127 protein-coding genes, 1 tRNA gene, 2 rRNA genes and 6 pseudogenes (1 of these 136 running past the window's edge) are annotated in these 113,549 nt (G+C 39.7%); 88 read left to right on the top strand and 48 right to left on the bottom strand.

Features of this window, described 5'->3' with window-relative positions:
• From benA to FTU92_RS02870, 4 genes are all read right to left on the bottom strand, one after another.
• On the bottom strand, positions 1-302 hold the beginning of the coding sequence (benA, locus tag FTU92_RS02885) for a benzoate 1,2-dioxygenase large subunit (protein WP_180095588.1). Its footprint begins 1,087 nt before the window's first position; only the first 302 of its 1,389 coding nucleotides appear in the window; the start codon lies at positions 300-302; its stop codon lies off the left edge, out of view.
• A 73-nt stretch (positions 303-375) separates the two neighbouring features.
• Positions 376-1,296 carry a catechol 1,2-dioxygenase gene (gene catA, locus FTU92_RS02880; RefSeq protein WP_180095586.1) on the bottom strand — a complete coding sequence of 307 codons (921 nt, stop codon included), beginning with the start codon at positions 1,294-1,296 and terminating at the stop codon, positions 376-378.
• A gap of 147 nt (positions 1,297-1,443) precedes the next feature.
• A complete protein-coding gene (gene catC, locus FTU92_RS02875) occupies positions 1,444-1,734 on the bottom strand; it encodes a muconolactone Delta-isomerase (protein WP_096901615.1) in 291 nt (96 codons plus the stop codon).
• Positions 1,735-1,747: 13 nt separating this feature from the next.
• Positions 1,748-2,857, bottom strand: a complete 1,110-nt coding sequence (locus FTU92_RS02870; RefSeq protein WP_104851981.1) for a muconate/chloromuconate family cycloisomerase — start codon at positions 2,855-2,857, stop codon at positions 1,748-1,750.
• Between the two features lie 116 nt (positions 2,858-2,973).
• Here FTU92_RS02870 and FTU92_RS02865 point away from each other — a divergent pair, with 116 nt between their 5' ends.
• The 3 genes from FTU92_RS02865 (at position 2,974) to FTU92_RS02855 (ending at position 7,019) form a co-directional block, all read left to right on the top strand.
• Positions 2,974-3,888: a LysR family transcriptional regulator gene (locus tag FTU92_RS02865; RefSeq protein ID WP_104851980.1), complete on the top strand. Its 915-nt coding sequence runs from the start codon at positions 2,974-2,976 to the stop codon at positions 3,886-3,888.
• A gap of 290 nt (positions 3,889-4,178) precedes the next feature.
• A complete protein-coding gene (locus tag FTU92_RS02860) occupies positions 4,179-5,552 on the top strand; it encodes an MFS transporter (RefSeq protein ID WP_180095584.1) in 1,374 nt (457 codons plus the stop codon).
• A gap of 108 nt (positions 5,553-5,660) precedes the next feature.
• On the top strand, positions 5,661-7,019 hold the full coding sequence (locus tag FTU92_RS02855) for a DcaP family trimeric outer membrane transporter (RefSeq protein WP_257218739.1): 1,359 nt from the start codon (positions 5,661-5,663) through the stop codon (positions 7,017-7,019).
• A 76-nt stretch (positions 7,020-7,095) separates the two neighbouring features.
• Here the strand turns inward: FTU92_RS02855 and FTU92_RS02850 are convergent, their stop codons facing one another.
• Positions 7,096-8,520, bottom strand: coding sequence for a PLP-dependent aminotransferase family protein (locus FTU92_RS02850; protein ID WP_180051374.1), 1,425 nt, complete (start codon positions 8,518-8,520; stop codon positions 7,096-7,098).
• Between the two features lie 207 nt (positions 8,521-8,727).
• Between FTU92_RS02850 and FTU92_RS02845 the strand changes: the two genes are divergently transcribed.
• From FTU92_RS02845 to FTU92_RS02825, 5 genes are all read left to right on the top strand, one after another.
• A complete protein-coding gene (locus FTU92_RS02845; RefSeq protein ID WP_004973540.1) occupies positions 8,728-8,877 on the top strand; it encodes a hypothetical protein in 150 nt (49 codons plus the stop codon).
• Between the two features lie 187 nt (positions 8,878-9,064).
• Positions 9,065-9,952, top strand: a complete 888-nt coding sequence (locus tag FTU92_RS02840; protein WP_096901623.1) for a DMT family transporter — start codon at positions 9,065-9,067, stop codon at positions 9,950-9,952.
• Positions 9,953-10,093: 141 nt separating this feature from the next.
• Positions 10,094-10,471 (top strand): hypothetical protein, encoded by a 378-nt coding sequence (locus tag FTU92_RS02835; protein WP_096902818.1) that lies wholly within the window; start codon positions 10,094-10,096, stop codon positions 10,469-10,471.
• Complete coding sequence (locus tag FTU92_RS02830) at positions 10,461-10,919, top strand: hypothetical protein (protein ID WP_225543361.1); 459 nt, start codon at positions 10,461-10,463, stop codon at positions 10,917-10,919. Before FTU92_RS02835 ends, FTU92_RS02830 begins: the two co-directional genes overlap by 11 nt.
• A 198-nt stretch (positions 10,920-11,117) precedes the next feature.
• Positions 11,118-11,606 carry a helix-turn-helix domain-containing protein gene (locus FTU92_RS02825; protein ID WP_004973550.1) on the top strand — a complete coding sequence of 163 codons (489 nt, stop codon included), beginning with the start codon at positions 11,118-11,120 and terminating at the stop codon, positions 11,604-11,606.
• Between the two features lie 31 nt (positions 11,607-11,637).
• Here the strand turns inward: FTU92_RS02825 and FTU92_RS02820 are convergent, their stop codons facing one another.
• From FTU92_RS02820 to tusD, 4 genes are all read right to left on the bottom strand, one after another.
• The gene (locus FTU92_RS02820) at positions 11,638-11,949 is read right to left on the bottom strand and encodes a TusE/DsrC/DsvC family sulfur relay protein (protein WP_026438386.1); all 312 of its coding nucleotides are present in this window, start codon (positions 11,947-11,949) and stop codon (positions 11,638-11,640) included.
• A gap of 58 nt (positions 11,950-12,007) precedes the next feature.
• Positions 12,008-12,292 carry a DsrH/TusB family sulfur metabolism protein gene (locus FTU92_RS02815; protein ID WP_180095581.1) on the bottom strand — a complete coding sequence of 95 codons (285 nt, stop codon included), beginning with the start codon at positions 12,290-12,292 and terminating at the stop codon, positions 12,008-12,010.
• A 65-nt stretch (positions 12,293-12,357) separates the two neighbouring features.
• On the bottom strand, positions 12,358-12,708 hold the full coding sequence (locus FTU92_RS02810) for a hypothetical protein (RefSeq protein ID WP_004973555.1): 351 nt from the start codon (positions 12,706-12,708) through the stop codon (positions 12,358-12,360).
• 43 nt (positions 12,709-12,751) lie between these two features.
• Entirely contained in the window at positions 12,752-13,120 is a 369-nt protein-coding gene (tusD, locus tag FTU92_RS02805; RefSeq protein WP_104851975.1) for a sulfurtransferase complex subunit TusD, read from the bottom strand.
• 61 nt (positions 13,121-13,181) lie between these two features.
• Between tusD and FTU92_RS02800 the strand changes: the two genes are divergently transcribed.
• The 5 genes from FTU92_RS02800 (at position 13,182) to FTU92_RS02780 (ending at position 17,328) form a co-directional block, all read left to right on the top strand.
• Positions 13,182-14,186, top strand: coding sequence for an SDR family NAD(P)-dependent oxidoreductase (locus tag FTU92_RS02800; RefSeq protein WP_096902815.1), 1,005 nt, complete (start codon positions 13,182-13,184; stop codon positions 14,184-14,186).
• Positions 14,187-14,359: 173 nt separating this feature from the next.
• Positions 14,360-15,754 (top strand): class II fumarate hydratase, encoded by a 1,395-nt coding sequence (fumC, locus tag FTU92_RS02795; RefSeq protein WP_180095579.1) that lies wholly within the window; start codon positions 14,360-14,362, stop codon positions 15,752-15,754.
• A 133-nt stretch (positions 15,755-15,887) separates the two neighbouring features.
• Positions 15,888-16,076, top strand: coding sequence for a type II toxin-antitoxin system HicA family toxin (locus FTU92_RS02790; protein ID WP_004973562.1), 189 nt, complete (start codon positions 15,888-15,890; stop codon positions 16,074-16,076).
• Positions 16,077-16,078: 2 nt separating this feature from the next.
• The gene (locus FTU92_RS02785; protein WP_004973564.1) at positions 16,079-16,462 is read left to right on the top strand and encodes a type II toxin-antitoxin system HicB family antitoxin; all 384 of its coding nucleotides are present in this window, start codon (positions 16,079-16,081) and stop codon (positions 16,460-16,462) included.
• A gap of 374 nt (positions 16,463-16,836) precedes the next feature.
• Complete coding sequence (locus FTU92_RS02780; RefSeq protein WP_004973565.1) at positions 16,837-17,328, top strand: hypothetical protein; 492 nt, start codon at positions 16,837-16,839, stop codon at positions 17,326-17,328.
• A gap of 103 nt (positions 17,329-17,431) precedes the next feature.
• Here FTU92_RS02780 and FTU92_RS02775 read toward each other — a convergent pair whose 3' ends face one another.
• Positions 17,432-18,349 (bottom strand): LysR family transcriptional regulator, encoded by a 918-nt coding sequence (locus FTU92_RS02775; RefSeq protein ID WP_104851971.1) that lies wholly within the window; start codon positions 18,347-18,349, stop codon positions 17,432-17,434.
• 93 nt (positions 18,350-18,442) lie between these two features.
• Between FTU92_RS02775 and FTU92_RS02770 the strand changes: the two genes are divergently transcribed.
• The 8 genes and pseudogenes from FTU92_RS02770 to FTU92_RS02735 all read left to right on the top strand — a co-directional run.
• Positions 18,443-19,684, top strand: coding sequence for an acyl-CoA dehydrogenase family protein (locus FTU92_RS02770; RefSeq protein WP_180095577.1), 1,242 nt, complete (start codon positions 18,443-18,445; stop codon positions 19,682-19,684).
• A gap of 130 nt (positions 19,685-19,814) precedes the next feature.
• Complete coding sequence (locus FTU92_RS02765; RefSeq protein WP_179994188.1) at positions 19,815-20,936, top strand: phosphotransferase family protein; 1,122 nt, start codon at positions 19,815-19,817, stop codon at positions 20,934-20,936.
• Positions 20,933-21,631 carry a histidine phosphatase family protein gene (locus FTU92_RS02760; protein WP_004973573.1) on the top strand — a complete coding sequence of 233 codons (699 nt, stop codon included), beginning with the start codon at positions 20,933-20,935 and terminating at the stop codon, positions 21,629-21,631. The genes FTU92_RS02765 and FTU92_RS02760 overlap by 4 nt, the downstream gene beginning before the upstream one ends.
• A 10-nt stretch (positions 21,632-21,641) precedes the next feature.
• Positions 21,642-22,385 (top strand): SDR family oxidoreductase, encoded by a 744-nt coding sequence (locus FTU92_RS02755; RefSeq protein WP_004973576.1) that lies wholly within the window; start codon positions 21,642-21,644, stop codon positions 22,383-22,385.
• Positions 22,386-22,547: 162 nt separating this feature from the next.
• The gene (locus FTU92_RS02750) at positions 22,548-23,258 is read left to right on the top strand and encodes an SGNH/GDSL hydrolase family protein (RefSeq protein ID WP_004973578.1); all 711 of its coding nucleotides are present in this window, start codon (positions 22,548-22,550) and stop codon (positions 23,256-23,258) included.
• Between the two features lie 80 nt (positions 23,259-23,338).
• Positions 23,339-23,482, top strand: a complete 144-nt coding sequence (locus FTU92_RS02745; RefSeq protein WP_004973580.1) for a hypothetical protein — start codon at positions 23,339-23,341, stop codon at positions 23,480-23,482.
• A complete protein-coding gene (locus FTU92_RS02740; RefSeq protein ID WP_154320746.1) occupies positions 23,479-23,931 on the top strand; it encodes an XRE family transcriptional regulator in 453 nt (150 codons plus the stop codon). The genes FTU92_RS02745 and FTU92_RS02740 overlap by 4 nt, the downstream gene beginning before the upstream one ends.
• Before the next feature lie 32 nt (positions 23,932-23,963).
• Positions 23,964-24,098, top strand: a pseudogene (locus FTU92_RS02735) (uracil-DNA glycosylase family protein); the annotation flags it as partial.
• A 136-nt stretch (positions 24,099-24,234) separates the two neighbouring features.
• Here FTU92_RS02735 and FTU92_RS02730 read toward each other — a convergent pair.
• From FTU92_RS02730 to FTU92_RS02695, 8 genes are all read right to left on the bottom strand, one after another.
• Positions 24,235-25,365 (bottom strand): phage integrase Arm DNA-binding domain-containing protein, encoded by a 1,131-nt coding sequence (locus FTU92_RS02730; protein WP_004973588.1) that lies wholly within the window; start codon positions 25,363-25,365, stop codon positions 24,235-24,237.
• 4 nt (positions 25,366-25,369) lie between these two features.
• On the bottom strand, positions 25,370-25,576 hold the full coding sequence (locus FTU92_RS02725) for a hypothetical protein (RefSeq protein ID WP_004973589.1): 207 nt from the start codon (positions 25,574-25,576) through the stop codon (positions 25,370-25,372).
• A gap of 6 nt (positions 25,577-25,582) precedes the next feature.
• Entirely contained in the window at positions 25,583-25,909 is a 327-nt protein-coding gene (locus FTU92_RS02720) for a hypothetical protein (protein WP_180095575.1), read from the bottom strand.
• Positions 25,909-26,136, bottom strand: coding sequence for a hypothetical protein (locus FTU92_RS02715; protein ID WP_180095573.1), 228 nt, complete (start codon positions 26,134-26,136; stop codon positions 25,909-25,911). Before FTU92_RS02715 ends, FTU92_RS02720 begins: the two co-directional genes overlap by 1 nt.
• A gap of 56 nt (positions 26,137-26,192) precedes the next feature.
• On the bottom strand, positions 26,193-27,692 hold the full coding sequence (locus FTU92_RS02710; protein WP_180095571.1) for a recombinase RecT: 1,500 nt from the start codon (positions 27,690-27,692) through the stop codon (positions 26,193-26,195).
• A 26-nt stretch (positions 27,693-27,718) separates the two neighbouring features.
• A complete protein-coding gene (locus FTU92_RS02705; protein ID WP_180095569.1) occupies positions 27,719-28,537 on the bottom strand; it encodes a PD-(D/E)XK nuclease family protein in 819 nt (272 codons plus the stop codon).
• Positions 28,534-28,758 carry a hypothetical protein gene (locus tag FTU92_RS02700; protein ID WP_180095567.1) on the bottom strand — a complete coding sequence of 75 codons (225 nt, stop codon included), beginning with the start codon at positions 28,756-28,758 and terminating at the stop codon, positions 28,534-28,536. The genes FTU92_RS02705 and FTU92_RS02700 overlap by 4 nt, the downstream gene beginning before the upstream one ends.
• Before the next feature lie 192 nt (positions 28,759-28,950).
• Positions 28,951-29,304, bottom strand: a complete 354-nt coding sequence (locus tag FTU92_RS02695; RefSeq protein ID WP_180095565.1) for a hypothetical protein — start codon at positions 29,302-29,304, stop codon at positions 28,951-28,953.
• A 401-nt stretch (positions 29,305-29,705) separates the two neighbouring features.
• Here FTU92_RS02695 and FTU92_RS02690 point away from each other — a divergent pair, with 401 nt between their 5' ends.
• Together FTU92_RS02690 and FTU92_RS02685 are read left to right on the top strand one after the other, a co-directional pair.
• A complete protein-coding gene (locus FTU92_RS02690) occupies positions 29,706-30,023 on the top strand; it encodes a type II toxin-antitoxin system RelE/ParE family toxin (RefSeq protein ID WP_180095563.1) in 318 nt (105 codons plus the stop codon).
• Positions 30,016-30,336, top strand: a complete 321-nt coding sequence (locus FTU92_RS02685) for an addiction module antidote protein (protein ID WP_180095561.1) — start codon at positions 30,016-30,018, stop codon at positions 30,334-30,336. Before FTU92_RS02690 ends, FTU92_RS02685 begins: the two co-directional genes overlap by 8 nt.
• Positions 30,337-30,344: 8 nt before the next feature.
• Here FTU92_RS02685 and FTU92_RS02680 read toward each other — a convergent pair whose 3' ends face one another.
• A complete protein-coding gene (locus tag FTU92_RS02680) occupies positions 30,345-30,689 on the bottom strand; it encodes a hypothetical protein (RefSeq protein ID WP_180095558.1) in 345 nt (114 codons plus the stop codon).
• A 149-nt stretch (positions 30,690-30,838) separates the two neighbouring features.
• On the opposite strand from FTU92_RS02680, the gene FTU92_RS02675 reads away from it, so the two are divergent.
• Positions 30,839-31,801, top strand: coding sequence for an IS30 family transposase (locus tag FTU92_RS02675; protein ID WP_180095556.1), 963 nt, complete (start codon positions 30,839-30,841; stop codon positions 31,799-31,801).
• Positions 31,802-32,049: 248 nt separating this feature from the next.
• On the opposite strand, the gene FTU92_RS02670 is transcribed toward FTU92_RS02675, so the two are convergent.
• From FTU92_RS02670 to FTU92_RS02660, 3 genes are all read right to left on the bottom strand, one after another.
• Positions 32,050-32,910: a DNA adenine methylase gene (locus FTU92_RS02670; RefSeq protein ID WP_180095554.1), complete on the bottom strand. Its 861-nt coding sequence runs from the start codon at positions 32,908-32,910 to the stop codon at positions 32,050-32,052.
• A 28-nt stretch (positions 32,911-32,938) separates the two neighbouring features.
• Positions 32,939-34,672: an AAA family ATPase gene (locus FTU92_RS02665; protein WP_004973620.1), complete on the bottom strand. Its 1,734-nt coding sequence runs from the start codon at positions 34,670-34,672 to the stop codon at positions 32,939-32,941.
• Positions 34,673-34,745: 73 nt separating this feature from the next.
• Complete coding sequence (locus FTU92_RS02660) at positions 34,746-35,525, bottom strand: LexA family transcriptional regulator (protein ID WP_180095552.1); 780 nt, start codon at positions 35,523-35,525, stop codon at positions 34,746-34,748.
• Between the two features lies 1 nt (position 35,526).
• On the opposite strand from FTU92_RS02660, the gene FTU92_RS02655 reads away from it, so the two are divergent.
• The 31 genes and pseudogenes from FTU92_RS02655 (at position 35,527) to FTU92_RS02505 (ending at position 55,235) form a co-directional block, all read left to right on the top strand.
• Positions 35,527-35,772, top strand: a complete 246-nt coding sequence (locus FTU92_RS02655) for a helix-turn-helix domain-containing protein (RefSeq protein ID WP_004973626.1) — start codon at positions 35,527-35,529, stop codon at positions 35,770-35,772.
• Positions 35,773-35,795: 23 nt separating this feature from the next.
• A complete protein-coding gene (locus FTU92_RS02650; RefSeq protein WP_180043695.1) occupies positions 35,796-36,242 on the top strand; it encodes a phage regulatory CII family protein in 447 nt (148 codons plus the stop codon).
• Positions 36,243-36,298: 56 nt separating this feature from the next.
• On the top strand, positions 36,299-36,565 hold the full coding sequence (locus tag FTU92_RS02645; protein ID WP_180095550.1) for a hypothetical protein: 267 nt from the start codon (positions 36,299-36,301) through the stop codon (positions 36,563-36,565).
• Positions 36,562-37,251 (top strand): hypothetical protein, encoded by a 690-nt coding sequence (locus FTU92_RS02640; RefSeq protein WP_180095548.1) that lies wholly within the window; start codon positions 36,562-36,564, stop codon positions 37,249-37,251. Before FTU92_RS02645 ends, FTU92_RS02640 begins: the two co-directional genes overlap by 4 nt.
• Entirely contained in the window at positions 37,248-38,288 is a 1,041-nt protein-coding gene (locus FTU92_RS14075; protein WP_257218736.1) for a YdaU family protein, read from the top strand. Before FTU92_RS02640 ends, FTU92_RS14075 begins: the two co-directional genes overlap by 4 nt.
• Positions 38,285-39,043 (top strand): ATP-binding protein, encoded by a 759-nt coding sequence (locus FTU92_RS02630; protein WP_180095546.1) that lies wholly within the window; start codon positions 38,285-38,287, stop codon positions 39,041-39,043. Before FTU92_RS14075 ends, FTU92_RS02630 begins: the two co-directional genes overlap by 4 nt.
• Positions 39,027-39,302 carry a hypothetical protein gene (locus tag FTU92_RS02625; protein ID WP_225543377.1) on the top strand — a complete coding sequence of 92 codons (276 nt, stop codon included), beginning with the start codon at positions 39,027-39,029 and terminating at the stop codon, positions 39,300-39,302. Before FTU92_RS02630 ends, FTU92_RS02625 begins: the two co-directional genes overlap by 17 nt.
• A complete protein-coding gene (locus FTU92_RS02620; protein WP_180095544.1) occupies positions 39,299-39,700 on the top strand; it encodes a DUF559 domain-containing protein in 402 nt (133 codons plus the stop codon). Before FTU92_RS02625 ends, FTU92_RS02620 begins: the two co-directional genes overlap by 4 nt.
• A complete protein-coding gene (locus FTU92_RS02615; RefSeq protein ID WP_180095542.1) occupies positions 39,700-40,254 on the top strand; it encodes a hypothetical protein in 555 nt (184 codons plus the stop codon). Before FTU92_RS02620 ends, FTU92_RS02615 begins: the two co-directional genes overlap by 1 nt.
• Positions 40,255-40,805: 551 nt before the next feature.
• Positions 40,806-40,882: transfer RNA gene (locus tag FTU92_RS02610), tRNA-Arg, on the top strand.
• Positions 40,883-41,180: 298 nt separating this feature from the next.
• Entirely contained in the window at positions 41,181-41,855 is a 675-nt protein-coding gene (locus FTU92_RS14070) for a hypothetical protein (protein WP_257218734.1), read from the top strand.
• 352 nt (positions 41,856-42,207) lie between these two features.
• A complete protein-coding gene (locus tag FTU92_RS02600; RefSeq protein WP_373686041.1) occupies positions 42,208-42,837 on the top strand; it encodes a putative metallopeptidase in 630 nt (209 codons plus the stop codon).
• Between the two features lie 46 nt (positions 42,838-42,883).
• Positions 42,884-43,426: a DUF2280 domain-containing protein gene (locus FTU92_RS02595; RefSeq protein WP_180095540.1), complete on the top strand. Its 543-nt coding sequence runs from the start codon at positions 42,884-42,886 to the stop codon at positions 43,424-43,426.
• Positions 43,365-44,657, top strand: a pseudogene (locus FTU92_RS02590) (terminase large subunit domain-containing protein). The gene FTU92_RS02595 and the pseudogene FTU92_RS02590 overlap by 62 nt, the downstream one beginning before the upstream one ends.
• Complete coding sequence (locus FTU92_RS02585) at positions 44,654-46,078, top strand: DUF4055 domain-containing protein (protein WP_180095538.1); 1,425 nt, start codon at positions 44,654-44,656, stop codon at positions 46,076-46,078. The pseudogene FTU92_RS02590 and the gene FTU92_RS02585 overlap by 4 nt, the downstream one beginning before the upstream one ends.
• A gap of 2 nt (positions 46,079-46,080) precedes the next feature.
• Positions 46,081-47,202 (top strand): minor capsid protein, encoded by a 1,122-nt coding sequence (locus tag FTU92_RS02580; protein WP_180095536.1) that lies wholly within the window; start codon positions 46,081-46,083, stop codon positions 47,200-47,202.
• A 90-nt stretch (positions 47,203-47,292) separates the two neighbouring features.
• Entirely contained in the window at positions 47,293-47,913 is a 621-nt protein-coding gene (locus FTU92_RS02575) for a super-infection exclusion protein B (protein WP_180095534.1), read from the top strand.
• A gap of 48 nt (positions 47,914-47,961) precedes the next feature.
• Positions 47,962-48,264, top strand: coding sequence for a hypothetical protein (locus FTU92_RS02570; RefSeq protein WP_180095532.1), 303 nt, complete (start codon positions 47,962-47,964; stop codon positions 48,262-48,264).
• Positions 48,265-48,377: 113 nt separating this feature from the next.
• Positions 48,378-49,115, top strand: coding sequence for a DUF6651 domain-containing protein (locus tag FTU92_RS02565; protein ID WP_180095530.1), 738 nt, complete (start codon positions 48,378-48,380; stop codon positions 49,113-49,115).
• A 14-nt stretch (positions 49,116-49,129) separates the two neighbouring features.
• Complete coding sequence (locus tag FTU92_RS02560; RefSeq protein ID WP_180095528.1) at positions 49,130-50,083, top strand: major capsid protein; 954 nt, start codon at positions 49,130-49,132, stop codon at positions 50,081-50,083.
• A gap of 49 nt (positions 50,084-50,132) precedes the next feature.
• A complete protein-coding gene (locus tag FTU92_RS02555) occupies positions 50,133-50,363 on the top strand; it encodes a hypothetical protein (protein WP_180043726.1) in 231 nt (76 codons plus the stop codon).
• Between the two features lie 7 nt (positions 50,364-50,370).
• Positions 50,371-50,745 (top strand): hypothetical protein, encoded by a 375-nt coding sequence (locus tag FTU92_RS02550; protein WP_180095526.1) that lies wholly within the window; start codon positions 50,371-50,373, stop codon positions 50,743-50,745.
• Positions 50,742-51,119, top strand: a complete 378-nt coding sequence (locus tag FTU92_RS02545; protein ID WP_218944520.1) for a glutamate 5-kinase — start codon at positions 50,742-50,744, stop codon at positions 51,117-51,119. The genes FTU92_RS02550 and FTU92_RS02545 overlap by 4 nt, the downstream gene beginning before the upstream one ends.
• 72 nt (positions 51,120-51,191) lie before the next feature.
• Positions 51,192-51,533 (top strand): hypothetical protein, encoded by a 342-nt coding sequence (locus tag FTU92_RS02540; RefSeq protein ID WP_180095524.1) that lies wholly within the window; start codon positions 51,192-51,194, stop codon positions 51,531-51,533.
• A 53-nt stretch (positions 51,534-51,586) separates the two neighbouring features.
• Positions 51,587-51,985, top strand: a complete 399-nt coding sequence (locus tag FTU92_RS02535; protein ID WP_180095522.1) for a hypothetical protein — start codon at positions 51,587-51,589, stop codon at positions 51,983-51,985.
• Positions 51,982-52,392 carry a hypothetical protein gene (locus tag FTU92_RS02530; RefSeq protein ID WP_180095520.1) on the top strand — a complete coding sequence of 137 codons (411 nt, stop codon included), beginning with the start codon at positions 51,982-51,984 and terminating at the stop codon, positions 52,390-52,392. Before FTU92_RS02535 ends, FTU92_RS02530 begins: the two co-directional genes overlap by 4 nt.
• 167 nt (positions 52,393-52,559) lie before the next feature.
• Positions 52,560-52,931 (top strand): annotated as a pseudogene (locus FTU92_RS14065) (phage antirepressor N-terminal domain-containing protein); the annotation flags it as partial.
• A gap of 170 nt (positions 52,932-53,101) precedes the next feature.
• Positions 53,102-53,419 (top strand): hypothetical protein, encoded by a 318-nt coding sequence (locus FTU92_RS02520; RefSeq protein WP_180095518.1) that lies wholly within the window; start codon positions 53,102-53,104, stop codon positions 53,417-53,419.
• An 82-nt stretch (positions 53,420-53,501) separates the two neighbouring features.
• Positions 53,502-54,437, top strand: coding sequence for a phage tail tube protein (locus FTU92_RS02515; RefSeq protein ID WP_180095516.1), 936 nt, complete (start codon positions 53,502-53,504; stop codon positions 54,435-54,437).
• Between the two features lie 43 nt (positions 54,438-54,480).
• A complete protein-coding gene (locus FTU92_RS02510; RefSeq protein WP_180095514.1) occupies positions 54,481-54,990 on the top strand; it encodes a hypothetical protein in 510 nt (169 codons plus the stop codon).
• Positions 54,991-55,088: 98 nt separating this feature from the next.
• Positions 55,089-55,235 (top strand): hypothetical protein, encoded by a 147-nt coding sequence (locus FTU92_RS02505; protein ID WP_218944519.1) that lies wholly within the window; start codon positions 55,089-55,091, stop codon positions 55,233-55,235.
• Here FTU92_RS02505 and FTU92_RS14060 read toward each other — a convergent pair.
• Complete coding sequence (locus FTU92_RS14060) at positions 55,232-55,528, bottom strand: Arc family DNA-binding protein (RefSeq protein ID WP_257218732.1); 297 nt, start codon at positions 55,526-55,528, stop codon at positions 55,232-55,234. The two genes, FTU92_RS02505 and FTU92_RS14060, sit on opposite strands and share 4 nt — an antisense overlap.
• Before the next feature lie 118 nt (positions 55,529-55,646).
• On the opposite strand from FTU92_RS14060, the gene FTU92_RS02495 reads away from it, so the two are divergent.
• The 12 genes and pseudogenes from FTU92_RS02495 to FTU92_RS02440 all read left to right on the top strand — a co-directional run bounded on the left by FTU92_RS02495 (position 55,647) and on the right by FTU92_RS02440 (position 69,120).
• Positions 55,647-55,805, top strand: coding sequence for an Arc family DNA-binding protein (locus FTU92_RS02495; protein WP_005103718.1), 159 nt, complete (start codon positions 55,647-55,649; stop codon positions 55,803-55,805).
• 82 nt (positions 55,806-55,887) lie between these two features.
• Complete coding sequence (locus FTU92_RS02490) at positions 55,888-56,745, top strand: phage antirepressor N-terminal domain-containing protein (protein ID WP_180095512.1); 858 nt, start codon at positions 55,888-55,890, stop codon at positions 56,743-56,745.
• A 72-nt stretch (positions 56,746-56,817) separates the two neighbouring features.
• Positions 56,818-57,333 carry a hypothetical protein gene (locus FTU92_RS02485; protein ID WP_180095510.1) on the top strand — a complete coding sequence of 172 codons (516 nt, stop codon included), beginning with the start codon at positions 56,818-56,820 and terminating at the stop codon, positions 57,331-57,333.
• Between the two features lie 97 nt (positions 57,334-57,430).
• Positions 57,431-58,804, top strand: a pseudogene (locus FTU92_RS14235) (tape measure protein); the annotation flags it as partial.
• 1,971 nt (positions 58,805-60,775) lie between these two features.
• Positions 60,776-61,636 carry a hypothetical protein gene (locus FTU92_RS02475; RefSeq protein ID WP_180095508.1) on the top strand — a complete coding sequence of 287 codons (861 nt, stop codon included), beginning with the start codon at positions 60,776-60,778 and terminating at the stop codon, positions 61,634-61,636.
• Positions 61,626-62,042: a hypothetical protein gene (locus tag FTU92_RS02470; RefSeq protein ID WP_180095506.1), complete on the top strand. Its 417-nt coding sequence runs from the start codon at positions 61,626-61,628 to the stop codon at positions 62,040-62,042. The genes FTU92_RS02475 and FTU92_RS02470 overlap by 11 nt, the downstream gene beginning before the upstream one ends.
• 61 nt (positions 62,043-62,103) lie before the next feature.
• Positions 62,104-63,315 (top strand): hypothetical protein, encoded by a 1,212-nt coding sequence (locus FTU92_RS02465; protein WP_180095504.1) that lies wholly within the window; start codon positions 62,104-62,106, stop codon positions 63,313-63,315.
• Positions 63,315-64,232, top strand: a complete 918-nt coding sequence (locus FTU92_RS02460) for a phage BR0599 family protein (RefSeq protein ID WP_180095502.1) — start codon at positions 63,315-63,317, stop codon at positions 64,230-64,232. Before FTU92_RS02465 ends, FTU92_RS02460 begins: the two co-directional genes overlap by 1 nt.
• Before the next feature lie 16 nt (positions 64,233-64,248).
• On the top strand, positions 64,249-67,410 hold the full coding sequence (locus FTU92_RS02455) for a phage tail protein (protein ID WP_180095500.1): 3,162 nt from the start codon (positions 64,249-64,251) through the stop codon (positions 67,408-67,410).
• Positions 67,411-67,413: 3 nt separating this feature from the next.
• Positions 67,414-68,214, top strand: coding sequence for a leucine-rich repeat domain-containing protein (locus tag FTU92_RS02450; RefSeq protein ID WP_180095498.1), 801 nt, complete (start codon positions 67,414-67,416; stop codon positions 68,212-68,214).
• Between the two features lie 44 nt (positions 68,215-68,258).
• Positions 68,259-68,567 (top strand): phage holin family protein, encoded by a 309-nt coding sequence (locus FTU92_RS02445; RefSeq protein WP_180095496.1) that lies wholly within the window; start codon positions 68,259-68,261, stop codon positions 68,565-68,567.
• The gene (locus FTU92_RS02440) at positions 68,536-69,120 is read left to right on the top strand and encodes an N-acetylmuramidase family protein (protein ID WP_180095494.1); all 585 of its coding nucleotides are present in this window, start codon (positions 68,536-68,538) and stop codon (positions 69,118-69,120) included. Before FTU92_RS02445 ends, FTU92_RS02440 begins: the two co-directional genes overlap by 32 nt.
• 33 nt (positions 69,121-69,153) lie before the next feature.
• On the opposite strand, the gene FTU92_RS02435 is transcribed toward FTU92_RS02440, so the two are convergent.
• Positions 69,154-69,738 carry a hypothetical protein gene (locus FTU92_RS02435; protein ID WP_131261439.1) on the bottom strand — a complete coding sequence of 195 codons (585 nt, stop codon included), beginning with the start codon at positions 69,736-69,738 and terminating at the stop codon, positions 69,154-69,156.
• A 153-nt stretch (positions 69,739-69,891) separates the two neighbouring features.
• On the opposite strand from FTU92_RS02435, the gene FTU92_RS02430 reads away from it, so the two are divergent.
• Positions 69,892-70,257 (top strand): hypothetical protein, encoded by a 366-nt coding sequence (locus tag FTU92_RS02430; protein WP_131261438.1) that lies wholly within the window; start codon positions 69,892-69,894, stop codon positions 70,255-70,257.
• 41 nt (positions 70,258-70,298) lie between these two features.
• Here the strand turns inward: FTU92_RS02430 and FTU92_RS02425 are convergent, their stop codons facing one another.
• Positions 70,299-70,694: a hypothetical protein gene (locus FTU92_RS02425; RefSeq protein ID WP_180061122.1), complete on the bottom strand. Its 396-nt coding sequence runs from the start codon at positions 70,692-70,694 to the stop codon at positions 70,299-70,301.
• A gap of 611 nt (positions 70,695-71,305) precedes the next feature.
• Here FTU92_RS02425 and FTU92_RS02420 point away from each other — a divergent pair.
• The 6 genes from FTU92_RS02420 (at position 71,306) to FTU92_RS02395 (ending at position 74,467) form a co-directional block, all read left to right on the top strand.
• Complete coding sequence (locus FTU92_RS02420) at positions 71,306-71,656, top strand: helix-turn-helix domain-containing protein (RefSeq protein ID WP_180061123.1); 351 nt, start codon at positions 71,306-71,308, stop codon at positions 71,654-71,656.
• Positions 71,657-71,659: 3 nt separating this feature from the next.
• Positions 71,660-72,199, top strand: a complete 540-nt coding sequence (locus tag FTU92_RS02415) for an ImmA/IrrE family metallo-endopeptidase (RefSeq protein WP_180061124.1) — start codon at positions 71,660-71,662, stop codon at positions 72,197-72,199.
• Positions 72,200-72,355: 156 nt separating this feature from the next.
• Complete coding sequence (locus FTU92_RS02410; RefSeq protein ID WP_180061125.1) at positions 72,356-72,508, top strand: hypothetical protein; 153 nt, start codon at positions 72,356-72,358, stop codon at positions 72,506-72,508.
• Positions 72,509-72,568: 60 nt separating this feature from the next.
• Positions 72,569-73,081, top strand: a complete 513-nt coding sequence (locus FTU92_RS02405) for a hypothetical protein (RefSeq protein WP_180095492.1) — start codon at positions 72,569-72,571, stop codon at positions 73,079-73,081.
• Between the two features lie 243 nt (positions 73,082-73,324).
• Positions 73,325-73,576: a hypothetical protein gene (locus FTU92_RS02400; protein WP_180061127.1), complete on the top strand. Its 252-nt coding sequence runs from the start codon at positions 73,325-73,327 to the stop codon at positions 73,574-73,576.
• 306 nt (positions 73,577-73,882) lie between these two features.
• Positions 73,883-74,467, top strand: coding sequence for a uracil-DNA glycosylase family protein (locus FTU92_RS02395; protein ID WP_004973715.1), 585 nt, complete (start codon positions 73,883-73,885; stop codon positions 74,465-74,467).
• Between the two features lie 77 nt (positions 74,468-74,544).
• Here the strand turns inward: FTU92_RS02395 and FTU92_RS02390 are convergent, their stop codons facing one another.
• Positions 74,545-76,068 carry a phospholipase D family protein gene (locus FTU92_RS02390; protein WP_131261443.1) on the bottom strand — a complete coding sequence of 508 codons (1,524 nt, stop codon included), beginning with the start codon at positions 76,066-76,068 and terminating at the stop codon, positions 74,545-74,547.
• Positions 76,069-76,305: 237 nt separating this feature from the next.
• On the opposite strand from FTU92_RS02390, the gene FTU92_RS02385 reads away from it, so the two are divergent.
• Positions 76,306-77,421, top strand: a complete 1,116-nt coding sequence (locus tag FTU92_RS02385; RefSeq protein ID WP_004973720.1) for an S-(hydroxymethyl)glutathione dehydrogenase/class III alcohol dehydrogenase — start codon at positions 76,306-76,308, stop codon at positions 77,419-77,421.
• A 517-nt stretch (positions 77,422-77,938) separates the two neighbouring features.
• Complete coding sequence (locus FTU92_RS02380) at positions 77,939-78,997, top strand: 3-deoxy-7-phosphoheptulonate synthase (protein WP_104851962.1); 1,059 nt, start codon at positions 77,939-77,941, stop codon at positions 78,995-78,997.
• Positions 78,998-79,120: 123 nt separating this feature from the next.
• On the opposite strand, the gene FTU92_RS02375 is transcribed toward FTU92_RS02380, so the two are convergent.
• From FTU92_RS02375 to FTU92_RS02360, 4 genes are all read right to left on the bottom strand, one after another.
• Positions 79,121-80,311, bottom strand: coding sequence for an MFS transporter (locus FTU92_RS02375; protein WP_179994186.1), 1,191 nt, complete (start codon positions 80,309-80,311; stop codon positions 79,121-79,123).
• A gap of 293 nt (positions 80,312-80,604) precedes the next feature.
• Positions 80,605-80,979: a glycine cleavage system protein GcvH gene (gene gcvH, locus FTU92_RS02370; protein WP_104851960.1), complete on the bottom strand. Its 375-nt coding sequence runs from the start codon at positions 80,977-80,979 to the stop codon at positions 80,605-80,607.
• Between the two features lie 71 nt (positions 80,980-81,050).
• Positions 81,051-82,079: an AraC family transcriptional regulator gene (locus FTU92_RS02365; RefSeq protein WP_004973729.1), complete on the bottom strand. Its 1,029-nt coding sequence runs from the start codon at positions 82,077-82,079 to the stop codon at positions 81,051-81,053.
• A 227-nt stretch (positions 82,080-82,306) separates the two neighbouring features.
• The gene (locus tag FTU92_RS02360) at positions 82,307-84,166 is read right to left on the bottom strand and encodes an ABC transporter ATP-binding protein (protein ID WP_154320748.1); all 1,860 of its coding nucleotides are present in this window, start codon (positions 84,164-84,166) and stop codon (positions 82,307-82,309) included.
• A gap of 420 nt (positions 84,167-84,586) precedes the next feature.
• On the opposite strand from FTU92_RS02360, the gene FTU92_RS02355 reads away from it, so the two are divergent.
• Positions 84,587-85,045, top strand: coding sequence for a DUF2147 domain-containing protein (locus FTU92_RS02355; RefSeq protein ID WP_180095490.1), 459 nt, complete (start codon positions 84,587-84,589; stop codon positions 85,043-85,045).
• Between the two features lie 190 nt (positions 85,046-85,235).
• Here the strand turns inward: FTU92_RS02355 and FTU92_RS02350 are convergent, their stop codons facing one another.
• The 5 genes and pseudogenes from FTU92_RS02350 to FTU92_RS02330 all read right to left on the bottom strand — a co-directional run bounded on the left by FTU92_RS02350 (position 85,236) and on the right by FTU92_RS02330 (position 90,533).
• A complete protein-coding gene (locus tag FTU92_RS02350; protein ID WP_180095488.1) occupies positions 85,236-86,483 on the bottom strand; it encodes an ISNCY family transposase in 1,248 nt (415 codons plus the stop codon).
• A 348-nt stretch (positions 86,484-86,831) separates the two neighbouring features.
• Positions 86,832-87,110, bottom strand: a complete 279-nt coding sequence (locus tag FTU92_RS02345; RefSeq protein ID WP_218944518.1) for a hypothetical protein — start codon at positions 87,108-87,110, stop codon at positions 86,832-86,834.
• An 83-nt stretch (positions 87,111-87,193) separates the two neighbouring features.
• Positions 87,194-88,444 (bottom strand): annotated as a pseudogene (locus FTU92_RS02340) (TonB-dependent receptor); the annotation flags it as partial.
• 227 nt (positions 88,445-88,671) lie between these two features.
• Complete coding sequence (locus FTU92_RS02335; RefSeq protein ID WP_004973800.1) at positions 88,672-89,859, bottom strand: phosphotransferase enzyme family protein; 1,188 nt, start codon at positions 89,857-89,859, stop codon at positions 88,672-88,674.
• A 92-nt stretch (positions 89,860-89,951) separates the two neighbouring features.
• A complete protein-coding gene (locus tag FTU92_RS02330; protein ID WP_004973810.1) occupies positions 89,952-90,533 on the bottom strand; it encodes a hypothetical protein in 582 nt (193 codons plus the stop codon).
• 198 nt (positions 90,534-90,731) lie between these two features.
• Here FTU92_RS02330 and FTU92_RS02325 point away from each other — a divergent pair, with 198 nt between their 5' ends.
• The 3 genes from FTU92_RS02325 to FTU92_RS02315 all read left to right on the top strand — a co-directional run bounded on the left by FTU92_RS02325 (position 90,732) and on the right by FTU92_RS02315 (position 93,415).
• A complete protein-coding gene (locus FTU92_RS02325) occupies positions 90,732-91,346 on the top strand; it encodes a LexA family transcriptional regulator (protein WP_096902350.1) in 615 nt (204 codons plus the stop codon).
• A gap of 43 nt (positions 91,347-91,389) precedes the next feature.
• A complete protein-coding gene (locus tag FTU92_RS02320) occupies positions 91,390-92,685 on the top strand; it encodes a Y-family DNA polymerase (RefSeq protein ID WP_180095486.1) in 1,296 nt (431 codons plus the stop codon).
• A gap of 415 nt (positions 92,686-93,100) precedes the next feature.
• On the top strand, positions 93,101-93,415 hold the full coding sequence (locus FTU92_RS02315; RefSeq protein WP_004973819.1) for a DNA-binding transcriptional regulator: 315 nt from the start codon (positions 93,101-93,103) through the stop codon (positions 93,413-93,415).
• A gap of 180 nt (positions 93,416-93,595) precedes the next feature.
• Here the strand turns inward: FTU92_RS02315 and FTU92_RS02310 are convergent, their stop codons facing one another.
• Positions 93,596-95,803, bottom strand: a complete 2,208-nt coding sequence (locus tag FTU92_RS02310; protein WP_154320753.1) for an OsmC domain/YcaO domain-containing protein — start codon at positions 95,801-95,803, stop codon at positions 93,596-93,598.
• Positions 95,804-96,097: 294 nt separating this feature from the next.
• Between FTU92_RS02310 and FTU92_RS02305 the strand changes: the two genes are divergently transcribed.
• Entirely contained in the window at positions 96,098-96,445 is a 348-nt protein-coding gene (locus FTU92_RS02305; protein ID WP_004973824.1) for a carboxymuconolactone decarboxylase family protein, read from the top strand.
• A gap of 30 nt (positions 96,446-96,475) precedes the next feature.
• On the top strand, positions 96,476-97,105 hold the full coding sequence (locus tag FTU92_RS02300) for a class I SAM-dependent methyltransferase (protein WP_178319301.1): 630 nt from the start codon (positions 96,476-96,478) through the stop codon (positions 97,103-97,105).
• A 109-nt stretch (positions 97,106-97,214) separates the two neighbouring features.
• Here the strand turns inward: FTU92_RS02300 and dsbG are convergent, their stop codons facing one another.
• The 3 genes and pseudogenes from dsbG to dsbD all read right to left on the bottom strand — a co-directional run bounded on the left by dsbG (position 97,215) and on the right by dsbD (position 100,924).
• The gene (gene dsbG / locus FTU92_RS02295; RefSeq protein WP_004973828.1) at positions 97,215-97,973 is read right to left on the bottom strand and encodes a thiol:disulfide interchange protein DsbG; all 759 of its coding nucleotides are present in this window, start codon (positions 97,971-97,973) and stop codon (positions 97,215-97,217) included.
• Between the two features lie 60 nt (positions 97,974-98,033).
• A pseudogene (locus FTU92_RS02290) lies at positions 98,034-98,864 on the bottom strand (redoxin domain-containing protein).
• A complete protein-coding gene (gene dsbD, locus FTU92_RS02285; protein ID WP_180095484.1) occupies positions 98,861-100,924 on the bottom strand; it encodes a protein-disulfide reductase DsbD in 2,064 nt (687 codons plus the stop codon). Before dsbD ends, FTU92_RS02290 begins: the two are co-directional and overlap by 4 nt.
• A 170-nt stretch (positions 100,925-101,094) precedes the next feature.
• On the opposite strand from dsbD, the gene FTU92_RS02280 reads away from it, so the two are divergent.
• The 5 genes from FTU92_RS02280 (at position 101,095) to accC (ending at position 106,413) form a co-directional block, all read left to right on the top strand.
• Positions 101,095-101,763: a response regulator transcription factor gene (locus tag FTU92_RS02280; protein WP_096902342.1), complete on the top strand. Its 669-nt coding sequence runs from the start codon at positions 101,095-101,097 to the stop codon at positions 101,761-101,763.
• Positions 101,760-103,166: an ATP-binding protein gene (locus FTU92_RS02275; RefSeq protein WP_180095482.1), complete on the top strand. Its 1,407-nt coding sequence runs from the start codon at positions 101,760-101,762 to the stop codon at positions 103,164-103,166. The genes FTU92_RS02280 and FTU92_RS02275 overlap by 4 nt, the downstream gene beginning before the upstream one ends.
• Before the next feature lie 967 nt (positions 103,167-104,133).
• Positions 104,134-104,589 (top strand): type II 3-dehydroquinate dehydratase, encoded by a 456-nt coding sequence (gene aroQ / locus FTU92_RS02270; protein WP_096902340.1) that lies wholly within the window; start codon positions 104,134-104,136, stop codon positions 104,587-104,589.
• Positions 104,590-104,605: 16 nt separating this feature from the next.
• Entirely contained in the window at positions 104,606-105,028 is a 423-nt protein-coding gene (gene accB / locus FTU92_RS02265; RefSeq protein ID WP_004973838.1) for an acetyl-CoA carboxylase biotin carboxyl carrier protein, read from the top strand.
• A gap of 17 nt (positions 105,029-105,045) precedes the next feature.
• Positions 105,046-106,413 carry an acetyl-CoA carboxylase biotin carboxylase subunit gene (accC, locus tag FTU92_RS02260; protein WP_004973841.1) on the top strand — a complete coding sequence of 456 codons (1,368 nt, stop codon included), beginning with the start codon at positions 105,046-105,048 and terminating at the stop codon, positions 106,411-106,413.
• Between the two features lie 205 nt (positions 106,414-106,618).
• Here accC and FTU92_RS02255 read toward each other — a convergent pair whose 3' ends face one another.
• The 7 genes from FTU92_RS02255 to FTU92_RS02225 form a co-directional block, all read right to left on the bottom strand.
• Entirely contained in the window at positions 106,619-107,380 is a 762-nt protein-coding gene (locus FTU92_RS02255; protein ID WP_180095480.1) for an alpha/beta fold hydrolase, read from the bottom strand.
• A 163-nt stretch (positions 107,381-107,543) separates the two neighbouring features.
• Positions 107,544-108,410, bottom strand: coding sequence for an MBL fold metallo-hydrolase (locus tag FTU92_RS02250; protein WP_004973849.1), 867 nt, complete (start codon positions 108,408-108,410; stop codon positions 107,544-107,546).
• 1 nt (position 108,411) lies between these two features.
• Complete coding sequence (locus FTU92_RS02245) at positions 108,412-108,828, bottom strand: DUF6691 family protein (RefSeq protein WP_180095477.1); 417 nt, start codon at positions 108,826-108,828, stop codon at positions 108,412-108,414.
• Positions 108,829-109,245, bottom strand: coding sequence for a YeeE/YedE family protein (locus tag FTU92_RS02240; RefSeq protein ID WP_167845995.1), 417 nt, complete (start codon positions 109,243-109,245; stop codon positions 108,829-108,831). It lies immediately after the preceding gene.
• Positions 109,246-109,493: 248 nt separating this feature from the next.
• Complete coding sequence (locus FTU92_RS02235; protein ID WP_004973856.1) at positions 109,494-109,667, bottom strand: hypothetical protein; 174 nt, start codon at positions 109,665-109,667, stop codon at positions 109,494-109,496.
• A 239-nt stretch (positions 109,668-109,906) separates the two neighbouring features.
• Positions 109,907-110,374, bottom strand: coding sequence for a Cys-tRNA(Pro) deacylase (gene ybaK / locus FTU92_RS02230; protein WP_004973860.1), 468 nt, complete (start codon positions 110,372-110,374; stop codon positions 109,907-109,909).
• Positions 110,375-110,491: 117 nt separating this feature from the next.
• Complete coding sequence (locus FTU92_RS02225; RefSeq protein WP_167845994.1) at positions 110,492-112,084, bottom strand: Na/Pi cotransporter family protein; 1,593 nt, start codon at positions 112,082-112,084, stop codon at positions 110,492-110,494.
• A gap of 324 nt (positions 112,085-112,408) precedes the next feature.
• On the opposite strand from FTU92_RS02225, the gene FTU92_RS02220 reads away from it, so the two are divergent.
• Positions 112,409-112,960 (top strand): lytic transglycosylase domain-containing protein, encoded by a 552-nt coding sequence (locus FTU92_RS02220; RefSeq protein ID WP_096902336.1) that lies wholly within the window; start codon positions 112,409-112,411, stop codon positions 112,958-112,960.
• Positions 112,961-113,140: 180 nt separating this feature from the next.
• Here the strand turns inward: FTU92_RS02220 and rrf are convergent.
• Positions 113,141-113,255: ribosomal RNA gene (gene rrf / locus FTU92_RS02215) — 5S ribosomal RNA — on the bottom strand.
• 191 nt (positions 113,256-113,446) lie between these two features.
• Positions 113,447-113,549 (bottom strand): 23S ribosomal RNA (locus FTU92_RS02210); the annotation flags it as partial.

Here is a 113,549-nt window from a genome sequence, read left to right as displayed (position 1 = left end):
TGTGCACCACGGTGTGAACACGAGTTGATCATGGCATTCAATTCGCCATTGCGGTTACGCGCAATGATGATTGGCTGACGACCAATGTAAGTGGTGTAGTAGTCATTGTTGTTTGGAATTTGGCTTTCATGTGCCAAATAAACCCAGTTGCCTTCAAAAATGTATTTCATTTCTAGGTCAAACAGGGCTTGGTCTGTGAATACTGAACGGTGTAATTTAAATTCACCAGATTCAAAATCATCAACCAATAATTCGTCAATACGGTCTAAGTGGCTAGTATTGATAACAGGAATACGAGGCATGTCCTTTCTCCGACTTTCCAAGGAGGGCAGTCATCGGGATGGGGCAACGACCACATCCCGATTCCATTTCAAATTATGCGCTTGCGCGGCGACGTTCAACTTCAGTAGAAGGAACGCCAGCTTGATCTTTCTGAAGAACAATGTTGAACTGGATGTGTTTGAAAGGACCTTTCAGACCACGTTTTGCAATTTCAGCTTTATCAGTCACGTCAACCGCAGTTGCCACCAGACCTTCACGAGTCGCGAATGCAAAGTCATCCCACAGGTATTGGTCGCCTTCAATATTGAATTGAGTAGTCAGCTTGCGGTAACCTGGTGCAGATACGAAGTAATGTACGTGCGATGGACGGTTACCGTGACGGCCTAGCTTGTCCAGTACAAACTGAGTTGTACCTTCTGGAGGGCAGCCATAACCCACTGGCATTGTCGTCAATGCAGTATATTGACCATCGGCAGCGGTAATGATGCTGCGACGCAGGTTAAAGTCAGACTGTGACTTGTCAAAGAATGAGTAGTTGCCCAGGCTGTTGGCATGCCAGATTTCAACTTTAGCACCTTCAACACGGTTGCCGTCAGTATCAGTCACTGTACCTTCAATGATCAGCGTCGGGATTTTGCCTTCTTCAGAACCATCGTCCATACGCGCAAAGCTTACTGTTTCAGGTGCGCCAGAGACATAAAGTGGACCTTCAATCGTACGTGGCGTACCGCCAGTAATGCCTGCTTTAGCATCCGCTTCATCAGCACGTAAGTCTAGGTAGTGTTCCAGACCCAAACCTGCAGCCAATAAACCTAATTCGTTCGCTTGACCGGCATCAGTAAAGTATTCCAGACCTTTCCACAGTTCTGACTGAGAAATATCAAGATCTTCGATCGCTTGGAAAAGGTCACCCAATAAACGCACAACAACTTGTTGTACACGTTCATCTACAGGGCCTGTCGCTGTATCAACGTTCATTTGCTTAACTAATGCATCAATTTCTTGGCGATTCATTTTCATTCTCCTTGGAGGTGTGCTTTGGTGGCGAATATCTCTGGACTAAAAACGAGATAATTGGCTGCCACTTTCCTTGTTTACTTGGTTTGCTAAATGTTTACTTTGGTGCTGGAGTAAGGTGCTTACTCCAGTTTCCGAATTAAATCAGGTGTCATCTTCACGAATTGATGAAGGGTGGCGGTTCAATGCCATCACTTCAATATTCATGTAAGGGTAGAGCGGAAGACCTTGCAAAATGTTGTGAAGTTCTTCATTGCTCTCAACATCAAAAATACTGATGTTTGAATACTGGCCAGTAATACGCCAAATATGACGCCATTTACCTTGACGCTGTAATTCCTGTGAATATGCTTTTTCAACGGCTTTAATTTCGTTAGCAGTTTCTGCTGGCATATCCAATGGAATGTTTACATCCATACGTACGTGGAAAAGCATGGGTTTCTCCTAATTACTGACGACGCAAGTTGTCAATTTTGTCTTCATCCAACTCAATGCCTAAACCCGCACCTGTTGGAAGGTGTAATTCAAAGTCTTGGTACTGAAGTGGAGTTTTTAAAATTTCTTCGGTCAGCAATAACGGACCAAATAATTCTGTGCCATACGCTAAATTTTGGAAGGTCGAGAACACATGCGCAGATGCAATCGTGCCGACAGGGCCTTCAAGCATTGTGCCGCCATATAGGTCGATACCTGCCAACTGTGCGATAGTTGCAACTTCACAACCTTCGATTAGGCCAGCAGATTGAGCAACTTTGACTGCAAATACAGATGCAGCATTACGTTTTGCCAATTGATAAGCACTTTGTGGGCCCATCAATGATTCGTCTGCCATGATGGCAATATCAAATTTGCGAGTTAAACGCTCCATGGCATCAATGTTGTCAATTGCACATGGCTGTTCAATCAGGTCTACACCACCATCTTGTAGAAGTTGGATACCTTTAATGGCTTCAAGTTCTGACCAAGCACGGTTTACGTCTACACGAATAGAAACGTCTTTACCCAATGCTTGTTTGATTGCCAATACGTGTTCTACATCTTGTTCTACTGGGCGTGAACCGATTTTGAGCTTGAATGTGTTGTGGCGTTTAGCCGCAATCATTTTTTGTGCTTCAGCGATGTCTTTTTCTGTATCGCCAGATGCAAGTACCCATAACACAGGAACCGAGTTGCGTAGGCGACCACCTAAAATTTCACTTAAAGGTTGGTTTAAGCGCTGCGCTTGAATATCTAATAAAGCAGTTTGAATGGCACATTTCGCAAAACGGTTACCATTGATATTCTTTTTAATGACCTGTAAAGTTTGCGCAACGTTCAAGCCAGCTAAAGTTTTTAGCAATGGTGCGAAATATGTTTCAATATTGGTTTTCACACTTTCTGGGCTTTCTTCACCATAGCCCAAGCCACCAATTGTGGTCGCTTCGCCCCAGCCAACAAAACCATCTTCAGTGGTGATTTTGACTAATACAAGGGTTTGGGTTTGCATGGTTGCAACCGCCATCTTGTGTGGACGGATGGTTGGTATTTCCACCAGCAAAGTTTCTACTGACTTATACATGGTTTGCCCTTCATATCATTGCTTTATTACAGTTATGTGATATACCTTAAAAGAATAAATTGCATTGGTCGAAGATCAAATATGCATTTTTTTATACTTAAAAGGTATTTTGAGCTATGGAACTCAGACATTTACGTTATTTTGTTGCTGTTGTAGAAGAGCAAAGTTTCACCAAGGCAGCAGAAAAACTCTTTATTGCTCAACCACCTTTGAGCAGACAGATCCAAAATTTAGAACAAGAGCTTGGAATTCAACTATTTGAGCGTGGAAGTAGACCGCTTAAGACCACCGAAGCAGGCCAATTCTTTTACCAACATGCCGTTAAACTTTTGTCTAATGCGGAAGAAATCAAGTCGATGACAAAACGTGTCGGTATTGCTGGTCGTACTGTGACTATTGGCTTCGTTGGTTCTTTATTGTTCGGATTATTGTCAAGAATTGTGTATTTGTTTAAGCAGCAGCATCCGCATTTAAAAATAGAAATGGTGGAAATGACCACCAATGACCAAATTCAGGCACTTAAAGAAGGGCGTATAGATGTTGGATTTGGACGCTTAAGAATTTCTGATCCTGCAGTTAAACGTATCTTATTACGTGAAGAACGCTTGATGGTTGCAGTACATTCGAGCCACCCATTTGCGGCACAAAAAGAAGGTGTATATTTGGCGGATGTTGTTGATCAACAACTATTTTTATATCCAAATCACAACAAGCCAAACTTCTCTACCCAAATTCGTGGCGTGTTTTCTGAGTATGGTTTAGAACCTCGCAAAATTCGTGAAGTGCGTGAATTACAATTGGCGTTGGGTTTTGTTGCTGCAGGTGAGGGCTTGTGTATCGTGCCAGAAAGCGCACAAAATATTCATTTGGCACATTTGCACTTTATACCTTTATTAGATGACTCGGCTGTAAGTCCTGTGTTTATGGCAATTCGTAATATGGATGAAAGTGAAGACATTCGATCTTTGTTTGACTGCATTTATCAAGTTTATGATTTGGAAGCAGTTACTTATGATCGCAATGTATTCTAGTAAAGCCATATAAAACAAATATTTATAACTATATTTTTTATATAAAAGCACAGATATTTTTAACAAAATACTGTTATGTGAATTGCCTGAAAAAACTTTTTTAAGCATCACATTACAGTATTTTTTTTCGCCTTGTTATTTTTATCTATTTTAAAATCAATATCTTACAAAACTATAGACTTTTTAGGTATGTATCCATGCCTATTCAGTTTTGGACAAATTTTAACTTATTATTCATTGTGTGCATCTGAGTTGGAGTAACGGACTTCACAATTAGGAGGTGAAGCAAGATGCAAAGCAATAAAATTAATATTAATACCTTGATTGACGAGGCCAAGTTCACGCCATTCCATTGGGGCGTATTGTTTTGGTGTTTGATGATCATTATTTTTGACGGTTACGACTTGGTCATTTATGGGGTTGCATTACCACTACTGATGCAAGAGTGGGCGCTCAGTGCAGTACAAGCAGGTTTACTGGCCAGTACGGCATTGTTTGGCATGATGTTTGGTGCCATGACCTTCGGTACCTTATCGGACAAGTTAGGTCGTAAAAAGACCATCATGATCTGTGTGGCTATTTTCAGTGGCTTTACATTCTTAGGTGCGTTTGCAAGTAATCCAGTTGAATTTGGTATTTTACGTTTCCTTGCTGGGCTTGGTATTGGCGGTGTAATGCCAAACGTTGTGGCCCTTATGACAGAATATGCGCCAAAGCGTATTCGTAGTACTTTGGTTGCGCTGATGTTTAGTGGTTATGCCATTGGCGGTATGACTTCAGCATTGTTGGGTGCATGGTTAGTGCCAGAGTTTGGTTGGAAAATCATGTTTTACATCGCAATTATTCCATTGGTGGCTTTACCATTAATTTGGAAATTCTTGCCTGAGTCACTCATGTATTTGACCAACAAGAAAGAATTAGAGCAAACCCGTAACATCGTACAAAAGATTTCACCTACACAACAATTGAATGGTGACACTGAATTCGTATTGAACGAAGTGATCAAAGGTGACGAAGCTCCTGTAAAAGCATTGTTCCAACAAGGTCGTACTTTCAGTACCTTCATGTTCTGGGTTGCATTCTTCATGTGCCTATTGATGGTATATGCATTGGGCAGCTGGTTACCAAAATTGATGATCCAAGCAGGTTACTCACTTGGTGCAAGTATGATCTTCCTATTCGCACTGAATATTGGTGGCATGATTGGCGCAATTGGTGGTGGTGCATTGGCTGACCGCTTCCATATCAAAAAAGTACTCACCATTATGTTTATCTGTGGTGCAGCAGCATTAATTCTGCTTGGCTTTAACAGTCCACAAATTGTGTTGTACACCTTAATTGCAGTTGCTGGGGCAGCAACCATTGGTTCACAAATCTTACTTTATACTTTCGTCGCACAATATTACCCATCTACTGTACGTTCTACAGGTATGGGCTGGGCATCAGGTATTGGTCGCATCGGTGCAATCGTTGGGCCAGTACTCACAGGTGCACTATTAACCATGAATTTACCGCACCAAATGAACTTCTTTGCTATTGCGATTCCAGGTGTAATTGCTGCCTTAGCAATCTTCATGGTGAATTTAAAAACGTCTGTAGAAGCTAAAGCCGCTGCGGAGCCTACTGTAGAAAGCAATCCAGTCGCACAAAAAGCAACCCAATAATTTCTTTACCTTTCCATTAATCTACAGTCATCAATGATATAGATCGCCATCGTAAGAGATGGTGATCTGTTGCTAGAATTTGATGGCACAATAACAAGTGAGTTTAGGATGAACGCGAAAATATTAACCCAATCTACACATTTTCAATCTACAACGGTTCGACCAACAATGCAGCGTACGCTCATGATGAGCATGATTGCATTGAGCATGGGCGGTATGAGTGTTGCAGCACAAGCGCAAACTCAACAGCAAAAAGAAATTGAACAACTTAGACAAGAAGTTCAGGCTTTACGTGGTTTGATTGAGCAGCAAAAAGTACAAAATGCACAAACTGCAACAGCAATTGCCAATGTGCAACGTACTGCAGCAGCGCCAGTTGCTAATCCTGTGTTAAAAACTGCCAAAGGTGCCGAATTTAATCTATATGGTAATGTGCGTTTAGATGCTTCTTATCAGGTAGAAGGTGGCGCTAAAGATATGCCGTATAACCAAATTAACGGTGTACCACTTGAAGGCAATAAAGAACAAAGTGATCGTTTAAGATCAACACTTTCTGCAACCCGTTTAGGTTTAGATTTTAAAAGCCCTGTGGGTGAACAAGACGTAAAAGGTAAACTTGAAGTTGACTTCTTAGGTGGAGCAAACCTTGATAACTTACGTATTCGCCATGCTTATTTGAACTATGGGAATTGGTTGATTGGTCAAACTTGGTCAAACTTTGCAATTCCAGACTATATGCCAGAAACCATTGATGCTTTGGCGTATGTTGGTGGTGCGGTGAAACGTACACCACAAGTACGCTATACAACAAAGTTTAGCCCACAAACCAATTTGGTGGTTGCAGCTGAAGACCCTAAAGACAGTTCAATCAGCCAGCGTTTACCTGCATTAACTGCGCGTTTAAATCATCAATTTGCAGATAATTTAAATGTCAGCGTACGTGCGATGGGACATGAAAAACGTGTCAATTCTGATGAAGAAATGGCATGGGGTGTCGGTGTAGGTGCTAAATACGATGTTGTACCGGGCACGACTTTAAAAGCCGATTATTACCATGTAAAAGGTGATAGCAGCTTTGTATCATTTACCAACAAAGGTGTTGCTGTTACTAACCTTGATGACAAAGGTGCGATTACTGCAACGAGTGCTATCGCAGCGCAAAGTGAATTCGATTCAATTATGGTCGGTATTACACAAAAGTTTGGTGACAAAGTGCATGGCACTTTGGGTTATGGTTATATGAGTTTTGACAAAGACCCTAACTACATTGCAGCAACGAAAGACACAACCACGATTAACAAAGACTTATGGCAAGCTTGGGCAAACGTATTCTATAGCCCACGTAAACCGTTAAGCTTTGGTTTAGAATATGTTTATGGTGAGCGTGAAGCATTTGGTGAAGCAGCAAATGGCAGCAAAACAGGTGAAGATAATCGTTTAAATCTTGTAGCTATTTATAACTTCTAAAATTGTACTGTAAACCACAAAAGAGCTGAGCCAAAAACTCAGCTCTTTTTTTATTGTCGGGTGATAGGCTTGGCAATTAGGCATGAGTATATTGCGTGATGTGCTGTTGTATCACCTCAGACAAAACATCCAATGCAGCAGCAATATCACTGTTCCAAGCAAAAGAGCAGTTTAAACGAATAAAGTTCTGGCTGACCTGTTCAGAACGGAATAACTGACTTGGCGCAATGCCAATCTTGTTTTGAATCAATAGCTGATAAATCGTATAGCCATCTATATATGCAGGCAGTTCAATCCATAAAAAGTATCCACTAGAATAGTAGTGAATTTTGCAGGTTGGGTTTAAGCGTTGTTTCAACTGCTGATAAAACACTTTTTTGTGTTTTTCTAATTGCTTGCGTAATTTACGCAAATGTTTTTCATAATGATGATGTGACAGAAAATCGACCAAAGTGTTTTGCAGTAAGGGACTTGCAGAAACCGTGCTCATGAGTTGCAAATGCTGAATAGCATTGGAAAATTGACCTGCATAAACCCAACCGACCCGCACAGCAGAACCCAAAGTTTTAGAAAAAGAAGCGCAATGCAGTACGCGTTGTTGTCGGTCAAAATACTTCATGGGCAGTGGTTTTTGCGTACCGTAATACAATTCTTGATAGACATCATCTTCAATTAAATACACTTGATATTCTTCAAGCAAACTCGCAATACGTTGCTTAATTTCATCTCTGACACTAAAGCCAATAGGGTTATGAATATTCAACATCAACCAGCAGACTTTAATTGGGTATTGTTTTAAGGCTTGTTCAAATGAGTCTAAATCGAAACCTGAAACAGGGTGTTCTGGAATGGTAATCACCTGTAAACCAAGACGTTCAGCCGCTTGCCATGCACCATAAAAAATAGTTTCTTGTAATAGAATAAAATCTCCAGGTTTGGTCAAAGCTTGTAATGACAAATTGAGCGCATCTAATGCGCCAGATGTAATGACAATGTCATTTGCATGGGTGGGTATGCCTTGTAAACAGTAGCGATTTGCAATTATGGTTCTTAATTCATAATTGCCCGGTGGCATGTGGTCGTGGCTAAAATAACTGCTTTTTCGCTTGGCGTGCTGCGCTAAAATTTGCATTAACTTTGGGTTAAACAGTAATTCTGCATTGGGAAAGGCAGAGCCTAAAGGACTGACATCTGCAGACTGAATTGATTTTAAATAGCCAAAGACCAAAGAGTTCATTTGAATATGTGCATTTAAACTCAAACTGCTTGGTACAGGTCGTTCAGTTTGATTGAGACGTTCTGCGACATAAAACCCCGACTTTTGTTTAGCGTAAACCAATCCCTGAGCTTCAAGTTCTTGATAAGCGTTTAGCACGGTCATTAAGCTATAACCACTGATTTGTGATTGTTCTCTTAACGAAGGTAACTTGCTATGTGCTTTCCATGCACCATTTTCAATGAGTTGCCGAATGTTCAACGCCAATTGTTCAGATTTATACATGGTATGACTCAAGCATTTTTTGCAGCTGTTACTTATTTTGATCTATTTTTAGGTTTAAAACATTAAATAATTTCTTTTTTTATAACAGATTGGCATGTATCTAAAATCAACTGTTATAGTTTTTAATGAATATTTTGTATCTACAGCAATGCTTTAGAATTTTACATAATCTGTATATCCCCATAATCTGGCTAGATTGGAGTCGATATGCAAGAAGATAACTCACGCAAACCACAGAAATATGCCGATAGCAGTATTTCAGACAAAGCATTTAAGCACATGATTATTTGGTTTACCGTGTATGTAGCTTTATTTTGTATCGGCGTGGCTGTTGTGGTGAATTTAGATAAGTTCTAAACAGTTTTTGAATAACAGCACACCTATAATCGCTTCAAGATATGAAAAACATTCATTTGAATTTTAATGAATGTTTTTTTTGTTTATAAAAGAGATCGTAAGCGCATAACTCAAAAGCAATAAAGATCGCAAAAATAACGGAATAGGCGTAAATTATAACTTTATCAGTAAAGCATTTGTGGTTGCAATGATTTCGAGTTGGGTGCTCTTTACCTTAATGGCTGCATTTATGCAGGCATGGCGCAATGCCTTTCAAAAACAACTCAGCACAAGTGTAGATGTTTATGGCGTGACTTTGGCACGTTTTATTTTTGCCTTGCCTTTTGCACTGGCGTATTTAAGCATTTTACAATGGCAGCAGCCTGTACAAGCAAAACTGCATTTTAGTTCGGTGTTTTGGCTGTATATCATTATTGCAGCAGTGTGTCAGATTTTAGCCACGGCTTTAATGGTAAAACTGTTTCAACAAAAAAATTACGCAGTAGGTGTCGGGCTTGCCAAAAGTGAAGCAGTTTTAGCCGCAATTGTAGGCGTGATTTTCTTACAAGAACATTTAAGTGCATTGGCTTGGTTCGGCGTTGCGATAGGCGGTATTGCGGTATTTCTACTCAGTAAAGGCAATCAACGCAGTGATTTTTCATTCACGACTTTAGCCATTGGAATCGGTAGTGGACTCAGCTTCGCGGTGACTTCTTTATTGGTGCGTGAAGCCAGTCTAGAACTCGATTTCTTACCGTTTATTCATCGTGCTGCATGGGTTTTGGTGTGGGTTATTGGCTTACAATGTTTTATCTTATTGGCTTTTTTAGGCATATTTAAACGACATACCTTATATGCCATGTGGCAGCGGGTTGGATTAACTTTTAAAGTGAGCGTCTGCAGTTTTTTAGCATCATTGGGCTGGTTTAGTGCCATGAGTATGCAAACTGTGGCGATTGTGAAAACACTCGGACAAATTGAAATATTATTCAGCTTACTTATTTCAGCGTATTTCTTTAAAGAAAAACTTGCTCGTACCGATCATTGGGGATTGGGATTGGTCGTGCTTGCGGCAATGTTGGTTATTTGGGCGTAGCATCATATTTCAAAGCTAAGTAATTTCAAATTCATGTCATATCCGTTGCACTTCATTTGAGCATCTCAGAAATATAAAAATAAAGATTCTCTATCCGTACAATCTCGTTAGAATACTCACAGCTTATCTTAGAGAATTGTCATGTCTAAACCACAGCAAAAGCAAAAAAACTCAGCCTTGGCAGAATTGATAGAAGAACAAAAACTGCTCTGTGAAGAATTTGGTTCAGCCTATATTGCAGTGAGTGGCGATGATGTTGTCGCAGTTGCAGTCCAGACCTTAAATAAAGACCCAATTGTGGGCTTGCGTAAAGCGCCAGAAGGTGAAGAAAAAGTCGCGTGGTACATTTATGGCGGTGAATTGGGTGAAGATGAAGTGAACTTTGAAACCATGCCTGTGCGCGAGTTGCAAGATATTTTGCCTGACGTGCTTCCATATCTGGCTTTAGAACAAGGCTACCGCTTTATGATTGATGCTGATGACTATGAAGATGTCTGGAAAGAAGGCGATGAGTCTTAAGCTTATGCGCATGTCGAACATGGCAAAAATATCGGTGAGCATTATGCTTGGACTGCAAAGTCTGAGCGTAATGGCACAAGGTATTCAAGCGCAGCAGTTGGCACCTGAAGCATCATCTACACCTATTACAATTCCACATACAGCCAATGGGTTGACCCAAACACAATATCAAGATTTGTTAAATCAATACACGCAAATTGTGAATGACAGCAAAAAAATATTGGATGATCCTACGAGCCAAGCAACGGCAGAACAACAAAAACAGGCATTTTGTGCACGCTATCACGCCTATAAAAATATTGCTGAAATTTCCGAGTACAATCCAAACTTGTATCCTGCACCTGTGATGTTAATGGTGGCAAAGCGTTATTTAGAACAGCAGCACAACAGTTTCACGGCTTCAGGTATGACTGAACAAGTTTTTTGTGCAGGAGCTACATCTAAATAGTGTGATCTGCCTTATAAGTGAATAGCAAATTTAAAGATTGAAGATGCAGGCGTATAAAACCCCAAAAACTGGGGATTCCTTTTAAGCAGATTGTGAAGTCATACTTCATTTTTTATCAATTTTCATGCAAAACTAACTTTGCAAAGACTGTAGAATCTTTTAACTTGCAGGTAGTGAACTGAGGGATAGGCGACATAGATGAAATGGGATGAAATTGGCGAGCAGCCTTGTTCGATTGCACGAACCTTGTCGGTGATTGGTGACCGTTGGACGATGCTGATTATTCGTAATGCCTTTATGGGCATGCGTCGCTTTGATGATTTTCAACAACATTTGGGCGTAACGCGGCATGTATTGTCAGATCGTTTAAAGCGTTTGGTGGAACATGAAATTTTAGTCAAAGTGCCTTATGTAGAGCGCCAAGAACGTTTTGAATATAAATTGACAGAGAAGGGCTTGGAGCTTTATCCCTTAATGCTGTCTATGGCAAATTGGGCAGATAAATGGATGGATCAAGGTTTAGGTAAGCCTGTGGAATACATCCATAAAAATTGTGCTAAGACGTTTCAACCTGTCGTGGTATGTTCGGAATGTGGTGAAGAACTGCATGCCAAGCAAGTAAAACCACATTTTACCCCAGTGTATTATCAGTACATCCAAGCACAGCAGAATTTAAAACAAGCCTAAATCAGTGCTGTATTAATCAGCAACAGTTTGTCTATAAGCAGTTGGCTGGTTTAGGAATACCCGCTAAACGACTTAAATGCCGTGCCACCAAACCTGTATTAAATTTTTCCTGCAAAACAGCGTTGTTAATCTCTGGGCTTACAGTTTTCATTAAAAATTTGATTAAAGGACGGGTTGCAGGTGAGTGTCCAAATTGCTGATAAAATTGGCGTACAGCGTGCAAAACTTCAAAATGCCAAGCTGTGAGTTCAAGCTCTAAACTTTGCGCCAATTCTTGCGCCACTTGTTCATTCCAGACAGTGTAATCCAGCAAATGTCCATCTTGATCTAATTCTAGTGTCATCTCTTGTTTCATTCACCCTTAAAAATGCTTTGCATTGGTTTCATATCATTACGGCTTGCTATTTTAAGCTGATACAGCGCTGATGTGCTAAACACAGCGTTGCAAAAGCTGCATAATTAATCGGCTGTACATTTTCCGCCAAATGACCATTCAATATTTCTGCATCATTTTCCAGTACATATATTTTGTCTAGCTGGGCACAGAGTGGATGTTGCTGATGCAATACCGCATCACCCATAAGTACAACGCTGTCTTGCGGAACATACAAGGCATTTAGCTCTGCTAAAATTGTTGCGGTGCTATCAAAGCTCGCTTGGATTAAATATAAATTTGCGTCAGACATGCTTTTCTCTTTAGATGTTTAGATATGGTCAAATGATCAATCAGATTGTTAAACCACCGATCAACCTACCAATATAAAACCCGATCAAAGGTTTGAATCAGCTCCCGATTCAGTTCCACCCATTCAATTTCATGTACCGTATTTTTGATAAACGGCGAGTTAGCATGTTTATTTTCAATCAAAATTGGGCTGAGGTCATAAAACTCAAAGCTATCGACCAAATTGGATGCCACTTTAAAAGCATGTTTTAGTGAATCAAATGCCAGTTCCGACTGTAATAGGCTTAATGCCGCATCTTGTAATAACACTTTGACTTCACAACCAAAAGTTGCCAGTACCATTGTTGCAGACAAGCTTTCATGCACTTGTAAGCTGTTTAAATTGGCCTGACGTAAAACCACGAGTACAGTTTTCACACAATTTACCTTTTAAATGCAACAGATTTACAAAATGAATCGCTTAAAATTGAATCAGGCGTTTTGTGCTTTGCACTGCATCGGCCAGTTCGCCCAAGCCAACCAATTCAAAGCCTGCGGCTAAATTGTGTTGGCTCAGTTGATGGCGTTTGGCATTGTCTGCATCGCTAATACCACGTGCCAGTGCGGCACTTACACATACGGGTAAACGAATAGACAATTTTTGCCATTCTGTTTTGAGGTTGCGTTGATCATCGGGTACCCATTGCAACTCATTCGCTACAGCAACGCCATCTTGATAAAAAAACACACGAAAAGCCTCATTTTTCTGTTGTAAGGCTTGAGCAAGACCGAGTGCATGCCATGCATGAATAGAGGTTGGTGCGGAGGTTATTAGTAATAAGGTGCTCATCAAAATTCACTAATGCAATGTGCCAAGGCGCATTCAGACTTTATAAAAAAAGGTAGTATAAATGATTTTAGTGACTGGTGGTTTAGGCTTTATAGGCTCACACATTGCATTAAGCCTAATGGCTCAAGGGCAAGAGGTCATTATTGTAGATAATTTATCCAATGCAAGTATGCAGACTTTAGAGCGACTTGAATATATTGCAGGGCGTTATGTGCCTTTTGCCAAACTGGATGTAAGAAATACGCCTGCGCTGAACAAAGTTTTTGAACAATATTCGATTATTGCGGTGGTGCATTGTGCAGGGTTTAAATCTTTAGAAGAATCGGTGCTTAAACCACTGGAATATTATAACGATAACGTCAGTTGTATTATGAGTTTATTGCGTTCCATGCAACGTACAGGTGTGCGTCGTTTAGTGCATCTTTCAAGTATAGCGGTCTATGGCAAGTCAGGATTGAATCTGGAAGAAAGCCAGAGTTTTAATTACACCTATGCCAATCCGTATGTGAAATCTCAGCAGATGGTTGAAGAAATCATCCGCGATACTTTTAGAACCGATAATGAATGGAATATTGCTATTTTGCGCTTGAGTAATATAGCAGGTGCATTTGAACACGGCATTTTAGGTGAAGTCGTTGCTCCGTTACCTAAAAATATTATTCCTTTGGCGATGCAAGTCGCAGTACAGCAGCGTGAAGCGATTGAATTACGTCAGCAAGCTAATACTGCAGATCAAACTGTAGAACGTAGCTTTGTGCACGTACTCGATGCCTGTGATGCTGTGATTGCAAGCCTGCATTGGTTATTTGAGCAAACGCATAGCTGTGAAGCTTTTAATATTGCGGGAGAAGTGGTTTCAATTCAACAATTACTTGCACGTATTAGTGAAGTCACTGACACTGAAATTGCTACAGTTCCTGCAATTCATTATGAATATCCTGAGTTAGATCAGTTAGGTGCAGTCGTAGATAAGGCACAACAATATTTACACTGGCAGCCAAAACGTAGTCTGGAAAAAATGCTAGAGGATGAATGGCGTTTTTATCAAAATACGCTTAAGCATTAAAAGTAAGCGCTATAAAATTCGTTGAGATGCGATTCACGAAGCCTCATAGCTGAAACAGATACAATGCAACGGAATTATTGATAATAATTATCATTTACTAGGCTGTCTGTTTTTTATAAGATCGAGATAAGAGCACATGACATCATTGAAATCACGAAGGAATGAGGCTGAACATGCAAATACGTATTGAACATGACACCATGGGTGAGGTTGAAGTTCCGAATGACGCGCTTTGGGGCGCACAAACTCAGCGCAGCTTACAAAATTTTAAAATCGGCAATGAGCGTTTACCACGCGCCATGATTCGCGCTATGGGTTTGGTTAAAAAAGCTGCGGCAATAACCAATGCAAACTTAGGGCAAATCCCTCAAGAGTTGGCGCAGTACATTGTCGGTGCAGCAGATGAAGTCATTGCAGGGCAGTGGGACAGTCAATTTCCTTTGGTGGTGTGGCAAACAGGTTCGGGTACGCAAAGTAACATGAACTGTAATGAAGTGATTGCCAATATCGCCAATCAAAAACTGGGGAATCCTTTAGGTGCACAAAAGCCTGTACATCCGAATGATCATGTCAACCGCGCCCAATCGACCAATGATTCTTTTCCAACTGCAATTCATGTGGCAGCGAGTTTGCAAATTAATGAACTGCTCATTCCTGCAGTAAAGAGTTTGCGCGATACGTTGCATGCGAAAAGTGAAGAATTTTCTGAAATTGTCAAAATTGGACGTACACATTTACAAGATGCGACACCATTAACTTTAGGGCAGGAATTTAGTGGCTATGTATCGCAGCTAGATCATGGTTTAAAACGTCTAGAACAGGCTTTAACAGGCTTGTATGAGTTGCCATTGGGCGGTACAGCAGTCGGTACAGGCTTAAATGCACATCCTGATTATGCGGTACAGGCAGCGGAGCAATTGGCACAGCTAACAGGCTTAGCATTTGTGACTGCACCAAATAAGTTTGAGGCTTTGGCGGGGCGTGATGCTGCGGTATTTGCTTCAGGTGCATTAAAAACTTTGGCGGTGAGTTTAAATAAAATTGCGAATGATATTCGCTGGTTAGCCAGTGGCCCGCGTTGTGGTTTTGGTGAGCTGCGTATTCCAGAAAATGAACCTGGTTCAAGTATTATGCCGGGCAAGGTTAATCCAACACAAAGCGAAGCAATGACCATGGTAGTTGCACAGGTATTGGGCAATGACACCACAATTAACGTGGCTGGTGCATCGGGCAATTTTGAGCTGAATGTATTTATGCCAGTAATTGCATATAACTTATTGCAATCTATTCAACTCTTGGGCGATGCATGTAATAGCTTTAATGAGCATTGCGCCGTTGGCATTCAAGCAAACCGTGAAAAAATAGATCACTTTTTGCATGATTCACTCATGTTAGTGACCGCTTTGAATCCTGTAATTGGTTATGAGAATGCAGCGGAGGTGGCAAAAACAGCTTATAAGGAAAATAAAACCTTAAAGCAAGTTGCAGTAGAGCTGAATTTGGTCACAGCAGAGCAGTTTGATGAAGTGGTACGTCCTGAACAGATGATTGCTCCGAATACCAAATAGTCAGTTTTAAGTAAATTGAGAGGTCTGTGTTTGTCTGCTCAAGATGACAGATAAACACAGACTTTGTTTATAAAAATCAGTGAAACTTTGATGTATTCTTTCTTATTAAAATTATGTTGTGTATAATTACACAATGAACAGCAAAGACATTATTAAGCGTCTTGAGCAGGAAGGCTGGTACAAAGTGGGTGGTAAAGGCGACCATGAAAAGTATAAGCATCCTGAAAAGCCTGGACATGTTGTGGTACCACATCCACGTAAAGATATGCCAATAGGAACTCTACGCAATATATATAAACAGGCTGGTTGGGAGTGGAGGTAAAAATGTTATATCCAGTATATGTTCACAAAGATGAAGATAGCGCATACGGTTTAACCTTTCCTGACTTTGATGGATGCTTTAGCGCAGCAGATGAGATGCAAGATATTCAGCGCATGGCACAGGAAGCGGTTGAAGTTCACTTTGATGGTGAAGATATTCCGTTACCAGAACCATCAAGCCCAGAGCAATGGTTAGGTGATGAGCGATTTGAGGGGGGTTTTTGGTTGTTAGTTGATATTGATACAACAAAAGTAAATACAAAGTCTATTCGTATTAATATCAGCATGCCAGAAGCTTTAGTGAAACGTATTGATGCTGTTGCAAAAAAACAACATTTAAGCCGTTCGGCATTCTTAGCTAAAAGCGCGGAAATGGCGTTGCATTAATCAAGTAAAATATACTAAACCCAGCCTAAATGCTGGGTTTTCTATTGCACCTAATTTGAATGTAGAGGGGTAATTCATCCTAATACGATTTTAAATTTATGTGTTGGTGTAAAGACATAATTTGCATAACGGCAGAATAGGCTGCTACAAGGTGCTATCTAAATGTAATAGTTCAAAACCCGTCATTTAGTCGCATTAACCACTTTTAGATGCTTTCTTTTATGTCCGTTCCTTATTCAACTTACATTGATTAAGCTGCCATAATTGCTAGAATACGCAATACTTCAAAATACTGTTTTGCTAAAGTTTTGCATTTATTTTGCAAAATTTAATTTTTTATAAGCAACTCAATATCTTAACTACGGAAATTTTCAATGCTCTCAATTTATTTAACAGATGTTCAGCAACACGTGCAATTTAAAGATTACCCGGGTGAGCAGCCTGTTAAATTTATCTTGAATTTTAAAAAGATTTTTCCAAGTGTAATGGAGCTTTTACTACCTGTATTGCCTGAAAATGAAAATCTGGAAGAAATGACGTGGGAATCGACCACTGCAGATTTAGAATTATTTAAGTTGTTGCTCAGTGGGTGGGGCGTGATTGAATTACGTTTAAATGCGCTCAGTCAGTTCAAAGGCAAGACATTTGCAGATCAATTGGTGAAACAAGCCCAACAAAAACGTAAAGACTTCGCCAAAGCCCAACAACAATTACAAACTGTAGAGCTAGATTATTTATTTATGCATGAAACACATGCCTTAATTGATGCAGAATTGGTAGAAGTAGGTGAAAAGTTCTATTTGCCAATTTTGCGTGATTTATGGAAAGGCAAAGTATCTACAAAAGTTTTGGAAGCGAAGTTTTAAGAACAAACCCATATTAAAAAGCTGCCTCGGCGGCTTTTATTTTTTATAGAATCATACAAGACGATTAGCAACCACTTGCGAATCCAGATCAACCTCAAATAGCCTAAGCAAAAATTTTAGAAATTTCCTCTCTTAAAAAATAATGCCTTGAATTTTCCTGTAAATCTTTATGCCAATACATCCCCATATTAATTACAGGCAAGTCTACAGGCACATCAAAAATATTCAATTTTTGGCTCATATTCAAATGCTTTAAAATCATTTTAGGAATAGTTAGTATGGCTTGAGGATGCTGCTGTAAAATCTGTAACGCCGTAGAATAGTGCTGACAACGTAAAAAAACCTGCCGTGATAATTGCTTTTGATGCAAATAAATATCTTCTAGCAACATACCAGTACGCCGTGATGAAACCCCAATATGTGCAGAAGATAAATAAAGTGCAGTATTCATTTCTTGTTGTGAACTACAGACCACAAATTGGTCTTGAACTAAGGATTGAAACTGAATTTTATCGCCAAAGTTTTGTTCTAAATCAATTACAAAATCAATTTGTTGTGTTGCTAAATCTGCCAAAACCGTTTTGCGGTCTAATTTGTGGCTCAGAAATTGAATATCCAAGTTCAACTTTTGAAAATGCGCCACCAATTTAGGAAAAATAATCGGTTCAATTTCATCATGGATAGCAATTTTGAGCGATTGCAACATATTCGGCTCAAATTGCTGTTTCTGTATTGCAATACTTTGAATCGCCAACAAGGCATTTTTAATAGTCGGATAAATTTGCTCGGCAAAAGGCGTAGGCAGCATTTTATTGCCACTTCGCACCAGTAAATCATCTTGTAAATGTTGTCTTAAACGCTGCAAAGCATGACTGGCGGCAGATTGGCTAATACACAAAATTTGTGCAGCTTTGGAAATACTGCGCTGCTCATAAATTGCAACAAACATCGGGTATAAATTGATGTCTAAACGATGAAAAACGGTAAGATCAACTTTTGCATTGTTATGAACATGATTCATAGTGTTTTATTGAATTAAATCATTTTGTTCATATTACTTTTCAAGTTAAGGTGTTGTAAAGCAATGAATACAATATTTTAAGGGATTTGAACCATGTTTGAGCTATCTGCACGCGCCAAAGACTATATAGAACGTACCAAAGCCTTTATTGCCAAAGAAATTGAGCCGATTGAAGCTGAATTCTGGGCAGAAGTTCACGAATTAAATCAGGGTGGTGACTGGACTAAATGGCAATGGCCAGCACAATTAGAACAATTAAAAGCCAAAGCCAAAGCTGCAGGTTTATGGAATATGTTTTTACCTTGTCCAGAATTAGGACAAGGTTTGTCGGTACAAGAATATGCACATATTGCAGAGTTGAGTGGACGCAGTTTGATTGCGCCAACCGTATTTAACTGTAATGCACCCGACAGCGGCAACATGGAAGTTTTATGGCGCTATGGTTCTGAAGCACAAAAGGCAGAATGGCTGACACCGCTGCTTGAAGGTAAAATTCGTTCTGTGTTTTGTATGACTGAACCTGCAGTGGCTTCAAGTGATGCGACCAATATGCAGGCAACAGCAGTCGTAGACGGCGATGAAATTGTCTTGAATGGTCGTAAATGGTGGTCTTCAGGTTTGGGTGATCCAAATGCCAAAATTATTATTTTTATGGCGCATACACCCGATGAAACCAAAGACCGTCATCATCAACACTCTATGGTTTTAGTCCCTGTGGATACTGCGGGCGTTAAAATTCAACGCATGTTACCTGTATTTGGTGATTACGACGCGCCACACGGTCATGGCGAAGTCAGTTTTGATAACGTGCGTGTGGCTGTTGCCAACTTTATTGGCGGTGCAGGACAAGGTTTTGAAATTGCACAAGGTCGTTTAGGTCCGGGGCGTATTCACCATTGTATGCGTTGTATTGGTGCAGCCGAAAAATCTTTGGAGTTGATGATTGACCGTGGCATGAGTCGTACCGCATTTGGCAAGGAAATTCTGAAACTCGGTGGCAATTTGGAGCGTGTAGCGGAAGCACGTGTGGCGATTGACCAAGCACGTTTATTAACTCTCTATGCAGCCTATAAAATGGATACTTTAGGCAATATGGCAGCACTTACCGAAATTTCTGCCATTAAAGTGGTTGCACCAAGTGTCTTGGAAAAAGTAGTTGATATGGCGATGCAGATTCATGGTGGTGCAGGCGTATCTAGAGATACACCGTTGACAGGTTTCTTTGCCCAAGCGCGTAGTTTACGTCTTGCCGATGGACCAGACGAAGTACACAAAGGCATGATTGCCAAACTTGAGTTGGCTAAACGTGGTTATCGTAGCAGCCGCAAAAAATAAGTCAGTTGCGAATTTTTTATTGTGTCGCTTGGTAGTGTATTCGGCAATATTTCTGATATTGCCGATACATCTCAAGAGAACACGGAAAATCTATGTTAGATTAAAAAAATTGGAAAATTAGGGAAAAATAATGTCAGTTATTGATGTAGGCGGCACAGTACGCGAAGGCGAAGAACTCGATATTCAGGCAGTGACAGCATGGTTAAAACAACAAAATGTCGATGTTGTAGAACCTGTAGAAGTCACACAATATTCAGGCGGTGCATCGAACTGGACATATCGCCTTAAGTACAGCAATGCTGATTTAATTTTGCGTCGTCCGCCCAAAGGTACTAAAGCTAAATCTGCACATGACATGGCGCGTGAATATCATGTGCAAAAGAATTTAGCCCCGTTTTATCCTGTGTTACCTGAAATGGTGGCGTTGTGTCAGGATGAAGCTGTAATTGGCTGCGATTTTTACGTGATGCAACGTATTGAAGGCATTATCCCACGTGCAAAATTGCCACCAGAGCTTGATTTTAGCGAAACTCAAGTACATGAACTTTGTGTAAATGTCATTGATAAACTGATTGAGCTGCATCAAGTACCTTATGCAGGAACTGAGCTAGAAAAATTAGGGAAAGGTGATGGTTATTGCCGACGTCAGGTAGAAGGTTGGGATGCACGCTATGCCAAAGCACATACCATCAACGTGCCATCTTTTAAATATGTGCGTAAATGGTTGTTAGACCATATTCCTGTAGATTCAAAAACCTGCATTATTCATAACGACTGGCGTTTTGATAATGTGATTTTAGACCCGAAACATCCGACTCAAGTGATTGGCGTTTTGGACTGGGAAATGGCAACACTGGGCGATCCACTCATGGATTTAGGCTCGGCTTTGGCATATTGGGTTGAAGATACCGATAATCAAATTTTTAAAGCCACCCGTCGTCAACCAACGCACTTAAAAGGCATGTTCACACGTCAGCAAGTGGTGGACTATTATTTGCAAAAAACAGGCTTGAGCACCGATAACTGGACATTCTATGAAGTGTTTGGAATTTTCCGTTTAGCGGTGATCGCCCAGCAAATTTATTATCGTTATTTCCACAAGCAAACCAATAATCCTGCATTTAAGGATTTCTGGATTGTCATTCATGCTTTGCATATTCGTGCCTTAAAGTTAATTGGTTTACAAAAACTGGAAGCAAATGAACTAGCACAAAAATATATCGCCAAATTTAAGGAATTGATGCCGAAATGACCACCATTTATTTAATTCGTCATGGGCAAGCATCTTTTGGGGCAGAAAGTTATGATCAACTTTCGCCTAATGGTGAGTTACAAGCCAAATTGCTCGGACGTTATTTTGATCGCATTTTAAAAGAAGCACCCTATGTGGTGGCTGGTTCAATGCAGCGCCATCAGCAAACTGCACAACTGGCTTTGGCAGAATGTTTTCCTGAGGTCGAAATTCATACCGACAGTGCATGGAACGAGTTTAATCATCAACAGGTTTTCGCGCAGTATGAACCGCGTTTTAATCAACCTGAATTGATGAAAGAAGATGTCGCCAAAGAGGTCAATCCTCGTGCATATTTGGCAAAAATTTTTGAAGGTGCGATAGAACGCTGGACGGGCGGTGAATATCACCATGAATATGAAGAATCTTGGCCGCATTTTAAACAGCGTGTCGAAGATGCATTGCAGCATTTATGTGATGACTTAGCCCAAAAACAACCACGATATGCTGTGGTATTTACTTCTGGTGGTGTGATTTCTGTGGCTGCAGGTAAAATTTTAGGCTTAACGCCCAATAAAACCTTTGCATTGAACTGGGCAATTACTAACTCAAGTATCACCACTTTACGTTTGGTCGGCAGTGAACCACAACTGTTAAGCTTGAATGAACATCATTTTATTAAAGCTGAAAACTCAAATTTATTGACTTGGATTTAAGGATCAAACCATGACAAAAACAATTCTAATTACAGGTGCAAGTTCAGGTATTGGTGCGGGTATGGCACGTGAATTTGCTCAAATGGGTTATAACCTTGCAATTTGCGCCCGACGTTTAGAGCGTTTGGAAACGCTGAAACAAGAACTGGAAAGCCAGTTTGGTATTCGTGTTATTGCAAAAACGCTGGATGTCACCAATTATGATCAGGTGTTTCAGGTGTTTCGTGAATTTAAACAAGATTTTGGACAAATTGACCGCATTATTGTCAATGCAGGCGTGGGCGAAGGACGTCGCATTGGTAAAGGTAATTTTGCCATCAACAAAGCCACAGTAGAAACCAACTTTATTTCAGCTTTGGCGCAGTGTGAAGCCGCGGTTGAAATTTTCCGTGAGCAAAACTCAGGGCATTTGGTGATGATTTCATCTATGAGTGCCATTCGTGGTATGCCAAAACATCTTACTGCTTACGGTGCAAGTAAAGCTGCAGTAGCACATTTAGCAGAAGGAATTCGTGCAGAATTAATTGATACACCTATTCAAGTTACGACTATTTTCCCTGGTTATATTCGTACCGAAATCAACGAAGGTGCAAAAAAACTGCCTTTTGAAGTTGATGAAAAAACAGGTTCACGCTTACTTGCTGCAGAAATTGAAAAAGCGCCAATTAAAGCCTATGTACCTAAATGGCCATGGTTGCCATTGGGCTTAGCTATGAAAGTTTTACCATTAAAATTGGTCAATAAACTCGGCTAAATAGCAGCGATATCATAGTATTTGAATAGCATCCTGAAATTTAAAGCTGATGATGAATGCAATCACTTTAAATGACACGATGCTATTTTTATATTTGAGTCTCTACTTTTGTTTGGGTTTAAAATTTGTATTTTCGGTTTTCGTATTTAAGAGTGAAATGTGATGTGGCTTAGAACAGCAACCCTTGCCTTAATTCCCGCTTTGGTGATTCAGGGAAGTCGTGTTAAAAAGAACACGATCCGATTGCCTGAAGCCGAAGGCGCACGAGAAGGTATTACAGGGCAAGGGCAAACGCTGTCATTATTGATTTTAGGCGATTCTGCCGCTGCAGGCGTTGGGGTAGCACATCAAAATGATGCGCTTTTAGGTGCGGTGATTTCTGCTTTGCAGCATCAGTACCAAGTACATTGGCGTTTAGAGGCGCAGTCTGGAGATACTACCTCACAAGTCATTCAAAAAACGAAAAAACTGGTAAATCAAAAATATGATGTTGTGGTTACTTCTGTTGGTGTCAACGATGTAACACGCTTAATGTCGGCACAGACTTGGATTAAACAACAGCAACATTTTTATCAACTTATTCAAGCGAAATTCCAACCTGAATTAATCATTGCTACGGGGGTTCCACCAATGCATTTATTTCCCGCATTGCCCAATCCATTATCTTGGCTATTTGGACAATACGCAAAACAAATGAACTTACAATTAGAAAAAATGATTGCACAACAAGAAGATATGCAGTGGATTGAATATGATATTCGAAAATATCAATCCATGAATTTAGAAATGGCAAAAGATGGTTTTCATCCAAGTAAAGAAATTTACCAGATTTGGGGGAAAGAAGTCTCGGATAGGATTTTGGAGTGGTTTTAGGTAAATTAACTTAAATAATGGTATAGTGTTAACAATCGTCAACACTAAATTATAATTAAATCATCAAGCAGAATGAAAATATGAAGAAACATCCCAATAAACATATTCGCGAAGCAATTGAATATGCGATTGAAAACGGCTGGGATGTTGTCGATTCAGGTAAATCAGCACATGCAAAACAAATCTTGCGTAAAGTAAAGCAATGTCATGGAGATGAACTATGAATAACTATCACTTTACTGTTGTGGTACGTGACGCACGTTCTGATCTGTCTGTGCTAGAAGATAAGTTCTTTGAAGCGGGTTGTGATGATGCATTAGTTTGTAGTTATAACGATACAATTTATCTTGAGTTTGACCGTGAAGCTGAAAATGCAGAACAAGCGATTCACTCAGCATTAGACAATATTCGCTCATTAGGATTTCATGATCTGATAGTAGAAGAGCAAGGTTATTCAACTTTGGCAGTAATGGCTGAACGTGCTGGAATGACTCGTCAAGCATTATCTTTATATGCGCAAAATAAACGTGGTGACGGAAACTTTCCACGTCCGATGTATGGACTTGCATCTAGATCTGCAATGTATTTTTGGCCAGAAGTTGCGACATGGTTATTCAATCAAGGGAAGTTACATAAAAATCATTATGAAGTTGCTCGTACTGCAATGTCTTAGCTTAATTTAAAGACCAAAGGTTCAATCTATAAATGTCTGATTCTAAAATAGAAACCCATCCACTCGAACCCTTTTTACCAGCCAATGCCAAGCTGTTAATGCTTGGGAGTTTTCCACCACCTAAAAGCCGTTGGAAAATGGATTTTTATTATCCGAATTATCAAAATGTTAGCTACTAATAAAATGCTAAGTTACTGTATATAAATAGTTTTATAGTATATTTTTGCCCTAAAAAATGGGCAAAACACACTAAATGGAACATAATGAAAACAATAACTTAGCAATACGTTTTGCAAAAAACTTTTATGTCACTTCTGCAAATGGCAGCTTAATCCCAACATCCACATCGTTCCAAATAATTTCATGACCAGACTCGTAGTGTTCGGTCATTTTAACTGAGCTATGACCTGCCAATGCCTGGGCGCTTCGACCTGCTTTTTTATGCAAGAAAATAGCCAATGCACGTATTTCGTGGAAGGTCGGAATTTGTCTACCCTCTAATTTTGGATAGGCATTTGAAAGTTTGACGATCCGTAAAAATTCCTCTGACAAATACAAAGGCAAGATTTGAGTCCAGTGTTCTTTCTTTGAGTTTTTTACCTTGCGTTTTGGCACATAATGAATCACAAAAGGGCTAGGGACATTGTCCGATTTGCAACGATCCAGTACCTGTTGTAATTCATCATCAATCTTTATTCGGATATAACCTGAGCCATCTAGAACTTCAAAATCATCCACTGGATCATCAGTCGTTTTTTGCTGGGCAATATGAATATATCCATCATGAATATCAGTCCAACGAATGTTGACAATGTCCGATCGGCGTTGGGTTGTTAACAGCGATAGATCAATTGCATTTTGCAGCCATAAAGGGGAATGATTACGAATAATCTGTAGTCCCTCAACGGTATGTCTTTTTCTTTGCTTGGGCACATAGCGGCTAAGTGTAATTCGTGCTGGGTTATCTGGACATAACCCTTTACTCACCGCCACATCAAAAATGTTGCACAGCAAACTGCGTACAGATTTACTATTTGACGGCGTGAGGCTATCAAGGTATTCATTGACCATTTTCAGAGTAATCGATTCAAGTTCTTTGTTTCCCCAGACTTTACACAGTCTGTTTAACTGAACCTGATACGTCTGCCGAGTATTTTCCGATATTGGTCGGCCATCTTTCCGACGCTTATTAAGTAAATACTCATCAGCAAAGCTTCCAAATAAGACGCCACCACCAAGAACCCTAGACACTAAGTCTGTCTCAATCATTAACATCTCATTTAATTTTCGAGCTGCTTGAAAGGCTTTATTTTTGTCAGTTCCCATTGAGTGAAACTTTCCCGTAATGGGGTGGCGGTAACGCCAAGCGTTACCATCACCCCGATATAAATTAGCAGGAATATCCTTATTTCCTTTATTGCGTGGTCGAGCCATATTTTTAGCCTCGCAACACCTTATCCACTAAATCATCACCAGTTTGTTGCTGGTAAATATGCCACTGTATATACCAATGTTTGCCTTTTTGCTCAGCAGGAATTAGGCCCAATCTACAGTGACGTGCAATAGTTTGGCGCGTTGGTGGAGTTGCACCTTCGGTACCATAAACGCGCTTAATAAATTCAGAAACTTTAATTAAACAGGTCATAGCTCGTTACTCCTTAGCCTCAAGCACAGTTTTAACAGCGATCGTAATCAGCTCTTGAAGGCGTTCGTGGGTAATAGTTATTTGCCCAGGCACATCTGCTTTCAGTTTTTCAATCTGTTCAATAAGTTTATTGTTGATTTCAAATTGTTCGAGTAGGGCTTTTTCGGATTGGGCTTTGGCTGCCAACCAAGCCTCCCATTCGTCATCATAAGTATATGACGGGTATCGATAGCCATGCTCGCGCTCATGCTCATCATAGTAAGCCTTGAGTTCGTCATACTGATCTTTAAATTTGTGGCACTCAAACGCTTCTCTTTCTTTCTGCAAATCCATCACGCCTCCAAATGCTCTCTAAACTCTGTGTATAGCTGTGTCGCTGCCTTGTTGAGTCTGCCATTTGCCAAAATAGCCACGCCACGCGGAAAGTTTTTATTAACTGTTCTGCAGTAGAACTGTGTTTCTCCCGTTGGATGACAAACGCCTCGATAGCCAATCTTTACTAGCCATTTCATAAACGCTTCAGACATGATTGGATCAATTTTGGTGATTTTGGTTTTCATCACTCACTCCCGATATGACCACATCCATTAATTTATGAATGTGGCCAACCTAAAAATTAGCCAAATAACTCTGCTTCACGTTGCTGGGCTGCTAGATCCAAACGTTGCTTGCCTTGATCAGACAATTCTTCATAAGCGGGGTCAGTGTAGACCTCGTTAATATCATCCTGAGTTTTGGCTGCTTGAATACGCTGAATAGCACCCTCAATCCAAGGTTTGTTTTGTGCAAACATATCCTGCTGATTTTCGATGAGCTCTTTACGCATTCTGTAGACCTCAAGTAACTCACCTTGATGGTCTAGCGTGAGTTTTGGTTTATTCTGCGTAATGAGTGTGGCTACATTTTTTAGTTCATCTGTGGTTTTGGCATTTTCAATTGATGTCTTTAAACCACCCATAATGGATTTGCTTTTAATCGGGTCAATTTGCACCTTGCCCAATTCCTCAATCTTCTGGTGAATCGCATTCACTAGATATGTTTTATGCGCATCGGTAAGGTCGGGATGTCCTTCAATAATTGGAATAATGGTTTGCAGGTCTTTGGCATGTGTAAATCCATTAATTTGTTCTAGATACTCTTTACGCAGTTCCAATGAGGATGGCTTTTTTGCAACATCATTTGATGTTTGATTTTGGCTATCTTCAATTGTTTCTACCGTCTCAGCCTCGACAGCTCTTGGTTGACGTGTACGCTTTGGTTTTTCTGCAGGTACTTCTTGATCGTCAGCAGGCGATTCTTTAACTACGTTTTGCTTGATGCTATCCAGTGTTACTGGTTGTGCTGTAACTTCAGGCTCAGGCGTAATGTCGATAATTGAATCAAGTTCTTCTTCATGTGTGCGTAGACCCATTAATAAGTCAGGCGCATAGATACGGCCAAAGAATGATGCAGCACGGTACCGCAACATTTGCTCAGGCATGGTTTGCCATTTTGAACCATTCTTTTGGAACCAACCTTCTTTTACAGCCAGTTCCATGGTGATCGGGCTAGACTCAAGGCGCTCACCAGTTGCTTTTTCAATAACCCATGCCACACATCTAAGATTTTTCACGCGGGCAACTTTGTTTGAATCCACAGGCTCACGCTTACGAGTCTCTTTGTTATATTCCCACTCTGTAACTGCATAAGGAATTTCCATTTCCTCATCACCACCAGTGATGTCAAAACGTAATGGGCTATAACGTCCACAACTGTTAATTGCAGCAATAATAAATTGGCTTGACCAACTTGGACGACCATCCACTAAATACAGGTTTTGCATAATCATCATTGGATCTGCACCTAAACGCTGTGCCATATTCAAGGCGATGATGCAGTTTGAAACGCCATTTGGGTTTTCTTCAGGTCGGTACAACCATTTTTTAGCATTCTGGTCAAAACGATCCTTAACCATAATGGTGTTGCGGAATGCTTCAGGAATGATCGTACTATTAGCCAAGCTTTCAGCCATGTGGTGCATTGCTTGGAAGCCACGATAGGTATTGAAGTTCGCCTCAACATTTTCAGGTTTACGTTGTGTGCGAAGTTGCTCAGTTGTCATTACTTGTGAAGTCATGGGTATATTCCTTATATTGAAATTAATTACTTACGAAATTTGCATGTAGCGAAAGCAGGGCAAAACTTTTCATTGCAAAGCATGGATTTTGAATTGCCATAAAAAGTGCCGTGTTTCAGAATTTTGGCGGCATGGTGAAGTAGTCCTGGTTCTTCTTCAGTACCAAGTAAAACTTCTGCAGGTGATTCAATCTCGCCAATACCTACGTGTTGGCCTTTGTCTGTTTTGGCCGTAGTTAAGCCATATATACGTGCTGGAGCAGTGACGGATTCTTGCAAGGCATGTGCTGCCAGCACGGTATAGATACCCATCTGTGGCGTATGTCCCGATGTTTTAACAACACCATCACTGCCCACCGAAGTTTTACCGGTCTTGATGTCACCAATACCAAGTTCGCCTTCGTCGTTTTCATAGATACGGTCAATGGTTCCTGTTAGCTCAATGCCTAGATCGGCAAGGATTAAGGATTCACAACGGACTTCTACGCCAATAAATTTTTGTGTTGGCGCAATCTGAGTGATGTATTTGTTCACCAGTGCATGACCAATAGATTCAGCACTGTTTTGGTCTAAGTCAGCCCAATCTACTTCCTCATTGGGTTGCCAAATTTGCTGATGCAAAATTTCAGAACATTCTTCTGTAGAAACAGATTCACCAATTAAGTGCATGTGGTCCCACTGGGTCACAGCTTCGTGGATTGCTGTACCCAGGCGTGTACGGGCACCTGCAGGCATACGCTTGTTTAAAAGGTTCTTTGCTTCCCAACGTGCAGGACAGTCGAATAAATCAGACAAAGAACTGGCACGAATCGGAATGATTTTTGTTGGGTTTTCGGCAATATTCATCGTGTTGCCTCCAAATGTGCTTTAGTGGCATTGAGCTGATTTTCATATTCAGCATCACAAGCTTTTAAACTCATGGCCATAAAGCCAAATGCACATGCTGCCAGTACTGCAGATGCCGCAGCATCGGAAAGGATTTTTTTAAAGCGAAGTGATAGTCGCTTTTTGTTTTGGCGCTGTATCAGCATTGCGACTAACTTGCTATGGGATGTGTTTTGTTTCATACTTATCTCGCTATATGCAGAGCACCCAGAAGGTCGAAGGTCGGGGTGCTTTTTTGTGCCTAGTGAAATAAATACTACTTTAAGTAGAATTAAGGTCAATACTTTGTGGAAAATAATTCTACTTTTAGTTGTTTTTTTATAGTAGACAAAAGAAAACCCACCGCTAGGGTGGGTTGATCTTAACTGGACACTTTATTTTTTTACTTCAGTAATACTGATCGGCTTGTCTTTTTCAAACTCGACAACACCTTCACCGCCTTTGAAGTGAATAGAAACACCATCATCATTCGCTAAGCGAACTCCACTACCAGAAACAGCATGTTTAAGATGATAGACCTTACCCGATCCATCAATCATTTGTGCAGTTTCAAATAGGTCAGATGATTTTAGGAAAAGTTTTAAATCATTAGGGCCTACAAAACTGATAACTTGTGTGTTTTCAGGGGCATTGCGTATCACGTTTTCGCGCGTTACTTCTTTATTTGGAGTCGAAGTACAGCCAGTGATCGCTAGAGCTACAAGAGTTGCACCTAACACGTATTTCATTTTATTTTCCTTTTTATCTTCTAAATCATAAGAGTAAATATAATAAATGGTATAAAAATTCGTTTAAATACACTGTTACAGAGTTATTACACAAAAAGAACCCACCGCTGGGGTGGGCAGAGCTGAAAGATTAAACTTATTAATATGTTATAACATAACATTATGAGTGCTAGTTTACACTTGTTCCACATAAAAGAAAACCCACCGATAGGCATTGGCGGGTCAGTTTTGCGCTACTTCGTTATTACAGGTCAGGAGTGCGTTTGACCTTGATTCGATAATAATCACTAGATATGACAGTAGTTTTACTTCATGGATTGCAGTTAATCTCAAATAAAGTTTAACCTTGCTTTCATGTATCTTAAAAGATACAATTTTATAAAAGCTACAGATATACTGTGATGCAGATTAAAAAACTACCACCTTTTGATAGATGGTTTAAAAAACTTAAGGATTCACAGGCCAAAGCTCGGATACAAGCTCGACTTGATCGTTTAGAGGAAACAGGGCACTTTGGTGATGTAAAGACGGTAGAGCACCCTGTGTGTGAAATGCGGTTTTTCTTTGGCGATGGGTACCGTGTGTACTATTTGCAGGAAAATGAAAGTATTGTTTTGCTGCTTATTGGTGGCGATAAAACCAGTCAGCAGGACGATATTAAAAAAGCCGTACAACTTGCTGCAGCCTATTTGGAATTAAAGGAGAGACACCATGATTGATCCAGCTGATTTAGTTGCAACAAAATGGGACAGTGCCGAGTACCTAGAAACTGAAGAGGATATGCAAGCCTACTTACAGGCCTGTATTGAAGAAGCAGGTGATGACGCAGCTTTTATTGCCAAAGCACTGGGAACGATCGCACGTGCCCGTGGTATGACACAACTCGCTAAAGATACAGGATTAGGGCGTGAGTCATTATATCGCTCGTTATCTGGTGAGGTTGTACCCAATTTTGATACTGTCCTAAAAGTGGTACATGCGTTGGGTTTAAATTTGACTGTAACACCTAAAACCACTCCTGCTGGAGCTTGATTTAACTTTTACAGGTTGCAGTCAATCACATACTTTTCTTTGTAATAGTCCACGGCTCTGTCGAGTGCCTGACTCAACTCTTCATCGGTATATTCTGGTGAAAGTTGCTTTAAAGCAGGGACGTACTGCTTGTAATAGATATCAGGCCAGTCTTTGCAAAGGATCTGTTTGCGTACCTCTTGTGAAGTACTTGGATTTTCCAATAAATCAAAATAGCCGTTAATTTTTTCATCCGATTCTTCAAACTGCTTTGTTATAGCTGTACGTTCATGTTCAGGTAGGGCAGCTGGCTGCTTTTGGCAGCCAGTGATGATAAGGGCAAGGAGTAGGGTGGTTATGGTTGTTTTTTTCATAGTTTTGTCTTGTTGTTATTGCGTCTAAAATTATAAACTAAATGTCGCAGATTCAAATCCCAAGTGCAACACATTTGTAGTTAGTTGAAAAAGTTAGGTGTATTCATAGAATCATTAGACTTTTTCAACTCGCAATTGGAAAGCACACAATGAAGAAATACACCCAACTTTCTCAAGATGAAAGATACGAAATTTATGCTACTTTGAAAAGTAAAAGTTCAATCGCTACCCTTGCTCGGGAATTAGGACGTTCACGATCAACCATCTACCGTGAATTAAAAAGAAATACTGGGCAACGTGGATATAGAGCTCAACAGGCAGCTAAATTTGCAAGTCAAAGACGGTACCATCCTTCATCATCAATGACAGCATTTGCCTTCGCTTATATTGATTATTTGATTGGTTTGGACTGGTCACCCGAACAAATTTCAGGTGCTTTAACACAACGCGGTTGGCTGGATGTACCTTCACATGAGTGGATTTACCAGTACATTTATCAAGATAAATCAAAAGGCGGTAAACTTCATCTACATTTAAGGCATCAGAAGAAATATCGAAAACGCGGTTACAAAAACACGGATCGTAGGGGTCAAATCATTGATAAAACAAGTATTCACTGCCGAGACCAGGTCATTGATCAACGACAACGTTTAGGAGATTTCGAAGGTGACACGGTGATTGGTAAACATCATAAAGGTGCTTTATTGACTCTCGTTGATCGAAAGAGCCTGTATGTACATATTGTTCATTTAGGGCCAACGAGAGCATCCTCTCAAACGATTACTTGTGCATTAGATCGTTTACAAATGAGCCATGCCTATAGTGTGACATTTGATAATGGCAAAGAATTTTCCGAACACAAAAGAATTACTGATGCTGGCATAGAGACGTATTTTGCTGATCCTTACAAGTCTATTCAGCGAGCTAGAAATGAAAATACGAATGGTTTAATCCGTCAATATCTGCCAAAATCATCATCGTTTGATGACGTGTCAAACGAACAAATAGAGCAGATAGAATTTGCACTCAACCATCGTCCTAGAAAAACACTAGGTTGGTATACACCGAGTGAAGTTATGGCTGGTTTTTATACTGTTGCACTTGCCGCTTGAATCCGCCTGTTAAAAAATATGCAGCGATATAAAATTAGAGCATTTTTGGGGGAAATGGTGTCATCTTTTTTGATTATTGTTGGGTTTATGCTCGCTTGTATTGGGATAATTTTTGGCTCTCATATTCTAAATGAAAAAATTCATAATTACGCAGATGCGCGAGCTGCGGGTTTCTTGTGTATGTTGCCTGGGGTGTTAGTGTTTGTCCTTGGGTTTTATTTAAGATAAAACCCTCCATGAGGTAAAGATTAATCAGCAAAACTTAGTTGCTTTGACTGAACTTTTAAAGGCTGTAAGTCATCACAATAAATCATCACTTCAGCACCTTTCATTTTATAATAAGCACTGTAATTCAACTCATAGTCTTCTTGTGTATATCCTGAATAAATTTCTTTAATTTCAGCACAATTATCGTATGACACAATCCACTTTGTCTGCACACTATCTAAAGCTTTTCTAATTTGAACATGATCTTCATGGACATAAAAATTTCGATATAAACCTTGCCCTTTTACATAGTAGGGTGGATCTAAATAAATTAGAGAGTCTTGAGGCAATAGATTGTCAACGTTTTGCAGTAATGACAAAGCATCTTCATTGTAAACTTTTATGCGGTCTTTATAACGACCAATTTTTTCAATTCGTTTTGATAAGTTTTCTTTGTGAAAGCGAGCATCAAGCTTGTAATTGCCATCCTGATTTTTCCCGCCAATTACACCACCTTTTAATATGCCAGAGCGATTGGTACGGTTCAAAAAGAAAGCAGAAAAGCCGTGTTCGAGAGCAGTATGCTCGTTTGGAGTAGCAAGGATAGCTTTTTGTTTTTGCCACTCATCAATTGTGACATTAGTATCTGTTAGAAGTTTTAGAAAATTTTCGGTATCTTCTGTAACTGACTTCCAAAAATTAAAGATTGCCAAATCAAAATCATTGATATGAATATTTTGGCAGTGGTTACCAAACAATAAGTCTAAAGCAACGCCAGCTCCTCCCGCATAAGGCTCGAGATAGTCTCCAGTAAGGTTGTTAAGCTCCATAAGATCTTTTACAAACGGAGCAAATTTACCTTTACCACCTGGATAGCGGAGGGGAGTGTAAAAAATAGGCATTTAAAAGTTCATCAACATTTTACGAAAATTACGTGTTATGACCCAATTCTACTTTAACATATGCCAAATTTAATGCATAACCTTCAGTTAACACGAAAGTCAATTTCTCTTCAAGATCAGTTAGGAATGTGCTTGAGATGTTAGGATTGTGCTTAAGATAATATCTAAAAGGATTTGTTTCAGCTTTTTTGATCATTCTTTGCAAGTTGCTAGAATTATAAAAACCTTTAAAAAGATCTCGAATTTTTTTATTTCCAGCTTGGATATCTGCTGCTAATAATTGTGGCAAATCATAACCTGAACTAGGTTCATCTTTTAACTTTAATCTATCTAAAATATCAGATGCATCACTTAGGAAAATCTCTTTGGTGAATTGAATTGAATTAGTCCAATAACTATCATTCGCTGGTAAGCGAAACAAAAAATCAAAGATTAATTGATCGGGCGGGAGACCACCTGGCAGTTTCAGAACATTTTTATATTTATTTGTATTTCTTACATCTGCATCTAAAACAACAATACTTTTCGTGGTAAATTCTGGAATTTTTTTATCCATCAAGGAAATATAAAAGTTACTACCATTCGTAATATTATCAAATTTATTTAAGAACGAATTGAGATGTCTTGAAGTTACAAGAGCAGCGAAAAAATCGGAAGCCTCTTTATCTTCAAAATATACATTAATTTTTGGTAACTTAGCCTTTTGTTTTTCTGGCAGAGTTTCAATATTTAAATCTGCATTAATGTTATCCCAACTGTAATCATCATAAACCTTGATAGAACCATGTGCATTTGACAGGTAAATAACTTTATATTTTTCATTGGCACCTTTGTATAGTGATCGCTTTTTCACTTCTTCTATAATTATTGGTGAGTGAGATGTCATGATAATTTGTAAATCTAATTCTTTCGCATATGTCATTAATGTTTCAATTAGATTTTTTTGAGCTGCAGGGAAAAAACCAGCATCCACCTCATCAATTAACAGAATACCACCGCTATACTTCTCACCAAGGTCATCTTTAAGTTTCTTAAAGGACATTAAAGACAAAACTAATTGTCCGCAATTATCTTCACCAACTGAAACAGATTCATGATCGTAGTTTTCACCATGTGCAACTGCTGAATCTAATGTTCCTGAAGTTGCGGTTAAAGAGCTACTATTTCTTTTTCCTAGGATCTTATTACTGATAGTAATAAAAAGAGATTTATTTTTATTTAAATATTCAATATCATTTTTATCATACTTGGTTCTTTCAGCAAGTGGGATAAGTCGTTTTAAACTTTGGTAAATCACAGGGTGTGTAACATTTCTACTGGTGTTTGCTGTAAAATCTGTTGTTAGGTTCCCTCGCACAGTTGTTCGGAAATCACGTCCTTCGGTATTCGTCATTGTAAGGTTTAAAGTATCAATATTTTTATCTAGTAAACCATCATAAAGGTGGTAACTACATTGCATACTACCAGCAACATCAAACTTTTTTGAAAATCTAAAATGTTCTTTAAATTGTGAAGTAAACCGTTTTCCAGTTAAAGTTCTATAATCTACTTTGAGTCCTTCAGCATTTATATATTTTAATTCTTCTCCAGTAGCATAATTCATTTCAAAACTAAAAATTTGTGCTATTAGACCTAAAATAGTTGATTTAGCTGTACCATTTTTACCACAAATGACTGTTATATCAGAACCAAGAGTAATATTTACATCTTTTAAAGCTCGAAAGTTTTGTACATTAATATTAGTCAATTTGGTAATATTCACTCTCTGATTCCCCTACGATATCCTCAAACGGTTTTAAATAGCTTAATTAGTGAACTAGAATTATATTTAAATTTCAAACATCCCTATACAACCCAACAACCTTACCCACCAACTTACATCCATCCACTAATGGAATCGTTTTTTCAGGCCAGTCTGGGTTAAGCGGTTGCAAATACATATTGCCGCTTTCAACAATCAGCTTTTTAAAAGTTGCCTCTAAATCACCTTCACAAGAGACGATGACTAAATCACCTGTTTTTAAATCATTTGTTTGAAAGTCAGGATTTACATAAATTTTGTCTGCAGGGCGGAAGTCTGGAAGCATCGACTCACCAACTACGGTCAATCCATATCCGTTCTTGCCACATTTCGGGTTAGGTGGCAGCCATTCTTCAAACTGAGTACCTGCAGGTACAGATTCAACTGTGGTCCATGATCCAGCTTGTACCCAAGAGATAACGGGTACCAATCGACCAGCAATGGGAAAGGGAGCAGTGACGTTGGGTTCGATACCTGAGCCATGATCCAAATAACTAATATCTACATTAAATTTTTTAGCCAGTATTTGCATTTTCTCTTCACGAGGTTTTGCAATTCCAAGCGTATAGCGTCGTGCCATTTCATAAGTGACATGAATAGCATCTTTTAATTGGTTTACGTTTTTTATTGGTGAGCCTTCTTTTTGCATAAGGCCATTAAGCCGTGAAGCAAATTCTTGGTATTTGGCTGTTTGCACCTTACAAACCTTCTCATTTTCTACGCTAGGTAGAATATTAACCCGTATTTTAGGTTGCACCAATTCTATTTTTGGTAGTATATTATCTTCTACTTTAAGTAGTTTTGTTGGTAGCATTATGTCATCTCCAAAAGACGCTTTTGAAAAAGCAATCAAAATCGCAGGCAGTAAATCTGCTTTAGCTCGAAATTTGGATATAACGCCTTGGGCTTTAAGTAAATGGAATTTCGATAAAATCCCAGAAGATCGCTGTCTTCCAATTGAGAAATTTACGAAAGGAAAAGTTCGAGCTGAGCAACTACGTCCTGACATTAATTGGGCGTATGTACGTTCTACTCAAAATAGTAAAGAAGCCGTTATCTAATAACACGTTCAAAAGGACTTTCAATGAACATCATCGATGCGGCTTATCACACTGTGCACGATTACCCAGGTGGCGCGACGGCGTTAGCACCAAGGCTCGGTATTAAAAGCCCAGCCGTGTTGAACAGTAAAGTAAATCCAAATACGGATACACACCATCTATCACTTTTAGAAGCCACAAAAATGATGGCCATCACCAATGATTACCGCATTTTGCAAAGTATGAATGCGCACCTAGGCAAGGTTGCGATTGATCTGCCACAAATCCCTGAGTGTCGAGATACGGCGCTCACTGATCTTGTGCTGAGCTTTGGAATGCAGGGCGGGGATGTATACACGCTATTTAAAACAATGATGGCTGACGGACGCATCACACGTGGTGAAGCAGTCGATTTATCCAAAGTCATCCATAAATTGCACGAAATATTGGCTGAGCTAAATGCTCAGGTACACAAATGTATTGAGGAATAAAAAAGCCTGATTGTTAGGAATCAGGCTTTTGCGTTCAATTCAGAGGGAAATTCTTTATGAACACAAATACTTTACCAAAACACCCATGTCAGGGCAAATGCACGGAATTTAAAGAAGAGCAGTGCAGCAGCTGCTTAATCTTAGTGCCGCAATGTGATTACTGCGGATCGGACAGCATGGTCAGCCGTACAGAAAACAATGATGGTTTTATTTGTGCTGACTGTTATTGGGAAGACAAACCAGAACATACCGTGGCGTTGTTTGTGAGTGATGTGGAAATACATTATGCACGAGCATTGAATGCCCAGGGAGAAGTGTCGTGAAAGAACATCCTATTTTATTCAATGTTCAAATGGTCAATGCAATTTTGGAAGGTAGCAAGACTCAGACTCGTCGTGTTATGCGCCGTCAACCTGATGCTGTTGAGCGCTTCCATCGTGGTGAACCAACAACGGACACTGATGCTCGGCATGCTATTTTGCGCTGCAACAATAATCCAAAAGGCTTTAAGAACTGTAATAGCGGTTGGCTTGCCCATGCGACCTATAAAACACCTTTTTCCGAGTTTAACGTAGGTGATCGGTTATGGGTGCGTGAAACCTTCATGGATTTAAGCGGCACAGGAGTGGAACATCGAGATTCAAACGGAAAGCTTCAAAGATACGCTTATGCATCAGATTGCCCTAAGGGTAGTTATTCAGATGAGGCGCGAAAGAATTTTGGGCTTAAATGGAAACCATCGATCCACATGCCGCGCTCTGCATCACGAATCCTTCTTGAAATTACAAAGATTCGTGTTGAGCGTCTTCAGGATATAACCAAAGAAGATGCAAAAGCTGAAGGCTTTGACTATTCAACTCATCCATCCGCAATTGAAATGGGTTATGCAATTGGTGCTAGAACCAATTTCCATTTTACCTGGGAAGAAATTTACGGTCAAAGTTCATGGAATAAAAACCCGTGGGTTTGGGTAATTGAATTTAAGGTTATCCAAGGCGGTGCAGCATGAGAGAACCGTTAATTCCAAACAATATCGACCTTAGAAGCTTTGAGTTTATGCCTCTCGATGTGGTTCGACTGCGTGATAGTGACTTTGCTGCTTTGGTAAATGCAGAAGCATTTCGAGCGGGAATTTTATTAATGAGTGCCTCTTGGCATCAGGTTCCTGCTGGTAGCTTGCCAGACGATGACAGAATTCTATCTAACCTTGCTGGCTTTGGCCGTGTAGTAAAGGAATGGAAAAAATATAAAGAAGAAGCTCTGCATGGTTGGGTTCTATGTAGTGATGGACGTTATTACCATCCTGTCATTTGCGAAAAGGCAATTGAAAGCTGGGCAAGCAAACAAGATTACAACTATAAAAAGTTTGCTGAGCGCTTACGCAAAGCAAATATGAAGTTATCTGAACAAGATCAGGTTTTAATTCCAAGCTTTGATGCTTGGATTGATGCAGGAATGCCAGAATCATGGGCAAGGAATTCCCAAGTTGCTGAATTGGAAAGTAAAAAGAATTCCAAAGCTGTTCCGCAATCATTCCAAGAGAATTCCGCAGTCGTTCCACAGGAATTCCAAACACGTTCCGCTGGAATTCCGCAGGATTTTGGACATAAGGGAACAGAACATAACGGACAGGGACAGGTAACGGATATAAATATTAATAACACACAAGAGAGTTCCGCAGCCGTTCCGCAGAAAACCGAAGAAAAGTGGAGACCTAATTCAGATCATCTGCTGAATATTATTCGGAAAAGCAAAGGAACGTTGGCGGAATCTGTGCTGGATATGAGTGACTTTGAGTTTCACCTCGAAGCATTCAACGCACATTGGGAAAACAAAACAGACCTCACTGAAAACCAAAAGACCACAAGGTTTGCTGTATGGCTCATTGATAAATTTGATCGAGCGGCAGAAAAGCAGAAAACCGTAAAACCAAAGCAGAGCACTACGCGATCAGCAGGCTTGAACGTCAATGATGCCTGGAAAGATCAACCCATGAACGATCAGCCATTTTACGGCAAGGTCGAATTACCTGAGGGCATGGAATGAACGCACATTTTCAATTCAATGGTCATGTGATGTCACAGGAAGTTTGTGAGAAACATGGACTGCAAAAAATCTCAACGGGTAAAAATTTAATTTGTCCTGAATGCGCTCGTGAATTTGTATTGGCTGAAAAAACTAAGCATCAGGCTGAAACGGATAGAGCTGTATTTGAAAAACATATTGCAAGTGCAATGCTTCCAGATCGTCACCTGCATTCTGCATTTTCAAATTATCAGACGCACACCCAAGGTCAGGCACATGCATTGAGTCAGTGCGCTAGCTATGCACAACGTATCACTGCCAAGCGAATTTCTAATTTCATCATGGTGGGTTCAACAGGTACTGGCAAAACACATCTTGCTTGTGCAACTGCAAAACATCTGCTGAAAAAAGGACTGAAAGCGCGTTACATCACCAGCGAAGAAATTGCGCAGCGAATCATGAATGCATGGGACAAGGACACAAAAGATCAATCTGAAGAAGCTGTGATTTATCAGTTTGCTCAATATGATCTTTTGATTGTGGATGAGTATGGATTACATGATCGTGATAAGCGCTTAGAGCTTGTACACAAGGTTTTGACAAGGCGCTATGACAGCAAAAAACCAACCATGCTCATTTCAAATTTCACCTTAAAAAAACTGCATGATGATTTAGGAGATCGACTCTGGTCACGCTTCCAGCATGATGGTCTGACCGTGGTTGAGTGTAATTGGTCTGATGCGCGTATGGGAGATGGGTGTGAAAGATCAGAATGATGATAAAACTGTCGATTGGGTTGGTGGACGTGCTTGCAGTTCGTTTGAAAAGCGTATGGATATTTTGATTTTTGCAGTACATGCGAAAAGAGAAATCACGGTGACGGACATTGCGCAGTGTGTGTTGAGTTGTTCACGTATGACTATTCGGAATTGCTTGAAGGATTTGGTGTGCAGTGGCTATATGGCCAAGACCTCAATTTACACATATACGGCGACTAACAAAACTAAAGAGCTGTTTGGAGTCGGGGCTGAATGACAAGCATTTCACTTGCTGAATACAAAAAACTCTACTGCGGTGATCGTAAGAGTACGAGCAAGCGCAAGAGCAAAGTCAAAGGTGAAAAGATTGTGAGCAAGGGAGAAGCAGCATTAATCCAGCAGCTCGGAGCGTTAAAAATTGAATTTGTGCAGGAATTTAAATTTCACTCAACACGAAAATGGCGGGCAGATTTTCATATCAAGAATACGAAGCTGCTGATCGAAGTTGAAGGCGGTATATGGTCAGGCGGAAGGCATACACGGGGTAAAGGTTATTTGGGGGATATGGAAAAATATAACGCAGCAACAATGATGGGATTTCAGGTTTTACGGTTCAGTACAGAGCAAGTGACAAGCGGTTTTGCAATTAAACAGATTGAAGGGTTGGTGAAGTGATGAATGCAGCAGTATCAGATAAGTTTGAGCAATTTGAATGGTTGACCAAGGGTATTACAGCGAAGTCACCAAACTTTGAACCAAATGTGCGTGGCACTGGAGAGCAACCATTGAATTACGAAGATCGTTTAGGTGCGATTGCAGCTATGGAAACACAGCTAGCGAAGTCAGTAACTGCGTTAATTATATTTGAGGGCAAGTGCGAAAGTGATTATGAATATGTGCGAGGGCATCTTGTAAATATCATGCTTAAAAACGTCGTAACGGATAAAAAGCGCGAGCCTGAGCACATCACAATGAATCACTTGGCGTATTTAATTGCACGTATGGTCATAGACTTTGCATTGGATCCTCAGCTTGAGGCTAATTTCACAGCACAGGGGCGTTTGTATTACGCGGGTATTAATTGCCACCAGATGACGGTAGATAATTATCGGATGACATGGAAAACCTATGAAAGACTTATGGTTATGGCTATTGAATCTGCAATTGATGAGGCGTCAAAGGCAATTGAAAAGTATAAAAAAAATACTTACAAAGAATTGAGAGCATAAGTATTTCGTTATTCCGAAAACTAGGGTATAGTTTTTATAAGATGGTCATATTATGGCTATCAAGCTTAATAAGCGAAAGCAAATGACGATCAGGAAAGACTGGTAATTACCGTAAAGGCTCACAGAAATGTGGGCTTTTTTGTTGCCTGTAAAAAGGCGACCTAAGCCTACTGGAGTGCTGACCAGTGGAACATGCCATCGAGTAAACTTCCTTCGGGAATCTAGATCAGGGAGTAGCGTCCCGAACTAAAGAGGATTGAAAGCAAGTAAAGCAGACCGTGCATGTTAGGTGTGTGTGATTGTGAGTAGCGTTTGGCCCTGCGAAAAGGGCTTTTTTAATGCCTTGAGAAATGTTCTGTGAAAGCAATATCAGGGCACCAATGGCGGCTTTCTTTATTCGTAGTGGTTTAAATTGAATGCCGCCACTTATTAGCTTCAAAAGGTGAGTACTACTTTGGATTGGCGACCCATTAACACAATCAGTTATGAGCCATTAAGCACACACTACTAAGCCAACTAGGAAGAATTATTTCTTAGTTGGTTTTTTATTTGCGCCATTAGCTCAAATGGATAGAGCATGGGTCTTCTATACCAATGGTTGTGGGTTCGAATCCTACATGGCGTGCCATATTCTGATGAACGGCATATAATTTGGTTAAATAGTGTCATACACTTTATTCAGAGTGTTCTGTAGTTCTTAGTTTTATACCCGCATTTCCCCAAATGTGGGTTTTTTTATGCGTGGAGAAAAGCATGCTCCAGTTTTTGATGTGTTTGTTTGGATTCCATGGTGCGACTGAGATCGACTACACAATTGATGATGAAGAAATCAAAGTGTGTCGGGATTGTGGGAAAGAGAGATCTAGTGAATGCAATTAGTATAGATATGAAATATCATTGAATAATTATAATGAACAAATTGTTTTATGGATTCCACAAAAGTTTTTCAGCTCTCTACTCAAATGGTTGAAGAGCTTAAGAAGGAAATAATCAATAGTACAGTGATTGATGGTGGGTTGCGTTTAGAGCTAGTTGAACAATGTATTTATATTTCATTTGATCATGGTTTGGGCGTAACTGGTCTTTTGGCAATTGGCTTGCCTACACAAGCTATGGTGTTATTTAGAGCTCAATTTGAAGCAGTTGTAAGAGCATATTGGCTGCTGTTTATAGCTTCTAATCATCAAGTGTCAAAACTGAATTTCAATTACACATTTGATGAACAGTTTACGAGTGATACCTGTCCAATGATAGGTGAAATGCTGGAAAAGCTAAGTAATGCTGATTTACCTGCAAAATCAGTAATTGATCATCTGTGTGATTTTAAAAAGTATCATCTAAAGCAGCTTAATTCGTTAGTACATACAGGAAAACAGTCTTTTACTCGTGATGTTATGGGTTATGACCCTAGTATGATTCTAAATCTAATGCGCCAATCAAATAATTTAGTTACTGTTGCCGCTCAAATTATGCTTAAACATACAATTCCAGATAAACAAAAGTTTATTCATTATTTGATCGAAAAATATAGACCGTGTTTCTATTTAGATGAGGATGTGGATCCTTCCATGAAGGCAAGGGTTGAAGGCTATTTTAAGTAAAATTTTACAAAACTTATAGGATGTCCTGTTGTACATATTAAACCCTCGCCACTTCGGTGGCATTTTTGCCGAACGTATTACGGCACATAAACCCCGCTCAATATGCATTATTGGCGGGGTTTTTCTTTTCTTATCGGGTGGTGAGTGTGAAAAATGAAGGCTGCAATATTTGAAGGGTGTGATCTGTGACAGACAAAGTACAGGCGAAACAAGACTTAGAATTTTGCAGTGCTGAGCTGTCTAAGTATCAGAATCTCAGTAGATTGGGATTAACGCGGGCAGAGATGCTAGCGATTGACGGCATCATGCGCCGCTTGAAAGATCGCATTAGAAACTTACGGAATGTATTGCTGTGAAACGACCAATGCCGCCTCAAAACCTGCTTGATCTTGACCCTGAAGAACCAGTGGGGTTTGAGCCTGCACACGAACTAAAAGAATGGATTTTAAAAACATTCATTGATGAGGATGGCGAGCTACACAATCCTGATCACATGCATATATCGCCATGGGATGATGATTTATTTATGGTGCTATGGGCATCAAGTGGATTTAAAAAGTCTGAAAAAATTGTTTTAGGTCAGACTGAAAAGTTTGCGTCGATGGCGGGCGGCTGGCGAAAGATGCGTCAAGAAAAACAGATGATTGACTGGTTTTGTTGTGTACCGAATTTCATCATCACGATTGATGCATGGTTTGCACACAATGCAAGTGATACTGATTTTTGCGCTTTGATCGAACATGAGCTTTATCACATTGGTGCCAAGCGCGATGAGGATGGCAATTATTTGGTGAGTCAATCCACTGGTGAGTACAAGTATTACCTAAGGCCACATGATGTTGAGGAATTCCACGGGGTTGTTCAGCGTTACGGTGCATCACCAGACGTTCAAAAAATGGTAGAGCTTGCAAATGATGGTCCAACAATCGGCAAAGCAAAAATTGCCCATGCATGTGGTACGTGTTTATTGAAGTTGGCTTAAATTTTTTTGCCTGCTTTGCTTTACGTAGCTTTACAGAGAGGTGGTTGTGGCAGCACTAAAAGAGCCTGTAAAAATCTTTATAGTTCAGTCTCTTGCTTGCTTTGAAACGCCTCAACAAGTAGCAGACACTGTAAAGCAGGAATTTAAAATAGAAATTAGCCGCCAACAGGTGGCTCTATATGACCCAACGAAATATTCAGGTCGAAATCTAAGCAAGAAACTAAAAGACCTTTTTGAGAAAACGAGAGCTGAATTTAAATCCAATGTTTATGACATTCCGCTAGCAAATAAAGCTGTTCGTTTGAACGAACTTCAGAAGATGTATGACAGTTGGGGTAAAAACAAAATCATTAAGCAAGGCATCATCAAACAAATTAAAGATGAGATGCAGGGCTATGATGCACAGTTACTCGATCTTGAGCTTAAGAAATTAGAAATACAGCGTATTCGTGATGGCGAGGATGGTGCAGGTGATGACCCAACCCCTGTGAAAGTCACAATTCAAGTTGTAGATGCGAGTAAGAAAGATGCCGAACATCAATCCGACACTGAATGTTCCTCAGGCGAACTTTCTACAACTGAACAATAAGTTTAGGGCATTTGTCGCGGGTTTTGGGAGTGGAAAAACTTGGGTAGGGTGTTCGAGCTTATGCGATAAATCTTGGGAATTTCCAAAAGTTCCGCTCGGTTATTTCGCACCAACTTACCCGCAAATTAGAGATATTTTCTTTCCAACTATTGATGAAGTTGCGTTTGATTGGGGTTTAAAAACCAAGATTTACGAATCAAACAAAGAGGTCGATATTTACTATGGCCGCCAGTATCGAAGCACGATTATTTGCCGATCCATGGAAAAACCTCAAACGATTGTTGGTTTTAAGATTGGTCATGCGCTGATTGATGAGTTGGATGTCATGCCGACTGTTAAAGCACGGCAGGCATGGCGGAAAATTATCGCACGTATGCGTTTTAAACAAGCTGGTTTGTTGAATGGTATTGATGTTGCAACAACACCAGAGGGCTTTAAGTTTACTTATGAGCAGTTTGTAAAAGAAGCGAATTCAACACCTGCAAAACGTGCTTTATACGGGATGATCCAAGCTTCAACTTATGACAATGAAGCTAACTTACCTGATGACTATATTTCTTCGTTATATGAGTCATATCCACCACAATTAATTTCAGCTTATTTGCGTGGCCAGTTTGTAAACCTGACTAGCGGGGCTGTGTATCCTGACTTCGACCGAAAGTTAAATCATACGGATGAAGAAATAGAGCCGCTTGAGCCATTAATTATTGGTATGGACTTTAACGTATTGAAAATGGCAGCAGTGGTTTATGTGATTCGAGATGGTAAGCCGTAGGCATTGGATGAAATGGTTGGAGTGAGAGATACACCAACTATGGCACAACTTTTAATTGAGCGTTTCCCGCTTCATGAGATGACAGTAATACCCGATGCTGCAGGTCAAGCCAAATCTTCAAAAAACAGCAGTGAGTCAGATCATCAAATTCTAAGGGACAAAGGTTTTCGGGTTGAAGTGGATGGGACAAACCCTGCAATCAAAGATCGTATTAATGCAGTAAATGCATTGATCTTGAACGGTGATGGTGAGCGCACATTGCGGGTAAACACCAATAAATGCCCACGTTTTACAGAAACGCTTGAGCAACAGGTTTATGACGACTTTGGCATGCCAGATAAGAAATCTGGACTTGACCACATTGGTGATGCGGGCGGTTATCCAATTGCCAAGCGGTTCCCGATTATTAAGCCAGTCACACATCTAAACATCCCAATTTATGGAAAAAGAAAATGACAGGTATTACAAGCACACACGCAGATTATGATGAGCATGCACCACTATGGAAAATGGTTGACGATGTATGCAAGGGGCAGAAAGCCATTAAGGCTTCTAAAAAAGCGTACTTGCCTGTACCGAATACCTTTGGTGATGGCGATGATAATCGTTATGACGAGTATCTAGATCGAGCTGTTTTTTATGGTGTAACAGGCAGAACACTAAACAGCCATGTTGGTTCGGCATTTAATAAGTTGCCTGAGTTTAAGCGTCCTGACGAGCTAGAGTACCTTGATCGAAATGCAGATGGTGCAGGACGTTCTATTTACCAGTGCTCTCAGCGTATGTTGCGCTATTTGTTAAAGCATTACCGCTGTGGCGTTTATGTGGATTATCCGCAAGTACAACCAAGCCGTAATCGCGCTGAGGATAAGCTTAAAAATGCATTTCCGATGATTCATGTTCTCAAGGCTTCAGCCATTAAAGACTGGGATCACATCATTGTTGGAAATCAAAAGAAGTTATCCTTCGTCAAAATTAGTGAATCTGTATCAAATCGAAGTCCAGATGGCTTTGAGCGCTCAACCAAAGAACAATACCGAGTTTTGCGTTTAGAAGATGTGGGGTCTAATGAATTTGTTTACTCGGTTCAAGTGTATGAGCAGGATGCAAAAGGCAACTGGGTAGAAGGGCAGAAATATACTCCAACCGACTACCACGGCAATCATTGGTCATATATTCCATTCACTTTCTGTGGTGCTGTAGACAACACGGACGAAATGGATAATGCGCCACTGCTTGAATTGGCTGAACTAAATTTGGCGCACTACCGAAACTCAGCAGATGTTGAAGAATCAGGTTTTATCGTTGGGCAACCCGTTATTTCAATGCCTGAAATTACAGAACAGCAGTATGAACTTATTCAGCGTGATGGCTTGGCAATCGGTGGTCGATCAGGATTCCCGACTAAGGTTGAAATTACCCAAGCGAGTGAAAATAACCTAGCAAAACAACTCATGACGGATAAGTGGGAGCATATGAAAGAAATGGGCGCTCGCTTGATTGAGGTTGGCTCGGCAAATAAGACAGCAACACAAGCAGACAATGAGGATTCGATTCAACACTCTGTGGTGTCGTTGGCTGTATCGAATATCAGTGAAGCCCTACAAATGGCGTTACGCTGGTGTGCAAAGTTTGCTTTACCGAATCATGAGTTAAGCACTGATGAATTGAGCTATGTCATTTCACAAGACTTCAACAAGCCGAAATTCAGTGAAGAACGTGCGAAGCGATTATATGAAGCTTGTACTGGTGGCAATTTGCCCTGGTCTGTTTGGTACAAGTATGAGCAAACAGGCATGTTCACTGAAGAAAAATGGGAAGAAATTGAAGTGCTACTAGAACGTCAGCGTGATGGTGCTTTCAATATGGGTGAATGAGTATGAATAATGCAGTGCATAAAGCTTTGATAGATGCGCTATCACAGCACCAAGCGTATTTATTCAGAGCATCTTCGCAAAGCGTGAATCAGCTGACAGCCTTGTTTAACAAACTCTCGAACAAGCAGTTAATGCGACTTGGAGAGGTGTTAAATGATTTGTCAGATACAGAGCGAAAAGCACTGCAGGGACTTAACTTTTCAAGCAAAAGCAAAGCCAGTAGAAGCCTTGAAGAAATCAAAGTAATTCTGAGTGAGTGGTTTAAATCCATTGATACTGAATTGAGCCTTGATTTTGAAAAGTCTGCTTTGCAACTTGCGATATACGAGGCAAATTACACAGCAAGCTTGGTTGCTGGCACTGCTGCCGTTATTGATGCTGAAAAGATATATAAAACCATCAAGAAAACCCCTTATGCGGGTGGTCAGCTGATGGATTATCTTTTTAGTGACATTACCTCATCGCTGCGAAAGAAAGTTGAATATGCTATTCGTGATGGTGTTTCACAAGGCTTAAGTAATCAGCAGATCATTCAAAAGATTAAAGGTCGAAAGTCGTTAAATTACAGTGATGGGATTCTAAGTAAAACCGCCTCTGAGATTGAGCGTGATGTTCGTACCGCAAGAAGCCATATCAGCACAGCAACCTATATTGATACTTACAAAGCTCTCGGCTATGAGTATGTAAAAGTTGTGGCCACACTTGATGGTCGCACCTGTAAATACTGCGCCTCAATAGACGGGGATGTTTATTCGATTGATAACCCAGAGCGACCAAGATTCCCAGTACACCCAAATAATCGCACCACGTATGTTGGTTGTGATAAGGATGGTAAGGTTTTAGGTAAGCGCCCCTTTGTAATGGATGAGCGTAAAGTTAAAGACATTCCAAAAGATGAGCGTGATCAACTGATAGGTCAACTTGATGCCAACACTTCATTTAAAGAGTTCTTTGAGCAATCAGACGAGTTCTTCAAAAAGACTTGGCTGGGTAAATCTAAGTATGAGCTTTATAAAAAAGGTGAGTACAGCATTGATAAGTTTGCTGATCCGCTGAATAAGCGTGGTTATACATTGGAGGAGTTGAAGGCTTTGGATGAGAAGACGTTTGAAAACATATTATAACTTCAACTATTTGTATACACACGATTTTTCTTGATTAAAAATATCTCTGTTGCATAATCTGTTTCAAATTAAATAAATGGAAAATGATCAGTGGAAAATTTAATCAAAGCGTTTCTGGATATCTTTAGAACGCATAATATTTTGCTATATGTTGTTTGTATTGCATCAGGTTTACTTTCATATAATGTTTTTAATTTGGCGGAATTGACAGGTTTTGATGCTATCAAGCCTGATTATAAAAACTATGTTGGCCTTGTATTCCTTTTTTCACTAATCACAATTTTGGTGCTTTGTATAAAATCAATAGTTGCTTATTTGAGACAACTTATTGCTGAAAGAAAATACAATCAGGAAAAAGAAAGATTGATTGAGCAAAAACTGAATAGTCTCACAAATCCTGAAAAAGCGGTTTTACTTCAATATTTTATTCAAAATTCTGAAACAATTTGGTTGCCTGTAACTGGTCAAGAGGTAGTAGAGCTTTGCAACGCACATATTTTGATGCTTGCTAGTAATACTGCCAGAGCTACTATAGCAGGCCAAGCTATGATGTTGAAATTACCGATGATACTTATGCAAAGGCTTAGCAGCCTGTATCCTGAAGTCTATTCAAAAGATTGTGATCAAAGGTTGGTGCAAGAGTTATTACATAAATTTACGCCAAATAGCATTCGTGAAGTAAATAAAAATAGGCAATTATTTAATTATTAATTAAGACAATCCACGACCCGAAAGGGTCTTTTTTATGCGAGAAAGAAAATGGAAAACCAACACCAAAAAATCAAAGATTATCGTGATTTATCTCAAGAAGAAATTGACTTGATGAATGAGATCAAGACTATCGGTCCGCAAGTTCAAGCGGTGATTGAAAAGGTTCAAAAGCACATTTCCACTCAACGCTACAACTGTAAATGTGACGCAGGGCAACAGGTCCATAATTTGGATGAATGGGAGCGTCTTGAGGCTGCTACCCCTGAGCGTTTCGCTGCAATGGCTAAGACAGATTTTCAAACTGGACTTATGTATCTTGTCCGCGCAGTAGCTCAGCCAACAAGCTTTTAAATAACCATGATTAATTTAAGCACCCAAACGGGTGCTTTTTTATTGCCTGCTGAAAGCGGATGCAGACAGCGTAACGAGCGGATGCTCATTTTAGAAATAGGGTCGGATGACTTATGAAATTGAAATTAGACGAAAACGGTCATGTAGTGGTTCAAGATGGCAAACCTGTTTATGTGCATGAGGATGGCAAAGAGGTGGCTTTTGATGCACCGCAAACAATTGCCACAATCAGCCGCTTAAATGGTGAGGCAAAAGCGCACCGCGAAGCAAAGGAACAGTTTGAAGCACAAGCCAAAGCCTTTGAGGGGTTAGACCCTGTAAAGGTGAAAGAGGCGTTAAACATTGTTCAAAACCTGGATGCTAAAAAGCTTGTGGATGCAGGTGAAGTAGACAAGGTGAAAGCTGAAGTTACTGAAGCACTAAAACAGACCTATGAGCCACAGCTTCAGCAACTCACACAAGAGCGTGATGCCGTTCAGCAGCAATTACACAAAGAGTTAATTGGTGGTGGATTTGCTCGTTCTAAGTTCATTCAAGAAAACATTGCTGTACCAGTAGACATGATTCAAGCCACTTTCGGTCAGAGCTTTAAGATCGAAGAAGGCAAGGTTGTTGCCTACGGTACAGATGGTCAAAAAATCTATTCACGTACACGCCCAGGTGAAGTCGCTGACTTTGATGAAGCTTTGGAAACTTTGGTTGGTGGATACCAATACAAGGACCACATTTTAAAAGGCGGTCAAGGTTCAGGTGGTGGATTCCAAGGTGGTGGTCAGGGTGGTGCTAAGAAGTCCCTATCCGACTGCAAAACGCGTGAAGAAAAAGCTGAATTTCTCAAAACAGTTAAATAATTAGGAGAAGCCCCATGGCTTTTGATTTACAGGTTTTTAATAAACAAACCCACTTGGTGATGACTGAGCATGTTGCTCAGGACATTGTGAAGTTTAACGAAGCGTCACAAGGCGCAATCCAGTTAATCGCTGATCCATTTGAAGGTGATTTTAATATCGAAGCTTCATTCAAAGCGATTGATGGTTTGGTGCGTCGTCGTAACGCTTATGGTTCTGGCTCTGTAGCCGCAAAACGCCTACAACAGATGCTTGATGTTGCAGTTAAGGTTGCAGCGGGTACACCACCGATTCAGTACGAAAAGCAGCAATACTTATGGATTAAGCAAAATCCTGAATTAGCTGCCTTAACGATTGGTGAGCAGCTTGGTAAGGCCAAAATTGCTGACATGCTGAATGCTGCGATTTTGGGTGGTTCTTCTGCTATTGGCGGTAATGCTGCCGCAGTTGAAGGTGATGGCACAGACGCGGCTACTTTCCGCTTATTGAACAAAGGTGCTTCGCGTATGGGTGATCGCTCAAGCGCAATTCGCGCTTGGGTGTTGCATTCAACCACTATGCACAACTTGTTTGATAACGCATTGGCCAACGCAGAAAACCTATTCCGTTACGATGGTGTAAACGTCATTCGTGATCCGTTTGGCCGCTTATTCGTTGTAACTGATGCGCCTGCATTAGCAGTGACAACTACTGGCACGATCTATAACACTCTGGGCTTGGTTGAAGGTGGTATTGTCGTGAATGACAACAACGACTTTAACGCTGAACTCGAAACCATCACTGGCAATGAAAACATTCAGTACCAATACCAAGCTGAATGGACTTATGGTGTGGGCGTGAAAGGTTATGCGTGGGATATGGCTACAGGTGGTAAGTCACCAACCGATGCTGCAATCGGTACTGGCACCAACTGGGACTTAATTGCAACTTCAATCAAAGACACAGCAGGTGTCTTGATTAAGTCAGCGTAATCAAAGAAAAGCCCCTTAATTGGGGCTTTTCAATATTGGATGAAAACACATGACCAAGAAAGTTAAAAAACTGTATTTCACATCCGACTTTTCTGCTGAAAACGTAGAAAAGCTTCAGGCTGATGGTTGGATTTTGCGAAACCGTGCAGCAACACATAAAGGTGACTTTGTTGAAGATGCTGACGAATACGGTGGTGAAGTGCCTGATTGGTATCCACAAGATAAAGTGCAAGAGCAGAAAAAGCCTACTGCACGTAAAACCACACAACCAACCGAATAGGTGATTTATGAGCTTTATTTCCCTTGAAGAAGCTGAGCAAATTTTAGGGGTAGACTTTGCGCCAGCTGGTGATAAAGCTCGCCTCATTCTTTTAGCCAATACATGGATGAAAAATGAAGTCGGCTATGTACCAGAAGTGGTTGTAGATGAATTAAAAACAGCATCCTGTGAAATCATCAAAGGCATTTTGGCTAAGGTTATCTACGCAGGTGTTGCACGCCAAACCATAAGTGAGAGCGTTAAAGCTGATAGTGTGCAGGTCAGTGAAACATTTGCTGAAGGCAGCCGTGAAATTTCAGAATATGAGCAGATTGCCAAAGCCATGATTGAATCAGTTAGAGAAAAGCCTATAGGTTTTTCGTTTCGGGTGTATCGCGGATGATCAAAAATAAAATCCAATCTAAAGTTGCCAAGGCTTTTGATAAGAAACTTGCCGATGCTGTCGATACCTTCACCTGTGAAAAGTTGATTTACTCAGGTGAGTTTGATTTTGAAACGCAGACTTATCCGATCGTTGGCGATGAATCCTATTCAGGGCGTGGCGTACTGTTTGGCTCATATCAAAAAGACTTGGTGAAACCTACTGATTATCAAACCGAAGATGCAAAAGCGGTTGTTCTGCAAAATGAAGTGACTGCAGTACCTCAGATTGGTGATGTTTGGGTGACAAGTAAGGGTGATTTCAAGGTCATAAATATTGGTGCGGACCCAACAGATAGTATCTGGGTTTGCCAGTTAAGGAAAATTGGCACTTAGCTATTGATTGGCATATTGATTCTGTTTTAATGTATTAATTCCCTGACCACTACAAAATAAGTTCATCAAAAAATGCATACAGTTAAATATGATTCTCTAAATAGCACCTATCTTGACTCGATGATTACTAATAAAAAGTCTTTTGAGATTTTAGGTGTTGGTGGAAATATTAAGGAATGTGTTTCCTTACTTGAAAATACAATTGAGAGTAATGGGCTTACATGTCGAATTTATACCCAGGGGCGTGCCGCTGGAATTGCCTCTGGACTTCTTGTTGCTGGGTTGGGTGTAGTGACCGCTGCAGGAATAGCAGCTCATAATTTAGCGACGTACAACCCTGATTATGAAATTGGAAAAAATTTGGTTAAGAATAAAATTACTGTAAAGTTTAAAAAAGAACCTAAGGCTAAATAGTCTTAATAATACGATAAGAACCCACCTCGGTGGGTTTTTTAATGGGTAAGTTTATGTCTTGGAAAGGAAAGAGACCAACCGAATTTGCCCTTGATGTGGCAAACATTGGTGATGAAAAGCTTCGCAATATTGCTGCTGATATGCTTCAAGGTGTGATTATGGCCAGCCCTGTCATGGATGGTGCATTCCGATCTAACCACAGAGTCACAGTCAATAAAACCACAAACGAAACGGTACCAAGTAATGGGAATAGATCACCAAAAGGCACGCTAGATCAAGAAGTGTTTGCGGAAGGAGCAGGTCAAATTTTGCAGGCTAAGCTGGGTGATTTGGTATATGTGCAAAATAACCTGCCTTACGCCCTAAGGCTTGAGAATGGACATTCACAACAGCAAGCACCACTTGGAATTTACTCACTCACATTCCTTTCAGTTGCGAGCAAATACAAATGATGACACTCACTCAGGCTGAAACTGCAATCTATAAAAGAATTGGTCAATTCACTGGCGTAGATAAAGCTAATCTCCGTATTGAAAGCCAACCACTAAGCAGGGGTCAGCACTTTAAAACACCAACAAACAAAGCCTGGTGTAAAGTTTTTATACAGTACGCTGACAGTCAAGTGGTATCTATTGGCAACAGTCCATGTATCCGTGATTACGGAATTATTTCAATTCAGTGCTTCACGCCAAAGAATAGCGGAACACTTGCTATGACCGCACTGTGTGACGCATGGCGCTCATTTCTGCAATCCTTTAGCGCATCTCATCTCGAAGTCTACAAAGTTCATGCACCGCAAAGCATGGATGACCAAGATTTTTACGCAAAAATAATTAGAGCTGAGTTCCGAGTGAACTAGCTTAAACGCTTAATCGAACCGTCCTTATAGGGCGGTTTTTTTATGCCTGTTTTCAGGCAAACCACTGGCTAGAGCGACGGCTCGAAAAGCATGTTTCCATGTTCAGCGTGCCTGCCAGCTTCTTTTTTTTTAAACATGAACATATAAGAGGAAATCTTATGAACATGATGTCAGCACCAAGTTATCAGCAAATGATTGTGTCATTCCACAACGCAAATTTATCCATCGTGAATTACAACGGTCAACCCTATGTACCTATGAAACCCATTGTTGAGGGCATGGGGCTAACATGGCAGTCTCAGCATGAAAAACTAAAACAGAGATTTGCATCAACCATCACGGAAATCGTGATAGTTGCTCAAGATGGTAGACAGCGCCTAATGACCTGCTTGCCACTTAAAAAATTGTTTGGCTGGATGATGACTATTAGCCCAAACAAAGTAAAACCAGAATTAAAAGACACAATTATTAAGTATCAGGATGAATGCGATGATGCACTATGGAGTTATTGGTCTGGAAAGTTAAGCGCAAGACAGAGAGCTTTTGATGAGTTGAATAAAATTGATTTTGATGAAAATCTTTCTCAGGCTAAAGCAACCATCTCTAGCTTAGGTATGCACCAGCGTAAACGCGAAAAGAAAATCAACAAGCAGAAGCGTCAAGACTGGATTAATAAAAATACCCTATTGCTTAATTTTGGTGCCAACCTATGAGTGATGATTTAGATGAATACATCGAAATGCGCCAAGAGCTTGAAACAATGACGCACGCAGAACTTGTTGAAGAAGTCATTAATCGAATGAAATTCCAACAGCAAATTGTTATTGATAACTGGAATGAAAATAAAGAGCTTCGGAAAGAAGTTCAGGATAGTCGTAGATTCCTCGAATCCACTTCTGAAAATTTAAAAAAATGGAATGAAGATTTGGATGAAATTGTGGCAAAAGGACTGTACTGGAAAAAATCCTTTTATGTTCTTTTGGTGCTCATGATTATTGTTCTTGTTTATTCATTTATACAAACATAAACCCCGCTAAATGCGGGGTTAATTATTTCCAAACCAATGCCACCGAAAGGTGGTTTTTTATTGCCTAGAATAGGAGAAAGCTGTGTCTAAAGGCAGTGCTATTAAATTATATGCCGCACCTGAAACGGTGGTCGGCACAGTGCCAACAAGCGGATGGTTTACCGTTCGTCGTGTCACTGATGGTTTGACCGAAAACGTCACCACATCCACATCAAGTAGCGTTTTAGACTCTCGATTTCGTCAAGGCTCGACCGTAGATGAGTCAGAAATTACTGGCTCACTTGAGGTTGAGCTTTCAATTGGTACGTTTGATCAATTTATTTCAGCCGTAGCAATGAATGATTGGGTGGAGGATTCAGTCGACCCAACAAAACACACATTACAGTTTGGTGGTGAAACCAAAAAAACTTTCACCTTTGTAAAACATTTCTCAGACATTGGCACATACCACGTATATACAGGGGTGCGCATTGCTGAGTTGAGTTTTAGTCTTGCAACAACTGGGAAAATTACAGCAACCTTTGGCTTAGTTGGTACAGGCTTTGAATCAGTCACAGTTAATCCAGCAACAAGCATTGCACCTGCGGATGATACGGTCCTAGTGTCTGCATTAAACGTCAACAAAATGTTGGTAGATGGAGCAACAACAGTAGGGACTGCATGTGTTCAATCGCTTGAACTTGCGATTAACAACAACATGAATCCATATCGTTGCTTAGGCTCAGGTAAAACCTCAGCGCAAGGATACAATGAGGGTATGGTGGATATTACGCTGAATACTCAGTTTATGTTTACAAGCCAATCTAAAGCCTATATTCCACTTGTAAAAACACGTGCAACAATTCCGCTTGAGTTTGCTATTGAGGATGCGGCGGGCAATAAGTATGACTTTAATTTCCCTCAACTTGAAGTTGCAGAAGCTAATCATCCTGATGGTGGTGGCGAAGATGACATCACGCTTGATGTGAACTTTGCTCACATTAAGGTATCACCAACCATCACACGTACACTTGTTTAAATCTAGCCGCCTTCGGGCGGTTTTTATTTTGGAAGATCAAAAAATGGCTTTAAAAGTAGCAATTCAACAGAGCAAAGAAGTCACGCTTTGGAGAGAATACAAAGATAGTGAAGGGAATGTTTTAGCTGAATTTAAGATTCGCGGTTCTGATTACAAAGCATATCGTGTAGCGATTGAGCGTGCGCAAAACCAATTATCATCAAAAGGCTTTGATGTAGCGACTGCGGGCAGTGATGACAAGCTTTACCATGAGCTTTTACTTGAAGCTGCCGCATGTCACTTAGTGGATGACTGGAAAGGTGTAATCTTTGTTGAAGATGGCAAAGAGGTCGAGCCTGAATGTTCACCAGAAAACGCAACCAAGCTTTTCAATATGGGTGATATTGGTGTGGCAATTTGGGCATTCGTAAAAGCACAAGCCGATCAAATCCAATCTGAAGCAAACAGCTATCGAGATGAAACCTTGGGAAAGTCCGAGAACTCTACACCTACCTTAGCCGATACGCTGGACTCAGCACACACCAAAAAAAGCAAAGGCAGGCGCTCGGCTTAGAGGTACCACATCCACCAGAGTACTCATATACAGCCAATGCCTTAATTGAAGCCTACAACACTATTGCCCGGTCACGTCGATATGAGCAAGGCACACCATTGGCTTTAAGCATTGCTGATTTGAATGCCTATTGTGAGCAGTATGAGTTGCCAGTGGAGCGTTATATTTTTAATGCGGTCATCTTTGATCTGGATAACCAGTTTATTGATGAGGCTTATAGGAAGATGAAAAAGAAATCGGCTTAGGTTGGTTTCTTTTCATCGTCACAATCAATGTCATTAATAGCCTTATCCATAGCTTCATCTATAACTTCGATTTGAACGCCTTCTTTATGTAGATTAGCCATTACATTGAAGAGCATTTTTTGCACGGTTTTTTCATAGTCTGCAATGCTTCCAGCGTCACGTTTAAAGCTTTCTTCAAGCCGAGATACGAGTTCAGATGTGATTGAACGGTTATTGGCGGAAGCTGCCTTTTCTATATCTTCTTTTAGCTTCGAAGGTATTCTGAAGTTTACTTGTGAATATTCTTGAGCCATAGCAGTTCAGTAAGGTGTGAAATTATTTTAATGATATATAGCAAAACGCTTTACTTCAATAAAGTATTTTGCTATAAATTAAAACGCTATAAAGCAAAACACTTTAAAAGGAGTAGAAATGACGAGACATGACAAGCAGCTAAATGTCCGAATGGCTCATGAAAATATAGATGGGCTGAAAAAGGCAGCAGCAGAAAACCGCCGTTCTTTGACAGCACAGTTGAATACTATTGTTGAAGAATGGCTTAAACAAAACCAAAAGAGTGCGAAAGCATGAAACTTATAGGCAATAAAAAACCCCTAGCAATCTTGGCGGACGAAGGGGCTTTGAATGTCGACAAACTACAGGAATATCAACAATGAATAGTTTAACTCAAATGACAGTACCTTTCCATAATACTGAATTGTATTTAGTGGAACACAATGGGCAACCTTATGTCCCTATGCGGCCAGTCGTTGAAGGTATGGGATTAACTTGGGCATCACAAACAGTTAAGTTCAATAGTAACAAAGCTCGTTGGGGTGTTTCGATTATCGAAACGCCTACTTTAAGTGGTATTCAAGAAATGCTCTGCATTCCACTTCGTAAGCTATTCGGCTGGTTTACATCAATCAGCCCCAACAAGGTAAAACCTGAACTTCGTGAAACGGTCATTACGTACCAAAATGAATGTGATGATGTTTTGTGGGGCTACTGGACCAAGGGACAGGCAATTAACCAACGCAAGGCTATCTCACCAGAACAGCAAGCATTGCTTCATGAAATTGTGGCGCGTCGCTCTCAAGGTGAACGTAGAATCTTTGCTGAAATGTGGGCGCGTCATAACCGACACTTCAAAATACCGCGTTATGCAGAGTTACTGGCAATCCACTTTCCAGAGGCGGTGCATTATCTGGAAACAATGGAGTTAAAGGCTAAGGTTTCAACTAAGCAAGATAATTTAATCCAAATAGATAAAAATTATCACAATAATGTTCAAGGTTTAGCATGGCATATGCTTTGGATTCGAGAGTGGTGGAGGCAGTTTGGTGAGGCTATTCGCACTATTAGCCCGCACATGGCTGGTGCGGTGCATGACCACTTTCAGGATGGTGCAATGTTTGCTTTTCATTTCATAGATAAAGACGAGTTGAAGAAGCAGCGTGATCGGATGGATTACTATCAATGGCATCTAAGTTGCACTGAACGCATGGCATTAGATTACAAGCGCAAATAAACCCAAACCCACTTCGGTGGGTTTCTTTTTGCTCGATAAATTAGTATCTTGTTTAAAACAAAGGGGCTGGGTATGAAAAGAATATTATTAGTTGCGGTTTTGGTTGCTTTGGCAGGGTGTACTTCTGGTCAAATGTCGCAAGCTAAAATTACAACAAGTCAATTTGATAACTCAAAGAATATTAACGCGCGCGAAATGCCAGCTTTAGGCAAAGATAAATGGCATCCAAGCAATGTGTTTTTTGGTGCTCGTTGGACAGATCGCGCACCTCAATTAATAGTGCTTGAAGTTAAATATATGCATGAGTATCAAAACTTAAATAAATTAAGCTTTAATGTAGATGGTGAGGTATTTGACGCCCAAAAGCTCAATATGACCAACATAGAAAGAAATGAATATTACAAGGCAAGCAAGGCGCCTTATGTTATAACAATTGAGCAAGCTAGAAAGATTTTGAACGCCAAAAATGCAAAGTTCAGAATCACCACCTTATCAGGTCAATATACTGATGGCGCTATAGTTTTGAACTCGGATAAATCTATGGCTTACAAAAGTATAAGCAATGTTGTTCAACAAATACCGAATTAAAATTCATATCTAAATAAGACCTCGCTTTTAGCGGGGTTTTTTAATACCCAAAATACAGCGCCTTTAGGCGTTTTTTTATTGCCCGCAGGAAAGTGAAATGGCTCAAGAATCTGTATTGCGAATTACTATTGATTCGAGAAACGCTGAAAGAAATGCACGTGCCTTAGCAAATGAGCTAGGCAGTATTGAGAGGAAAGGTGATTTTGCTAGCAAGTCTATGGATTCGGTGTCTATGGCAACTCGCCAACTTGCAGGCTATATGGCAGGCTTGGTCACAGTAGGCGCAGCCATAAATAAAATGGATGCCTACACCAACCTGCAAAACCGCTTGAAGCTTGTCACCAATTCGCAGCAAGAACTCAATCAAGCGATGAATGACACGTTCAAAATCGCGCAAAGTTCATACCAAAGTTGGGATTCTGTTGTTCAGGTTTATCAGCGATTTAGTGACAATGCAAAAACGCTCGGCATTAACATGGAGCAAACCGCAAAACTCACGGAAACGGTATCAAAAGCAGTTGCGGTATCAGGTGCAAGCACTCAAGCAGCAGAAGCCGCGTTGACTCAGTTTGGGCAGGCATTGGCATCTGGTACGTTGCGCGGTGAAGAACTTAACTCGATTCTCGAACAAACACCTGCACTCGCTAAAGCCATTGCTCAAGGTATGGGTATTACGGTTGGCCAATTGCGCTCGGTAGCAGCAGAGGGAAAAATCACGGGCGATGTGATTGTTGATGCCTTAACTAAATCTGCTGACAGTGTTGAGCAATTATTCCAAAAGACTGATGTGACAATAGGTCAATCTATTGGTTTGTTAAGCAATGAACTTACAAAATTCATCGGTGAAGCGGGGCAATCAAGCGGCGCAGCAAGCCTGCTTGCAGAGTCGGTAAAATTGCTCGCTCAAAACTTGTCATTAATTGCCGATGTAGCAGTTGTGGCGGGTATTGGGTATATCACAAAAGCCATTCTCACAAAAACCGTTGCGGTGCATAGTGCTATTGCGGCGACCATACGGCAAACCCAAGCTGAAATCGCCCTAACAGCCGCGCAAAGACAAAAAACAGCCGCAACAATAGCAGACACGGCAGCCCAAAATGCTAATAATGTTGTTCGCTCACGCGGTGCTGCAATCTTTACTGCATTAGGTGGTCCAATCGGCGCTATTACAATCGGCGTTTCAGCACTCGCAGCAGGCTATATGTATCTGCAAAATCGCACAGCCGAAGCGAACGCAAAACTTGAAGAACAAGGAAAGGTTGCCAATAAAACAGCAGAAGAATTGCGCGCATTAAATGGTGTTCAGCGTGATAAAGCTGTAGATGACCTTGCAGCGGCTTTTGCTGCGCAAAATAGTGAGTTAAGAAAGCTTAATCTTGAGTTTAATGGCTTTTTAAATACGATTAAGCAGGCAAATCTTAGCAATGCTGAAGCTGCAAAAATCTTTGATGATGCTCGTAAAGGAATTATTTCGCAGTCTGAAGCATTAGAGCGCCTTAATAGTCTTGATATTTTGACACCAAGCCAGCGCGCGCAAGGTGTCGAGTTAATCAATAATTATGAAGAAGCGAGAATTAAAGCCCAACAAAGTGCAGACGCTCAAAAGGTTTTGGGTGTTGAGGTTACTCTAGCTGGCAACTCAATGCAAAACGCAGCAGGCAAGGCGCGTGATAAAGCCAATGCAATGGGTGATGATGCAAACGCAACACGCGACGCAGCGCAAGCTAACCGCGAATACACTGCATCATTGCAGCAAAAACTGTTTGATCAAGCATTTATCACTAGACTTGTCACAAAGCACAATAAGACTCAGCAAGAAGCTAACTTGTTACTTGAGGCACACAAGAAAACCAATGGTCAGATTAGTGCGCAAGATAAAGAGCTAATCGCAGGCATCACAGCACAGCAGAAAGCGCTGGAAAATTATGGAAAAGTGCAATCTGCTACCAGTAAAGCGCGTGCAAGTGCAACAAGGTCACAAGTAAAATCAGAAAGTGCGGCTGTAAGGGAGCGGGAGCGTCTAGCGCAAGAGCAGTACCAATTACGCGAGCAAATTGCATATAAATATGCTGATCGTGTTAGAAAAATTGAAACTGATTTAGCGCGTGAAATTGCGGATATTCAAAAAGCAAATTTCGCACTGCCAGAGCAGACGCAAGGCTTCATTCAAAATGCTAAGAATCGCGCTGACTTGGAAAAAGAACTTTTTACTGCCCAACTAAGACAACAGTATAGCGATTGGAGAGCTACAGAAGAGCAAAAGCTTGATTTTAGGGTCCACATAAGTGAGCTAGTGATTCAGCTTGATTCGGATATGAATGATGATCTGAAAAAACAAGCCATGCAGTCATTAAAAGATCAAGCCAACTATGAACTCGCTCAGATCAAGCTCGCTAAAGAACAGCGTATCTTTCAAGCCCAGCAAGCACTTTACTCCGAGATGGGGTTGATAAAAAAGCGCTATGAGTTGGAACGTCAAGAAATCGCAAGAACGGTCAACGACCCTAACGAGCGTGCGGAACTGCTAAACGGGTCTTTTGCCAGCCAATCGAAAGATGAGACAGGTGTGCGTGACCGAACAATCAGCGATTACCGTGGCGTGATGGGTTTAGAAGAAAGTCCACTGGTTAAGCAGTTTGAAGTTTTGCAAAAAATGCGTGAGCTTGACCTGCTGAATGAGGAGGCATACCAAAATGCAAAGCTACAACTTCAAGCTAAATCTACTGCTGGGTATATGGAAGGTATGCTTGGTGGGTTTGCTTCGCTTGTAGATGAGAACTCTAAAACCTATGCGGTTTTATTTGCAGCACAGAAAGCCTTTGCCGTGGCTCAAGCAATGTTGAATATTCCCGCTGCATACTCAAAAGCCTATGACGCTGTAGTTGGCACACCGTATGTTGGCCCTTATATCGCGCCTGCGGTTGGTGCGGCAGCAGCAGCTTTACAGGTAGCACAAGCTGCAAGCATTAAGTCTACCAACATGTCGGGATTCAAATCTGGTGGCTACACAGGCAACTATGGTACAAACCAAGTTGCAGGTGTGGTTCATGGTCAAGAGTATGTATTGAATGCCGAAGCAACCAAACGTGTCGGTGTGAATACACTTAATGCCATTAATAACGGTGGGGCTATTCAGGCGGAGAAACAAGCTCAGGCGAATGCTAGAGTGCAGACCGCAAATCCGCAACCAATCGAAAACAAAGTACAAGTTGGTATCTTTGATGACCGATCTGACATGCTAGATCAGATGCGTGGGCGGGAGGGTGAGAAGATTGTCATGTATCACTTGAGAAGAAATGGCTTGTTGCCAGCGTAAACCCACTTCGGTGGGTTTTTTATCCAGAATTTGGTATGTTTTAGATAATTAAGCTAGACAAGGAGTAGGCTAATCGTATAATTCAAACGTAGTGAAAAAGAATTATCTAATTTAAGAGCATAAAATATGCATTTAATTGCGCCTATTGCTGAGACTCGCTTAAAAGAGGTAGTAGATTACTTTGCGCACTCTGGTTTAAAGGATCAGAGGAAGTTTGGTGCAACCGCAGCAAAAAAGGCTGAATTGCGCAGAAGCCTTAATCAAATTATTAACAAGGAAGTATTGGATGCCAATATTGGATTAGGCATCTTGGCAACCTATGAAAACAATTTAGATAAAGCTTTAGAGCATTTTAAAATTGCATATAACTTTTCAAATAAAGATGCAATTTCTTCACTAAACTATGCTAACTCTTTATTTGTGAGTGGTAGGCATAAAGAGGCTCTTCCGATTTATAAAAATGCAATCATAAAAGAGCCAACATCCTTGGGTATGTTCCAGGGAATTTGTCGAGCTTTGATTGGTTTCGGATACTTGGATGAGCTTGAGGATATTTCAAAATCCTTAAAAGGGATTGAAAACCCTTATTCGGCTCGCTATCAGCGAGAGATTAATCTTATGCGAAACACTCTATCTTATTTGGAATCAATAGATGTAAGTGTAGATTTGTTTCGCTCGTATCATATTGCAATTGATAAGATTTTCTTTAAATATTTTAATATTACGACAACTTTTGATACTGAAGTCTTTCATGATCGTGATAGAAGTATATTTAGCTACTTAATTTATTTACCTGTCTCCAAATCTGACAAAAACATTAATGCCTTAGTGGGCGATATGAATGATGAGTTACAGGATGAAATAATTAAATTAAGAAAAATTGATGATGCTAAAAATAGAAAAATAATCAGAGAAATGTCAAAAAAACTTTGCTTTTACTTTTCTTTGCCTCGTTGTATAGATGTTGAGGGCGTTAATGTCTGCTAAACAGTTTGGCTTAATTGCTGATTTCCTTGAGAAAAACAAAGACGATACTATTAGTGATGAGTTTGTATTAAGGGTATGTGCTGGGCGACATTACTATGAGCTTTTTCATATAGTTAAAGAATGGTTAAGTAACAATTACCCGAGTCAATATAATGCTGCAGGTGGGGCAACCCACGCAGCTTTACAAAACTGTTGCCATATTTTGCAAGATTCTGAAAACGAAGATTTGTTCGAAAAATTAGAGTTGAAGCTTCATGCATTGCACGAATTGCGTGTTAATGCGGATTACCATTTGGGTCGAGATTTTTCAAATGGAAAATTGGTTACGATGAAGATTGAAAAAGAGCGTCTTTACCTCCTATTGGATTCATTGTTTGCAAAGTTGATTCAGCAAAAACAAGCATGAAGAACCAATTAATAGCCACCTAATCAGGTGGCTTTTTTAATGCCTGAAATTTGAGGACAAAATGAAAATACAAACCAAATACGGTGAGGTGCATGTATTGGCAAATTGCCCTCTGCTTGATTCTACTGAGCGCCTAGAGTGGATGACAGAAGTGCATGAATCGTTTGATGGCACTGAATTGCGCTATCCACTTCGTGATGCACCTCGCCAAGTTTTAAGCTTTAACTATGTGCAGATGCGTAAAGCTATGGGCGATATGTTTCACATGCTCTATGCAAATTTGCGTAAGCAGTGGGGTATTCCGCTTCGACAAGTAAAAAGAAGCATCCCTGATATGACCGATGACGACTACATCATTCTCGATGCAACAGACACCATAGCCGACCTTAGAGTCGGTTTTGCTTTTATTGAGAGCAACGAAGGTGGTCGAGCAGTAGAGATTACCGAACGTGGTCGTTACATCATTGTGCAAGATGAAATACGCGATCCTGAAACCGATGAGGTGATTCAAGAGTTAATCACTGAATACCAAGACGGCTTTAGGCTTGCTGAAAATATCACAGCAACCAATGCGGTCATTATGCCGATGCGTATTTGCATTGTTGAAGGTGATGCTTCGATTAACACAGGCGGCTTTTGGTCTAACACATCAATGGTTTTTCGTGTGATTGCTGAAGATTTACCCGAATTTGAAGCTGAAGCGCCAGAGCAATATAAAAATCAGGACATCTACTGGAAGCCATTACTGCTAGATGGTGATTCATTGGAAATGATGCTGACCCAACATCAAAATATTATTGATGGTGATGTCGGTAGTTTTCAGTGGTATTCACATCATGCAAAGCCACGCTACACAAAACCGTTTCGATCATTGTTGCGTAGTTGGTCTGAATACCAAGCATATAAGCATTTTCTATATCGCAGAGCAGGGCGTTTTCGTGAATTTTGGATGCCGCTTTATGAGCAGCATTTAAATGTTTTGAATACTGCAAATATCAACAACGTGTTGAATGTAGACACAAGTTACATCGTTGAAGCAGATCGCAAACACATTGCTGTGAAGCGCAAAAACGGCAATTGGTCAGCACATGAAATTACCGCTAAGACCGCAAACAGCATAACAGTATCGCCCGCAATTAATGCCCAGCGAAAAGACATTGAATCTATCTATTATCTGGGTCTTTATCGCTTCGATGCTGACCATATTGAATTCCAATTTTTAGGCGGTGGCAAGTCACAAGTCACCGTACCAATCGTGGAGATTGAGCACTAATGGCACGTGTAGAACTTTATCAATTTGCACATGGTACCAAACAATGGCGCTTCACTAGCGCACGTAAAGCAGTGACGCATAACGATGTGACTTATTATCCAGTACGCGGGTTGAGTCGCGGCAACATTGAAGATGCAGACATTGATAAGTGCGAAGTCGAGCTAACCTTTCCACATCCTGACTTATTAAACAACGAGCAAGAACAAAGCTTTACTCAAGTTTTTTTAAACAAGATTTATCTTGAATCGGTGTATTTCACATTGATTGAGCTAGATGCGGGTGAGTCGCTTGTGTTGTTCAAAGGGCGAGTGACGCAGCCTAAATTTAGCGATCGTGACAACATCATGACGCTAGTCTGCTCAACTGCTGAAAGCTTTATGCGCCGCAAGATTTTGACTCGAAAATATCAGCGTACGTGCATGAATAACATTTACGACAAGTTTTGTGGATTGGATTTTAACGAGTGGTCGTTTGAGGTGACTGTAACTGCAATAGACGGATTGAATGTCGCTTACACAGTAAACCCGACTCAAGTTATTGATGAAAACGGTGACCCTGTTTTTGAGCAAGTGCCTGTGCTAGATGAATTTGGTGAGCCTGTTCTTGATGAAGATGAGAATCCAATCTTTGAAGATGGTGAACCGATCATGGAAATCAAAACCTATCCTGCGGGGTGGCTCAATCGAGGTGTGCTGCAAAAAGATGGTGTCTATACATTCATCATTAATAGTGGGAGCAATAGCTCTCGACTCTATCGTCAGCATATCGGCTTGAAAGTCGGTGACGTGGTGCGACTCGCACCTGGTTGTGATCAGTCGCACAAAACTTGTCACGAGAAATTTGATAATCATTTGCGCTATGGCGGGCATCCGAATATGCCGACTGAGAATCCCACAACCACACAAATAATCAAATGATTTAAGGGATATAGAGATGCTAATTGGAGCTATTGTTGCAGCGGTGATTGCAATCGCTATGAGCATATACAGCTATGTTCAAATGCGCAAAATGCAGAAGAAAAACCGCCCAAAACCGAATCAAATTGACGGCACAATTGCAGATGAAGGTGTGTCTTTTTGCGACATCGCGGGCAGCCCACACATCCATCCAAATATCACGGATTTGTGGAATAAAAAAAGCGATGCAATTAAACAAAAATCAGGTGGTTTTTTAGGGATCGGTAAGTCATCACAAGTCACTGGATACCGCTATTACACAAGCTTTTCAGCATTTATTGGGAATCGCATTGAGAAGTTTATTGCGATTAATTTCGATAATCGAGGTTGGATTGTGCATGACCCGACAAAACACCCTGTAAATATGCTGCCAGTAAATAATCCAAGTCTGTTTGGGCAAGATGCAGGCGGTGTAGTTGGGAATATTGATATTGAGTTTGGTTATCCACAGCCACAGCAAAATTTAGCGTACAAACAGCATTTCGACTTGGTTTCTGCATATCCGTATCAGTCTTATTTGGTATTTCGTGGCAATACGATTGATCAACCATTCTATTTCGGCAATTCAAACTACATGAAAGAAATGTCGCTTTGGGTGAAGCGCACTCGTGTAAAAAATGATGGCGATGGTCAGTGGTATGAAGTTCGCGGGGACGGGGCGGTTGTTTGTGAGATTGGCAGCTATATAAATATTAATTATCCAGGCTCTGTATCTAAATCAGGCCAGGGGACATATCGTGGATTAACAAAAAATAAACAAGAAATTGCAAATGAATCGGCTTTTAATTGGAGATTTGATGAGATCAGCGATCCAGAGAATCTTTTTTTGACAGGTGTAGCTCCAAACACATTTGTTTCACAAATTGAGTCTGCCACTCAATATCTACCTTCAACATGTTTGATAGTAATCAATATCGAGTCTGGTGCGCTCGGGCTTATGCCGTTTAAGTTAACTTTTACATCCTACAATGAAAGTATATCTATTGAATATATTGGTAACGCAAAAATATCATCATTTAAGAGCAGAAAAACTAGCGAAAATAGCTTATCAACACTGTATGAGATTGAAGGCGTATTTGTTGTTGAGAGACCTGGTGAAATTGGCGCTATTGCAGAGGGGTTGGGATACAATCTCGGCCCATCAGGTGAGGCGATATTTGGAGTGGGGGGCACAATATCACTGTACAAGCCAACCTCACATTACGCGACTGTAGATATGGAGAGCCCAGACATAAATCCGATCCATAAAATCCGTGAAATACTAACTGATGATACAGCAATGGGAAAACCAGAATCTGATGTGAATGATGCAAACTTTATCAAAGCAGCAGATAGAATTTGGGATGAAGGATTGGGTGTTTCATGGGCGATTGATGAAAAAGCTTGCATTGATGCTGTTGAGGAGCTTTGTTATCACATCGAAGCAGGCATTCGTGTAAACCGCCAAACTGGTCTTTATGAAATGGTTTTATTCCGTGATGACTGGTTTGCTGAAAATGAAATTCACTCTATTGTTGAAAACAAGATCAAAGACTTATCGCTTGAGGTCATGAATAGCGACGACATTGTGAATCAACTCAATGTCACATATTACGATAGAGAGCGCATTAAAAACTCAACTTTTTCAATTTATGAAAACGGCTCTATTTTAACAATGGGCAAAGCGAATGCAGAGTCTATTGAATTTCCATATTTTATGAATATGCGGAATGCTGAAATTGTGGCGAATTGGAAGTTGAAACAATACTCAACACCTGCGTGGAAAGGCACATTTACAACAGGCTGGCGTGAGGCTCGAAAATGGAATCGCTATGATTTGGTTAAAATCAATTGGTCTAAAAAGTGGCAAGGCACTATTTTAGCTCGAATCATGAAAATTGATTTAGGTAACGGCTTAAATAATGAAGTAATGATTGATTTTGAAGAAGTTGTGCCGTATTCAGGAGAAATGAACACAAGCATTGTGGTTGATGATTCTACTGAGGAAAAAGCCGAGCCAGCAAAGCCTGCAATTGGTGAAACATTTGAAGCGCCTTACTACATTGCAGTACAAAATATTGGACAGCGAAAAGTAGATGAGGAACTTGCATACAACCAAGACGTTGGTTTTACATTCTCAACATATCGCAGACCGCAGTGGAATGCGCTATATACAGAGATCACAAGCATAAATGCAGATAATCCTGAAAATGGATGGGTAGTTGATGGTAATGCCGAGTTTGTAACAGGCGGTCAGTTTGATCAAGTTGTATCGAGAACAGCAACGCAAATTGTTGTTAAAAATATAAACATTGAGGGATTATTTGGCAGTGGTGATTTAATTGTTGCGGGTAGTGGGCTTGTTAATATTGTTGGTTTGTATGAATTCATGATTGTTGAATCGTTCGATTCTGAAACAAATATCTTAACTGTTAAACGCGGTGCATTAGATACAATCCCGACTCAATGGGATGTTAATGGATGGTTCTTTGTATCAAATGCAGATGATGGTTTATTCTCATTAACTGAATATTCAGCAGGGGATAATGTTAGAGCGTCATCATTAACAGTTACGCCAAGCTCAAAATTAGCTCAAGTAGGCAGCTCTTTTGTTAGTATGCGTTCAAGATTATTTAGACCTTATCCGCCTGCAAACGTGAAGTTTAATGGTGTTTATTACCCTGAAACCATTATCACGACAAACGATATTGTATTAACTTGGCTTGGTCGAAATCGCTTAGCCAGTCAGGTTGTTGATTTCTATAATGCTTTGGATGATGCGGAATTAAACACAACATATTCTTATGAATTAATTTCTGAAAATGTTGTTTTAGATAGCGGAAGCGCAATAACTGGCAATACAGCAACCATTCTGTCCAGCGTGTTAATTCCAAATAAGCCACATACATTGAAATTATGGTCTGTGCGTGATGGGTATGATTCTTATCAATCCTTTGAACATAGCTTTTTTGCTGAATCAGTAAGCTTGGTTTTAACAGCAGCAACTGACGGCTCAAGCGTCACAGGAAATACTGTGCCAGTCGCCAATATTTCTGTAAATGTGGACGAGTCACTTAGCGCAAATATGAAGTTTGATGGTTCTGCAATTTCAGGAAAAGCTGAGGCAGGCGCAACTATTACAATCGAAATTCAGGAGTAAGTTATGGCGATTTATACAGGTGTTGCAGATGCAAACGGTGATTTTAATATCCCGTTTTCAGCAAATTACACAAGCGGACAGAAGATTACCGTAACTGCTGAAAAAGATAGCGCAACAAAGTCAATTGAATTGTATGCGCCCTCTGATGTAACTGGTGGTGGGGTAATTCAATTTACTGGAAATTTAATAAATTTTCCAAATAATATTGGCGGCGTAAGAATCGGTCAAATCACCGGGACAATTAATCAGCATGCTTTTGATGCGGCGGGACATATGAACATTCTGTGGCGCAAGGCTACATCATTAACTATTGGCGATGGCGTTACATCAGTATCTGATTATGCGTTCAGATCATGGGCGGGCGTTGTTGAGCTAAACCTCCCAGCAAACTTGGCAACAATTGGTCAATATGCCTTTGCCCAGATGACAGCTTGCACAAGTGCGAGAATCCCTGAGGGTGTGACAAGTGTTGGGTCTTATGCATTTCTGGGCTGGAACTCTTGCACTGAACTCATAATTCCGAACTCACTTACAAGTATTGCTGCACGGGCATTCGATGGCTTTCAAATATTAAAAGCATTTACAATACCCGCAACTGTCACAAATATTGCAGCATATGCTTTTAATGGCTTAACTTCAGCTGAAGTTATTACTGTTTTAGCAGTCACACCACCATCCATATTAGCTACATCATTTTCAGGCTTAAATGCAGGTTGTATCTTTAAAGTCCCCGCCGCATCAGTAGCAGCATATCAAGCCGCGCCAAACTGGTCTGCTTTTGCAGCAAGAATTCAAGCCATTTAGCACCTTCGGGTGCTTTTTTATTGCCAAAAATATAGGGGGAATTAATGGACGACTTAAAGCAGATGTGGTCCGCACTAGAACCATTTTATACAGCCGTCGCATCATTTGTGATGGCTTTTTTAATGGCAATTTTTCGCACAGCAAAAAAACACGGCAAAGCAGATTGGCTTGAAGCACTGATGTGTGGATTGTTTGCAATCGGTGCTTGGTCACTGATGACTTGGCTCGGTATCCCTGAAATTGTGGCGGTTGGGGTATCAAGTGCGATCGGTTACAAAGGCACGCATTTTGTGAGTGATAAGATTGATAAGGTGGAAATAAATGTCAAAAAAGATCACGACTCAACAAATTAATGAACAAGCCCAAAAACTCAACATCGAAGTCGCTGCATTGAAAGCTGTGATTGAAGTTGAGTGTAAAGGCTCAGGTTTTAATGCTGACGGTACGCCAGTGATTCTATTTGAACGCCATGTATTTCGGCAAAGACTAATTGCAAATGGTAAAGCAGCAATAGCAGACAAGGCCGTGCGAGAACGTCCTGACCTGTGCAATAAAACAATGGGCAATTATGGCTTATATTCTGCACAGCACGGACGTTTGAATGCGGCTGCTCAATATCATCGTGATTCGGCTTTAGAGTCAGCATCATGGGGCATTGGTCAAGTCATGGGTTATCACTGGAAAGCTTTGGGCTATCCGACTCTGCAAAACTTCATTAATGCAATGTATCGTGACGAAGCATCACAGCTTGAAGCAATGTGCCGCTACATTGTGACAAACAAGCTGATTAATGCACTCAAAAATAAGGATTGGCGAACATTCGCACGTGGCTATAATGGCCCTGCGTATGTTAGAAATGCTTATGATGTGAAGCTTGGTAATGCGTATAAGAAAGCCCTCAAGTGAGGGCTTTTGCTTAACTTTACTTTGTTTATTTTATTAATAGCTTGGAGCGGATATCCAAGTTTTATTAGATATTACTTCAGAGCAAGGAGATGAGTTTGCTACAGGCGATTGACTTAACTTAATTAAAGTCGCTGCTTGTAACTCCATTTCTTTTGCTTTTTCCAAAGACAGGCTCGAATAAGCCAAAGCTACAGAGGCACAATTTGCCCACGTGTGAACATTGTTACTGTCTGATTCCGCAAGTTTAAAATATTTATCAGCAAGAGCTTTCATCTGATTACCTTTATCCTCACTTGAGGCTTTGGCTGATGCAGATTGTAATGTGAGAACCGTTGTTGAGTTTGGAACACCTGGCTTGTATGCCTCTATGGTTTTGTCATCCACAACACGCATACCATAAGTAATGTTGTTGGTTGGATTTGTGAAAATATAATTTCCACTCGTATCTTTTAGATAAGTGGATGTTTTATTAGGCTCAACAATTGTGAGACTATTTTCTGCGAATTTAACATTGATAGAGTAGTAGCCATTTTGAATAGCGTACACCCCATCTGTAGCCGCAAATGTACACATGGATATAACTGAAAGCGCTATTATCCCCAGAATATTTTTTTTCATTTTTAAGTCCCTTTATAGCAACACTTTTACTAAATTAATCGAAGCGTCATCCAAAAGACATCCTAATATTGGGAGTATCCCTATTTAAATAGTCATGCTATATATGAAATTTTAAGCAGCATTTCAGAGTTAATTTTTTAAGGGGAATTAAAGATGAAGACTTTAAAATTATTTGCAGCTATAACTATGTGTTTTTCAATTTTTGGATCCACGCAAGTAATAGCTGATGACTCTCCTAATACAGCACTTGCGGTTTGTTGGGAGACCAATTCAGGTAAATATCAATGTGATGGACCAACACAAAGACTATCAACCTCCTATACGACATTATCAGAAGCCTTGAGCTTATCTGGTTGTTCTACTGGAAGAGCGGTACAAACCAATTATCTGACACATGCAAGAACTGGCCGTCAGTATGCAACAGTTTACACCTGCAACTACACACTGAAACCAGGTAACACTGCCTCATATACTACCAACAGAGATGTGCGTGGTTGGTGGGATGGTATTATTTATTAATTTCTTTCTATTAAAAAAGCCCGCTGATTGCGGGCTTCTTTTTAACATTTTACAAGTTTTGTGCTAGCTAATGGCAATATGTACAATCCATTGCGCTCTTTGAAAAGCGTTACATTCATCAATACTGGTTTTTGTTGCTGATCACCATCTTCATCGTAATATGGCGCATACCATCCTGCAGTTGGTAGAGCTTTGTTGTGCATCCAGTCATCTTCTATAAAAATAGGTTTAAATGTAAAGCTTGATTCCGCATAACTCCCCTCAATAAGCTTTGGAGTAACATTTACAAGGAGCATAAAGTCCCCGTTAGGCTCTTTAGTTTTGCATGTGCGGACGCTATCACCCCAGAGTCCAATATACTCATTTGGAATTGAATTAATTTCTTTTGCCGATGCCCAAGTAGAAAAGAAAAATAAAGCCAAGATAATGAATTTCATAATGTCTATTTATGTGATTAATGATCGCGTGAGAGTATACACCTTGTGGCTTGAATTATTGGAAATCTATAGTAATTCTAGAAGGAATGAACCGTACCGGGTTTGTCGGAGAGTCAATATTCTGAGAGACTATCCCGATGATAAGACCAAGTATCTCTTGGATCATGGCTACAAACCTGCAGATATTGATCGAATGAACCGCATGAAACATAACTCAAATCTACCCAAATAGATAAGAATTAACTTGGGGAAAATGATGTTTAAATTATTGTTGTCTATATTTGGGCTAAACGGTGCTGTAGAAATAGGTTTTGAGATAGGTGAGGAGCAGATCGAAGCAAAACAAAATAAAGAATAAAAAATGCCCGCTGATGCGGGCTTTTATTTTTCAGTACTAATGCCCAAATGTCACCATAGTTGACAAATCTCTGTTTTAGTCCGAAAAGTTGGTTGACAAATTTATGATTTAGTCGCGAATGACACAAAATCATTAATCATAAAAATAATTAACCTTTAGGTTGATTTATTTTAAAAATTAGATAATATATTAAAAATACCGTAATGGTATTGCTCATCCAATAAAGGATGGGTTTAGTGATAGGGTTATGAAAATGTCTAAACTAACAGAATTTGGAAAAGCAATTAGGAAGCTTCGGATTGATTATGATAGCAACCTGAATGAACTTGCGACTTCTATTGGTGTTAGTTCAGCTTTCTTATCAGCTGTTGAAACAGGTAAAAAGCCAATAAGTGCTGAATTAATTACAAAAATTACAAATGCTCTAGGACTTACTAAAGATGAAGAAAAGCTGTTAACTCATGCTGCAAGCCAAAGTGTTGAAAACGTAACAATCAAAACGCATGATGCTGAAGAAGCAGAACTTGCCTTAATGTTTGCACGACGTATTCAGGCACAATCGGTCGATCTAGCTGAACTGAGAAAAATTTTAGAGGAGAATTAATATATGACATCTGGTTGTTCAGTGCCTCGAGGGTATAAAGTTCAGCCCTTGAGTGCACAAAGCATCAAGGATAAAGCTCGTACAGTACGGGATAAATTTTTCAATTTAGCACCTACTGATGCCATTGATTTGGTGAAAGTTCTTGAACATACGTTGCATCAATATAAGGTGACATTTGAAGTAAGAGAAATTCACGAGATGCCTGATGTTGAAGGGTGGACAAACCCAGATGCAGCATTAATTATTCTGCGTGAAGATGTCTATGACGCTTTATGTGATTCAACTAATCCAAGGCACAATCGATCACGTTTTACTGCCGCACATGAATTGGGACATTTGTTCCTTCATGAGGGAGTGACTTTTGCTCGAGGCTCATTGCCGACTCATAAGCATTTTGAAGATTCAGAATGGCAAGCTGATACGTTTGCAGCTGAGCTTTTAATGCCCACAGAACAATGTATTGGATTATCAATTGAACAGATTCAAGCTCAGTTTCAAGTTGGTTACTTGGCAGCTAAAAATAAATTTAATTCTTTAAAATGAAAAAACTGATATGTAAGTAATCTTTCATATCAGTTTCGGATAGTACACCCAAGGGCTATTCGGCTAACTCAGATGACTACTGTAAAGCGTAAGGAACTTCATTGTAGATCATTTAAGTTAGCTTTTCAAATCTCCTTGGGAGAGGAGGTGAGCTATGTGCTTAAGAAGTTAGGTACTCAAGAACCGCCGAAAGGCATGAAATGGGTGTTCTGTCGCTATCGTCGTGTACGAGGCAACTCTGGTCGAGTTTTAGATGCCCATAAGTACGGTTATCACGCATGGGCTTTCTTAGTTCGATGCGCAGCATAAATGATCTGGTGCACAAGCATTCGTGCTTGTGTGCTTTCTAATATTAGCAATGGAGTTTTAATGAAATATAGTAATGATGATGAAAAGTACAAAGCAGGAAAAAAGAGAATTAAAAGCAATCTTTTTCTGTTTACACCTGATGGCAATAAAGCTGTTTTAGAGTATATGCGTAATCTGACCCCCCAAGTTTTAGTTGGTAGCGTTTGGATATTATTTGTAGTACGCAGTAACACATTGAATAATTATATTCTGTGGTCTGTTACTTTAGCTATGGCATTTATTTTTTTCTATATTGTTATAGCAAATATTATGAATTTCATTCAACAGATTACTGATCATATGGACAGACAGGTTGAGAATTTATCTGAATATAGAGTTTGTGATAACCCATATAATCTTAAAGTATGGAGTAAGCATTTTTTAAGAACATTAAAATTGGTTGCCCAGAAGAGAAAAATTCTGTTAGTAGAGTTTGTTTTAGCACTCATTTTTTTACTGATACCGACTTTAATTGTTTTGTTCGCATCAGGTAATGCAGCTATTCAACTGCATAAAAGTATGATTGGAGGATAAATATGAACCATTTTATAATCAATCATAAAAAATGCCCTGAATGTGGTGGTCGTATCAAAGGCTATTATTACTACTGCGGACAATGCGGTAACCAAGATGTTGTAAATTGGAAGTTTTCTGGTGCACTCCTAATGATTGCTGGTGCAATATTTTTCTCAGTAATTTATTTTACGACAAAAAACTTTTGCGCGAATCTTCTGTTCTCACAAGTCCCATTTTGCAAATACTTTTAATGAGGCAAAAATGAAAGTTAAAGATTTAATAAAGAAATTAGAAACATATGATCCTGAATTAGAAGTTCTTATATCGAATGAAGAAGAGGAAATTATTGGCTTGAATAACCATGTTCGATTCTTTGATGTGACTCATATTTCTTCTCATCATGCTGAGACACAAAGAAATGATAAGAAGGGGAATGTAGAGTTCACATTTGTAGGCATGCCAACGAAATATTCAAGAGAGTTTGTTTTTATTGATGTAGTATCGCAATTTTAAGCACATCAGAACGAAGAAAGTGCCTAATTAATGGCGCCTTTTTCATTTTTTTTATGAAAAATCACCCATTTTAGTACCAAATTTTCATAATTTTATTTTGTCATAATGGTCAATGCGTTCTATATTTTCCATAATAGTTTTGCAAAAGTTTTGCAGGAATTTTGCAGGCATTAATTAAAAAAGCATTTAATGGAATGGATTGTATCGTTGAAAAAACTGTAATTATGCTAAAATTTAAGAAACAGTCTTTTGATATTTAGTCAAAATTATTTTTTAAATCGCATTATAACTTATTGATTTTAAACAATGTCAGAAATAGAAACCCATCCACTCGAACCCTTTTTACCAGCCAATGCCAAGCTGTTAATGCTTGGGAGTTTTCCACCACCTAAAAGCCGTTGGAAAATGGATTTTTATTATCCGAATTATCAAAATGATATGTGGCGAATTTTGGGCTTATGCTTTTTTCAAGATAAAAACTACTTTTTAGATTTAGAAGCTAAAAATTTTCATCTTCATAAAATTATTGATTTTTTAAACACCACTGGCATTGCTATTTCAGATACGGCGCAGCAGGTGATTCGCTTAAAAGGCAATGCATCAGACAAATTTTTACAGATTGAAAAACCAATGGATATTGCAGCACTTTTAAGCAAGATACCTTTATGTCAAAGCATTATGACCACAGGCGATAAAGCGACTGATACACTCATGTTATCTATGCCTGAATCTGCCGAAAAACCTCAAATTGGGCAGGCGACACATTGCTATTTTGCCAAGCGTGAGCTGCATTTATATCGGATGCCTTCATCTTCACGAGCCTATCCTTTAGCTTTAGAGAAAAAGGCAGAAGCGTATTTTAACTTATTTAAAGAAATAGGCTTACTATAAGTAACTTTAAATAATTGTAGACAGTGATGGCAGAGAAAGAAAAATACGCTTCCATAATTAATGTCTATCTATTGTCATTACATCATCCATTCAATAGGGAATAATGAAACTGTTTTCATCATAAAACGCTGAAACTGTGTGGTTTCAGGATCATGATGATACGTTTGAATACTGCCATCTGCCTGATGATCTAACCAAATAATTTGACCGTTTTCGTCTAATTGCAGTTCATACGCAATTTGTGGCAAATAGCGGTCTAAAGATTGAGAAACATCGTTTTGCAATTGTTCAGACTCTAACACCAAGCCAACTTCGGTATTTAATTTTGCAGAACGAGGATCAAGGTTAAAAGAACCTACAAAGACCATGCCATCTATATCAAAGAATTTGGCATGTAAACTCGAGGCGTTTTTGCCTTTGGCAGGAATTACGTTACCCGTTGCAACTTCATACCAAGTACGCTTTTTTCGTTCAATATAAGGCTTAAATTCATATAAACGAATACCTGATTTAAGTAAATCTACGCGATACTGCTGATAAAATGCATGTACCAAAGGCACATCATTGGCTAAAAATGAATTGGTCAATACACGTATCTGTATTCCTTTTTCAGCCAGTTGAGTGAGTGTTTTAAGACCATCTTCTGTTGGGACAAAATAGGCAGAAACCAGTTCTAAATGTTGTTTGGGCTCACCCATTAACTTTAACATTTGTTTGTAAATCAGTTGCTCGCCTTGAGCTGTACCCCGAATTTTATTCGGAGAATCTGCCACAAAATGCGCACATACCCACTGTACAGGATGTTGTTCTAATTTGATGCTGACTTCTTCTTGCGCGTTAGCCACACGTTCACGAATTTTATCTTTATATTTGGCATTTAATTCATAGCGATTACGCAATTCTCTCAATTGCAACGCGTTGCCTGTGCCTAATAATTGCTTTACTGAATAGCTTAGTTCGTCATTCCAAAACTCTAAAAACACGGCATTGGCTTGGGGGACAGCACTGCCATAGAATAGAATATCCATATCAGTAAATTGAAAATTTTCACTGGCATCAAAATATTCACGGCTAATATTACGCCCACCTGTCACGGCAATCGCCCCATCGGCAATAATTAGTTTATTGTGCATACGGCGATTGATTTGTTTAAAACGAAACAAATAATCCATCACACGAAAATGCCGATATTTGTACGGATTGAAAATTTTTATTTCAAAATTAGGATGCTGAGCAAGCCGTTTTAAGGTTGGATCAAGTTGCGTACCATTTTGATCATCAATTAATAAACGAACTTTTACACCACGATCTGCTGCTTTGAGCAGTTCAGCCAACATCAACTGACCAATTAAATCATCTTCCCAAATGTAATATTGTAAATCTAAATGGTGCTGTGCTTTTTGAATCAAATATAAACGCGAGGCGATGCTACTAAAGGCATCATTTAGAGAAAGATACGCTGTTAAATTTTGGGATAAATGTGCATCAATTTCCTGACCATTCAGCCAATGATCTACATAATGCTCAACAGGGCTATCTTTGCTCGCTTGATTCATCGGTAAACTGCATCCTGTCAGTAAAATAGCGAAAAAAGCCAACATTCCAAGCCAGTAACAAGGTCTTTGGATCTTCATGATTATTCTTAAGTCATTCTGTATTTATACATGGAGATTATCCTCATGTTAATGCTTGAAACTCTGAATAGAAAGAGGGTATTGTGAGAGTCTGTTGATATTTTATAAATAGCTTGCGAGATATCTCTCTCACATCGCAAACATAGACGAATTGTCAGCAGCCCCTTATCATCTGTTAATGTATTTTTTAGGGATAATTTGCTCATGAAATCACGTGCAGCCGTCGCATTCGGCCCAGGTCAGCCGCTTGAAATTGTTGAAATTGATGTTGCACCGCCGCAGGCCGGAGAAGTCTTGGTCAAAATTACCCACACAGGGGTATGCCATACCGATGCATTTACCTTATCGGGTGAAGATCCTGAAGGTGTTTTCCCTGCAGTTCTTGGCCATGAAGGTGCAGGTATTGTGGTTGAAGTTGGTGAGGGTGTGACCAGTGTTCAACCAGGCGATCATGTGATTCCGCTTTACACAGCAGAATGTGGCGAATGTTTATTCTGTAAATCTGGTAAAACCAACCTATGCGTTTCCGTACGTGCGACACAAGGTAAAGGTTTAATGCCTGATGGCACGACACGTTTTTCTTATAATGGACAACCGATTTATCACTACATGGGCTGTTCAACCTTTAGTGAATATACGGTAGTTGCTGAAGTATCTTTAGCAAAAATTAATCCTGAAGCCAATCATGAGCAAGTTTGCTTATTAGGTTGCGGTGTTACAACTGGTTTAGGTGCAGTTAAAAATACTGCAAAAGTCCAAGAAGGCGATACCGTTGCGGTATTTGGCTTAGGTGGTATTGGTTTAGCTGTTGTGCAAGGTGCGCATAAAGCCAAAGCCAGCCGTATTATCGCCATTGATACCAACCCAGAGAAATTCAAATTGGCAGAACAATTTGGTGCAACCGAATTCTTAAATCCAAAAGATTATGACCGCCCAATTCAGGAAGTCATTGTGGAAAAAACAGGTTGGGGCGTAGATCATTCTTTTGAATGTATTGGAAATACCAATGTGATGCGTTCCGCTTTGGAATGTGCGCATCGTGGTTGGGGACAATCCATTATTATTGGTGTTGCAGGTGCAGGTCAGGAAATTTCAACTCGTCCATTCCAATTGGTGACAGGTCGTACTTGGAAAGGAACTGCGTTTGGTGGTGTAAAAGGTCGTTCGCAATTGCCAGGCATGGTTGAAGAAGCCATGAAGGGTGATATTCAACTCGAACCATTTGTAACGCACACCATGGGGCTAGACCAAATTAATGAAGCCTTTGATTTAATGCATGAGGGTAAATCTATTCGTAGTGTGATTCATTTTGATCAATGATGAGTAACGCGCTTAAATAAAGACCCAACAAAAACCAAGCTTCGGCTTGGTTTTTTTAACCCCTGGATTCGCTAAAACAGTAGCTTAATTTTAATAAATACATCCAATAAAAATTATTTTACAAAAAGGATTGCCAAACGGAACAATACAGCGTATTTTAATTTTAACAGCTCATTTTTTGATGAAAACAAGATGTTAAAGCAACCTTTAATCGCAAACGCTTACTATTACTTTTGGCAGTTTCAATGATTGCCTGAGTCGCGTTCGGGCAAAAGGTTGCCCACCAGTTGATACCTGATCGGCAACCCTGATCAGGTTTTTTTATGTCTGGTGTTTTGAATTTTATAGGTTTTTCGGAGATTTAATCATGTACAACGTTAATTATTCATACTTTAGCAACTTTTATTGGTTTTACTTTAGTCAATCTATGACTCAAACCTTGCAATCCATTAGACCCATAACGCTGAAATAAATGATCGGACTGTAAAAAAGAGAAACAGTCCAAAGGAACAGACCAATGAATGCTTTAAATACTGCTTTACAACAACAGACCAACAATACTGAAATTAGTTTAAGTTTACCGCATCAACTCAAAGCGCAACTCCCACTTTCATCTGCGCTAAAACAACAAATCGCACAACATCGACAGATTATTCAGAACATTTTAGCGGGCACAGACCCTCGCTTATTGGTCATTACAGGACCTTGTTCAATTCATGATCCGCAAGCAGCACTCGAATACGCAGAAAAATTAAAACAATTACAAAGCCAAGTTTCAGATCAAATTTTCTTGGTGATGCGCGCCTATATCGAAAAGCCACGTACTACGGTAGGCTGGAAAGGCTTTTTGTATGACCCAGACTTAGATGGCTCTGCAAACATGCAATTAGGCTTAGAAAAATCACGTGAACTGTATCTACAAATTATAGAAATGGGTTTACCAATTGCTTCTGAAATTTTAAGCCCAATGGCAACGGGATATTTTGATGATGTACTGGCTTGGGGTGCAATTGGCGCACGTACCAGTGAATCACAAATTCACCGTGAAATTTCTAGCGCCATGCCGTATAGCATTGGTTTCAAAAACGGAACTGATGGCTCAATTCAAATTGCATTAGATGCAATTCAATCGGCAAGTCATCCACATCAATTCATGGGAATGAGCCAGTCGGGTTTACCTGCTATTTTGTCATCACAAGGTAATCCACACGCGCATTTAATTTTACGTGGCGCAAATTCAGGGCCAAATTATCAATTGGCAGAAATTGAGAAAATTCAGCACAAAGCCAAAGGGCAGTTGCCTGCATTGATTATTGACTGTAGTCACGGTAACAGCCATAAAGACCCACAACAACAACCGCAAGTCTTGCGTACCATTGTGGCAGAACGTGAACAGACGCAAGTCCGTGGCATCATGTTAGAAAGTCATTTGGTGGATGGAAATCAAAAGATTTCTTGCGAGATGACTTATGGTCAATCTGTTACCGATGGCTGCTTGGGTTGGGATAAGACTGAACAACTGCTTATTGAGGTCGCTGAAAGCTTAAATCGTCAGGTTTTGGCTAAAACTGCATAAAAAATAAAACTCCAGAAACCCAAAAAACCTGAAATTTCAGGTTTTTTGGGTGGGAGAGTATTTAAAAATCAACTCTTCTTAGATTAGTTTTTAAAATAACAATTCTTTTGCTGCTATTAAAAACTAAGCCTGAATATCTGCATTAGGTTGTTTAGCCACAACAAATTTATAGAAAATTAAACTGATTAAGGTCACAACAGCACAGAGCAAATACGCTGCGGTATAGTCATAACCCGCAATAATCCAACCTAGAATTAACGCGCCTAAGGCGATACCAATATCGTAACAACAAAAATACGTAGATGTGGCATGACCAATACGATCTTTAGGGGAGCGTTGAATTGAAATGGTTTGCAGGCAAGGTTGGGCAGACCCGAACCCTACACCAATTAATGCAGCAGCCAACATAAAACCGAATACACTGTGTACCTGACTCAAGACAATTAATCCTAAAGCAAATAATATAATTGCAGGATAAATCACATAACTCGCCCCTTTACGATCATAAATTTTGCCTGTAATTGGGCGCAAAATCATCATCGAAACTGCAAATATCACGAAGAATAAACTCGCATAAGACAGCATATTGCGTGATTCTGCAAAGGTGGAAATAAATGACATAATACTGGCATACGCGAAAGAAACCATCATCGCCATGAGTGATACAGGAATTGCTTTTTTCTCTACAAAATCTTGAAGCCCTAATTTACGTTTAGGTGTTGTTTCAGTTTTTACTTTTTGGGTCGCAATTGGAATCATTAAACAGAAGGCGAAACCTACCCAAACACTGACGGATAGTAAGGTAGAAATACTGGCATAAGAAACACTTTGAATCAGACTTAAACCAATTAAAGGTCCCAATACAATCCCTAAATTTACTGACACCAAAAAATAGCCCATACCTTCACCTTTGCGACTGTCTGGAATAAAGTTATTGGCAATAGGGACGGTAACTGTGGTGACAATGCTGAACCAAATCCCATGTAAAAAACGCAGTACGAGTAGAAACAGTAAACTATCTACAAAAATGTATGCCACGCTACACAGACAAAACATGATTTCAGAAACATATAAGGTTTTCTTTACACCAAATTTTTCAATAATCAAACCGCTAAATGGGCGAATCGCGATTGCAGATAACATAAACAAAGTCATGGCTAAACCTGCCTGTGACAAGCTACCACCCAACTCATTCACAATATAAATAGGCAAAACTGTCGTTTGCGCAAAATAAAATATGAATAAGAACAAGTTATTGAATAAGCAGAGAATAAACGACTTATTCCATAAATGTTCAGCATTTATAGCAGACATAATTTAAACCTATATGGTGAGTGGAGCAGCGTGTAATGTGTACTTTGTTATACAGATGCTTTGTTATTGGAAATCATCACACCGCGAGATCATGCAAAAAATAATAAACCCATTTATGTGAAAAGTACAGCTATTCAATAAAATTAAACTTAAAATTAGATTTTAATGCAATTATTTTAATTATTTTATCAAATAAAGATAATTAGGTTTATTTTCTAAAGTTGCAATACAAAAAAAATCAGCCGAAGCTGATTTCTTTGAATTTGAGCGATTAAACGCTGCAAATTTAAGGCTTATAAGCCAGATTCATAGTCTGCACTTGATAAAAGCTGTTCTACATCTGCCATATTGTCTGGTTTGATTTTATAAATCCAGCCTTTGCCATACGGTTCATCATTCACAAAATCAGGGTCATCTTCTAAATTGCTATTCACTTCAACTACTTCGCCTGAAACAGGGGCGTGAATATCTGAAGCTGTTTTAACAGACTCAACCACACCTGCTTGTTCACCCGCAATTACTTTTTGACCAACTTCAGGTGCTTCTACATAGACCAAATCGCCTAAAGCATCTTGTGCATGGTCTGAAATACCTGTGACGATCAAATCACCTTCAATACGCACCCATTCATGTGTTCTTGCATATTTTAATTCCGCTGGGTGATTCATTTGATAACTCCTTAAATTGTATCGAATCTTTTTGCCATGTTTTATACATGCTTTTTGCTAAAAACAAAAGTTTATAAATACGGATCTTTACGCCAATTGCTCGGACTGCGTCCACTCCAGCGTTTAAAAGCACGACTAAAATTTGCCACATCGCTATAACCCAATTCATCGGCAATTTGTTCTAGCGTGTAGTCTGTACGGGAAAGCAGGGAAGTTGCATGCCGATAACGTACTTCATCGACCAAGTTTGAAAATGAAGTACCTTCTGCAGCCAGTTGACGTTTGAGTGTGCGGTCGGACATGTGTAGATAGTCGGCAACATTTTCAATGCTTAAATAATGCTGTTCTGCGTGGGTTAAAATATCACGTACTCGCATAGAAATGCGGCGACGTTCACCTAAAGCAGAAAGTTCGGCTTCACATTGATTAATCGCAATTTGACTGGCAATAGGATCGGCATTAATCATTTTTAAGCCTAGATATTGCTTGTCAAAACTTAAACCTAAATACGGCTGATCAAAACGGAATTGATGATAAGGAAATTTCGAAAAATACTGATCAAAACCTGCAGGTTTAGGAAAGTCAAAATCGACTTCACCTGTAAAGTGTTCGGTACCTGTCATGGCTTTACTCATGGTAATCATGCCAATAATTAAAGCGATGGCAATTTCTGTGCGTAAAGGTTCCATGTGAATATCACACTGCAATTGCAGACTGGCTTTTTCGCCAAAAGTCGAGAAAAACAATTGTAAAAAGGGCATACGCAGTTGAATAAAACGATTGGCTAAAATCAACGCATCACTAATTTCATGCGCAGTCATAATCGCATAGCCAATAAAGCCATGAATGGAAATGCGCATTTGCGTACCAAGATGATAACCGAGCGTCGATTCGCCTGTAAGTTTTAAAGCATGTTTAACCAACTCATTGGCAATAGGTGTAGGAATACGACATTCTGGGTCTGCCAACATTTCGCTATTGAGTTGAAATGGTGCAAATAAGGTATCTGCGTTATAACCCCAACGGGATACAACATCCAAAACCAATAAGCCATAAACCCCTGGAACACCTTGTTCCTGACGTGCTGATATTGTTTTCATGCATGTTCCATTGCATTTGCTAATTTTATTTTAATTTGCCTTAGCGACTGTCATCTATGCATATCTTAGTTTGCCAAACGGCGACATAAGAACGTAGATGACATATTGCATCTTGGCATGAAAATTAAAGAAATTCTATGGAAATTGTTAGACAAAACAGGCTTTGACTATATGCGATATATCTGCATTTCATCAAAGCCTGAGTTACAGCAAAGTTGCTGGAGATGCTAATTTTTATCAGTCGATGGTTTTACGATTTTATCTTGTTCAATTAAAAAACCACCTGTTTGACGCTGCCAAAGTTGTGCATAAATTCCGTTCATAGCCACCAGTTCATCATGCGTACCTTGTTCTGCAATACGTCCTTGATCGAGCACAATTAAACGATCCATTTGTGCAATGGTAGATAGTCTGTGTGCAATCGCGATTACAGTTTTACCTTGCATGAGTTCATCGAGGCTCGATTGAATTGCCGCTTCAACCTCAGAGTCGAGCGCACTGGTGGCTTCATCTAAAATTAAAATAGGTGCATCTTTTAAGAAAACACGGGCAATGGCAATACGTTGACGTTGTCCACCTGAAAGTTTAACACCCCGTTCGCCCACGTAGGCTTCATAGCCTTTTTTGCCACGTAAATCAGTCAATTGTGGAATAAATTCTTCGGCTTTGGCTTTGCGTACAGCTTCAAACATTTCTGCATCAGTCGCGTCAGGACGACCATATTTAATATTTTCAGCCACAGTACGGTGTAATAGCGAAGTATCTTGAGTGACAAGTGCAATATTTTTACGCAAACTGTCTTGGGTTACATCTTCAATATTTTGCCCATCAATCATAATTGAGCCGTGTTTGAGCTCATAAAAATGTAAAAGCAATTGAATGAGGGTCGATTTACCTGCACCCGAACGTCCCACAATACCAATTTTTTCGCCTGCACGAATATGCAGATTAAACTGGTCAATCACGTTTTTACTGTTATAAGCAAAACTGACATCTTTAAACTGAATTTCGCCTTGAGCAACTTGTAATGGCTTCGCATTGACTTTGTCTTGAATCGCAATTGGACGTCCAAGAGTTTTCATACCATCTTGAATGGTGCCGACATTTTCAAACAGGGCAGAGGTCTGCCACATCATAAACTCGGCAATACTGTTGAGTTTAAGAATCATGGCTGTGGTGGCTGCAATAATCCCCAATTCTGCACGACCATTTAACCACAGCCAAATTGCAGTACCTAAAACGCCTACATACAACACCACGCTCAGTAAATTGATGCTGATTTCATATTGAGCGCCCAAACGCATTTGTTTATAAACCGTCACCATAAATTCTTGCATAGATGCTTTGGCGTATTGGCTTTCACGGCCTGCATGCGCAAACAATTTTACGGTTTGGATATTGGTATAAGCATCGGTCACACGTCCTGTCATCACTGCACGTGCATCGGCTTGTTCATTAGATACTTTGCTCAAACGCGGAATAAAATAAGCTGCTGCAAGAATAAATAAAGCCAACCATAGCAATAACGGCAAAATGAGCATTGGAGAAATTGCGCCCAATACCAGACTAATCGTAATAAAGTAAATGAATACATAGGCAAGCATATCGCCCAAAATGACCCAAAACTCACGTACTGCTAAGGCGGTTTGCATGACTTTGGCAGAGAGTCTTCCTGCAAAATCATTATGGAAAAAATCCAGACTTTGTTGCAACATTAAATTGTGGAAACGCCAACGCAAACGCATTGGAAAACCACTGTATAACATTTGATGCTTCACAATTGACTGCGCACTGGCAAAAAAGATATTGGCCAATAAAATACAAAACAGCAAAGTAAGGTTCTGCTGATGTTGCGCAAGGAAAGTATCTGGCTGACTTTGACTAAGCCATGTGACTAAATCGCCAATTTTTGCATATAGCAAAGCTTCAAAGCTGGCAGCGCCTGCAGTACATAAAACCAATAACAATAAATATGGACGTACACCTGAAGCTGCTTGCCAAACAAAGGCAAAAAACGTGGTTGGCAAGGGTTCGGTCAAACCTTTATTTGGATAAGGATCTATAAGTTTCTCGAACCACTTGAGCATACGATGTTACCTTGATGACTAAACCTAAATTTAAAGATAGATAAATTTAAGACAGTAAAAACAAAAACTTAGGATAAAGTTAAGAGCATTCCTGTGAATATTTCTTAACTTATAGTGATACAGCTTGTAGGTCTAGTTTACGCCATAACACAGCAAATGTTGAAAGAAGAAATATAGATGATTAATTGGCATACAAAACCACGTTACAGATTCACTTTTATGCATAAAGCTGCAACGCATCAAAATTCATCTACCCATAAAAAGCGTATTGGTTCACATTTTTAATGATATTTCATCGAACCAATAGCATATAAATATTTAATTTTTATGAAAAATTTATTTAAACTCAACATTGATTGCTATAATCACGCCCATTTTTAGCACAACCGTGCTGTAAATTGGTTTTAAGTTGATATTTTTATGATGCGTAACTTTTTAGGTGCAATTGCACTATATTTGGGATTTATTTTTCCTGTTCAAGCCATGCCATTTGATCCATTGATTGGTACATGGAAAGTCATTGATGATCATAAAGGGCATTATGTTGCAGAAATTGTGATTCGTAAGAACTCTAAAACTTCGGAATATAGTGCTGTAATTACTCGAAATTTGTTATCGGTAGGCACAATTCAATTAGAGGTATGCAGTAAATGCCAAGGCAACTTAAAGAATCAGCCCATAAAAGGCATGCAGGCATTAGAAGGCTTAGTGGCAAATTCAAATCCGAAACAATTTTCGCAAGGACAATGGATTAATCCGAAAGATGGTTATGTCTATAAAATTGATGCTCAATTAAATGCGGCGAATAATCAAATGAAAGTATATGGCAAAGCCAAGAGCGCGAATGCGATTAGCACGATGACTTGGAAAAAACTTTAACAGATTGTACGGCGTATTTTTGAAGCTACTTGATTGAAAGATTGAGTAGCTTTTTTATTTTTTGTGAATGATAAGGTAAATTGAGATACCGAATACTTAAAATAACTTAATACATATCAATTACTTAATATTTATTTGTTATTCACCAATTAAAATGTCTATGCGATAAACCATTTAAAATGTCCTGTTTTTAACTGCAAGAGTCAAGAACAGGATTTAAATTTCTTTGTTCAATAACAACTTTCTGAGCTTTATGACTCGGCATACTTTTCTTGGAACGGGAACGTTTATTTTGTTTTTCCAACTCTTCATGTTGTTGCTGGATATGGGCCAGAACCGCACCTAATCTTTTATTCTCAACTACTTCATTCTGCTGCAGTCTAGCCAGTTTATTGAAAATACTGTAGCTGATCTTCCGTCCTTCGTGCATGATGGCCACAGTACCATCTGGATACTCTAAAAATGTTATGTATTGCCCAACAAGTTTGTGGTTCAGTGCTGTTGGCTCAAGCATATAAATACACTTGTCATACGTGATAGTCAGATTCTTCGTGACCTTACGCGGTTCCTGCCAGGTAAAAATATCCTCTAGCTCAGCATCAGATTCCGTTAAAGGTCGATGCAAGTTCTTCGAGTTTCTCGCACACTTGGCAAACTTCTGATTGAACTGCTCAATGAAGCAGGGCAGCCAAGCATTGGCCTCGGTAATTGAGCAGATGCCTTCCAAACGCATTTCCTTGATCAGGCGATCCTGCAGAGTTCTGTTGGCGCGTTCCACACGTCCTTTGGCCTGTGGTGAGTTGGCAAAGATAATATCGATGTTTAATTCGTTGAGAATCCTGCCAAATTGCGTGATCTGGCTGTCTTGCTTGGATTTCTGATTGACTCGAAATACTGAGTGTTTATCGCTATAAAAGGCCAAAGGCTTGCCGTATTGCTCAATGTAGGCTCGGGTTGAAAGCATATAATCAAAGGTCGTTTCGGCCTCACAAAAGCGCAGATGCAACAGCTTTCCAGTGGCATCATCAATATAAACCAACAAGCAGCATTTAGCGTCACGTCCTTCAAACCAATCGTGATATGAGCCATCAATCTGGATTAGCTCACCAAAGCAATCGCGGTTATATCGAGGTTGATATGGACGTTTCTGGCGCTTGGATCGCGGAATCCATAAATTGGCTGCAATCATCCAAGAACGCAGGGTTTCTACCGAAATATCAAATCCATGAATGGTAGTCAGCTTTTCATGTGCTAAAGTGGGACCGAAACCACGAGCAGCATGTGCTAATGCAGCAGGACCTTGAGCTTTATATTTTTGCAATAAGCGTCTGATCTGACGTTCTGAGATATGTAATAACTGAGCAGCCTGGGACTGGGTTATGCGTTGATCACAGATTTCCTGCAAGACCGACAATCTTTTAAGTTCTTTATCCGACATAGATACCAACATAACAAACCGTCCGCTAAGAAAATCGCAAAAGTGCGTATTCTAAAAGCGGACATTTTTACTTTGGAGAAACCGGACATTTCTATTTTGGAGTTACAATTCAATTGCGTATAATCTATATTATGTTAAATAAGATATCTAAAGACAGCACCCGATTTAGTTGCGTTACCGCAACTCATTTTGATCGTTGGTGCTGCACCTGACAGTTTCGATCATAAACGATCTTGCCGTCAAGTGTATCCTAAATAACATAATATAAGTTATGCCGAAATCAGAACACTACTCGATTTGCGTGCAAGCAAGCTTACGCAAATCTGCGTGGCTATGACATCAATATCATTATTGATAAGACTTGATCTCAGCCATAATTTTTTGAATGGATGCTCTATCGTGAATTTGTAAATAATCTCTTATGTAGATGAGTTTATTTATATTTTTTTGAAGTACGTCTTGTTGTTCAGGATCAGCTAATTTCATCTGTCTGCTTAATTTAAATATCAAGCTACAAATACTTTCCCTGACTATTTCATAGTCAATAATTTGATTATATTCAATATGTTGTTGATCAGATAAAGTCTTGTCTAAATGATCTAAATTAAACTGTATGAGTTGTATCATGATATCGATCCCAAGAATTATCCCCTAAAAATTAGGGTTTTAGCTATCTTTTAGTCAAAAGCTATTCTTCTTTTATACCAAATCTAAAAATTCAGATTTAAAGATAAAGTCGCTGTACGTGGCGCACCTAAGAATAAATAATCATCACCATAAAATTCACCTGCATCACGCCAGTATTTCTTATTCAATAAATTATTGATGTTGAAACGTAACTGTGCATCGGTTGTATTCAACTTAAATTGATATGCAGCGCCTAAATCAAAGACACTATAACCGCTCACTTTTGCAGTGCCTTGCTTATTGGCATATTTGCTTGAACTATACTGACCGCCTGCAAGCACTCGTAAACCTTCAATATTGGGTACTTGATAAGTAAGATGTGTTGCAAAACGAACTTTAGGCACGTTTTGCGCTTGATGATTGCCATATTCAACCGCTTCAACCTCATCTAAACGAGCTTTGGTCAATGCTAAAGATGAGCTTAATGCCAGATGATCTGTTAATTCTCCATTCAGCCCTAATTCTAAACCAAGGCTACGTTGCTCACCTTCTTGAACAAAATAACGTTTATCTAAGATCGGCTTAGAGTATTGATTATCTTGACGTAAATCAAAAATAGCTGCGGTTAATAAAAAGTTATGAATCTGCTGTTTTAAACCAATTTCATATTGTTCAGAATGGATTGGTGCTAAGGTTTCTGCACTATTTTCTACAAACCAAGGCGCAGTTTTTCCATCTGACAGCCCTTTTGCATAAGAAGCATACAGAGTTGTTGATTCTGATGGGCTATAACTCACAGCAAATTGTGGTAAAAATTTATCTAAATCCGTATCGCGGGTTTTTATCACCTGTGCACTAAATGTATTGCACGAATATGCTGCCTCACATCCATCTCGGTAATAACCAAAAGGAAATACCGAATAATCATCCACCTTAGATTTACTGTGTGATGCCACCAATCCTAAATTCCAGTCATCATTGAAAGCATAGTTGTATTTTAAACTGGTATTTAGACTATCAATTGTGACGGGCTTGCCCCAGCTTTGGTAACCTAGTAAACGCTCCCATTTCACATTTTGTGGCACTTTGCCATCAAGTAATTGATAACCCGGAACAGATTTTTGTTCTGATCGCTGCGCTTCAAGATCAAACTCAAATTTGGATTGTGCTGTGGCTTTCCAATCCAATGCCAATGCCGCCAAATAACGCTCGCCATCTACATGATCTACATAAGAATCAATCTGTTCATTGACTAAATTAATGCGATAGCCAAATTGGTGATCTTCTCCCAAAAATCCCCCAACGTCCCCTGCTACTGCAAATTGTCCATGTTCATCTGCAGAAAAGCGCAGCGCCTGAATATCTTTAGGTCGCTTAGTGACATAATCGTATCGAGTTGTTGAACGCCATTTTCTGCATAAACCAAAGGTGCCCAACACAGCGGTGACAGAATGATGGTTTTTAAAGACGCAGTTAATACATTCTGTTTGAATTTACGATTGTACATACGAAACCTTGCATTAAAATAAGAGGTGATGCTTGAGGCATTTAGCTGTGCAGATTATGACAATTCGCGTTGAATTAATCGAGTAAAAGTCTGGGTAAATTGCTGTCCTTGCTCTGCAAAAAACCAATTTACATGTCCAACAATCCAATCATAATAAGCAGCATCGGCATGTTTCAGGTTTTGGGTAATTCCGACAAAATATTCAAGCTCTGAAAATGCGAAATCCAAATGCACAATTTTTAGCAACTCTGGCAAAATACTAAAGTCTTGTTGTGGATGTATTTCTGCAAAATACGCTTGTAAAAACGCGCTTAAACCCGCTTCGTCAATATTGATTTGTGATGTATGTTCTAAAGCCAGCCAATCTATAAAGTTACGCTCAATCGTGACCGCAAGGTCATAAAGCGCTGAATTTCGATCTGATAAACCAAAATCAATTACCGCTGTAATATTGGCATCGGCACTTTGCGCAGACCAAAACAGATTGGAAGCATGCAAATCATTATGCGTCCAAATTTTAGTGGTCTGCTGCAATATATGCTTAATTTTATGATGCGTCTGAGATACACGCTCTAAAAAAACGGCGTCTAAGTTTTTATCGGCAAAATAACGGCTCAATTCAGGGCTATTTTGAATACGTTGCTGAATAGCCGTTACAATATTTTCACTTTCTAAAAGCTGCTGATTCGATACCAAATAACGCGCCGATCTGCCATGTAACTCAGGAAAATCCTGCATGGCGACATGCAATTTGGCAAGCAAACTTCCCACTTTTGCAGCATGTTCTGTATAGAAAAACGGCGTCCAAGATTGCTGATCGACATATAAGTCAAAACCTGCTGCTTTTTCGTAGACTTCATAAGTCCAGTCGCCCATTTCTAAAGCGGTCAGTCCGCAATTCGAGGCAATTAATGTCGCAACAGGAATGTTTTTACTGGCTAAATGTCGCAAAAAAGCATGCTCTTGCAAAATATCTTGCGCATTACGAAATGAACGATGACTGCGTTTAATGAAATACGAGCGACTTCCTATTTTATCTGTACTGACTGCATCCTGCGTGACTTCAATCACTGCGGCTGATGAAAATGGGCGCGGACTGCACCACAGAATTTGAATACCCCCTTGCAAGCATGGGTAATACGGTTGCAGGTTGTGTAATTCTGAGACAGTCAGATGTGCCCAATCTTTATATTCCCAGTCATTCCCCATGCCATGACCTAAATCATGTGTGATTGTGGTCATTTTCGATATTCCTTAACCTGATCAGCATTGTGTAATCGTATATTCCCTGCCATCCATTTCAAATAATCATTTTTTAGATAGATGATAGCTATTTAATTAACGGTCTTGGCTTGTCGTAAACGCAAATTCACTTCATCTACAATCTGATCTAAACCTGTGTCATAAGCAGCTTCACTCACAAAAGACACCATATTTTGTGTAACTTGCGGCAAATTGTAATCTGCATACCATGACAATGAATTCACTTCTATTTCACGTTCACCCTGCAAAATCACGAATCTTTTTTGCATCCAAGCCTGCAAATTTTCACCCGTATAGGCATCATAAAAAATAATATCGGTCAGATAAAAATCTTTCATCATGTAGGAGTAAGCCACGCTATTTTCTTCTGGCTCATAATTAAAAAAAGGTGTGGTGGTCAGATGAAACTCAACCAGAAAATGACGTTTTAAACGATGATTTTGATATTCCGCTTTGACTTTAATCGGGCAACTGATTTGCGCAAAATCAATTTCATGTTCAGTATTTTGCTTAAAATATTCAGCCAAAGACCAGACCTGATGTTTAATGAAATCCTGCATTAAAAACTCAGGTTCAAGTTGTGAATTGATTAATCCCAACAGTAAAGATTCAACTTCTTCTTTCGTTAAATAAATGTCTTCAACAATATGCATGCCAATCTCTAAATATGCTGCTGCGATAGAAAAATCCTAACGGAAAGGCTTGTGTTTGTATAGCTATGCAATCGTAGAGTGTGATCTATATCTAGCAATCAATTATCCACGTAGATTGAATCTTAATCATGTTTTCAGCTATGCTATCAACACATCAAATTTCACTTCAAACACGCCTCGTTGCGTAGGAGTAATCTCATGTCTAAGAAGTTACCTATTTACTTCTCTGACGCTGCTTGGGCGTCATTACAAAAAATCATGGGCAGCGATGGTAAACCCAGCCCTAGCCTGAATGCCCTGCTTGAACAAATTGAATTGCTGAATCAGCATGATTTTCAAGCGCTTGCTAAAAGAAAAACGCTGCATCTTCCCGTAACAATAGAATCCATTCCTGCAGGTTTTCCTTCGCCTGCTCAAGACTATATTGATAAAAATATTGATCTGAATGAATATCTTATTTCTAATGAAAATGCGACCTTTTTAAATGTGGTACGCACTACCTCTATGGTGAATGCAGGGCTTGAATACGGCGATATTGTACTGGTAGATCGCAGTAAAGAAGCCAAACACCGCAGCATTGTGGTTGCATTAATCGACCAAAAAGACCTGACTATTAAACGCTTGATGATTACAGCCAAAATGTCCAAAAGTGAATTGGCTGAACATTTTGGTGAAGACTACGACCCTGCCACTTTGCCCGAAGCTTGGCTCAAGGCAGAAAGCCCCGACTACGACAGCATTTACCTGAAAGATGGGCAAACTTTTGAAGTGTTTGCTGTGGTCACGTGGAATTTGAAAAACCTGATGGTTTAAACACCACAATAATGCATAAAAAAGCCGAATAAGTAAAATAGTCATGAAAGCTTTAGAGCAAGTTTTTGCGCTCATTGACATTAATAATTGTTATGTGAGCTGTGAGCGGTTGTTTCAACCACACCTGAATCATCGTCCTGTGGTGGTGCTTTCCAATAACGATGGCTGCGTGGTGTCACGTTCCGAAGAAGCCAAACGACTTGGCATTAAAATGGCTGTGCCCTTTTACCAAGTTCAAGAATTAATTCAACAACATGATGTTGCGGTCTTTTCAAGTAATTATGCGCTCTATGCAGAAATGTCCAGACGTTTTAATAATATTATTCAAGAATTTTTCAGTGCCAAAGATGTTGAAATTTATTCGATTGATGAAACTTTTATTGAGTTGAGTTCATATTCTCAGCGCGATTTAAACGCACTTGCACAGGAAATTAAAACAACCTTGTGGAAATGGCTGGCTCTTCCTGTTTGTGTTGGTATTGGTCAAAGTAAAACTGAAGCCAAACTAGCCAATCATCTTGCTAAGCGAAACCGCTATTTCAACAGCGTATGTAATTTACTGGATATGGATTTATGCAGCAAAGAAGCCTTGTTTCAACACATTGATGCCGCTGAAGTCTGGGGTGTGGGACGCAAAAACGCTAAAAAATTACAATCATTGGGTATCCGTTCTGTATTTGATCTAGCAACAAGCAATCCAGACCAAATGGAGCGCCAATTTTCTATTTTGATGAAAAAAACCATTCTTGAACTCACAGGTACAGCATGTATTGAACTGGAGCACAATACCGTAAGTAAGCAGCAAATCATCAGCTCACGTTCTTTTGGGCAGCGTGTAACAGATATTCATGCGCTTTCAGAAGCTTTGAGCGATTATTTACAATCTGCTGTGCAAAGGCTCAGAGCTGAAAAAAGTTTATGTGGTTGTATGATCATTTTTGCGCAATCTAACCGTTTTGATCCGCGCCAAGTTTTTTACAATCAATCGGTCACTATTGCTTTCAATGAGCCAACAGATTCTGCTTTGCTCATGAACAAAGCCATGATGAAGCATGTGACAACGCTATTTCAGGAAGGGATTGCCTTTAAAAAATGTGGTGTGATTTTAACGGGACTTGAACCCAAACAAAGCTATATTCACGACCTGCTTACAGATACTGACGCCATTGAAAAACAGGAACAATTACAGCAAGTGTTGGATACCGTGAAAAATAAATTTGGTGTGCAAAAACTCGCCATTGGAGCATGTAAATTGCAAGATCGAACTTGGGCGATGCAGCGCAGCCATTTAAGCCCGAATTATTTTAGCTGGGAAGGTTTATTGGCGCTTGGTGATTAGCAGTTATTTGATTGGGCTAAAAAAGCTCACAATATGAGACCTAATTTAATGCTTAAAAGTACTACAAAGTAGTATACAATTAAACACTACAAAGTAGTATAAAGGTGTTTGATGTATACCATCTGTGAGACTACTTTTTTACCAATGAATATCCCTACTATTGGACTGAAGAACAATACAATGACTTTAAAATTTTCATTGCCGAGAACCCTACAGCAGGAGATGTAGAACCTGGTACTGGCGGCGTTCGTAAAATTCGATGGGGTGGAAAGAGTAAAGGTAAACAAGGTGGTGTTCGTGTAATTTATTACAACCGTTTAGCAAATGGCGAAATTTGGTTATTGACCTTATATAGTAAAGACACAATTACCCAACTTGAGAAAAAGACACTTAGACAATTAGCGGAGTTACTGAAATGAGTCGTTTATTAAGTGACAAAGAATTGGAAGCTCGAGAAGCAAAACGAGACTTAAATGTTGAATTATTAGAAGGCGTTAAACAAATGCTTGCTAATAACGCAGCAAGAAAAACTGTGATCAATGAAACAGATGTTGCTTTAGCACGAAGAAAGTCTGAACTCACTCAAGATCAATTTGCTAAAATTTTAGGTATCTCTAAACGTACATTGGAATCTTGGGAGCAAGGTGTTAGAAGACCTTCAGGAGCAGCTCAATCACTGATTAAATTGTTTATTTTAGATCCTCAATTTGTTCGTGACCATCTCGCTTAAATGAAATAGCCCTCAACAACGAGGGTTATTATTTTGCCTTTCCTATAGCAACAGCAAATCTTAGATAGCATTTGAAATGCAACACCATGTTGTTGCCATAATACCTGACTCGGACTTTTAAAGCCGAGTCTTTTTCTTGGACGGTGATTCAAATCAGAACAGCGTTCTACTTCTGCAAGATTAGTCTTTATTCAGCCCAACAAACTTGGCACGTGCTTTATGCAGTTTTTTGTAGCTGTCGATTAAACGTAAATGACGATCTAAACCTTCAAGCTGCATATTGGTTTCGGTTAGACCATAGAAACGTACTGTGCCTTCAACAGAACCCATGACTGCATCCATACGTTCATTGCCAAACATACGGCGGAAATTGACAGCATAATCGGCAATATCCATTTCATCATCTAAAATAACTTCAAGCACGACATTCATACATTGATAGAACAAGCCACGTTCTACGGTATTGGTGTTGTATTGTAAGAATGCTTCGACTAAATCTTTAGCTTCTTCAAACTGTTCTAATGCCAAATAAATCAACAATTTTAATTCGAGGATGGTGAGCTGCCCCCAAACGGTATTGTCATCAAATTCAATGCCAATTAAGGTTTTGATTTCGGTATAGTCATCTAGCTCACATTCTTCCAAACGCTCAACTAAAGCTTCAAGTTGCTCATCATCCAAACGGTGCAGATTTAAAACGTCTTCACGGTACAGCAAAGCTTTATTGGTATTATCCCAAATCAGGTCTTCTACCAAATACACTTCTGAATAATCAGGGACTAAAATTCGGCAAGCAGTTGCACCTAAATGTTCATAAATCGCCATATAGGATTCTTTGCCCATTTCTTCTAAAATCGCAAATAAAGCCTCAGCTTCTTCGACATTGCTATATTGACCATTGTTGGTGAAATCCCACTCTACAAATTCATGGTCTGCCTGCGCGCTAAAGAAACGCCAAGACACTACACCACTAGAATCAATAAAGTGTTCAACATAGTTATTCGGCTCAGTTACCGCATTCGTGCTAAAGGTCGGCTGTGGTAAATCATTTAAACCTTCAAAACTACGCCCTTGCAATAGTTCAGTTAAGCTGCGCTCTAAAGCGACTTTAAAGTTTGGATGTGCACCAAACGAAGCAAAAACACCGCCTGTACGCGGGTTCATTAAGGTCACACACATGACAGGGAATTGACCGCCTAAAGACGCATCTTTCACCAATACTGGGAAACCTTGTTCTTCTAAAGCCTGAATACCTGCCACAATACTTGGATATTTTGCCAAAACTTCTTGCGGTACATCAGGCAGGCTCATTTCTTCCTGAATAATTTCACGCTTCACTGCACGTTCAAAAATTTCAGATAAACACTGCACTTGAGCTTCTGCAAGCGTGTTACCTGCACTCATCCCGTTACTTAAATATAAGTTTTCAATTAAATTTGATGGGAAATATACCGTTTCACCATCGGATTGACGCACAAATGGCAATGAACAAATACCACGTTCAGTATTGCCTGAGTTGGTGTCATATAAATGTGTGCCCAGCAACTCATCTTCAGGATCATAAATTTCTAAGCAATATTCATCTAAAATTTCTTTAGGCAATTCACCATTTGGGCCAGGCTTAAACCATTTTTCATTTGGATAATGCACAAATTCGGCATTGGCAATCTCTTCACCCCAGAACTGATCGTTATAGAAGAAGTTACAGTTCAAACGTTCAATGAATTCACCCAAAGCAGATGCTAATGCACTTTCTTTGGTTGCGCCTTTACCATTGGTAAAACACATTGGCGATTGCGCATCACGAATATGTAATGACCAGACATTTGGCACGATATTACGCCATGAGGCAATCTCAATTTTCATGCCCAAACCTGCCAAAATACCCGACATATTGGCAATAGTTTCTTCAAGCGGTAAATCTTTACCAGCAATAAAAGTCGCTTGAGATGAAGTCAAGTTCGGCATCAGCAAAGCTTGTGCATCGGCATCAATGCTTTCGACTTGCTCAATCACAAACTCAGGGCCTGTTTGCACGACTTTCTTTACGGTACAACGGTCAATAGAACGTAAAATCCCCTGACGGTCTTTTTCAGAAATATCTGCAGGCAATTCCACCTGAATTTTAAAAATCTGTTTATAACGGTTTTCAGGATCGACAATATTGTTTTGAGATAAGCGGATATTATCGGTTGGAATATCACGTGATTGGCAATAAACCTTCACGAAATACGCAGCACACAATGCAGATGACGCAAGGAAATAATCAAATGGGCCTGGCGCAGAACCATCGCCTTTATAACGGATGGGCTGATCGGCAATGACGGTAAAATCGTCAAATTTAGCTTCAAGACGCAAGTTGTCTAAATAATTGACTTTAATTTCCATGCAGGCACCTATTGTATGTGCCTACTCAGACACAAAATTATAAAATATTGATTTATAAGCCGAATCAAGAGGGAGAATAAGACTTAAAAAATGAGGTTTGAAGTCATCGCAACTATTTAACAGCGACTCCAGAATATGCGGCAACATTATAAAGTGATTTGGGTGAATTGATAATGCTATAAATACAGATTTACTGAATTTAAGCAAAGCTGCTAATTAATATATACAAACATAATATATTTAAATGTATGATATATTGTCTTTAGGTTCTAATCTGCTTGATGGTGAAACAACATGAAATATACCGAACTCACTGCTGAAATTTCGTCTAATATCAAATCCATTAAAGAACAATCTCCCGATTTACTTAAAAGCTTTAATGCCCTATCACAAGTTGCGATGAAAGACGGCGTAATTGATGCCAAAACCAAAGAGTTTATTGCGCTTGCAATTGGTGTGGCACAACGCTGTGATGGTTGTATCGGTTTTCACGTCAGAACTTTGGTCAAAATGGGCATGACTTTTGAAGAATTGAATGAAATTTTAGGTATTGCTGTTTATATGGGCGGTGGCCCATCACTCATGTATGCCGCAAACGCCGTGGCAGCATTTAAAGAGTTTTCTCCATCTACAGCCGAATAACAGCATCAAATTATTTACCGAGTCGAAACTATGTTAAATATCCATAATGAATGGGATGAACGCTACAGCCAACATGACCATATTTATGGTGAACAAGCCAATGCGTTCATTCAGGACATTACGCAAAAACTGTCTATTCACGGCAAAACTTTGGGCTTGGCCGAAGGTGAAGGTCGTAACTTGTTATATTTGGCCGCTTTGGCACAAGCCAATGGACAAGCATTTGAAGCAGATTTGTGGGACTACTCGCAAGTTGCTTTAGATAAGGCCCAAGGCTATGCACAGCAACGTGGTTTAAGTCTAAATACACGAAAGCAAGATTTAAGTCAGGTGAATTGGCCAGCGAATCAATATGACAACGTGATTTGCGTATTTGGTCACTTTAACCCTGAAACACAGCAAAAAGTGTTAAATGGCGTGCGCGAAACTTTGGTCAACGGCGGTTTATTTGTTGGTGAGCTGTATTCTACTCGTCAGCTAGAATATAAAACGGGCGGCCCACGTGCAGTAGAAATGCTGTACGATCCTATCGAGTTTTTAAGCCATTTTAAACACGATCATCTGATTCATTTCTTTGTGGGCGATGTAGAACGCTCAGAAGGCAAACTGCATCAGGGCAAATCCCACGTCATTCAATTTGCGATTCGTATTCAGAAATAAAAGACTGAATCTTTTACATCAAAAAGCTTGCTCCAATGCAATTAGAGCAAGCTTTTTTGCGCTTTAGATTTGAATATTCAGTTAGATATTTGCTCGGAAATTTTTAAAATCACTCAAACACATCTTTCATAGATTTTGGCATTCCTTGTACCGACTGTAATTCGCCCTGTTTATTTTTCCAAAGCACAACAGGTGTGGCAAAGAACTCGTATTTATCCATCAGTGCCTGATTCTGTTCTAAGGTTTTTTCTACATGTACAGGCACAGTTTTTTGCTCGATCAGCTTTTTTTGTCCGTATTGACGATGGAACGCATTAAAGGTCTGCTGTGGGTTTTTCGCCATTAATAAAGTCGCGGCCTGCCCTTTGCTTTCAGGTCGGATCACCGCCACAATAATATGTCTTAACTGAACTTTGCCAGATTCTACCCACGGACGTGCCTGCTTCCAAAAGGTATGGCAATACGGACAATTCGGGTCTGAAAACACGTAGACAATTTTTTCAGCACTGGTTTGCCCATCCTGAATCCAAGTAGCGTGTTCCAGACTTTGCCACACATCTTCAAGTACCGACTTTTTCACATAACGGTCTAAAGCATCGACGGTTAAATTATTGCCTTGTGCATCAAACAAAGTGCCTACAATATAGTATTTCTGATCATTGGAAATAAACACTGTCGCAGGACTTTGTTCAATATGCCCTGCCCAACCTGTCATTTGTGCAGGTGCTTGAATTTGTTGCACAAACTTAAAACCTTCTTTTTCAATGTGCTGTTTGAGGTTGTCCTGTGCTTGCAGCATACTCACACTACTGGCAAGACTCATACCTATCGCCAGTTTCAGCATGTTATTTTTGATGTTTGATGTCATATTGATTGTCCTTAATTTTGGCTTCACGGCGGGTTTTCTTTCAAATCGTTAAGAGCGCGTTTATGGATTCGCTTGTATTTTTTTCAGATAATGCTGCAGCATCGGCTTGGTCAATTCACCCATGTGATGATCGACCAATTCTCCTTGTGCATTAAAAAACAAAGTACTTGGCAAACCGAACATATTGAAGTGTTGTCCTAAACGAGCTGCAGGGTCTAATAACACGTGTTCAAACTGAAATCGATGTTTCTGTAAATAGGCTTGAATCTCTGCTGCAAATTCGCCTTGATTGGCAAATACAAAATTGACCTCAGGGAAATCTTGCTGTGCTTGTTGCATAACAGGCATTTCACGGTGACAAACTGGACACCAAGTCGCCCAGAGATTAATCACGGTGGGCTGACCTGAAAATTGAGCTAAATCTTGAGGTTGTTGCGCTAGGTTGTGCAATACTAGATTGGGATAGGCATGCTGCGTCTGCAAAGGTTGGATAAGACTCCAACCTACAACTTGTACTGTAATAAAGAGCGCAACTGCCTATGCCAGAACAACACGTTGAATAGCGCGATTTTTCCAGACAAACCACGCCACACCTGCCATAACTGCGGCAATCAGATGAAAGCCTTTGTCCTGAATTTTTAAAATATCAATCGGGTTGGCAAAGTACAGCTCATAATGCTGCAACACAAAAACTGCCCGCCCAACTAAAGCACCAATCCACAGCGCATTCCATAATGCATCCTGATAACCTGTCCAAGTCTGTGCATTCCATGTATAACGACGCTGAAAAAATTTACCCATTGCAAAGACGACAATCAGTCCTAGCAATAAAAACACCAATGGCCATGGAATCATCAACATGCCTAACTGCAAGACTGCGGATTGAATCATGGCGCAGCCTCTTGCAGTTGATGAATATTTTGAATCAATTGCGCTGCGTTATAAGCACCTGTTAGACGCAATTCACGTTGTTCCCGTTGTGGATCTGCCAAAAATAACAACGTTGGCGGCCCTAAAATCTGCCATTTTTTCAATAAGGCATCTTGTGAAGGATGCTGTTCGGTTAAGTCGAGTTTAATCCGCACCACATGCTTTAAAGCATCTTGCACATCGGTACGAGGAATCACATCACGCTCAATCGGCTGACACGCCACACACCAATCGGCATAGACATCAATCACAATCTTTTGATGAGCATGTGCGGCCAAAGCTGCATTCAACTCTTGTTCTGTGCGTACTTTGATCCATGGCTGTAATTGGTCTGCTTGTACCTGCGCATTGACACTGGCAATACTCTGATTGACATGCCAAATTCCACTACTGGCGATTACTGCCACCAAAGCCAATAACGAAAAACGCTGTGGACGATGTAACACGTGGCGCAAAATTGCAATTAAATATGCAGCGAAGGCAAATAACACCACAGCAAAAGCAACATAGTACCAAGTCACAGAAAATAGCGGACGAGCAAAATACAAAGCCATTGCCAACATGATAAAACCAAAGCTAAATTTTAGCCGTTCCATCCACAAACCTGGCTTTGGCAAATATTTCGCGCCAAACACGCTGGCAATAAGTAAAGGAATTCCCATACCTAAACCGAGCAGGAACAAATATAAACCACCCAATGCTGCTTGATCCGAATGTGAGACGTACAGCAATGCTCCCGCTAAAGGCGCACTCATACATGGCCCGACAATCAGTGCAGAAATCACCCCCATAACGCCCGCACCCAATAAAGTACCGCCTTTTTGATATTGCTGAATACGATCTAAACGCTGTAACACTGCTTGTGGTAATGACAACTGATACAGTCCAAACAGGTTTAAAGCAAAGAGCACAAACAACATAGCAAAAACTGCAATCACTACGGGATTTTGGAACCAACGCTGTACGCTATAACCAATGTGTGACGCAACAACGCCCATCAAGCCATAGACTAGCGCCATACTGACGATAAAGGTGATCGCAATTGCTGCCGCTTTATAGCCTGTATTGCGCTGCACCAAAATGCCAGAAAGAATTGGAATCAGCGGCAATGAACACGGTAAAAAAGCCAGTAATACCCCAAAACCTAAAAAGATAAACGCATTCAGTAACAACCCTTGCCCAGACAATAAATTCAGGAAAAATTGATCATTGTTCCATTGCTGATTCAGACTTGTACTACTAGCTGTTTCCGCATTGCTTGAATTGGCGGATACAGCAAATGCATTGTCTGCCAACGCCGTATCTGTATTTTCAATCTCTAAGGACTTTGCTAAATCAGCATTTTCTAGTGGTTCAGGGGTAAGTTTAAGATCAGTTTGTGTTACAGCAATCGCATTTTCAGCAAGCTGTGCTTTGTTTTCTAGCGTTTGCTGTTCAAGTTTGAGTTCTTTTGTCGTTACAGTATTTGCAGTTGTCGTAACTTGTTTTTGTGTACTAGAACCATTGGCTTGATGCTTATCTGCATCATTTAAGTTAGTGTTTAAAGCAGCCTGATTATTCTGATTGAGTTGCTGAAGTAAATTACCTTTGCCCGCACTTAAATTATGCTGTGGCAATAAACCATCGGCATCGGTTTGAATCATTTTACGCTGTACGGGATAACACAAACCATCTTCAGCGCAGCCTTGCCAAGTAATTTGATATTGCTGATTAGGCTTCACCTGAATCTGTGTTGTCACTTGCCCATAATGCACACGTGTCAGCCCGAAAGTCGGATCATCTTTTTCCTGCCCTGCAGGCAATTTAAAAGCAAGCGGCTTTTGAGCCTGACTGACTTTGAATTGATCGTGATATAAATAGTAATGCGGTGCGACATCCCATTTCAGTTCAACCGTTTGTTCAGACAATGACGTCGCCTGAAACTTAAAAGCTTGATCGGACGCTAAAAATTCATTGGCAGCATTGACCCACACCGCACACAGACTCAACACAAAATAAGCAATGACGCGAATAAAAATCATGTATTTATACTAAAAATTAAAAAACTGACTGTATTATCGGTAAGTGTAGATTAAGAGAACATTAATAAAGATTTTTCTTTGTAAACTTGAGCATTGTAGGTGCCTAATCTAAATTTGTGGCGTGATCGAGATGTGTCATATATTGGGCTGACTGTGGTATAGGAGCAAATATGTTCGTCGTTTTGGTGGAAGATGATCCTTATATTGCCCAAAGTATTGTGGCAGCACTCGAATTTTTAAGTATTTCAGTCGAACACGTGAATAACGCGCGCAATGCCGATTACTTCATACGTCATAGTGCGGTAGATCTGTGCCTGCTCGATTTAGGTCTGCCTGACCAAGATGGTTTACAGTTACTCGAAAACTGGCGTAAAGATGCCATTCATATTCCAGTATTGGTATTAACCGCGCGGAATCATACTCAAGACTGCGTACAGGCGCTCAACTTAGGAGCAGATGACTACCTAACTAAACCTTTTGAATTAAATGAACTGATTGCCCGTGTATATGCATTAAGCCGCCGTCATCGTGGTTATTCATCGAACCAACTGCAAAGTGGTCAGTTACACATGAACCTCGATACACAAGAAGTCAGTTGGCATTCACAAAACATTCAGCTTTCACGCCGTGAATATAGCCTATTGGAAACCTTTTTACGGCATCCGAACCAAATCTTAAAAAATGAAGAACTGATAGATAAAGTGTATGGCTTTCAAGACAGTATCGAAAGCAATGCCTTAAATGTGCATATCTACCATTTACGGCATAAAATCCACCCCGATTTTATTCAAACGGTGCGTGGTGTCGGCTACATCTTTAAACCTGAGCTGCTGACATGAAAAACTACAGTCTGAAATGGCGTTTGGTATCGACCATCAGCTGTGCATTTATTTTGCTGTGGGTGATTGTCTTTGCATGGCTCTACCATGACTTGGAACAACGCTTACAAAATACGCTGGATGAACGACTTTCTACCTCAGCCCGTATGGTCGCCCGCCTGATTCAGCAACTGCCCCTAGAACAACTCACAGAAAGTTTGCATGCCGAATCAGAAAATGCCTTGCTACATAGTTTAATTGCTTGTGAAGTCTCTATTTTCCGTGCCGATGTTTCATTACCACAGCATGTGATTGCACGCACTCAAGGCGCACCGAAAAATTTAAAAAACCAACAAGTCGGTTTCAGCACATGGACAGAAAATGGACTGCAATGGCGTAGTTATGTACTGCGTGAAGGTGAAGTTCAGGTGGTGGTGGCTGAAAAAATTCAGTTACGGCAAAACCTACTTAAACAAATTTTACAGTCGGTACTGATTCCTTTACTGCTTACTTTGATTATTTGTATTTTGCTAATTTTGTGGATTATCCGTCTGGAGTTTTTACCGCTCGATCACATCACCCGCCACTTAATTCAGAAAAAACAATCTTTAGATGAAGCTTCTCGTTATTTAATTGAACTGAGATCACAAAAAATTCCTAAAGAAATTCAGCCTTTTGTCGATAACTTATTGATGCTGATTGAACGCCTACATAAAAGTCTGGAACACGAAAAAAACTTTAGTGCATTTGCTGCGCATGAACTGCGCACGCCGTTAACGGCTATTAAAACGCATGTGCAACTGAGCCAATTGATGTTGAATCAAACCGCATCTGCCCAAGATACAGCCAAAGTCATCGACAATTTAAAACACGCAGAACGCAGCATCCAACGTTATCAACAACTTTTGGAACAACTGTTATTGCTCAGTCAAACTGAAGCAGGTATTCAAGCGGCACATAGCCATGCAGATATGCGTAGCGTATTAGAAACAGTCTTGTCGGAACTGACTGTGGAATATCCCAATTTATCAGCGAAATTACAGATTGATTGGGCGAGTTTGGTAGCACAACACATTAATATTCTAGCGCCTGCGTTGCACATGGTACTGAAAAACTTGATTCAAAATGCTTATTTGCATGCAGAGGATGCGCCAAACATTCAAATTTATATGCAAGACCTGCAATTGATCATTGCAGACCAAGGCAAAAGCCTGAATGAAGATGATTTTACCATTCTGACTCAGCGTTTTTGGCGTAAATCTGCGCATAAACAAGGCTATGGCTTAGGTCTAACTCTAGTCAAAGTATTATTAGAGCAATATGGCTACCTACTTCAATTTCAGGCTAACCAACCGCAAGGTTTAAAAGTGATTGTCAGTTTTGATGCAGCACCTTCTGCAACAGAGAAACAACAGACGGATTAAGCTTTTCTGAGCTTTAACAGCAAATAAAGCAAGATTCAGAACAAGATCACTTAACTTTTGCCAATACCGAACATATTGCTCTACTTTACGATAACGCCATTTTTAAGGTGATTTTTGAAATAAAAGGTCAATGCGTTCTAAAATTTTATCTATGATGTAGATGCTGCGGGCTATTGAGTAGAAGAACATTGGCTAGAAAAAAATTGCTGAAACTTTCATCACCGTTTTTTTGTTCGATACCACGTCATATTTTTAAATGAGGTAGATATCCGTGCAGATCGTGCATGTGCTTGGTCTTGTGATCAATCTACAACTTAATTAAAGTGTACATAAAACCAACAGCACCCCACTCAAAATATAATACGCAGCGTAGGAGCATCTATTCCAGACTAAAATATAGATAAATATATCAATCAAAGCATTCCATTTAAGCTCATGTTTTATTTAAATAAAGTTGAATTTTTAAAATATCTTATTATCGAAATGATCTTTCTATCGAATCCATAACCACTTGAACGATGATCACAAAACGTATTAGATGATCCACTGCAGTTTGTGTGGTCATCTACTTTGAATGAACTGAAAAAATGGAATCGCCATTTTTTATAAACAGCAACGAAATATCATGCTATAAAGAAATGCGATATTGATGTTGGTTGTTTTCTGGCTTTGACATTCCGAATCAAACCAGTTCAAGTCACTCGCTTGATCAGTCGTTACAGAAAACAAATGAATAGATTTGGTCAGTTGTTTTAGAATATAAAAATCAGCAAAAAAAACTAAAAATGTAATTTTTTAACATTGCGAATTCCCTGCAAAGTTTTCATTATAGAGCCTCATTTTGGCACACGCTTTCTACGTCAAATTAAACAAATTACAAAAAAAATGTGGAATTTTATGCCATAATTAGCAAACTTTGCAGACATCTTGCAAAGTATTATTGCAATTATTTATTGGAGCAAGCGGAATGAGTTCGACCATTTTGGTTATTCATGGACCGAATCTAAATTTGCTAGGAAAGCGTGAACCCGAAGTTTATGGTTACCTCACTCTTGAGGATATAAATCAACAGCTCATTTCACAAGCGCAAAAAGCATCAATTTCTATAGATACTTTCCAAAGTAATTGGGAAGGCGCAATTGTAGACCGAATTCATCAAGCCGCGTTAGATGGCACACAATATATCATTATTAACCCTGCTGCATTAACGCATACCTCTGTTGCGGTACGTGATGCCTTGTTAGGGGTCGCTATTCCATTTCTTGAAGTCCATTTGTCGAATGTGCATGCACGTGAGGCGTTTAGACATCATTCATATTTATCAGACAAAGCCATTGGTGTGATTTGCGGTTTAGGCGCAAAAGGCTATGCCGCAGCACTCGACTTTGTTCTTGAAAAAATTCAACCTACTACACAATCTTAAACTAGGAATACTGTCCATGGATATTCGTAAAATCAAGAAACTCATCGACTTGATGATTGAATCTGACTTACAAGCGATTGAAGTTAAAGAAGGCGATCAGTCGATTGCATTAACTCGTCGCAGTCCAGTAGTAGCGGCAGCAGTTCCTGCAATGCCTGCACCTTCTGCAGAAGTACCATCTGCACCTAAATCTTCACCACGTGGTGCTGTTGAAACTTCTCCAATGGTTGGCGTGTTCTATGCAGCACCAAGCCCAGGTGAAGCACCATTTATTAAAGTGGGTCAAACTGTTTCTGCTGGTGAAACGCTTGGCATTATCGAAGCAATGAAAATCATGAACCCAATTGAAGCAACTCAAAGTGGCGTGATTGAAGAAATTCTAGTTAAAAATGGCGAAGTGATTCAATTTGGTCAACCACTCTTCCGCTACCGCGCTTAAGACCTCGGGGATTCACAATGTTGCAAAAAGTTTTAATTGCAAACCGTGGTGAGATTGCCCTGCGCATCACCCGAGCTTGCAAAACTTTAGGGATCAAAACCGTGGGTATCTATTCAGATGCCGATAAAGACCTGATGCACTTACGCTTTTGTGATGAAGCCGTGTGTATTGGTCCGGGTGCGAGCAGTGAAAGTTACCTGAATATTCCTGCAATTATTACTGCAGCAGAAATTACAGGTGCAGATGCCATTCACCCTGGTTATGGTTTCCTTGCTGAAAATGCCGAATTTGCTGAAATTGTAGAAAGTTCAGGTTTCATTTTCATTGGTCCACGCCCTGAGCATATTCGCTTAATGGGTAACAAAGTTTCTGCAATTACTGCAATGCGTAAAGCTGGCGTACCAACTGTACCGGGTTCAGCACACGCCGTTACACCACACAATGCTTTAGCTGAAGCCAAAGAAATTGGTTTCCCGCTCATTGTAAAAGCGGCTGCTGGTGGTGGTGGTCGTGGTATGCGTATTGTAGAGCGCGTAGACACCCTGCTTGAATCAGTTCAAGCGGCTCAACGTGATGCAGAAATGTGGTTTGGTGATGATACGGTCTATATGGAACGTTTCTTACAAAAACCACGCCACGTAGAAGTACAAGTATTGGCTGATGGTAATGGTCACGCAATTCACCTTTATGACCGCGACTGTTCTTTACAACGCCGTCACCAAAAAGTACTTGAAGAAGCGCCAGCACCTAACTTACCAGAACAAGCACGTGCCGATATTTTAGAAGCGTGTGTTAATGCATGTAAGTTAATGCAATACCGTGGTGCAGGTACTTTCGAATTCTTATTTGAAGATGATGAATACTTCTTCATTGAAATGAATACACGTGTTCAGGTTGAGCATCCTGTAACTGAAATGGTGACAGGCATTGACATCATTGAACAACAATTGCGTATTGCTGCAGGTCTAGGTTTAGACATTGAGCAAGATCAGGTTGAAATTCGTGGTCACGCAATCGAATGTCGTATTAACGCAGAAGACCCAACCACCTTCGTACCTTCACCGGGTAAAATTGAACACTTCTATGCCCCAGGTGGTGCAGGTGTTCGTGTAGATTCACACATCTACGAAGGTTATAGCATTCCGCCGTATTACGACTCAATGATTGCTAAACTGATTGTGCATGGTAAAGATCGTGAAACCAGTATTGCGCGTATGCGTCAAGCCTTGGATGAAACTATCTTAACAGGAATTAAAACCAACATTCCTTTGCACAAAGACTTGATTCTGCAAGATAAAAACTTCTGCAAACAAGCAATGGATATTCACTATCTTGAAAAGCATTTGCTAAAGCAACTTGCTGGCAATGAAGAAGAAAAAGCATAAGTAATTAAGGTTGCTTAAGTTTAAAATAAAGAGCTGATGATTCAACGTCAGCTCTTTTTTATTGTTGAGAATAAAAGCTAAACCGTTAATCTATGCAGATCAGTATGAATAAAAAACCAATACTCCAAATGAAGTATTGGTTTAAAATTGACTTAAAAACTGAGATCATTTTAGATCATCGAATGATGCAAAATACTAGACAAGATTAATCTAAAAACTCAGTCATTAATGCCAATACTTCTGCGGTTTTTTCAGCATGCAACCAATGCCCTGCATGAGCAACTGTTTCAACTTTTGCGTGAGGAAACTGTGCTTGAATAGCGGCATAATGCTCAGGCGCTTCAATGTAAGGCGAATTACCACCACGAATAAACAAAGTATCTACATTACTCTGCACCGTCTGCCATGACAAAATTTCTGCATAATGTTCACGTAATGCATTTAAGTTAAATAACCATTGCCCTTTGCTAAATGACTTCATCAAAAATTGCACAACCATTTCTTCTTGAAGATGCTCACGCATAATTTCCATTGCCGCTTGGCGACTTTCAACTTGTGCATCTTGCACAGCAAACAAGGCTGTAAAAATTTGATCGTGACGATTTTCAGGATAAGCAAAAGGACAAATATCCAATAAAACCAATTGCTGTAAACGCCCAGCAGCCAGAGGAGCTAAAGTCATTGCAACTTTACCGCCCATTGAATGCCCAACCACAGAAAACTGTTCGATATTCAAGCTGTTCAACGTTTCTAAAACATCTTGTGCCATTGCTGCATAATTCATGTCATCACAATGCGCAGACTTACCATGATTGCGCACATCTAATTGAATTACGGTGCGCTGTTCTTGAAATGCACGTGCGAGCATGCCTAAATTACTCAAACTACCAAATAAACCATGAATAAAAACCAAAGGTGGCAATGTAGATTCAGGCTGATTTTGCGTGATTTGATAATTTAACAACATAAAATAGACTCTAAACTTGAATTCAAATGATTGATCTATTTAATGAGTTTTGAGTTTATAAATCAAATTTTATATGTGCTTTTTACGGTGAAACTTATAATATTGCTTAGGCTATTTGTGTGAGCCTAAGCAATAACATACAAGATGAACTTTTCTTAAAATTTTATTTAAAGTAATTCAAAGGCAACTTCAAATAACGAATACCATTGGCCTCAGGTTGTGGGAACTTACCTGCGTCCATATTGATTTGAATTGATGGCAGAATCAATTTAGGCATCGTTAAAGTAGCATCACGCTGAGTTCTCATCTCAATAAATTCAGCTTTGCTTACCCCTGTATGAATATGAATATTCTGCTCTTTTTGAGTTTTGAGCAGTGTTTCATGTTCATATTGTTCACGTGATTCTGGTAGATAATCATGGCATAAGAACACTCGTGTTTCTTCAGGCAATGCGTATAGCGTTTGCACAGAATCGTACAACTGCCCTGCACTGCCTTTCGGGAAATCACAACGTGCCGTACCATAATCAGGCATAAACAAAGTATCACCTACAAATACAGCATCACCGATCACATAGCTTAAACAAGCAGGCGTATGCCCCGGTGTAGGGATGTTATAGGCTTGTAATTCACCAATCGTAAAAGTTTCATGATCGTCAAACAGATAATCAAATGATTGATGTGAATTGAAATACTTGATATCCAAGTTATAGATAGCACTAAATGTTTCTTGCACAATCGAAATTTTATGGCTCATGGCAATTTTACCACCCAACTGCTCTTTTAAATATTGAGAAGCTGTCAGGTGATCGGCATGCACATGCGTTTCTAAAATCCATTCAACCGTTAATTCATTTTTTTGGATGTAAGCAATGATTTCATCGGCATGAATTGTTGAAGTAGTCGCAGATGCAGGGTCATAATCCAACACGCTGTCAATAATGGCACATTGACGCGTTACAGGATCACTTACCACATAACTGAATGTATTAGTATTTTCATCAAAAAAATGCTGAATATCTGCGTGCATCTTATGCTCCTGCAACCTTACGATGAATGAGAATCCCCACCAACATTGCAACAATGAAATAGATTGCTTGATAATAACCTAAACCAATCAAGGTTAGACTTGGCGCTGGACAAATTCCTGCAACGCCCCAACCGATACCAAAGATAAAACTACCTGTGATCAGTTTAGAGTCAATTTGAGTTTGTTTAGGCAAATCAATTGGTTCATTTAAAATGGTTTTTGGTTCAGCTTGACGCATAATTCTTTGGAATGGAATAAAGGCAACTGCAATTGCCCCCATCATAACAAATGCCAGACTTGCATCCCATGTACCGAAAAGATCGAGGAAGTTTAAAACTTTTTCAGGATTCGACATACCAGAAAGAATCAATCCAACTGAAAAAATACCACCAAAAACAAAGGCTAAGAAATTTTTCATTTAGAATGCTCCTGTGATATGGCGGATAACATAAACGGTAATAAAGCCAGCTAACATAAAGGTACCTGTTGCTGCAATGGAACGCTTAGATAAACGACTCATGCCACAAATACCATGACCACTGGTACAACCCGAACCCAAACGAGTACCAAAACCAACCAATAATCCCGCCACAATCATCATCAAAGGGCTTGCATTCAATTCAACTTTAGGTTGAGCCACGATGCCATAGAAAAAAGGCACAATGAAAATACCTAACACAAACCACAATGCAGGCGTTTTGAACAGCGTTTGCGGATTTAACACTTGAGCCAGTAAACCACTAATGCCTGCAATACGACCATGAACATATAAATAGCCCACGACTGCAAGACCAAGTAATCCACCACCGATTAATGCCAGCAGATAATCATGCATTTTGAACACCCAAAACAATATATGTTTTTATAATATATTATTGTAATTATTATTCAACTATTCTCTTGTAAGTTTTGTAAACTTCATCTGACTATTCGTTTATGTTTGCGATGTGAGAGAGATTTCGCAAGTTTTTGGCTGATATTAAGTCATAAGGCAGAAAATTTAGTCATTCTAAATGACTGCCTCATAACGTAATAAAGATATATCAAAATAGACAGCAACGACAAAAGTTGAGGGCATTAGACTCATTTGTGAGCAAGCGCAATAAGTTCTTTTTTATGCCGACGAATTACACGTTTAGCAGCATCTAACATAATGCGATTGGTAGTCTCATCATCACCAAAGTCAATAGGTTTAGCTGGACACATTGGACGAGCTTTTCGATCTTCGATTGTGTAGTCTTTAAGACGCTTACCCATACTGCACCTCTCAGAATTTCTTAACTTTCACTAATATAACATAAAATTTAGTTTGTTAAAAAATCATCAATACGAGTTTTTAATTACCCTATTTATTGCTTAAAGATAACTTTTTTTGTTATTAAATGGTCGCTTGGAACAAGAATCACTGAGATGAAACGAATAGGAATAGTTGCTACATTCATACAAGAACAAGCATCTGTGTGCTTTGGACTCAAAACAATATAAAATTCAACATATCATGCATCTACAATATCTACAAAATTAGCATTTAAAACTTTTGCCAAATCGCTTGGTGTTAAACCAATATCTAATCCCCGCTTCCCTCCACTCACATACATAGTTGCAAGCTGTTGAGCGGATGCATCAATCACTGTTTTCAGTTGTTTCTTCTGCCCAATTGGACTAATGCCCCCAACCAAATAACCTGTCAAACGCTCAGCATCTTTAGGATCAGCCATGTGTACTTTTTTACACTGAAAAGCAGCCGCAACTTTTTTAAGATTTAATTGGTAATGGACAGGTAAAATCGCCACAAAATAATGCTTATCATCACTGACCAATAAAGTTTTAAATACTTCTGTGACATCTAAGCCTAACTTCTCCGCAGCTTCTAAACCAAAACTTTTAGCATTATGATCATGTTCATATTCATGCATAGAAAATTGAATTTTCTTGGCTTTTAAAAGTTTAGCTGCTGGAGTCATTGAAAAAATACTGTAAAAAACGATGCTCAAATTATACGCTTGATTGAGATTAAAAGTGAATTCGCTTAGGCCATTTTTAAATATAAAAGTAACTATCGAAAAAATAGCCTAAAATCATTAACTTGGTTTACGTGAATTTTCAACCAACACGTTAGCTAAGCGCTGTGCATGCGCAATCACGCGATCCAACCAACGTTGTGCCGCCAACAACTCTAAACCTGTCGCAGCATTGAGCTGATTCACGGCAATATATTGCAGCACTTTTTCACGGTTTTCGGCACGTTGATCTTCTGTCCATTTTTTCAAATTAGATAATTCGGTATTTAGACTTAGTACATGTTTATGCACATCAAAATCATCCATTTCTTTTAGATGTTCATCAAGAATTTGTACAAAATCTAAGCCAACTTGATAAATTGCAGGTTGGGTGCGTATTTCTTTTGCTAAAGTAATATTTTCCAAATCACTTCGTAAAACACGTAAATACACCATCAAACGAAGCATCGCCATTAAACGCTGTTGATCGGCTTCATTTTCTGAAATCGACATTTCTTCCAAATAGCGTTGGACTTGAATGAGTACTTCATCTAGCTGTAATAAACGTACTTTTGAAGGTAATCTTCCCTCTTGGATAGCCAGTTTTAGCATCACCAAAACGTCATACAAACTATGGTAAATCACCTTTGATGCAGCATGAATAGCCAAGGCGGGCACAGATAAACTCGCTTGATCGAGATAACATAAAACCGATTGAGTTTGATCTGGGATAATTTTCATAATCAGTTTTTCGAACTGACGGATAAAAGGCAAAATAATCAAAGTACCAGAAATACTGAATGCTGTATGAAATGCAGCAACAATCACCACATTGTCCCATGTTGCCATAAGACGTTGATTTTGTGTTAGCTCAAGAAATAACGGTTTTAAAATAATAAAAGCAAAAATGGCTGAAATGATGTTAAAAATCACATGAACCGCTGCAGTACGTTTGGCATTTGCAGTTGAACCAATTACAGCAATAATGGCTGTCGCCACCGTACCAATATTCTGTCCAATCACCAAACCTAAAGCCTGTTGCAAATCAATCGCACCACTGGCCAATGCTGCTAAGGTCGCGGTAATTGCAGCACTTGAAGATTGCAACAGAATGGTCATGATAATACCGACCAAAACCAAACTGAGTTGCGCAATCAAAGATCTACTTGAAAATACTGATAAATCGACACGTTCAGCAAAACCTGACATGGCAACTTGCAACATATCAATGCCAAGGAAAATCAGACTAAAACCTGCCAATGTCATTCCAAATAATGCAACTCGCCCCTGACTAAATAATTTGAGCATTGCACCCAAACCCAGCAAAGGTAATGCAAAACTGGTGATGGAAAATTTAACACCTAAAAATGCCACCATCCAACCCGTACTGGTTGTGCCAATATTCGCGCCAATAATGACACCAATTGCCTGAGCAAAAGTAAGAATACCCGCACTGACAAAACCAATTGTGGCTAAAGTCGTTGCTGTAGAAGATTGTACAATTAAGGTTAAACCGATGCCTGAAAGCACAGCTTTAATGGGTGAGCCTGTAAATTTAGACAACCAAATACGCAAAGTTTCCCCTGCCATATTTTTTAAGCTGTCTGTCATCATGGTCATACCAATCAAAAATAGACCAATACCACCACATAATTGTACAAAGACTTCTAACACACTTACTCCCTGTGCAATAAGCAATTTTCAAAGTGCTAAAAAGCCGATATTGTACGTACTTTTATCTTAAAATTGCAGTTTATTTGTTCTATTCCAATAGTTTATATTAAATAAAAAACTTGTCATCAATTTGACATATTATTAAACCTAAGGATAGATCGGACTCCATTGGTTTATCCAATCATTCGATAAAACAAAACGAAACCTCTGTATTATGCTGACACGATACAATTCAAATCTGTGAATGGCTTGACTAGGTCAATCGCTCACCTCAAAATCAGTATATATACTCACATACGCCAAAATGACAGATATAGTTTTAATATGATTTTTAATACTTTTAGAAAATATCCATCTATAAAAATATTCAGTATTGGTTGTACTGTTTTAACGCTAGCAGCTTGCTCTCCACTAGGAGGTGGTTCTCTTGCAAAACGCTCAGCTAAACTTTCTACAGGGATCCAAAAGGCTTATGCTGTGCATCCTGATACAGCAAATCGTGTAGCACCAATCATTGTACAAAGTGCAGAACAACATAATGTTGATCCTCTGCTTGTCGCTGCAGTTATTAGACAAGAATCGAATTATCGTGCCTATGCTGTTTCACCTTCAGGTGCAGTTGGGTTCACACAAATTATTCCACGTTATTGGCAGCAGACTTGTCCTGGCGATTTATTCCATGAACATACCAATATCAACTGTGGTACATTTATTTTAAATCATTATAAAAATCAGTCGGGTAAATGGCCTAAAGCTTTGGCCTATTACAATGTGGGACCTACTGGCTACAATAGTAATCGAAAAATGAAAAAGCAAGGTAAACGCTACGCGAAACAAGTCAAACAGCACCAAAAAAACTTAAAAGATGCACTTTAATTTTGACTTACTAGCTTAATAAAGTAGCCAATACCCGTTGAATTAAAGCCATCCTCAGATGGTTTTATTTTGCCTTCACTTTTATGTTTCCTTTCTTTTTATAATTTTATTTTTCTAACTTTATTTTCTTTTTGCATAAAAAAACACCCCCAAAGCTAGTTGAGGGTGTTTAGAATAATGAGCTGGCGATGACTTACTCTCACATGGGTAACCCCACACTACCATCAGCGCGAAGAGGTTTCACTTCTGAGTTCGGGAAGGGATCAGGTGGTTCACTCTTGCTATGGTCGCCAGCACAACTGTTTACGGAGACTTGCATTGGTCTTATTCACGATGGTGATGCACTGCGTTTTCCGAATCTGTAACAGATTGGGCTGTATTGGGTCTGAATTTTATTGTTTAGCGTTAACTAAATCAAGATCAGTCTGAATTGACTGATTGGATTTGAATCGATTGAGCATTCAACCCCAACTGTTTGGGTGTTGTATAGTCAAGCCTCACGAGCAATTAGTATTGGTCAGCTTCACATATCGCTATGCTTCCACATCCAACCTATCAACGTCGTAGTCTTCAACGGCTCTTTAGGAGG

Source organism: Acinetobacter sp. YH12205 (assembly GCF_013418125.1).
GTDB classification, from domain to species: domain Bacteria; phylum Pseudomonadota; class Gammaproteobacteria; order Pseudomonadales; family Moraxellaceae; genus Acinetobacter; species Acinetobacter towneri.
This window is presented reverse-complemented; position numbering and strand designations above follow the sequence as displayed.

Bases quoted from the DNA above. Each gene is read 5' to 3' on its own strand.
- catA (WP_180095586.1), bottom strand. From the start codon at position 1,296: ATGAATCGCCAAGAAATTGATGCATTAGTTAAGCAAATGAACGTTGAT.
- catC (WP_096901615.1), bottom strand. From the start codon at position 1,734: ATGCTTTTCCACGTACGTATGGATGTAAACATTCCATTGGATATGCCA.
- FTU92_RS02870 (WP_104851981.1), bottom strand. From the start codon at position 2,857: ATGTATAAGTCAGTAGAAACTTTGCTGGTGGAAATACCAACCATCCGT.
- FTU92_RS02865 (WP_104851980.1), top strand. From the start codon at position 2,974: ATGGAACTCAGACATTTACGTTATTTTGTTGCTGTTGTAGAAGAGCAA.
- FTU92_RS02860 (WP_180095584.1), top strand. From the start codon at position 4,179: ATGCAAAGCAATAAAATTAATATTAATACCTTGATTGACGAGGCCAAG.
- FTU92_RS02855 (WP_257218739.1), top strand. From the start codon at position 5,661: ATGAACGCGAAAATATTAACCCAATCTACACATTTTCAATCTACAACG.
- FTU92_RS02850 (WP_180051374.1), bottom strand. From the start codon at position 8,520: ATGTATAAATCTGAACAATTGGCGTTGAACATTCGGCAACTCATTGAA.
- FTU92_RS02845 (WP_004973540.1), top strand. From the start codon at position 8,728: ATGCAAGAAGATAACTCACGCAAACCACAGAAATATGCCGATAGCAGT.
- FTU92_RS02840 (WP_096901623.1), top strand. From the start codon at position 9,065: ATGATTTCGAGTTGGGTGCTCTTTACCTTAATGGCTGCATTTATGCAG.
- FTU92_RS02835 (WP_096902818.1), top strand. From the start codon at position 10,094: ATGTCTAAACCACAGCAAAAGCAAAAAAACTCAGCCTTGGCAGAATTG.
- FTU92_RS02830 (WP_225543361.1), top strand. From the start codon at position 10,461: ATGAGTCTTAAGCTTATGCGCATGTCGAACATGGCAAAAATATCGGTG.
- FTU92_RS02825 (WP_004973550.1), top strand. From the start codon at position 11,118: ATGAAATGGGATGAAATTGGCGAGCAGCCTTGTTCGATTGCACGAACC.
- FTU92_RS02820 (WP_026438386.1), bottom strand. From the start codon at position 11,949: ATGACACTAGAATTAGATCAAGATGGACATTTGCTGGATTACACTGTC.
- FTU92_RS02815 (WP_180095581.1), bottom strand. From the start codon at position 12,292: ATGTCTGACGCAAATTTATATTTAATCCAAGCGAGCTTTGATAGCACC.
- tusD (WP_104851975.1), bottom strand. From the start codon at position 13,120: ATGAGCACCTTATTACTAATAACCTCCGCACCAACCTCTATTCATGCA.
- FTU92_RS02800 (WP_096902815.1), top strand. From the start codon at position 13,182: ATGATTTTAGTGACTGGTGGTTTAGGCTTTATAGGCTCACACATTGCA.
- fumC (WP_180095579.1), top strand. From the start codon at position 14,360: ATGCAAATACGTATTGAACATGACACCATGGGTGAGGTTGAAGTTCCG.
- FTU92_RS02790 (WP_004973562.1), top strand. From the start codon at position 15,888: ATGAACAGCAAAGACATTATTAAGCGTCTTGAGCAGGAAGGCTGGTAC.
- FTU92_RS02785 (WP_004973564.1), top strand. From the start codon at position 16,079: ATGTTATATCCAGTATATGTTCACAAAGATGAAGATAGCGCATACGGT.
- FTU92_RS02780 (WP_004973565.1), top strand. From the start codon at position 16,837: ATGCTCTCAATTTATTTAACAGATGTTCAGCAACACGTGCAATTTAAA.
- FTU92_RS02775 (WP_104851971.1), bottom strand. From the start codon at position 18,349: ATGAATCATGTTCATAACAATGCAAAAGTTGATCTTACCGTTTTTCAT.
- FTU92_RS02770 (WP_180095577.1), top strand. From the start codon at position 18,443: ATGTTTGAGCTATCTGCACGCGCCAAAGACTATATAGAACGTACCAAA.
- FTU92_RS02765 (WP_179994188.1), top strand. From the start codon at position 19,815: ATGTCAGTTATTGATGTAGGCGGCACAGTACGCGAAGGCGAAGAACTC.
- FTU92_RS02760 (WP_004973573.1), top strand. From the start codon at position 20,933: ATGACCACCATTTATTTAATTCGTCATGGGCAAGCATCTTTTGGGGCA.
- FTU92_RS02755 (WP_004973576.1), top strand. From the start codon at position 21,642: ATGACAAAAACAATTCTAATTACAGGTGCAAGTTCAGGTATTGGTGCG.
- FTU92_RS02750 (WP_004973578.1), top strand. From the start codon at position 22,548: ATGTGGCTTAGAACAGCAACCCTTGCCTTAATTCCCGCTTTGGTGATT.
- FTU92_RS02745 (WP_004973580.1), top strand. From the start codon at position 23,339: ATGAAGAAACATCCCAATAAACATATTCGCGAAGCAATTGAATATGCG.
- FTU92_RS02740 (WP_154320746.1), top strand. From the start codon at position 23,479: ATGAATAACTATCACTTTACTGTTGTGGTACGTGACGCACGTTCTGAT.
- FTU92_RS02730 (WP_004973588.1), bottom strand. From the start codon at position 25,365: ATGGCTCGACCACGCAATAAAGGAAATAAGGATATTCCTGCTAATTTA.
- FTU92_RS02725 (WP_004973589.1), bottom strand. From the start codon at position 25,576: ATGACCTGTTTAATTAAAGTTTCTGAATTTATTAAGCGCGTTTATGGT.
- FTU92_RS02720 (WP_180095575.1), bottom strand. From the start codon at position 25,909: ATGGATTTGCAGAAAGAAAGAGAAGCGTTTGAGTGCCACAAATTTAAA.
- FTU92_RS02715 (WP_180095573.1), bottom strand. From the start codon at position 26,136: ATGAAAACCAAAATCACCAAAATTGATCCAATCATGTCTGAAGCGTTT.
- FTU92_RS02710 (WP_180095571.1), bottom strand. From the start codon at position 27,692: ATGACTTCACAAGTAATGACAACTGAGCAACTTCGCACACAACGTAAA.
- FTU92_RS02705 (WP_180095569.1), bottom strand. From the start codon at position 28,537: ATGAATATTGCCGAAAACCCAACAAAAATCATTCCGATTCGTGCCAGT.
- FTU92_RS02700 (WP_180095567.1), bottom strand. From the start codon at position 28,758: ATGAAACAAAACACATCCCATAGCAAGTTAGTCGCAATGCTGATACAG.
- FTU92_RS02695 (WP_180095565.1), bottom strand. From the start codon at position 29,304: ATGAAATACGTGTTAGGTGCAACTCTTGTAGCTCTAGCGATCACTGGC.
- FTU92_RS02690 (WP_180095563.1), top strand. From the start codon at position 29,706: ATGCAGATTAAAAAACTACCACCTTTTGATAGATGGTTTAAAAAACTT.
- FTU92_RS02685 (WP_180095561.1), top strand. From the start codon at position 30,016: ATGATTGATCCAGCTGATTTAGTTGCAACAAAATGGGACAGTGCCGAG.
- FTU92_RS02680 (WP_180095558.1), bottom strand. From the start codon at position 30,689: ATGAAAAAAACAACCATAACCACCCTACTCCTTGCCCTTATCATCACT.
- FTU92_RS02675 (WP_180095556.1), top strand. From the start codon at position 30,839: ATGAAGAAATACACCCAACTTTCTCAAGATGAAAGATACGAAATTTAT.
- FTU92_RS02670 (WP_180095554.1), bottom strand. From the start codon at position 32,910: ATGCCTATTTTTTACACTCCCCTCCGCTATCCAGGTGGTAAAGGTAAA.
- FTU92_RS02660 (WP_180095552.1), bottom strand. From the start codon at position 35,525: ATGCTACCAACAAAACTACTTAAAGTAGAAGATAATATACTACCAAAA.
- FTU92_RS02655 (WP_004973626.1), top strand. From the start codon at position 35,527: ATGTCATCTCCAAAAGACGCTTTTGAAAAAGCAATCAAAATCGCAGGC.
- FTU92_RS02650 (WP_180043695.1), top strand. From the start codon at position 35,796: ATGAACATCATCGATGCGGCTTATCACACTGTGCACGATTACCCAGGT.
- FTU92_RS02645 (WP_180095550.1), top strand. From the start codon at position 36,299: ATGAACACAAATACTTTACCAAAACACCCATGTCAGGGCAAATGCACG.
- FTU92_RS14075 (WP_257218736.1), top strand. From the start codon at position 37,248: ATGAGAGAACCGTTAATTCCAAACAATATCGACCTTAGAAGCTTTGAG.
- FTU92_RS02630 (WP_180095546.1), top strand. From the start codon at position 38,285: ATGAACGCACATTTTCAATTCAATGGTCATGTGATGTCACAGGAAGTT.
- FTU92_RS02620 (WP_180095544.1), top strand. From the start codon at position 39,299: ATGACAAGCATTTCACTTGCTGAATACAAAAAACTCTACTGCGGTGAT.
- FTU92_RS02615 (WP_180095542.1), top strand. From the start codon at position 39,700: ATGAATGCAGCAGTATCAGATAAGTTTGAGCAATTTGAATGGTTGACC.
- FTU92_RS14070 (WP_257218734.1), top strand. From the start codon at position 41,181: ATGGATTCCACAAAAGTTTTTCAGCTCTCTACTCAAATGGTTGAAGAG.
- FTU92_RS02585 (WP_180095538.1), top strand. From the start codon at position 44,654: ATGACAGGTATTACAAGCACACACGCAGATTATGATGAGCATGCACCA.
- FTU92_RS02580 (WP_180095536.1), top strand. From the start codon at position 46,081: ATGAATAATGCAGTGCATAAAGCTTTGATAGATGCGCTATCACAGCAC.
- FTU92_RS02570 (WP_180095532.1), top strand. From the start codon at position 47,962: ATGGAAAACCAACACCAAAAAATCAAAGATTATCGTGATTTATCTCAA.
- FTU92_RS02565 (WP_180095530.1), top strand. From the start codon at position 48,378: ATGAAATTGAAATTAGACGAAAACGGTCATGTAGTGGTTCAAGATGGC.
- FTU92_RS02560 (WP_180095528.1), top strand. From the start codon at position 49,130: ATGGCTTTTGATTTACAGGTTTTTAATAAACAAACCCACTTGGTGATG.
- FTU92_RS02555 (WP_180043726.1), top strand. From the start codon at position 50,133: ATGACCAAGAAAGTTAAAAAACTGTATTTCACATCCGACTTTTCTGCT.
- FTU92_RS02550 (WP_180095526.1), top strand. From the start codon at position 50,371: ATGAGCTTTATTTCCCTTGAAGAAGCTGAGCAAATTTTAGGGGTAGAC.
- FTU92_RS02545 (WP_218944520.1), top strand. From the start codon at position 50,742: ATGATCAAAAATAAAATCCAATCTAAAGTTGCCAAGGCTTTTGATAAG.
- FTU92_RS02540 (WP_180095524.1), top strand. From the start codon at position 51,192: ATGCATACAGTTAAATATGATTCTCTAAATAGCACCTATCTTGACTCG.
- FTU92_RS02535 (WP_180095522.1), top strand. From the start codon at position 51,587: ATGTCTTGGAAAGGAAAGAGACCAACCGAATTTGCCCTTGATGTGGCA.
- FTU92_RS02530 (WP_180095520.1), top strand. From the start codon at position 51,982: ATGATGACACTCACTCAGGCTGAAACTGCAATCTATAAAAGAATTGGT.
- FTU92_RS02520 (WP_180095518.1), top strand. From the start codon at position 53,102: ATGAGTGATGATTTAGATGAATACATCGAAATGCGCCAAGAGCTTGAA.
- FTU92_RS02510 (WP_180095514.1), top strand. From the start codon at position 54,481: ATGGCTTTAAAAGTAGCAATTCAACAGAGCAAAGAAGTCACGCTTTGG.
- FTU92_RS14060 (WP_257218732.1), bottom strand. From the start codon at position 55,528: ATGGCTCAAGAATATTCACAAGTAAACTTCAGAATACCTTCGAAGCTA.
- FTU92_RS02495 (WP_005103718.1), top strand. From the start codon at position 55,647: ATGACGAGACATGACAAGCAGCTAAATGTCCGAATGGCTCATGAAAAT.
- FTU92_RS02490 (WP_180095512.1), top strand. From the start codon at position 55,888: ATGAATAGTTTAACTCAAATGACAGTACCTTTCCATAATACTGAATTG.
- FTU92_RS02485 (WP_180095510.1), top strand. From the start codon at position 56,818: ATGAAAAGAATATTATTAGTTGCGGTTTTGGTTGCTTTGGCAGGGTGT.
- FTU92_RS02475 (WP_180095508.1), top strand. From the start codon at position 60,776: ATGCATTTAATTGCGCCTATTGCTGAGACTCGCTTAAAAGAGGTAGTA.
- FTU92_RS02470 (WP_180095506.1), top strand. From the start codon at position 61,626: ATGTCTGCTAAACAGTTTGGCTTAATTGCTGATTTCCTTGAGAAAAAC.
- FTU92_RS02465 (WP_180095504.1), top strand. From the start codon at position 62,104: ATGAAAATACAAACCAAATACGGTGAGGTGCATGTATTGGCAAATTGC.
- FTU92_RS02460 (WP_180095502.1), top strand. From the start codon at position 63,315: ATGGCACGTGTAGAACTTTATCAATTTGCACATGGTACCAAACAATGG.
- FTU92_RS02455 (WP_180095500.1), top strand. From the start codon at position 64,249: ATGCTAATTGGAGCTATTGTTGCAGCGGTGATTGCAATCGCTATGAGC.
- FTU92_RS02450 (WP_180095498.1), top strand. From the start codon at position 67,414: ATGGCGATTTATACAGGTGTTGCAGATGCAAACGGTGATTTTAATATC.
- FTU92_RS02445 (WP_180095496.1), top strand. From the start codon at position 68,259: ATGGACGACTTAAAGCAGATGTGGTCCGCACTAGAACCATTTTATACA.
- FTU92_RS02440 (WP_180095494.1), top strand. From the start codon at position 68,536: ATGTCAAAAAAGATCACGACTCAACAAATTAATGAACAAGCCCAAAAA.
- FTU92_RS02435 (WP_131261439.1), bottom strand. From the start codon at position 69,738: ATGAAAAAAAATATTCTGGGGATAATAGCGCTTTCAGTTATATCCATG.
- FTU92_RS02430 (WP_131261438.1), top strand. From the start codon at position 69,892: ATGAAGACTTTAAAATTATTTGCAGCTATAACTATGTGTTTTTCAATT.
- FTU92_RS02425 (WP_180061122.1), bottom strand. From the start codon at position 70,694: ATGAAATTCATTATCTTGGCTTTATTTTTCTTTTCTACTTGGGCATCG.
- FTU92_RS02420 (WP_180061123.1), top strand. From the start codon at position 71,306: ATGTCTAAACTAACAGAATTTGGAAAAGCAATTAGGAAGCTTCGGATT.
- FTU92_RS02415 (WP_180061124.1), top strand. From the start codon at position 71,660: ATGACATCTGGTTGTTCAGTGCCTCGAGGGTATAAAGTTCAGCCCTTG.
- FTU92_RS02405 (WP_180095492.1), top strand. From the start codon at position 72,569: ATGAAATATAGTAATGATGATGAAAAGTACAAAGCAGGAAAAAAGAGA.
- FTU92_RS02400 (WP_180061127.1), top strand. From the start codon at position 73,325: ATGAAAGTTAAAGATTTAATAAAGAAATTAGAAACATATGATCCTGAA.
- FTU92_RS02395 (WP_004973715.1), top strand. From the start codon at position 73,883: ATGTCAGAAATAGAAACCCATCCACTCGAACCCTTTTTACCAGCCAAT.
- FTU92_RS02390 (WP_131261443.1), bottom strand. From the start codon at position 76,068: ATGTTGGCTTTTTTCGCTATTTTACTGACAGGATGCAGTTTACCGATG.
- FTU92_RS02385 (WP_004973720.1), top strand. From the start codon at position 76,306: ATGAAATCACGTGCAGCCGTCGCATTCGGCCCAGGTCAGCCGCTTGAA.
- FTU92_RS02380 (WP_104851962.1), top strand. From the start codon at position 77,939: ATGAATGCTTTAAATACTGCTTTACAACAACAGACCAACAATACTGAA.
- FTU92_RS02375 (WP_179994186.1), bottom strand. From the start codon at position 80,311: ATGTCTGCTATAAATGCTGAACATTTATGGAATAAGTCGTTTATTCTC.
- gcvH (WP_104851960.1), bottom strand. From the start codon at position 80,979: ATGAATCACCCAGCGGAATTAAAATATGCAAGAACACATGAATGGGTG.
- FTU92_RS02365 (WP_004973729.1), bottom strand. From the start codon at position 82,079: ATGAAAACAATATCAGCACGTCAGGAACAAGGTGTTCCAGGGGTTTAT.
- FTU92_RS02360 (WP_154320748.1), bottom strand. From the start codon at position 84,166: ATGCTCAAGTGGTTCGAGAAACTTATAGATCCTTATCCAAATAAAGGT.
- FTU92_RS02355 (WP_180095490.1), top strand. From the start codon at position 84,587: ATGATGCGTAACTTTTTAGGTGCAATTGCACTATATTTGGGATTTATT.
- FTU92_RS02350 (WP_180095488.1), bottom strand. From the start codon at position 86,483: ATGTCGGATAAAGAACTTAAAAGATTGTCGGTCTTGCAGGAAATCTGT.
- FTU92_RS02345 (WP_218944518.1), bottom strand. From the start codon at position 87,110: ATGATACAACTCATACAGTTTAATTTAGATCATTTAGACAAGACTTTA.
- FTU92_RS02335 (WP_004973800.1), bottom strand. From the start codon at position 89,859: ATGACCACAATCACACATGATTTAGGTCATGGCATGGGGAATGACTGG.
- FTU92_RS02330 (WP_004973810.1), bottom strand. From the start codon at position 90,533: ATGCATATTGTTGAAGACATTTATTTAACGAAAGAAGAAGTTGAATCT.
- FTU92_RS02325 (WP_096902350.1), top strand. From the start codon at position 90,732: ATGTCTAAGAAGTTACCTATTTACTTCTCTGACGCTGCTTGGGCGTCA.
- FTU92_RS02320 (WP_180095486.1), top strand. From the start codon at position 91,390: ATGAAAGCTTTAGAGCAAGTTTTTGCGCTCATTGACATTAATAATTGT.
- FTU92_RS02315 (WP_004973819.1), top strand. From the start codon at position 93,101: ATGAGTCGTTTATTAAGTGACAAAGAATTGGAAGCTCGAGAAGCAAAA.
- FTU92_RS02310 (WP_154320753.1), bottom strand. From the start codon at position 95,803: ATGGAAATTAAAGTCAATTATTTAGACAACTTGCGTCTTGAAGCTAAA.
- FTU92_RS02305 (WP_004973824.1), top strand. From the start codon at position 96,098: ATGAAATATACCGAACTCACTGCTGAAATTTCGTCTAATATCAAATCC.
- FTU92_RS02300 (WP_178319301.1), top strand. From the start codon at position 96,476: ATGTTAAATATCCATAATGAATGGGATGAACGCTACAGCCAACATGAC.
- dsbG (WP_004973828.1), bottom strand. From the start codon at position 97,973: ATGACATCAAACATCAAAAATAACATGCTGAAACTGGCGATAGGTATG.
- dsbD (WP_180095484.1), bottom strand. From the start codon at position 100,924: ATGATTTTTATTCGCGTCATTGCTTATTTTGTGTTGAGTCTGTGTGCG.
- FTU92_RS02280 (WP_096902342.1), top strand. From the start codon at position 101,095: ATGTTCGTCGTTTTGGTGGAAGATGATCCTTATATTGCCCAAAGTATT.
- FTU92_RS02275 (WP_180095482.1), top strand. From the start codon at position 101,760: ATGAAAAACTACAGTCTGAAATGGCGTTTGGTATCGACCATCAGCTGT.
- aroQ (WP_096902340.1), top strand. From the start codon at position 104,134: ATGAGTTCGACCATTTTGGTTATTCATGGACCGAATCTAAATTTGCTA.
- accB (WP_004973838.1), top strand. From the start codon at position 104,606: ATGGATATTCGTAAAATCAAGAAACTCATCGACTTGATGATTGAATCT.
- accC (WP_004973841.1), top strand. From the start codon at position 105,046: ATGTTGCAAAAAGTTTTAATTGCAAACCGTGGTGAGATTGCCCTGCGC.
- FTU92_RS02255 (WP_180095480.1), bottom strand. From the start codon at position 107,380: ATGTTGTTAAATTATCAAATCACGCAAAATCAGCCTGAATCTACATTG.
- FTU92_RS02250 (WP_004973849.1), bottom strand. From the start codon at position 108,410: ATGCACGCAGATATTCAGCATTTTTTTGATGAAAATACTAATACATTC.
- FTU92_RS02245 (WP_180095477.1), bottom strand. From the start codon at position 108,828: ATGAAAAATTTCTTAGCCTTTGTTTTTGGTGGTATTTTTTCAGTTGGA.
- FTU92_RS02240 (WP_167845995.1), bottom strand. From the start codon at position 109,245: ATGCATGATTATCTGCTGGCATTAATCGGTGGTGGATTACTTGGTCTT.
- FTU92_RS02235 (WP_004973856.1), bottom strand. From the start codon at position 109,667: ATGGGTAAGCGTCTTAAAGACTACACAATCGAAGATCGAAAAGCTCGT.
- ybaK (WP_004973860.1), bottom strand. From the start codon at position 110,374: ATGACTCCAGCAGCTAAACTTTTAAAAGCCAAGAAAATTCAATTTTCT.
- FTU92_RS02220 (WP_096902336.1), top strand. From the start codon at position 112,409: ATGATTTTTAATACTTTTAGAAAATATCCATCTATAAAAATATTCAGT.